Source organism: Paenibacillus albidus, assembly GCF_014644435.1.
GTDB lineage: Bacteria > Bacillota > Bacilli > Paenibacillales > Paenibacillaceae > Paenibacillus_AQ > Paenibacillus_AQ albidus.
The window spans coordinates 113,817-229,159 of the sequence record NZ_BMKR01000011.1 but is presented as its reverse complement, the minus strand read 5'-3'; the positions used below and the strand labels follow the sequence as shown (position 1 = coordinate 229,159).

Sequence of the window (115,343 nt, the reverse complement as noted above, 5' to 3'; positions counted from 1 at the left end):
GCTGACATCACGGAAGCCGACAAGCTGCGAAATGGCTTTTACCGTCAGGTTCGGCTTGCTGACAAGCAGTTCCTTGCTCTTGCGGATGCGAAGCCGTACGAAATAGGCGTAAGGCGAGAGCACGAAGGTCTGGAGGAACAGGCTGTTCAGGTAACGCCCCGACACGCCGAGCTGTGCGGACAGATCATGCAGGCCGATATCGGGATCGCCATAATGGCTGTCCATCCATTTAAGCAGCGGCTGGAGCTTGTCCACATTACGGGAAATGGCTGTATTGTTATGCAGCTGCCCGTATTTGCTAAGCGTCAGCAAAAAGCGGTAAGCGTCCGTCGAGGCGCCGAGGCTGAACATATCCTCCGCCGCATCATGGCGGTCGAGCATTTCACCGAGCATCAGCGAGAGCGGAGCTTCGCTCTCCCAGTGGTACAAGGCATTCGGCTGCATGCCCAGTGTCTCCAGAATAGGGCGGCTGGATTCGCCGCCGAAGGTCAAATAATAGGTGCGCCATGGCGGAGACAGCGCTTCATAGCGATGAGGGGTGTGGGGGTGCAGCAGAACACCGCTGCCCTCGGCAAGAGTCAGGGTTTTGTCTTCAAAATAAAGCAATCCCTCTCCTGAGGTGGTTTGAATCCAGTGATAGGTGTGGTAGCCATCCGGGCGGGAGACTTTTTCCTGATCGGGATTGTAGCCCATGCTGTCGAGGGTAATCGGCAGCTGCTGTCCGCCTTCCTGGGCAAAGACGATTCTGCGCGGAGCGATTGCGGTCAATAGTCGTCATCTCCTGTGTAGTTCCATATTATTATATGCCTTTGGTTTAATATTATATTTAAAGCGCTTGGTTAACCGTTTAAAATGAAAATATACTTATACTATAAAGGATGTGCGAAGTGTGATCAACGATAAATTGCCGAAGATTTGGTACGGAGGAGATTACAATCCCGAACAGTGGGAGGCTCCAGATTGGGCAGAGGATGAGCGGATGTTCAAGCTGGCGGGGATTGATGTCGCCACGATCAATGTATTCTCCTGGGCGCTGATTCAGCCTTCGGAAGACACCTATGATTTCTCCACATTGGATGCATTAATAGATCGGCTCTACCAGAATGGCACCTACGTCTGCCTGGCTACTGCGACAGGCGCGCATCCGGCCTGGATGGCCCACCGCTATCCGGAAGTGACCCGTGTCGATGTCCAGGGAAGAAAACGCAAGTTCGGCGGCCGCCACAACTCCAATCCGAACAGTGCGGTATACCGCAAGTTCGCGGCCAGACTGGCCGGGAAGCTGGCGGAACGTTATAAGGATCATCCGGGCCTGGTGGCTTGGCATATCTCCAATGAATATGGCGGTTATGATTATTCCGAACAGTCCGAAGCTGCCTTCCGTGTCTGGCTGAAGGAGCGTTACGGTTCGCTTGATGCCCTGAACAAAGCCTGGAATACACGCTTCTGGGGCCATACGTTCTATGACTGGGAAGAAATTGTCGTACCGAATGAGCTCAGTGAAGAATGGAACGGCAACCGTACCAACTTCCAGGGGATCTCGCTGGATTACCGCAGATTTATGTCTTACTCCCTGCTGGAATGCTACAAGATTGAATATGAAGCCATCAAGGAGCACAGCAAGAACATACCGGTGACGACCAATCTGATGGGCTTCTATCCGGAGCTGGATTATTTTGAGTGGGCCAAGCATATGGATGTTATCTCATGGGACAACTACCCATCACTGGATACACCCGTAAGCTTCACGGCGATGACGCATGATCTGATGCGCGGCCTGAAGAGCGGCCAGCCGTTTATGCTGATGGAACAAACACCAAGCCAGCAGAACTGGCAGCCTTATAATTCCCTGAAGCGTCCGGGCGTAATGCGTCTGTGGAGCTACCAGGCTGTGGCACGCGGCGCGGATACCGTGCTGTTCTTCCAGCTGCGCCGTTCCATTGGAGCCTGCGAGAAGTACCATGGCGCTGTAATTGAGCATGTGGGCCACGAGCATACCCGTGTCTTCCGTGAATGTGCGGAGCTAGGCAAAGAGCTGGAGCAGCTTGGTGACCAGCTGCTGGATGCCCGCGGTGCGGCCAAAATCGGAATTATTTACGACTGGGAGAACCGCTGGGCGCTTGATCTGTCCAGCGGACCTTCCGTCGCGCTGGATTATGTGAATGAGGTCCACAAGTATTATGATGCTTTGTATCAGCAGAATATCGAAGCCGACATGATCGGAGTCGAAGAGAATCTGTCCAAATACGAGATTGTTATCGCACCGGTGCTGTACATGATCAAACCGGGTTTTGCGGAGAAGGTGGAGGCTTTTGTCAAAGCGGGCGGAACCTTCATCACGACCTATTTCAGCGGGATTGTCAACGAGAACGATCTCGTCACCGTAGGCGGGTATCCCGGGGAGCTGCGCAAGGTGCTGGGCATCTGGGCAGAGGAAATTGATGCCCTGCTGCCGGGCATGAGCAACGAAATTGTAATGAACCGGGAATGGGGCGGTTTAAGCGGCTCTTATCCATGTGATACGCTTTGCGACTTGATTCACTCTGAAGGTGCGGAAGTGCTTGCGCAGTATGGTTCGGATTTCTACCAGGGTATGCCGGCACTTACAGTCAACACGTTCGGCGAAGGCAAAGCCTATTACGTAGCGACCAGTCCGCAAGCTGGTTTCCTGAGAGAATTCCTCGCGAATCTGTGTGCCGAAAAGAACATCCAGCCGCTCGTAAGGGCACCGGAAGGCATCGAGTCTGTGCAACGCGTAAAGGATGGCGTGTCCTATCTGTTCCTGCTGAATCATACACCGGGCGAACTCAGCGCCGAGATCGGTTCCGCAGAACGTACCGATCTGCTCACCGGCAAGACCTTCAGCGGTTCGGCTGCAGTCCCGGGCCGGGGCGTACTGATCCTGTCGGACAAAAACTAACCGCAGCTTAAAGTTGCACCAGGATGGCCAATAGAAAAGACGATTCCAAGCAGGGTTAGCCTTGCTTGGAATCGTCTTTTTTGCTGTTCCGACAGAAGCGTAAGCTTCCTTGCTGAATCAGACTCCGCAAAAAGTTTGTGGATTTCCACCTCCGGTATGCGGTGAAGGCTGGACAAGCCTATGGTATGGTGGATAAGTACGGCTTACCGGCAAAGCTAAGGATCGCCAAAAAGCCGCGTGAACGGAACGATAATAGTGGAGGTGACAGGTGCCATGCGACTGCGGACGATCAGTTGTTATTTATACGATAGTGAGGCCACCGCTTTTTTGCTGCAAGGGGTGATCCGGTATGTGCATGCGAGAAGATTAATGAATGTCATCCTGCAAAAGAGCTGGACCTTCGGGTTCCATGTGAAGATTTCTTTCCCCGCGGCCGAGGCGGACAACGGGCTTGAACCGGTCATCCGGCGGTTGGCCGAGCGGTACGGCAAACCCCGGGAGCGAAGGGAATACGCCGCATACGAAGAAATTCTGCACAAGCTGGCTGTGCTTGAGAATTATACAGAGGCCTATCTCCCGCTGTTCAAGGATGGAACAGTAACGGCTGAAGAAACGGAAGGCCTGCTGCATGGCAATACGCTGGGCAGTTCCCGTGTAAATTATGAGATTGAACTGCTGAAAAGCCAGCTTCTGGTTGATCTTTATGATACCTGGGGGGAATTGCCGGAGGACCGGCAAAACATTGAATGCGCCAAAATGTTCATGATTACCGTAAACCGCAGTCCGGGCGGAATCAAGTTCGGGTACCTGTCCCTCCGCTCCAACTTTGAATATTTTATTAGCCGGATGGAAGTTACCGGTAAAAAGGAGGAGAACAAGCGCCGGATCTGGGAGGCCTTGTTCAGCCGGACCGAGGAAGAGCAGCAATTTATCCTGCAGGGGGTGAAACGGTTTGCCGAGGGCAGGTATGACCGGGAGTTTATTTTTGGACGGCTGCAAATATTTGTGGATTGCCTCCTCTCTGTGCTCTCCCAAGGCTATGACGAAGGAGAGATCAAGGCCGAGAGACTGCGGACGGGCGGGGATTTCCTGCAGCGCTATGATGCGCTGAATGATTTTCACTGGACCTTTCATTCGCCTTCGGAGCTTCAGAAGCATCAGGAGAAAAACTTCATCCTCTACCGGATAATAGATTCGGTACTGTATGCTTTAATGTCGCTGCTGCAAGTGACGTCAGTGCGCAAGCAGCATATCTCCGGACTGGTAGCGGAGTGTGTAGAGCAAGGGTTCTCCATGAATTGGCGGGATTCTTATCTGGAGATGAATCTGGCGCAGCACCATGGCGAAGCGAGCGAGAAAATGATCCATTAAGCTAAACTCAAAATTCTATTTACCTATTGAGGAAAACTATGGAATGTTATGGGAATATCAGCTAAAATAGTAGAGTGTGAGGATGTGGGGGGGATGCTGTGAAGGGAACGGAGAAGCTGTTGGCCGAGGAGATGCAGGCTCAGGTAAAGCGGTGTTTTGCTGTCGATTATCTGCGCGAGGCAGCTGTGGCTTCTGTCGAGGTGAAGGTGTGTGAATCGCTGAAGTGCGGGACCCTGACCCTGCTTCACTTCCGTATGTTTGGAGGCAGCGGGCAAGAGATCTACCGTGCGGCGGCGGCTGTTGAGCTAATGATCCTGGCCCTGGATATAATGGATGATCTGCAGGACGAGGATCATATGGACATGCCGTGGCATGCGCTGCCGAAGAGCATAGCGCTTAATCTTGCGTTGGCGCTGTTGACCTTGTCCCAGGAGACGCTGCTTGGATGCGATTTTCCCACAGCCTATATACATAAAGCAGCCGCATTTCTGAGTCGGCAGGTCCTTATCGCCACCAATGGGCAGACGTTGGATTTATTGAACGAAATCGGCAATGAGGAAGAATATCTTAATATGGTCAAGCAGAAATCGGCTGCCCTGCTGGTATGCGCCTGTATGACCGGTGTAATCCTGGCTACAGGAGAAGAGTCTGCATTAGTGCAGGAATACGGACAGGAGATGGGGATTTCGGCTCAAATCCGCAATGATTCCCGTGATTTGCTGAACTGGGAGCGTAAGAATGATTTTCTGCACCGCAAAAAAACACTGCCGCTGCTATACTTGCTGTCCACCATCAGCGAAGAGCAGGACCGCTGGGTGATTGATTATTTTGAAGGCCGCCTCGCGCTTGAGGAGATTCAGCACCGGGGCGGGGAATTCGCCGCGCTTGTGGAACGCACAGGCACTTCCCTGTATGCCGCTTTCCGTGCACGTTCGGCCTACTATCATTTTCTTGAGTTATTGGAAGAGCTCGAGCTGGATTCCTCATGGAAGCTGCAGCTTATCGCTGCAGCTGAGTGATTTCCGTTATTACAGGAAGGACCGCAATCGGATTTGCGGTAAATACGGGACAGGTTGGCGTTGGAGGACAGGCATAAAGCTGATATATTGGGTTTTAGCAAGTGCTTTTAACTAATTTCTACTGGGAGGAATGAATGATGTTGAAAGAGATGTTCGAGAAGCTTGTGAAGAATCCCGAAGCAAGACTGCAATTTCAGAACGGCCAGCTGCAAATGGCGGGAATGACAACCTGGGAACGTAAGGCACTTATGGATGTTATGCGGAATGAGACACCGGATCGTGAAGTGAATGAAAAGGAATACCACTACTGGATGTAACGACTAAAGGTTCTGATGGAGGCTTAGACCATTGTCCAGATTGTCCCGAAACGTAAGGTTAGTATTCTTCTTGTTTGTTTTACTGCTGCTGGTTCTCTATTTAAGCAATGTGGTATTGAATCATCCAAAAATGGGGATCAGTGTGGAGACGGACAATCTTGGACAGGTTCGGGTATCGGGTATTGATAAGGAGAGCTGGGCCGGATACGATCTGAAGCCAGGCGATATTATTACTGCTATCAACGGTGCGGCTGATTTTGAGCTCGTTCAGAAGTATAAGATGATCGAACAGGCAGAGACACTTGATGTGCTGCGCAAGGGGGAAGATGGTAGATACACCACGCTTCATTTGACTGTGAGGGGCGGAATCTCCAACTGGAATCTTATTCTCCATCTTGTGTTTCCGGGTGTCTCTTTGCTGTTGTTTCTTGTTTTTTGCGGTTATGTGTATTTGAGACAACGGGAGGACCGTGCGGCGGGCATGCTGATCCTGTTCTTTATGAGCATAGGCCTGAGTTATTTCAGCTCTGCGGCTTCGGCAGTGGCAGATCCTGTTGGAAGAATCACACTGGGCTGGAGCTTTGCCTTGCTGCCGGTCTTTTTTATTCATTTCATGATCAACTATCTTCACCGCTATAAGGAACGTTTCCTCTCCGTGGTCTGGCTGCGGGTGTTATATGGCTTGGCAGGGAGTGTGGCTGTTCTGGTCTCGCTTAGCGCCTTCACCGAATTACCTGTCCGCCGTCTGGAGACCAAAGTACTGCTGGCCTTTTTCGCCTTTACTTATCTGCTGATTGTCGCCAAGCTGATTGCTAAATACTACCAACATCGCCACGGGGAGCTGCAGGTACTGTTCAAGTTTACGCTGACTGCACATATCCTTGCGTTTTTGCCGTTTTTGCTGTTTAATGGTCTGCCGGAGCTGTTAGGCCTGCCTTTTATTCCGGGGGAGCTGACGGCTATTTTCCTGTTTGCTGTCCCTGTAGTTTATTTCTACCTGTTCATGACCAACCGTCTGTTCGATATTGATTTCGTATTGAACCGCTTTTTATATTATACGGCTATTTCGTTCCTCCCCACGGCTCTGATCCTCGGCTTAATGGCCCTTATACTGTACCAGTCTGAATATACCTGGATCAAATGGCTGCAAATTTTCATCGTAGTTTATCTAATTATGACTGTGTTTTTATTCACCAAGGAATTCATTGATTTTCGCCTGCGTCCCAACTTTCTGAAGGAGACCTATAACTTTCAGGGCAGTATTGAGCGCTTCTCCAAAGAGATTCCCCGGGTGATGAACCGGGCGGATATGGAGATGGTGCTGGAGCGGGAGATCCGGGCCATTCTTCCTGTGCGGAAGCTTGTCTTTTTTGAGCTTACTGCAGAGCAGGATTCCGGCAAAAGAACAGTGACTTCGGCAGCAGAGCTGGGACCGGAGATGGATAACATCATGCAGGCGATCCCTTTGCATCCGGCGGTTGGCGAGCTGATTGCTTTGCCGCGCGGGGCTTGCCTGGCCATCGGCCAGTACCGGATGACCAGCCATCTGCTGTGGATTGATGACAAGAACAATCATACCAGCCTTAACCTGGATGAGCGCACCTGGCTCAAGACCATTGCCAATTACAGCGGCATCGTCTATGAGAATCTGCATCTGATTGAAGTGTTGATTGAAGATTTGGAACTGCAGATGAAGACGCAGCAGGATGTACCTTCATGGGTGCTCCGCCTTATCTTCACGCTCTCCGAGAATGAACGCCGCCGGCTTGCCGCCGACCTGCACGATGCGGCCTTGCAGGATCAGCTGATCTGGTATCGGAAGCTGGAATCCATCATGCTGGATCACCCTGTTACGGATCAGTTGCGCGAACAGCTGGAGCAGATCAAGGAAGGGCTCCTGGATGTCATTCATCAGATCCGTCAGACCTGCAATGAGCTTCGGCCCCCGCTGCTCAAAGAAATGGGATTGATCGAAGCATTGGAACAGCTTTTTGCAGAGGAACGCATTCGTTCCAACTACTCGATAACCCTGCAGACCAATATAACCGTGCTCGACCTGAATGACTCACAAATATTGGCTGTCTATCGTATTGTGCAGGAGCTTCTTCGCAATGCGGGCAAGCATGCCTGTGCTTCCAACATTCAGATTGAGCTGGAGCAGAAGGACGAGGAGATTGATTTCTATTATAAAGATGATGGCCGGGGCCTGGAATTGTCTCAGCTGCAGGATTCCTTCAGGCATATGGGGATTTCGGGAATCAAGGAACGGGTGCGCAGTCTGGACGGGGAGATCCGCTTTGATTCCGAGCCGGGCCGGGGGTTTGAGGTGCGGCTGAGATTCCCGCTGCAGCCCGCATCCAAGCAGGAGGAAGGAGGAGAAGCCATTGATCACCATCTTGCTGGTTGACGATCATCCTTCAGTCTGTGAAGGGACCAAAAATATGCTTGAACAAGATCCGGACATGAAGGTGACTGTTACCTATACCTCGATGGAAGCGCTGGAGCTGATCCAAACCCAAACGTTTGATGTGATGCTGTTCGACCTTAATATTCCTGTGATCAGCGGGTTGGAGTTGACCAAAAGAATGATCCAGATTAATCCGGATTATTGCATTCTTATCTATACGGGTTATGAGCTCAGTCCGCATTTCAATCTGCTGGTGGAAGCGGGGGTATCGGGGATGGTCAGCAAGACGGCCACACGGGAGCAGCTCCTTACTGCTATCCGTTGTTCCTTGAGGGGAGAGGCGGTTATCCCGGTGCCTCTGCTGCGCCAGCTGCGCCGCAATGAGGTCCGCTTGGCAGCCTCACGTGAGGAACGGCGTCTCGAAGAGGTCTCCATTAATGAACGGGAGCAGGAAATTCTGCAGGAAGTAGCCAGGGGCAGCAGCAATAAGGAGATTGCGGGGAAGCTGCTGATGAGCCAGCGGACCGTAGAATACAATCTGACACGAATATTTGAGAAGCTGGCAGTCCGCTCACGGTCGGAAGCGATTATGGAAGCCAAGCGGCTGGGTCTTATCCATACGGGAGATTTTTTGTGAAAGTAAACTTGAAGAAAAATATATTATCAATATTCCTTCAAAGAATATATACTTATCGTACATACGCATTGAACGTCATCCGAGTCACTCCATACATAGAGTTTCTTCCGTAAGTTAGCAAGGAGAGAATAGGATGGGTGTTTTGAGTAGCATTATTGAAGCTTTTAATGACATTGAAGTACGGCTCAAATTTGTTATGTTCAATAATGATATTATTGTTGCTGCAGAGGTTCCCGGGATGAACACAGACAGAAGAAACCTGGTCCCGGAAAAGCTGCATCCTAACATAGTTCATATGCAAGCACGTCTCCTGTCCGATTACCTGGAATTAATAACCTATTGTCAACGGATTCTGGAGAACGTAGGCAGTCCTGACACCGTCCGCTTTGAAGAGAGTTGTAAAATGGTCTTGTCGTACATCTGGCACGAAACGCCGGCTTTGATTCCTGTACCCGAGGATATCTTTATAGACATTCACAGGGAACTCAGCCTTCAGCGGTATATGATCTCACAGCCCTATCGATAGATTAAGGGGAGAACCTGCCAGGCATTTTGCGGCGGGTTCTTTCTGTCCGGCAGCAATTTGTATCTATACAAGGGAAAGGGGCAAGGAATGAAGACTTTATTGGTTACCGGTTACCGCGCACATGAGCTTGGCATTTTTGACGCTAAACATCCCGGTATTCCTTATATCAAAAAAGCATTGTACGCCCGTCTGCGCCCACTTGTGGAAGAGGGAGTGGAGTGGATGATTACACCCGGTCAATATGGTGTGGATCTCTGGGCGTGCGAAGTGATTATTCAGCTGAAACAGGAATATCCCGGACTGAAGCTGGGGATTATCACCGCGCATGCGCACCCTGAAGAGAAGTGGAAGGAAGAGAAGCAGAACGAATACCGGCAGATTATTGCCGGGGCCGATTATTATGGGGCAGTCAGCAATATGCCGTATGACGGAAGCTGGCAGTTTCGGGCCAGAGATGATCTGCTGTTCCGCAAAAGTGACGGGATTCTGTTGTTTTATGATGAGGATGCTGCTGAGGGAAGTCCGAAGTTTTTTAAAGAACGCGCTTCGAAGCTGCATGCTGAAGGTGACTACGGACTGTATCTGATGCATGCGGAAGAGGTTCAGAATATTGCCGATGAAGAGAATCAACGGGATTATGAATAGAGGAGCCGATGGATATGATGCATATTGAGGAAGATATCTGTTATGTTATTTTATTAAGCCCAACGGAGCAGGACCGCAGGGATATGGAGATTATTCGTGCGCATGTCAGACATCTGCAGGAGCTGGATCGTCAGGGGCGGCTGATCCTTTGCGGTCCTTTTGACGATGCTCCGGGAGGAATGGTCATTATACGTGCGGCTTCTCTGGAAGAGGCAGTCTCCATTGCTGAAAGCGATCCTTACGTAAGTACAGGCATCCGCAGCTATGTGCTGCGGACCTGGTGTTTATCTCATGAGGGCAACGGGCATTTGGGCATCGTCGGATAACCTTTATTGCTAAATTATTGTCCATATACAGGAGTTGCTGCGGTGTTGTAGGATGTCTAATTTTGAATCAGGTGTTACGATGGGTCCGATTTTGGTTAATAGCATATTATGTACTTTGGCAGATGCTTCCATAGCATGTGCTATACAACAATTCTAGGAGGACAATGAACTTGAAGAAATGGACAGCAGGAATTTTAGGGGCGATCTTAACCATCGGCATTACAGCTTGCGGAAACAATGAGACTACAGAGAATACCGCAACTGGGAACACACCGGCAGCTACAACGGAAGCCAGTGCACCGGCAGCTTCCGCTGAAGCCAGCGCACCAGCGGCTACGGAAGAGGCAGCAACAGGCGTACCTACCGTTGATGAGCTGATTAAGAAATCAACAGAAGCCGGCCAGTCGCTCAAGAGCTTCGCGATGGATGCCCAGATTATACAAAAAATAAGCATAACTCAAGGTGAAACTACACAAGATCAGAATTCCGATATGAAGATGAAATCGGAATTCATCAAAAACCCGCTCCAAATGCATCAAGTGGTCCAAATGGTGGTGCCGGGTCAAGAAGGTGAACAAACGGTAGAGCAATATATTACTGCCGATGGCAGCTACTCCCATGCCGCAGGACAATGGATGAAGCTGCCTGCGGAAATGACAGCTCCACTGAAAGCATCGATGGAACAATCGGCGAGTCCGGAGAAGCAGCTGGAACAGTTCAAGACCCTCAGCAAAGAAACCAAGATTACTGAGGAAGGGGATAACTATCTGCTGACTGCCGATGTATCCGGGGAAAATGTGAAGGAACTGGCCAAGAGCTTTATGAGCCAGTCCGGCGGTGCCGATGCACAAATGACTGCTTTGCTGGATCAGATGAATATCAAGAGTATGAAGATTATATACGCTGTGAACAAGGAAACTTATCTGCCTGCCAAAACCAATGTGGATATGGTGATGGACATGGCAGCAGAAGGCCAAAACATAAGCCTGGACATGAAAATGAGCAGCGACATCTCGAAGCATAATGAAATCGCCGATTTCAAAATTCCGGATGAGGCGCTGAAGGCGCAAGAAGCGCAAATGCCGACTACACCACAACAATAAGATTGACCGATCAACGAAGGGGTATCCCACAGCCAGTACCTGGCTGTGGGATACCCCTATTCTTGTGCATATAACATCATATCATTACATTCCGAAAGGTGAACCCCCGAAAAAGTTGCCGATCGCTCCAACAATCACGGAGCTAATCAGCTTGTAGAAGATATATCCGGTGACAGCATTGGCAATCACAATCAGGTAAGTCGTATCGACCCGGCCGCCCGAAGGGCTAAGCTGGTACTGGAACAACACCGTATTGAGTGCCACGAAGATGAACAGGAAGGAAATGACCAATAAAGAGATGGACAGCGAGAACAGGCCAACGACGAGAAAAAGAATGGCCAGGACAAGCAGGGCAACTGCCGGAATCAGCAGAGTGCCAAACCGGGCAATCATCAGCTTGGGATCAAAGGTGACTCTCTCGATCTTGAGCACGGCATAGGCCAGACCTACCGCTGCGGCAATCCCCAGCGCACTCAGGAGCAGCGGCTGCAGGAAGCCCGAAGCGAAGACGGGGGAAATGTCCCATTTGATAAACCAGGCCAGGAAATAAAAGGCCGATAGCAGAGCTGTCAAAGCCATTGTAATCACAGCATGCAGAGCCTGTTCAGCACCTACGGCCTTCATCGTGCGGTAAGGACTGGCCAGTGTGCCGAGGAAAAAACCGAAATATTGTTTGCTGACCTGTCTGGCCTGCTGCACACGTTCATCTTTCAACAATGTGTTCCATTGATCCGATACACTGTTTTGGCGCGGGGCTGCGCCCGGATCAGGCTTTTGGTCCCCGGGATCTGTAAAGGGGGCCCTGCCTTCCGGATTAGTCATGAGTATTCCTCCTTAGCTATATAAGATGAACTTAAAAGGCTAACGTAAGCTTCGCTCGTCACTACGGTGAATGTTGGGACTTCCGGCCGCTGTTGTCTGCCGGATAAGGTTATTCCGTTGCCGGAACAAAACCTTCTTCTGCGAGATACTCCCGGGCTTCTTCTACCGTCTCAAAGGCCATTTCCAGGTTGAGATCGGCGTAGACATACCACAGGTCATCTTCCAGTCTCAACGTCAAGTTCTGCCCCTCGTGGTTAGTCCATAGGGAGTCGGCTGTTTCCGCCGCTTGTTTTTTCTTTCTTTTGCCGGCAGGAGGGGCTTCAGGAATATACATGGATAGGGAGGCCATGGAAGCTTCCACCACGCTCCGCAGTTCACTCTCCGAGAAATCGCGAATGTTCACGAACCCCTTGCTATCCGTTTCATATCCCCGCAGCAGGCCGGCATAAACAAATCCATTGCCGCCCGGGTGCAGATGAAAAGCCACCGTCTTTTTCTCGTGCCGGCTGCCCTCATAATGATAATTGATACGGCCAAGGGAGACAGGTTTGCGTTCAAGCTCAGGATAAGAATCCAGTACCGCCAGTTTTTGTTCAAAAGTAAGCATTAGATAAACCTCCGGTTTCACGGTTTGATTGTGTAAGTGATTATACCATGGCAGCGCCACGAAAACCCTCTAACGCGCAAGGGGCAATGTCAATACAAAGGTGCAGCCTTGGCCCGAGCCGTCCGCCAGCTCCAGGCTTCCGCTCATGGCTTCGGCCAGCAGGCGGCTGAAGGTGAGGCCCAGTCCCAGACCCCGCAAGGCGCTTTGCTTATCGCTGCTGCGGAAAAAAGCCTCAAAGACCCGTTCGCTTATCTCGGGGCGGATGCCAATTCCGTTATCCTTCACTTTGATTTCGGCCTCGCCCCTCCGGTTCCGGGTCAGCTCAAGCGTGAGCTGGACAGTTGATCCGGGGGCTTTGGCCTGCACACTGTTGTTCAGCAGATTCACGATAATCTGCTGTATGCGCAGCGGATCTCCCTGTATCTCCAGAGGGTCATCCGGCAGGAGCAGAACGGGCTCGCAGACGTCCTCCTCCTGGGTCAGCTTCCATTGATAGACAATCTCGGAGAGCAGGGGAACTGCGGCGAGCTTGTCATGGCGAATGGAGACGATACCGGCTGTAAGTGCGTTATAGTCCAGCAGATCCGCTACCATGCGCTGCAGCCTGCCCGCCTCCAGCAGGGCAATGTCGAGAAATTCCTCTGCTTCTTCGCCCTCGACAACCCCTTCACGGACGGCATGTACCAGGCCTTTGATGGACGTGACCGGAGTTTTCAGCTCATGGGAAACACCGGCCAGCATGACGGCCCGGGACTGTTCGAATTGCTGCAGCTTGCCGGCCATATTCTGGAAGGATACCAGCAGCTCATGAATTTCCCGTTCCTTGGCGCCCTTGTCGAGAATAATATTATAGTTCCCGCCGCTGATCTGCACGGCAGCAGCAGCAACCTTCTGAATAGGTTTGGCAAGCTTCCGGGACAAGAGGTAGATGGTCAGCCAACTTAGAATAATCAGGAACAGCAGCGTAAGGATGAAAAAGAGGATCTCATCCTGCGGAATATGCCGCAGGGAACGTTTGGATTGCAGCACGAAAACTTTGCCCAGCTTGCCTCCTTCTCCCTGGATGGGGGCTACGGCTGCTTTAAATTCCGGGCTGCGGGAATCATTAAGACTGTCATTGAGCTTGTACTCCATCTCCTTTTGAGTCAGGTAAGGCAAGGAGTACAGCAGCTGCCCCCTCTGATCGGTAATAATGACACACATTTCAACGGTTAGCTTAAAAAACCGCTTACGGTCTTCGATCAGCTTCTCAAGACCCGGCGAAATGGCAATGGAGTTATCCACGCCGACGCTCCGGTCAGCAATCTCCTGAGCGAGCAGGCCCGTGGTCTGCATCCGGTTATCCATCGCTTCCTGCCGAATCCAGAAAAATGTGGCAGCAGAGGTGAGCAGCAGCCCGATACTGATAATAAGCAGATACCGCAGGGTCCAGTAGAAGAGGAAAGAGGTACGTTTCTTCGGTGGCTTCAAGTGGTCCATAGCTGGTATCCCGTCCCTCTCAGGGTACGGATCTCCCCTTCCGTTGCCGGCCAGTGCGACAGCGCTTGGCGGATTCTTTTGATGGATAGATCCACGGCCCGGTCACTGCCCTCGTAATCCATCTCCCAGACCTGTTCAATCAGCTGCTCCCGGGTACAGATCTGGTTGGGACGTTCGGCCAGAAACAGCAGTACCGACATATCGCGTGGGCTTAGCGTGACCTCGGCTCCATTCAGAAAGATGCAACGGGCCGTGTAATCGATAAAAAGACTGCCAAAATGCCGCTTGCGGCTGCCATCGGACCACTGCGAAGGCCGGCGCAGCACCGCATTTACACGGGCGACCACTTCTTCGGGAATAAAAGGCTTCGACATATAGTCATCGGCCCCGCCATCCAGTCCGGCCAGACGGTCAGTAATACCGTCACGGGCAGTCAGCATGATGACGGGACAGCTGCTTTTCCCACGGATGCGGCCCAGCAATTCAAAGCCGTCCATATTCGGCATCATAATATCCAGCAGGATCAGCGCCGGCGGTGAACTCTCGAAGGCTTCAAGCGCAGCCTGCCCGTCGGGAACACGGGTCACCTGGTAGCCCGCTTTTTTCAAATATGCACTAAGGACACGGGAGATCGCTTCCTCATCTTCAACAATTAGAATAGATTTCATTCTGTCCCTCCTTACACTTCTGCTCAGACATGAAAGTAAGACAATCTTATCACAGCCAGGGTCTGTTTTGCTTTGACTTATTCCCGACATATTCATTTGCTAGAATGGGGTACAAGCCTGAATCAAATCAAAGAGAATGGATGGAGGAAACAGGATGAAGAGAAAAACAATAGCCTTGATAGCAGCCGCAGTAATTATTGTAGGAGGCGTCATCGCGTATACTGTAATGAACAAAACGCTTGGCAATAATATTGAGATTGAATCCGTTATCCCATCGCAGGAGCCGGGGAATGCCGCGAACAATTCGGCGGCGGCGGCCGATGCAAGTACAAGCGGAGAAGCGGCAGGGGCGGCGGTTACCGCCGAGCAGCTAAACGGGGACTGGACCATTGCCGATACGTCGAAGGTATACTGGTCCGTAACAACCTCCAAAGAAACTGTCAACTTCGTGGATAATTTGGTCCAGGGCAGCTGGAAGGTGAATCTGGATGATCCGGCTGCCATGACAGGTGAAGGGATTGTGGAATTAAGCGGTCTGGATTCCGGCAACGCCAAACGGGACGAGCATGTAAAAGGCGCTGACTTCCTGGATGTAACGGCAAATCCGCAAGCTGCTTTTACCGCCAAGTCATTCTCGGAGCTGCCTAAGGAGTGGACAGAAGGGACGGCTGTGCCGGTTCAGATGGATGGCACGCTGACTGTGAAGGGAACTGCCAAGGATGTGACCTTTGATGCGCAAGCGGTGTACAGCGGGGGGCAACTGATGTTGTCGGGAACTACGAAGGTAACTTTCGCCGATTTCGGACTAACCAACCCGCACTCGGTTGTCCTGGATACAGAGAATGAATTTGAAGTGCGTCTGGAGCTTGTGCTGAGCAAATAATTAGTTAAGGTCAATGATGAATGGCCCACTCATAGAAAGAAAGAATCAGAGGACGTCTTCTAAGCCATTTCGGCTTGGAGGGCGTCTTTTTTGGACCCGCATTTCAGACCTTACCGCCACTTTGGCTTGTTTTTATCAGATTGTGCAGGATGGCGCTGCTGGCTTTTCTTAGTTATACTATACTCTGAAATCAAGTATGGGCCGGTTGTGAAAGAAGCGGACGGCCTTCCGGGGAGAAATTCTCAAATCCCGGGTGTCCTGTGCCGAATAAAAGAGTAGGGCCTGCACATGTCAGCGGGAAAACGAGCGCCGCGCATAAAGATGTGCCGGAATAAGAGTTGTGAACAGCAGGGAGGTACCGCGTATGTTTAAAAGCAAGCCGACAATGCTCATCAGCTGCATTGCCGCTCTTGTCCCTTTGGGTTTGTATCTGTATCTGTATCCGCAAATGCCCGTGTTTGTGCCGATTCATTACAATGGCGAAACCCCGGACCGTTTCGTGGACAAAGCGAGTATGGAAGTGATTCTGCTCAGCGTCCTCGGATGGCTCGGATTTATCCTGATGAAGCTGCTTCGTGTATTGCTGCAAAAGATGCTGCTGAGCAGCTATATGGAGAACATTGCCGCTGTACACCGGATCTGGAATGCGGCTACTTTGCTTGTTACTATAGGCCTGGCGGCTACCAGTACCTTTGCTTTGACAGAGATGGTTTGGTAGAATTTAAGCGTTAGGCGAGAGGAGGAGGAGGAACTACAATGTCATATAACAACGCTTACAAGGTGAGATGGGGAATTCTCAGCACCGGCTGGATTGCCAGCCAGTTTGTGAGGGATCTGGCCCATGCCAGCAATGGAATAGCGGTCGCAGTGGGATCGCGCAGCCAGGAAAGTGCGGATGAATTTGCTGCAAAGTATGGGATTGCCCGTGCTCATGCCACTTATGAGGACCTGGTCAATGATCCTGAAGTGGATGCTGTATACATAGGGACACCCCATCCCTTTCATAAAGAAAATGCGCTGCTGGCACTGCGGGCAGGCAAAGCTGTTCTTTGCGAGAAGCCATTTACGGTGAATAGCGGAGAACTGGAAGAAGTAGTGAGTTATGCCCGTGAACACAAGCTGTTCCTGATGGAAGCGATGTGGAGCCGTTATATCCCGGCGATTGCCAAAGTCAGACAGTGGATTGCCGAAGGGCGAATCGGGGATGTGCGCCTGGTGAAGTCGGATCTGGGCTTCCGCTCAGAATGGAACCCGGAAGGCCGGCTGCTGAATCCGAAGCTTGGGGGCGGTGCCCTGCTTGACGTAGGCATTTATCCGGTGTCCTTCGCCTCGATGGTGCTTGGACCTCACCCGGTGAGCGTGTCCAGCACTGCCCATATCGGTGAGACCGGCGTGGATGAGCAGTTCTCGCTGCTGCTGTCCTACGCTGACGGCCGCGCCGCTTCCATCAACGGCGGGGTCCGCCTGAATCTGCTGGATGAAGCCCATGTATATGGAACCGAAGGTTATATCGTTGTTCCTGGGACACTGGTGAATCCCAAATCCGCTGAATTGTACGTCGGGGATGAGAAGGTGGAGACCTTTGAGGATGACCGGGCCTCTATCGGTTATGCTTTTGAAGCGGAGGAAGTAGGCCGCTGCCTTCAGGCGGGCCTGACAGAAAGTCCGGACATGAATCTGGACGAGTCCTTGGCCATCATGAAGCTGCTGGATCAGATCCGTGCCCAGTGGGGACTGCGTTACCCCGGGGAATAAATCATGATCCAGGCTACAGGAACCACCATCAGCAACCCCCGGGATCTGCACTGTGCTCCCGGGGGTTGCTGCGTATACCGATTGCAGCATTAGCAACCCTGATCCATTCAAAAATGCAAGTTTGATAGAACCGGGAGGGGAATGAATATGACACTTCGAATCGAGCGATATCATGGCTGCCTGGCCGGGCTTGCCGCCGGGGATGCACTGGGCACGACAGTCGAGTTCAGTGCTCCAGGCACATTTGAGCCGGTTCACGATATAGTTGGCGGCGGTGTCTTTGGGCTGGAGCCGGGACAATGGACTGACGATACATCGATGGCCCTGTGCCTGGCGGAGAGCCTGCTCGCGAAGTTGGGGTTTGATCCGGCCGATCAGATGGCCCGATATCAACGTTGGTTCCGTGCCGGACATTTAAGCAGCACAGGGAAATGTTTCGATATCGGCAATGCTACACGGGCAGCTCTGGAACGTTATGAGGCGACAGGTGAGGGCTTCAGCGGTTCGGAGGACCCGGGTGCTGCCGGGAACGGCCCGATTATGCGGCTGGCGCCTGCAGTCATGTATTATGCAGAGAATCCTCTGCAGGCTATAGCGTATGCAGAGAGCAGCTCCAGAACAACGCACGGGTCGCGGGAGTGTCTGTCTGCCTGCCGTTTAATGGCAGCTTATCTGCTCGCCGGATTGCACGGCTGGAGTAAGGCCGAGATGCTCGGGCCTGGCGCTTTCAGCGGCTGGCTGGCGGAGGAGTCACTGGAGGACAGCTTGCTGGATATCCTGAAAGGCTCTTACCGGAGGAAAGAGCCGCCGTTAATCCAGGGCTCCGGATATGTGGTGAAATCACTGGAGGCCGCGCTCTGGGCTTTTTATAAATCCGAGAGCTTTGAGGAAGGGGCCTTGCTTGCTGTTAATCTGGGGGATGACGCGGACACTACCGGTGCCGTATACGGCCAGATTGCCGGAGCCTATTATGGCTTCAGCGGGATTCCGGAACGCTGGCGGGAGAAGCTGGCGATGAAGGAGCTGATTAAGGAATTTGCCGGGAGATTGTATGAGGAACGGGAAAGGCGCTGAAGGAGCGTACACTCCTGTTTCGAACCTGACAGACAGTTGTCCAGTTACCTTCCGTATACTGATAACAGACAGCAGGAGGAGGAGATTGAGAATATGAATACGGAGATTGTCCATAAAGGGGAATTTACACTGTGCGGAATCAGCACCAGGACCACCAATGCTGAGGAGATGAGCGGAAAGGGGCGCTTGTCTCAGTTATGGCAAGATTATTTCAGCAGCTCCTTGGCTTCAAGGGTGGCAGACCCCAGCTCCCAGCTCATTTACGCTCTATATACGGATTATGAGAGTGATGCCAGCGGTGCCTATACGGTTATAGTAGGACAGGATGTTGCTGCTGAAGAAGTGAATCCTGCCGATGGTTATCAGTATGCGAAAGTTCCGGAAGGCAAATATATGGTGTTTACGGTCCCGGCAGGGCCTGTATATGAGAAGGTGGCCCAAACCTGGGGAGAGATCTGGGCGTATTTCCAGAACGCCGCTGAGGTCAGAACCTATATTGGCGATTACGAATGTTATGATTCCCGTAACGCTGATCCTGCCGAGATCAAGATCTATATCGGAATTCAGTAAGTTCAGGACAAATTTTAGAAGCAATAACACAGAGGGGTGTCCCAAAAGCCATGGAAAGGCTGCCGGGGCAGCCCTTTTGTGGATGCAGGGTTCTTGCTGTAAACTTCGTCTAACAAGACAACTATAGATTAAGGGAAAGAAGGTTGCTTGTTATGTCGATCATCAAGACGATATTTAAGAACAGGGCAGGTCAGCTGCGGGCAGGCTGGGATATACTGCTGCTGTTGGCCGCCGTAATAGGTTTGGCTCGGGTTTGCTCATATGTCCTGTCGCTGCGCACGGGTTCCGGGTATCTGTTCGACCCCCATGGCTGGGTACAAATATTCAAAGAGATAGGACCTTATATCGTGATCACCGTGTGCTTTGCAGTGAGGGTGGTTCAAAAAAAGCCGCTTTCCTCCATAGGTCTTACGGTTCCAGATGGCAAACGGTTGTTTACAGGATTTCTGGCCGGAGCTTTTTTGCTGACCGCAGTGATTGTCATTCTGCTGGGCGTAGGCGCGGCGGAATTTCAGGGAGTCTGGTCCGATCCGCAATGGGGGCGGATTAATCTGATCGGCCTTGTTACCGTGGGAGCTGTAGCAGGGATCTCCGAAGAAGTTCTCTTTAGAGGATACATACAGCATTTATTGTCCAGCCGCTTGTCGCCCCTCTGGGGGATGAGCATTATTGCCGGCACGTTTGCGCTCGCCCATATGGCCAACGACAATTTTACCTGGCTGAGTGCGCTGAATATTGCCCTGGTTTCTTTCATTTTTTCTCTGGCTACCCTACGGACGGGGAATCTTTATTTTGCCATCGCGCTTCATGCGGCCTGGAACATGTTTCAGGGGTATGTATTTGGGGTTGCGGTCAGCGGAAATCCGGCAGAGGGCCTGTATACGGTGCATTTGCATGGTGCCGACTGGTTGAGCGGAGGCGCCTTTGGAGTAGAGGGGAGTGTTATAACCACGCTAGTACTGGGGCTGGCTTGTATGCTTATGTGGATTGTACCTGTTCACGGGCAGAAGCTCCGCTTGGACCGATCCGGCATCGCCTAGAGCTTCACCCATGAATCATGATTCAGGAGAATACAACAAAAAAACGCCGGTGCAGAGCGGAAGCTCTCAACCAGCGTTTTTTGCTGTCTGGAATGCGGTAATATCATGCCATTAGAATTGGAAATCCTCGTCCTTCAAAGGTTCAACGTTCATCGCCCGGACGTAGCCATTGCCTTTTTTGGAGAAAAAGTCATGCTGTTTGGTATGGGTGCTGATCCCGTTCTGGACGATCGGATTGATCTCTTCCTCTTCGAACAGCGGGTCGAGTCCCAGGTTCATCATCGCCTTGTTAGCGTTGTACCGCAGGAAGGTCTTAACTTCGTCCACGAGGCCAATCGGCGCATAGATTTGTTCCGTGTATTGTTCTTCGTTGGCATGCAGCAGGCGCAGCAGCCCCACCAGCGTCTGGTACAGATCGCGCTGCTCATCTTCCTCGAGCTCGGCATAGATCTCCTGGGCCAGTACACCGACGTATACCCCGTGAATGCTCTCATCCCGCAAAATAAGGTCGATAATCTCGCCGCTGCAGGTCATTTTGCCTTGGCCGGCCAGATAAAGCGGGTAGAAAAAGCCGCTGTAGAACAGGTAACTTTCCAGAAGCACGGAAGCTGCCATCGCCAGGTACAGGTCTTTAGGAGTCTTTATATTTTTGTAGTATTCGGAGATAGTCTCCGCTTTGAATTGCAGAAAAGTGTTGTCTTCCACCCAGCGGAATACATTGTCAATCTCTTCGGTGGAAGCCAGGGTTGTGAAGATGCTGCTGTATGATTTGGCATGGATCTGCTCCATCATGCCCATGAAGCCCAGCACGGCTTTGCGCTGCAAACCTTCCACATGCTCCATAATCTGCGGCATGCCTACCCCGCCTTGAATCGTATCGAGCAGCGTCAGGCCGCCGAGCACCTTCATATAGGAATCCTTTTCCTGCTCATTCAGAGTCAGCCAGGACATTTTGTCATCGGATAATGGAATCTCGTCGTCCGTCCAGAACTGCATAATATTCTGGTTCCAGAACATCAGCGAGAAATCGTCGTCGGGGCGGTTCCAGTTAACGGCTTGGATAGCGCTCATAATCGTATAATCTTCCTTTCTGTACCTAGATCGAGCAGGTCAGGCATTCCTCAACGGACAGCTTTTTGGTCCGGGTGTAATACAGGGACTTCAATCCTTTGTGTGCCGCATACAGGTAGCAGCGGGCCAGCTCACGGGTCGTTACATCACTGTTCACATGCAGAACGGTCGAGATGCCTTGGTCAATGTGGGGCTGAATTTCCGCAATCAGGTCAATAACCTTGAACTGGTCCATCTGGTACGCGGATTTATAGAAGAACACATTATCAGGCTGCAAATACGGCATCGGATAGTAGGTGGTCGAATTGGCATAAGTCCGTGTCTCGATCTGCTCCACAATCGGCATGACACTGGAGGTCGCATTCTGGATATAGGAAATGCTCGCGGTTGGCGCAATGGCCAGCCGGTACGCATGATACAGGCCGTTCTTCATTACAGCGTCACGCAGCTGCTTCCAGTCTTCAGGAGTTGGAATGTAGATTCCTTGGAACAACTCTTGTGCTTTCGCAGTGACCGGGCGGTAATCCGTAGACAAGTAGCGTTCAAAATAAACGCCGGTCGCATAATCGGATTCCGCGAAGCCGTGGAATGTCTCGCCGGTTTCGGCGGCGATCTCCATACTCTTTTCAATAGAGTGGTAATTCATCGTCATGAAGAAGGTGCGGGCGAAATCGCGGGCCTGCTCACTCTCATAAGCGATCTTGTTCTTGGCGAAGTAACCGTGCAGGTTCATCACGCCCAGGCCTACGGAGTGCATCTCCTTATTCGCTTTGGCGACACCCGGCGCGTTGGAGACAGTAGTCATATCGCTGACTGCAGTCAACGCGAGCATGCCTTCATGGACGGATTCACGGATCTTGCCGTGCTGCATTACATTGACGATGTTCAGGGAAGCGAGGTTGCAGCTGATATCGCGGCGGATCGCATCCTGCTGTCCGTAATCGTTAATCTCCGAAGTTTCCTGCAATTGAAAAATCTCGGTGCACAGGTTCGACATTTTGACCTGACCGACATTTTTCAGGGCGTGGGCGGCATTGGCGTTACTCTTGTTCATCATATATGGATAGCCCGATTCGAGCTGGATCATGGCAATTTTGGTCAGCATGTCGCGTGCGCTCATGGCAACTCTTTTCTTCACACGCGGGTCAGCGAGCAGGGTATCGTACATTTCGTCCAGATCCATGTCATCCAGGTGTGTACCATAGGCTTGGTAGACAGTGTAAGGAGCGAACACATACAGCGGCTGATTGTCCTGCGCCAGCTTGTAGAAGCGGTTCGGCACGATCAATCCGATGGACAACGTCTTCAGGCGTGATCTCTCGTCGGCGTTGATCTTCTTGCTGTCCAGGAACTCCAGTACATCCCAGCCAAAAATATTATAATAAGCCGCCCCCGAACCTTTGCGCTGGCCCATCTGATCGGCATAGGAGAATCCATCCTCCATCAGCTTCAGCACCGGCATGATGCCTTTGGCAGCATCCTCAACACCCTTGATCGTTTCACCGCGCGAGCGCAGCTTCGAGAGGTTGACGGCTACACCGCCGCCGATCTTGGAGAGCTGCATGCAGGTATTCAGCACGTAGTTGATCGAATTCAGCGAGTCATCCATTTCCAGGAGGAAACAGGAGACCATCTCGCCACGGCGGCTTTTGCCGGCATTGAGGAAGGTCGGTGTTGCCGGCTGAAGCCGCTGCTCCATCATCGAGCGGGCCAGGGTCCGGGCGGTATCGGCATTGCCGCGCCCGAGATGCAGCGCTACAACGGCTACGCGGTCGGGGTAATGCTCCAGGTATTGCTTGCGGTCATTGCTTTTGACGGCGTAGTCGGTGTAGAACTTGGAAGCCGCCATGTAAGAAGGAAAACGGAAATTATAATCATGGGCAATCCGGTAGACATCCTCCATCTCGGCAGCGGTATAACGGTCATACAAGTCCTCGTAGTAATCATTGGCGATCATATAATCCACTTTGGCTTTCGTATTCGGGAAAGTCAGACAACGCCGCTCCACCTCCCGCATAAATTCGGCCACAGCCTCCTGGTCCTTGTCCAGCTGGAAAAAGCCGCTTTCGTCTCTCTTCATCAACATGTTGTTCAGTTCAATATGCCGCAACCCGGCTCACCTCCTGTTTAATGCGCTCTACGTCGCCAAATGTTCCCGACAGTTCAAACTTCCCCACGACCGGCACATTATACTGCTGTGCAATCAGGTCCGCACTGTGCGCGAACAGCTCGCCCCAGTTCTTGTTGCCGCTGGCGGCGATGCCTTTCAGCCTGGAATGGTTCTTTTCCAAAAAAGAAGACACCTTCTCTGGGATTTGCCCAAATCCGGTGGTGTATGTAACAAGCACGTAAGGCTCGTCTATCGTCATATGCTCTTCAATTTGTACGGCCGGCAGCTTCAGCTTGCTGATGAACCGTTTTACGTTGCCGGTTTTGGAATCATAAGCAATCAGCATGGTCTCTAACCTCCTGTAACAACCTTCTCTTTGTACTTGACAAATCTATAAATGGCATTCCCGCTAGATTCACGGGTTTATCTATATATACACTACATTTAGTTGCGCTTAATCATTTTATGTACTATATCTTGAAAAGTCAATAGACGAAGACACCCCCGGGCGTCTGCAATCAGCTAGTTTTTGAGGGCAATCCCACGCCCCGTATGCGTTAAAAAATTTGTAGGGAAATTAATATTTTTTTGATGACTTTTTGGGTTCGGAGAGGAGGCGCCCTGGTGGCTGGAGTCGATGAAACGAGAGGCAAAAATGCCTTAGATTGTGGCGGAATGGGCCAAAGTGTGCGAATGAGAGGCAAAAATGCCTTAGAATCCGCCACAGCGACCGGAATCGCCACAATGAAAGGCAAAAATGCTCTTGATTGTGGACGGAGGGACCAAAGTGTACGAACGAGAGGCAAAAATGCCTTTCGGCGACCGCACTACTTCGGCTTGAGTGGTTGCCTCAATCAAAAAGGAGCCCCGCGGGGCTCCTCTTCGTCGCTCAGAACAGTGGGGATGTGTCCAGGTGTGTGTCAAACGGTGGCTGAATCATTAGTAGATAAGGCTCAGGCTGCCAACGCTCTCTACAACAAACTCAGGCACCAATTGTTCGCCGATATCGGTTCCTACGGTTTTATAGTTATGTTGGAACTGGCCGGACACCACTGAATTGCCGGTAACGCCGATCTCACCCTGCAAGGCGATGTATCGCCCGTCCGAGGAAAGAACGGTTGTACCGTTATTGTCCACGTAGAGTTCGCCTTGTAACGATACCTTCTCGTCGGGGCGTTGTTCAAGCTCTGAGGCCGTAATAAGCGGATACTCCTGCTCTTCCTGTACCTCCTGTACCAACTCGCTGAACTCGTACATGCTGACTGTGTGGCGGTAGATGGCTTCAGGGGCAAAAGTGCCGTCTGCAAGCTGCGCGCCTTGCACGAGCAGCGAACCATCCGCCTGAAGCTCGTAGCTGTCAGCTGTAAAGGAGAGCAGCAGTGTCATGCCTTCGGGTTTCATCTCATAAGCGGTATATAGGGTCTGCTCGTCTTCACTGTCGGCTTCGGCCATGACCACCGGTACGCCGGTGTTGTTGCCAAGCGCAAGCGAATCGTCGAACACAAGGCGGCGCAGGCGCGCGTATCCGGGAAGGACATCGCCGTTCAGGGTGACGACACTGCCGTCGTCCTTTAACGCCGCATAATACAAGCGGCCGCTGCTGTCTGTTCCCGCTACGTACACCTGTGCTCCATACCGCCCTGTGCCTGCGGTTATGTGGGTGTATTTCCCTGGCAACTCGCCGCCGGGCAGCAGCCGGACTGGCTCGGCTATATTCCAGGCGAGACGCGTAGCGGCCAGTTCAGCCGAAGTATCCTGCAGCGGAGCGAGTGCCTCATACAAGGCTATTGCTTCCGCATGCTGCCCGGCCCGGGACTTTCGTCCGGCAGTCTTGAGCAGCTGTGCCAGACTTTTGTCAATCTGGGTCAGCACCCTGGATGAAGAAAGACCTGCAGAGCGGGCAAAAGCGCGGTAAGATATCCCGTGCTGTACAAAGGCGGAGAGGTTATCGGCATCCAGATCCTTGTTCAGTATGGACTTTGTACTAGCCTCTGTCTGTTTCAGTATCCAAGGCGCCTCGTAGTCATGACTGCGGTAGGCATTCATCATGGACAAGGCGTTGTCCAGCAAGGGGCTGAAGCTCCCCGAAGCGGCCACAGCCTTAAGCCTTACTGTGTCATGCCCCTGAAAGCTTGCAGCGAGCAACTCCTGCTTCAGCTCCGTTTCCCCATAAAAAGCGTCCGGGATCAACAGCAAATTCCATTTGAAGCTGTCCTCGCCGCTTCCGCCTCCCGCCTTGCTCTCTGCAAGCTCGGCAAGAAATTGCTTCTTGAACTTCTGGAAATATACGGTCAGGTCATCCGAGAGGCCAGAATCTGCAGACAATTGGCGGAAATGGGCTTCATAGGAGCCCCCGGTCTTCATATATACAGCCTTCAGGCTGATTAGTGATTCATAGGTCTGCAGCAGTCCGGTAAAATCCTTCGTTGCCGACTGGGCACGTGCAGTTAAGACCAGGGTATTCAGGGCGTTGCGGATTTTGGTAATCGGCCCCAGCTCGTCAAGCCTCTGCGCAAGCCTGTCTTCCATATAAAGAAGCGAAGAGTTCCCGGCAGCCTGCCGGTACTGCTCCTCGGCGGCAATCAGGTCGCCTGCGGCATATAAGCGGTCACCTTCCTGTACCGCCTGAATCTTGTCCGCGATGCGGACGGCTTTTTGCCCAAGCAGGCCAATCATAGTTATACACAAAATGATCATAAAATTACGCAGGGTTATCACTTGTCTGATCGTCATATAGAGTAGCCTCTTTTTTTGGTATCTAAGCATCAACCTGAAAATCGGGGTCCCAGCGGTATTTGGTGCTGACAATTTCCGCAACGGTCTGATCAAGGCCGTTCCATGGCTCATGCGGGTTGGCAGCGATCATCCTGGACAACCGCAGCACGCGGTCTTTGGGCAGATCCTGCACATATCTTCCTATAAAGCCGGAATAGAGCAGGGCATAACGCTTCATGCGCACCGCTGCCCCGGCAACGCCCGCAAGGATAGCGGAGCCTTTATCCATTTGCAGAATCTGGACTTCGTACGTCTTTACATACCGCAGCGTCCGGTCCTTGATCAAATCCCGGCGTACCTTGGCAACTTCGCCGATATATTCTGCCAGCAGCGGCTCGAAGTCCTTGAGCAGGAGCTGTTCCAGCTCCAGCTCCATATCCTTCCGCAGCAGAAATCCGTGCAGCAGGGCGACCCGCTGCCGGGCAATGCGGTCACCGCGGAGCAGAACAGAGAGCTCGCGCAGCTTCTCATAGGCTAGTACATCATTCTCGCGGAGTACGGAGACGGCTTCCTGACGGTTGAACTCCAGTCCTTGCTTAAGGATACCGATATTATGTCCCAGCAGCTGATCAAGTGAGCGCAAATTTTCATTCTTCCTTGTTTTTCGCTGCGTATAGTAAAGTAAGCCCATCAATACAAGACCGCCGGCTCCGCATAGGACCATCTGCTGCAGGCTGGTGCCAAAATAGACGGAGGCCAGGGTGAGGAACAAGGTGAGCAGCAGACGGGTATGTATCTTGCGTCCGGCGATGGATACAGCGTGTTGTTCAACCGGCACCAAGGAGGACTTGCCGCATCCGGTGCAATGTTCTTCGCGGAGTGCAGTGTAACGTCCGCAGCGGCGGCAGATGCGCAGGTTGTCGAAGGCATAACGCGGAGCCTTGAACGGACGAAAGGTGACGGGTTTTTTCTTATGGACGGCCATGGTCGCCTCCGTTCAGCGTTGCCAGCAGTCTCTCTTCGATGTCATCGCGGGTAAGCGGTTTGCGCTGGCGGGCGGCATACAGGGAAATTTGAATGACGACATATAGGAACGTAATGGCCAGAATGACGTATGAAATCATGGAACGATCCTTTCTGCTTGGACACACGGATGCGTACGGTGATCAGAAATGGCGTTTCTTATCCTTCTCCCCGTCCCGGACCGTCGGTCCTAAAGTTGAAGTTTACAAGGTTTAATTATATCATAATGGCATGTTATTTACAGAATTTAGCTTTCGCACAGGCTAGCTATATGTGCCCACTATAACACAAGAGGAGCCATCTTTATGCTTCGTAAACATCCAGCTTCAAGAACAGCCAAGACTATTATGCAACGTATCTTTCCGGCACTGCTGCTGGTTTTGCTTATCGCTACAGCTCCCTTAATGGCTGTACGGGCCTATGCAGCGGCGCCAACCGGTTCACACATTGATGCCGTGCTTCTTATTGATGTCAGCAATTCCATGAAGACGAGTGACAAGAACAACATCGCAGGTGAAGCGATGAAAATGTTCATAGATATGCTCTCCGCCCAAGGGGATAAGGTCGGCATTGTAGCCTACACCGATGAGGTACAGCGCGAGAAGGCGCTGCTGCAGATTAACTCGGCTGCCGACAAGCAGGATCTGAAGGACTTTATTGACGGGCTGGACCGCGGACCTTATACGGATATCGCGGTGGGGATGGAAGAAGCGGTAAAGGTGCTTCAGAACGGAAGTGATCCCGCACATGAGCCGATGATTGTCATGCTGGCAGACGGCAATAATGATTTCAACCAAGCTACGGGCCGGACACAGAGCCAGTCCGATACAGAGCTAGCGGCGGCGGTGGAGACCGCCAAGAAGAACGGATATCCTATTTATACCATTGGCCTTAATGCCGACGGCAAGCTGAACAAGCAGAGCCTGGCCGATCTGTCGGGCAAGACCGGAGGCAAGGCGTTCTCAACGGATACGGCGGATGATCTGCCGGAAATCCTCAGTGAGATTTTTGCCAGCCATCTGAAGCTGAAGATTGTTCCGGTTCAATCCATAACGGCTAACGGAAACTACCAGGATGTTACAGTCAATGTGCCGAACGCAAGCGTGCTGGAAGCGAATATCTCGATAATGTCTTCCCAGCCGGTAGAAGCGAAGTTGACTGATCCGTCGGGCAAAAGCGTTGCGATTCCATCGAATGATATCCTGTTGTCGCAGTCCAAGACTTACAGTCTGATTAAGCTGCTGTCGCCACAGCAGGGAGACTGGAAGCTGCAGATCAAGGGTGTCCCCAAGGACAAGATTGATATCAATCTCGTTTTTAACTATGATCTGGAGCTCAAAATGGATGCATTGCCGTCAAAGACCTATAAAAAGGGGGATACCATCGACATTGCTTCCCGCCTTTACAGCAACGGCACTCAGGTAACGCTCAGCAATTTGTATCAGAATATGAAGGCGGTTCTGCTCGCCACGGATACCGATACCGGGAAGACCGAAGAGATCCCGCTCGATAATACAGGCGATGTATTCAAGGGTACTTTTGAGGTGAAAGACAGCCATAACTATGAATTGAAGGTCCGGGCGGAGGAGAGCAGCTTCTATCGTGAGAGTGATACACTTACGGTCAATGCCAAGACAGGAGCGGCTGGAGCGGGAGCCACCCAGGCCCCGGCTGGAACCGGAACTGACCCTGCCGAAGAGAAGCCGGCATCGAAGAGCCTGTATTACATCATCGGAGCCGTTCTGCTGCTGCTAGCAGCCGGCGTTGCCTTCTGGCTGCTCCGCCAAAAAGCGACCCGTGGTTTTGTTGGACAGCTGGTTATTGAAGTGCAGGACGGCAACACCGGAGAGAAGACGTATCCGCAGTACAAGAAGCTGTCCGCCTTCCGGGGCAAATTCAATCTGCATCAGCTGCTCCAGCTTGCGCCGGAATTGAAAGAAAGCGAGAATCTGGTCTTCACGCCGGTCAAGAATGACCGCATTCTGCTGCGCAGCAGCGCTGAGGGAATTGCCGTGGAGAGATCCGGGCGTGCGGCCGATGCCTCGAGCGGCCTTGAACTGAAGAGCGGCGACCGGATTTCTGTAACCTTGCAGACCGTAGACAAGACGATTTTAATGGAGTATTTAGTATAGGAAGCCTAAGTTAGTTTGGGGAGGAATCAGAATGAAACCGATAGTAAGAGAACATATTCAGCAATTAGACGTATCCCTTGGGGGAGGTATTGTCAGCGACAAAATCAGGGTGGATACCATTGATAATCCTATCCTGATTATCGGACTTGGCGGCACAGGCATCGATGCCCTGCTCCGTCTGAAATACCAGATCAACCGCCGCTTCAAACTGCCCGAAGATCCGATCTCCAAGAAGAAACGGGATAAGCCCGACAACGTGGAATTCCTGGCTTTTGAGACCAATGAACAGGACCGCGGGAAGAAATACAAAGGCATCGGCCTTGACCCGCAGAATGAATTCGTGCTGCTGGCCAACGCCGAAATCGGCGGGCTGCTGCAGAACCGCAGCATCCTTGAGCCTTACATTACAGAATGGCTGTCGCCGGAGCTGAGCATCACGGACGGCATGAACGGCGCCGCGGGTGTGCGGCAGGCCGGACGGCTGCTGCTGTTCACCAAGATTAATCAGGTTGTAGGCGCCATCGACAAGAAGATCAAGACCCTGTCCGTCGGCACCAGCAAGAAGCTGATGGTGTTCTTGCTGACAGGTCTGTCCGGCGGGACGGGCAGCGGCGCATTTCTGGATATCTCCTATATCGTGCGCGGCATTATCGAACGCGATTACGGCTCAGCCGGGATTGACCGCGTGAACACGCTCGGATACCTGTTCACCCCGGATGTAAATCTGGCCAACAAAAGCCTCAGCGAGCACACGCGCGAATATATCCGCAAGAACGGATACGCGGCGCTCAAAGAGCTGGACTACTGGATGAATGTGGACAGCCGCGGCGAGCGGTTCCGCCAGCAGTACGGCAATATTTTGACCGTCAATTCTCCGCTGCCGCCGTTCAACCTGTGCCATCTGATTTCTGCGACCAATACCGAAGGCAAGCTGCTGGAGAATGCCTATGATTACTGCATGAATGTGACGGCGGAGAATATCACGAACTTTATGGCCAGCGAAGAGAAACAGTCAGGCGAAGAATTCGCCATTCACGACTATATCAGCAATATCCGCACGAACATTGCGCAGATGAACAAGGTATATCCGGCCAATTATGAATACAACATTATCGGAGCTTCATCTGCAGTATTGCCGATTGAGGAAATGACTACCTATCTGGCTTACCGTCTTTTTGACAAGATGGAAAAAATGTTCCGGCAGGCCCCGGGCCAGGAGGATGTTGAGAAATTTGCCCGCAAGCTGGGTATCGACCTCGACAGCATGATTAAGACGTTCGAATCGCGTGTGCCGGAGCCGCTGCCGGGTTATGAGAACAGCGAGCGCCTGAGCCATGCGAACGTAATCAAGAATCAGGTCGTCAGCATGGATACGGAGCTGGAACAGAACTTCCTGTCCCGGGCCCGGGAGGAATACATCAAGTCCAAGAAACAGCTGCCAGGCGAGATTGTCGGACGGTTCGGCGAGGAGCTGGAGCGGATCTTCCTGCATCCGGAACAGGGGCCCTTTTATGTCTCCCGGCTGCTGTACACAGAAAAAGGCTTCTGTATTCTGAAGCTGATCCAGTCCTATGTGGAAGCTTTGCGAGAGAGCCTTTTGCGTCTGCCGCGTGATATTGAGACGGCACGTGAGAGTGCGGAGGAGAAGCTGGGCGACGCACGCAGCGCTTTTGTCTCCAAAGAGAAAAAGAAGAATGCTTATATCGAGGCCAAAATCAATGAATATTGGCTGCATGCCGATGTGGAGCGCACCGAACGCATGATCGAATTCTATGAAGACCTGTATGAGCTGCTTAACGAAGAGAACAGCCGGATTTATGGCGTGTTTACGGAGATTCTGAGTGCGCTCAGCTCGATTTTTGCCAAAAATGGGGACATCCTGATCAATGGCGAGGAGCAGGCCGATTATAAAGGCAACAAAACCTACTACTGGAACATTGTAAATGTGCCGGACATCTCGGCCACTATCTCGAAACTCATGGAGCAGAAGGACGGCGACGATCTGATCCGTGACTTCACCCGTGAGATGCTGAATCACTCCGGCCGCTGGGTCAAAGAGCAGGAGATTGATATTGTCCGCTCCATTTCGGAGTTCCTGAGCGACAAATTCGGCGATTTGATTACCCGTTCCATGGAGGATTTCCTGGTGATGAAATACGGCCATGATGAGCCGCTGGATAAATTCGTGGAGCGGATTATAGCCGGCAAGCTGGATGAGCAGGCGGTTCCTACCTTCCACCTCAGCAACAGCTCAGGCAGTCTGCACTTCCCGTCCTGGGGGTTCGTATCCGTGCCGGTCAAAGCGCCGGGCATCCTGAAGGGGATCCGCAATTATCAGAATAATGCCCTGGGCAAATCGCAGTTCACGATCAAGGAGAGCCAGGTCAAGAACCGGATTTTCTGGCTGAATACGCGCAACGGGGTGCCGCTGTTTGTGTACACGCCGCTGCGGGTGTTCGAGGAGAATTACGAACGGACCATTCTGGACAAGGAAGGGATTGGCCGCCATCTGGTGATGACGGACAAGAACAACTGGACGTACCTGCCGTCCCCGATTCCGGAAAAATCATGGGGCGACACTTATGTCAATCCGCGCGTGCGTGATTATAATGCCAGAGTGCGGGCCGACTTTACCCAGGCGCTGGCTGCCGGAGTTATTATAGAGAAAGGCCTCGACGAGAATACCAGCAGCCGTTATTCGGTGGTGTTCACGAAGCCGTTTGATCTGGAAGCTTTCCTGAAAGGCTTTGATCTGCAGCTGAGTGCGCCGCGCCCGAATCTTGGAGAGGTGAAGAAAGCAGCCGATGAGCTGAAGGCGCTGCTGGAGAAGGGGCTGGAGCGCGAGAGCGTCAAGGATATTTTTGGCAGCATCAACCATGAGCTGGCCCAGGAGAACCTGATCCGTTCTCCGCAGCTGATTACCCGTGTCCGTGAGGAATTGGCCCAATATGCGGCGCTTGCTGCCAAATCGGCTGAGCTTAATGCGCTGCTTCACCAATATCTGGATGAGGACAAATGGATGGACCAGTTCATTGAAGCCTTGTACACCGAAAGTATTATCAAAAAAGGTGCGCTCTACGTCTATGACCGCGATGAAGAGGAAGACGCTTGGGAGCCGTTCGCCAACCTGATGAAAGAACGCAGCTATGTGGAATATGCCGTGTACCGCCATTTCCGCGGGCTGGATGAGAAGAGCCGCAGTGTGCTGCTGCGCAAGGCGGCCCGGCGTGCCGGGGAAATGACGGCTGCGGAAGATGTCACTCCGCTGCTGTATAAGCTGGAAGGGCTGTACGTCTCCTTCCTGGAGGCGCGTGACAGCCTTGAATATGAGCGGGTAGAACATGCCAACGGTGATGAGATGTACAGCTTTTACAAGAGCATGACCGGCAAGCTGGGCAGCATCCGCAGAAAGCTGAAATAACCTATGATCACATCTCAGGTTCTATCGTATGGTGAACAATACGCGGCAGAGGAAGAAGCAGCGCGCAGCCGGGGGGATGGACGCAGCAGCATCCATTACCCGGCGCTGTTCCTGTTCGTTGGAGACAAGGTGGCTCCGGCCATCGCCCCGGTGCTGGACAGCTGCGAGCGCAAATGGGACAACGCGGGCGGTGTGATGGCCATCCATGCGCTCACGGAAGGTGCGAGCCGCTCTGCGGCTTCGCCGGAGAATGGCGGTACGATGCGAAGAGAACGGGTGATGGTTATGGCTCTGCCGGACACGGCAGGGCATGATCCCCGTACGGTACGCCAGGAGGTGTACCGTGAATTTCACCAGGACAGCCGTTATCTGGCCGAGATGAACCGTACCTTGCGGCGGCTCAGCAACAGCATCGCGGATTACGGGCGGCTCTATTCATCCTTTGATGTCATTCATCTCTCTATCATTACGCGGGTCGATGACCCGCTTAATGTATTCTTGCCGGAAATTACACTGCTGGCCCGTGCTGTGCTCGGGCAATCGTTCAAGTCGGTCCAGATGGATCTGTATGCGCTGATCAATGAACGGGAGCAGGGAGAGAATTACGGATATTCCAGCTCGGTCGGGCTGGCTTTTCTGCGCGAGCTTGATGGGCTGCAGGCGGGAGACTATACTTTCCAGGCTCCGCTGCTCGTGACCGAAGAGGAATTGTCCATTCCGGTAGCGCACGGGCCGGCTCCGTTGTTTGATCTCGTGTACCTGCTCTCCGACAAGAACGAACGTGGTATGCTGTCGGCCCATGGCATGAGTGACAATTATGAGATTATCTCCCATGTCAGCCTGCTCAAGAACCGGGTGCGGCCCACAGCCGATCAGGCCACCGGGCAAGGCGGCTATAACAATATGACCTTCAAGAGCGGGATCAGAGGCAACACGGGCCGCCAAGGGTATGCTTCGGCAGGTTTCTCAGGCGTACGAAGGCCGAACAGGCAGATTGCGCTGGCGGTGCTTTATCATGCGTTCCGGCGTCTGGCCGAAGCGCTGCGTGAAGCCAGCCCGTGGCCTGTACGGGACCGTCAAGCCCTGCTGGGGCTAGGCACCGACAGTCTGCGGGAACAGGCGGCACAGCTGCTGCCGGAGAGAGAAGGGCTGGCCGAGATGACCGGGCTGATGAGCCATGGCCGACCGTCATACCATGAGCTGAGGCAACTGTCGCTGCGCGAGGCGGAGCAGCTGCTGTTCGGCGATGGGGGCGAAGCCTATTTCCGCAGCAATTTCGTGGCCGAGACGGCCCGCCGGACGGAAGCTTTTGACCCGCTCCGCACGTGGCGGGGAATATTTGCGGCACAGGAAACGGCGGTCCCTCCGGTGACCTTCTATCAGCTGGCCGAATGGACAGCCGACAGGGAAGACAGCGGGGGCGGAAGTGTGCTGTACGGGCTGCGTCAGCATATGGCGGGTCTGCGGGCAGTCATTGCCTCGGCTCAGGCCGAGCTTGATCTGCTCTATGCAGAGAGTGTGGAACGCCAGCCGTTCCAGCGGGTGCCGCTGTTTGACAAGCGGACGGTGCGCAACTTCATCCATTATCTGTTCACGACGGTGTATGGCCAGAAATATGAGCTGCTGCGCCTGGAGAGCGAGCTGGCCTTCTGTCTGCGGCTGGAAGCCGCGCTGGAGCAGCTGCATGCAGAGAGCATCAGCCGGGTCAAGGCCATGGAGTCGCTGGAGGAAGAGCTGCGCGGCATAGCGCTGGACAGCATCGGCCGGACGAACGACGAGCTTGGGCAGAATATCATGGAATATTACCGGACCGTGACGGAAGAGGTTATGAAGGAGATCGAAACGCGCCGCGGGCCTGGCATATTCTTCAGCGAGCGGTACATGGGCAGCATGACAGCGCTGCTTGCAGAGGGCAAGGAAGCGGTCATCAGCCGCCTCATTGAGCTGTGCCGGAAGGAGCTGCTGGCGGCAGAACCGTTCGCGTTGTCCTTCGAGGAGGAGCTGCTGCGCCGGGCAAATGTGGCGGCGGCTTATGAGAACCGCGAAGTCCTGTCCCGGGAAGAGCTGTTCAAGCGGCTCTACCGCAACCTGGAGGAGGGGGCGGTGGTCAATGTGAGGCTGTTTGAATATACGCAGGAGCACCGCCATGAGGAGAAATATTTCTTCGGTGACAGCAGCTCCGAGTTCCTGCGTTACGCCTTCGGTGTGGATGAGACGACCCGTATTTACCGGCTCGGCTTCGTCCATGAGCAGCGCAGAAGCGGAATCGAGAAGCTGAATCTGATGGGTGGCTTCCATTTGGAGGATCTGCTGTATTACCGCAATGCCAAGGTCTACTACGAAACCTATGTTCAGAATGGCTACCATCTGCATGGAGTGGATGAAGCTCAGCTGCCTGAGCTGCGTTAGCACCTGTCTACGGACCCTGGATTTAGTGGACGGTGAATGAAAGATGTATTCAAGGCTTTTACTTAGGTTCCATCCGGAAAGGATGAATAATGATGCAGCGAAAAATCAATCTGCTCCTGCTCTTCTTTAGTCTGATCGGCGGCGCTTTTGCCTTTTTGATCGGCGAGTGGCTGCTGGGCCGCTGGCTGGAAGAGCTGCCGTCCATTGTGCTTGTCGGCATTTATTTTGCCATCGTTGCCCTTGGTGTCGGCCTTGGGGCACTGATCGCGGAAATGGTCTCGCCGAGACTGAACGGAGCTTCCTGGAAGCAGCGTTATCTGGGTCTGTCCTGGAAACTGCTGCCGCTTACGCTTGTGCTCGCCTTCGGGGTGGGGGCATTCACAGAGTTCATCTATGAGCTGAATTTTGGCGGCGTGAAGCCGGTAAAAGATGTGGTGATGATCATTGACGACTCCGGCAGTATGATGGAGAATGATCCGGACAACAGACGTTATTCCGCCGCACAGTCCCTGGTGATGCAGATGGACGAGGACAATCAGGTGGCCGTGTTGACCTTTAGCGACAGTGCGAGCATTGTGCAGCCGCTGACGCCACTTGCGGATGAGCAGAACCGGGAGAAGGTCTCTGCGGCCATTCTCAATCTGAAGACAACCGAAGGCGGGACGAATATCAAGGGGGCCCTCGAGGAGTCGCTGAATGTCATTAACGGTGACAGCAGCTCCAGCCGGGGGTCCATGGTGATTCTGCTGTCCGACGGGGCCAGCGAGCTGGACACAGCGTCGGATCTCCGGACGTTTACAGAGCGCGGTATTGCCGTCAATACGATTGGCCTCGGCATGGATAACCCTTCGGATGCCACCTTGCTCCGGGAAATTGCCGGTGTCACCGGCGGACAATATTACGATGTCTCCGATGCAGGGCGGCTTGGCGACGTGTTCCAGCAGATTTATGACCGTCTTGGTGACCGGACGCTGCTGACGGAGCGTACCGATGCTACCCAGGACAGCCCGTATTATGCTGCAGTGCGCATACTTTCGCTGCTGCTGGTGGGTGCGGCGCTGGGAGTCGGGCTTGGCGTGGTCTTCGATAACCGCCATCTGGCCCGAAGCTTCGGGCTCGGCGGGACCGTCTCCGGCTTGCTAGCGGGTCTGGTCCTGGAATACGGCCTCACCGGCTTTTCGGTTCCAGACGGAATCATCCGTCTGTTGGCCGTGCTTGTGCTGGCCGCGATTATTGCCTTGTTCACCGGTGTGGTGCCGGTTGGGGAAGGCCGTCTCACCCGCAGGGGCAACCGGAACACAGGAGCGCCTGCGAATGCCTCGGACAACTTCCCGGCTCCGCGCCGGAACCGGGGCAGCAAAGGATTCTAGAGCAGCGGAAAGGAGCAAGCAGTCATGAAGTACGCCGAGGTTGATTCTTCCACACCTGTTATAACCGAATTGAGTTCCCGGGTGGAGGACCGGTTCTGTACGCTGAGATGGCGCTGGCCGGATGGCGTGCAGGCGGTCTGCATTCATAAAGCTTCTGCAGAAGCGCCGGTGGACGGGGACAGCCCGCCCGCCGGCATGAAGCTCTATACGCGTGAGGAATATAAAGCGAACAACGGCTACCGCGACCGGCTGGACGATATTGGACTGGTCGCGTATACCATATTCGCCCGCCTCGCGGAACATGGAGACACAATGCTTGTCAGACAGAAGGACGGGGACAACCGGATCGTTGTCAGTGCAGGCAAGGCCCGGATTTATTATTCGATTCTTCAGAAAAAAGGCTTGTTCTCCAAACAGAAAACGGTACATATGACCATTACCGCCGAAGTGCCGGTGGGCAGGGATGTATTGTGTTATGTCAAGAAAAAGGGCGGGTACCCGTCCGGTAAAGAGGACGGCGTGCTGTTCCCTTTTGTGCAGGACTTTGCCGCCGGCAAGAGTAGCCTTCCGCCGATCGAAATCGGCAAGGAGGATTTCGTGCGCATCTTTTTCACGGATGGCCGCAAGTACGGGCTTTATTATGAGCTGGTACCGGAGTGAGCCTGTAAGGATGGCCAGTCCGGCGCTCAGCCACATGCGGGCCTGCATAATGCTTTGCTACTCGCGGGCCATAATGAAAGACGCTGAATGAACTTTGGGGAGGGATGAAGAGATGTCTTTTTTTAACCGGTTCAAGAAAAAAAACCAGCCTCAGGCGAGGCCGCTTTTTTATGATATTGTGTGTCCTTTCTGCTTCAACAAATTCGCACCGGAGGAGGTCGTTTTCCGGGCGATGCACAGCCGGGAGGATGACGAGAACTACGCGCTCGGCGAAGATGACGCGCTGAATAAATACCGTGAGCGTTTTGGACTGGATACGGTGGACGATGTGGAAGCGGTCATTCGCCCGGCGGATATTCCGGAGGAATATCACCACTATACCGATCATGTGCTGACCGGACTGACTGACCGCTATGGCGTGTTGACCCGCAGACGGCTGTGTCCGGCATGCCACAATGAGCTTCCGGTAACAGCCGGCAAAGTGCCGAGCAACATTATCTCGATCATCGGTGCTTCGCAGGTCGGCAAATCGGTGTATATGACGGCGCTGATCCATACGCTTCAGCACACGACGGCGGGACATTTTGACGCGGCCTGCATGCCGCTGAACGCCGAGATCAGCCGCAAGTTCCGCACGCTCTACGAAGAGCCGTTATTTGAACGCGGAGATCTGCTGGCTTCGACGCAGAAGGAGAAGATGCAGGAGCCGTTTATTTTTCAATTTGTGTTCAAGGATGAAGAGAAGCCCCCGCTGACGCTTGTCTTCTTCGATGTTGCCGGCGAGGGGATGGTCGATCAGGATTATCTCGGGTTGCACGGCCAGCATATCAAGAACTCTGCGGGCATCCTGTTCATGGTCGATCCGCTGCAGATCCGCTCCATCCGGGAGAAGATTCGGATTAACATCGGCGACCGTCCGGGCGAATGGGTCTCGCAGTACGATGAGCCGCGTGATGTGGTGCTGACGATGTTCGGCGATTTCATTGCCTACCAGGAGAAGAGCAAAACCGACATTCCGACCGCAATCGTACTCGCCAAAAGCGACATGCTTCATTCCCTCAAGGATGAAGACGGCGATTACATCAAGTCCAACAGCAATGTGTTCAACAACTATGTGCACCGCAAAACGCTCAACCTTAACGAGTTCCACAACATCGACGGGGAGATCCGCCGCTTTATCGGCAAAGTAGACCGCCCGTTCAAGGATACGATGGATGTGTATTTTGCCAATACCGGTTATTTTGCCGTGTCGGCCCTGGGCAGCAATCCGGTGAATCAGAAGATTGAAGGCGTGGTTAGCCCGATCCGGGTGGACGAGCCGTTTATCTGGCTGCTGCACAAGCTGAATTACATTGAGGGGAGCGACGGCCCGTGAGTACCCATTCAGGGGCGAAGATTGCACAGCAGATGTATACCCGCGAGCGGCGCGGCGTTTACCGGTCTACAGAAGGTTTTGATACGGTATCGAAATCCGGGAGTCTCGACAACAATTTTGTCAAAAAAATACTGCATCCCTTCTGCCTCTACGATGCTCCGGCTGAACTGGCAATGCGCGGGGAGAAGAGCGAAGCGGCCTACCCGGCTGCGCTGCATCTGTTCCACACCGAAACGAATGAGACCGTCATCGGGCAGAGCCGCTATCTGGCGGCGGATTTCACCGGCCAGCGGAGCGCTTTTTTTGCCCATAACTTTGTGGTGCCGGCTTCCCGCGCGGACGATATTGTGCAGCGTTATGGTGACTATCTTCATGCTGACTTTGCCGGGAGCTACACCGGAGAGCTTGGAGGGACGCTGCCGGAGCTGGAGGCCATCCCTGCTTCGCGGAGGACAAGCCGCCTTGATTCTATGGCGGTCCTGCGTTCGCTGGGGATCGGCGAAGAGCTGTTCAAGGCCCTGCTTCAGGCGGTTATGATGTCGGTAAGCAGCAAAAAGAAAATTTATGTCGCCCTTGATGTGCCGGTGGAGGAGCTTTCGATCCGGGCAGCCGAGCTGACTGAGGTCCTCCTGGGTGTATTGCCGTTCGAGTTCCGCCGCAGATTGGGCGTGATTACGTATGCGAACGAGCCAAAAAGCCGTAAATACATTCATTTGACTTTTGTGGAAAAAGGGGCCCTCCGTCCCGGCGACCGCAGCATAGAGAAGGATTTCACCTTCGATCTGGCGTCCGGGCGGACCGGCAATGCCGATCTTGGCGACGGCCGGCAGCCGTATGCCGAGCTGGCCTGGAAGTTGCTGGCCCGCGGCGCGGGCGGATTAGACGACTTTGGCCGTTTTGCCGACAGCATCCTGTCGGTAGAGCAAGGGGAGCGTATCTTGTCACTGGCTGCCTATAATGAGCTGGCGGTCTTTTATGAGATTGGGCAGGGCAACGAAACCTTGTATGCCGACAACAAAACCGCAGTCCTCGGCGGATTGTTGTCCTATCTTCAAGCAGAGGGTGCGCTGGCCTCGCGGGTGCGGCTGAATGACTTGTTCCTGGAGCGCTTCGACCGTGAATATGATCTTATCCGGCAAAAAGGTCTGCTTGTACCCGCAGTGATGGAGAGCTTTAAGGAATATTTCATTCTGCCGGGCCACCATTACAAGGTCAAGATCGTTGATTATTTCATCAACGGCATGCTGAACAGCAGAGCGGCAGGACGCGAGGATATTCTGAATACCGCTTTCGGCATCATTGAGAGCAACGATGAACTGAGTGCCGCTTTTTTCAAAAGAGTATTGGCCCAGCCGGTATTCCGCAAGCAGCTGTTTGAGCCTTATATGGAAATACGTCTGGCTGCAGCGGCGAAGGCTGCGGACATTATGGGGTTCGTGCTGCATTGGGGCCGGTTTCTGCCGGAGGCTCTGCAGCAGTCGTTCATTCAGGAAAATACAAAAGAGTATTTGCTGGAGAAGCTCCAGAAGGAACCCAATCCGGTCGCTGCGGTATCGGCCATGCATGAGATGGTGGACAAGGCGGAAAAAGGCCTGCGCAAAGGAGCACTTCTGCATCCATCCGCGTTATCCTTATTGCAGGAGCTGGCAGACGCGGCGGATCGGTTCCTGCTGAACCGGCTTTCGCTCCAGGAAATGACGCAGGAGCAGCTGCTGGAGATTTCCTTCCTGCGTTATCCGAAGCGGGCCGGGGATTGGCAGCCGCCGCTGGATCTGATCACGAAGCAGAAAGCGAATGCGCTGCGTGCCGCTTACCGCTGGTTCGGGGAAGAGAGTCCGGAGGTCGGGATTTTTGCGGAGCTGACACCGCAGGAGCTGGATGATGTGCAGCTTCTGGGACGCCGCTGGCTGAAGGAAGCGGGCTCACCGGAGCCATTCGAACGCCTGCCGTTAGCCTTCTACTACAGCAGCCGCCGCGAAGGTGGTCCGCTGGATTATGATGCCCTGCTGGAGCTGGTGAAGCGCAAGGCCGGGACGGATAAAGAGACGGTCTACCGCTTTTTGGCCTGGTCGCAGAGCAGTCCGCTTTTTAAAGCCTCGGGCAAGAAGCTGTGGCCGGGTTATCGCCGGGCGATCCTGAAATATTTCACGAACAGCGACCGCGAGGCGTTCAAAAGCCGTGATTTCCGCAAAAGTTATGTTGAAGCCGCAGGGCCCGCTCTGCAGACTGTCTACAATGAAGCCCGCTCCCAGCTGGCTTCACCGCTGGCGCGGTGGTTCAGCCGCAGCCGATTTCGACTCCTGATGTCCGGCTCTATTGTCGGCGTAGTGTTGATTGCCGCCATTATTATATTCAGTATGCTGCGGCCGGACGATAAAGACGCCGCGCTGGCTCCGCAGCCGTCTCCGGTTCCGAGCGGACAGGCGCCTGTCCGGGCCAGTCTGCTCAGTGAAGGAGGCGCTGCAGCAGGCAGCCGCCTGTTGTTCGTCTTCTCCAGCGCCGAGGAATGCGCCAGCTTCAAGCCGGCGGAAATTAGCGTCACGACGGGCGACAAGGCCGCCGTGATGTATCAAGTGGCCTCGACTACGGGCAGCTGTCAAGTCCCGTCGCCGGGAGCGGCGGGGGCTGGTGGTACCGGTGTGTCCGGTACGGGAGAGCCAGGGGAGGCTAGCGGTTCAGAGGCGGTGACCGAAGATTCCGCCGGCGGTGCAGGGACGGATCAGGAGACCGACGCGGGAACGGCGGGTGTGAATGGCGGTGCAGATGAAACTGCGGCTGCCGGTGGCGATGGCGGTGGCGGTGAAACTGCCGGAGCTGGTAATAACGCCGGTGGCACCGGAGATGTGGACGGTCCTGCTGCAACGGACGGCAGCTCCGGCGACCCTGCCAATGCTGACACCAATGCAGAAGGTGCAGCCGGTGACGCAGGCAGCACCAACGCGGCAGCGACTGATGCGCCAGGTGCCACACCCGGACCGACCCCAGCGGCAGGCGGTACGGCACCGGCAACGGCTAAGCTTGCTAAGCCTGCTCATGAAGTGATTGTGGTTCTCGAGCCGAAGGCCGTCTTGGCCCCGGGCAGTATGATTACAGCCGGGAAATACACACTGATGGTAGAGCCCGGGCCAAGCGCTGCACCAACTGCAGAGCCTGGCACTGAATCGGGCGCCGACCCATCCGCTGCAGCCAGCCCGGAGGCAACGCCGAAATAAGCGGCGGCGCGGAACATACAATGGAACAGCTCCTGAATTGCCGGACAAACCCCTTAAGGGGACGGTCCGGGCGGTTCGGGAGTTTTTTATGGAAGAACCTCCACCGATACAGAGTCAGCAAAAGGTTCGCCGCTGTATTTTGTGCATCGCAAACATCGTAAGCATAGAAATCCAGGCACGTTCCGCCTTTCCTGATGCACAAAATGCAGCTAAACCGAAAAAAGCCCGGTTTATCCAAGTTCTGATGCACAAAATACAGCCAAACCGAAAACTTAGCTCACTACTAGCCCACTACCAGCTCACTACAAGGCACTCAGCCGGCACTGCCTCTGATGGAGCGCACAGCCAGTAGTATGGCTGGCTACCGCTCCAGTGTATTTAGTACAGTCAAATCGCTCTGGGAGTAACCTGAAAGGTTATTCTGATGTATTTTGTACATCGCAAACTTCGCAAACATCGAAATCCAGGCACGTTCCGCCTTTCCTGATGTACAAAATGCAGCTAAACCGAAAAAAAGCCCGGTTTATCCAAGTTCTGATGCACAAAATACAGCCAAACCGAAAACTTAGCTCACTACCAGCTCACAGCTCACTACCAGCTCACAGCTCACTACTAGCGCACTACCGGCTCACTAACCGGCTCACTACCAGGCACTCAACCAGCACTAATCCGGCACTCCCACTGCTGGAGCGCGCGGCCAGTATGGCCAGTTGCTGCTCCAGTGTATTTAGTACAGTCAAATCGCTCCGGGAGTAGCTGAAAGGTTATTCTGATGTATTTTGTACATCAAAATGGGCAGGAAATGACGCGATTTTAGGTTTGCCTGCATTTAGTGCAGTTGAAGATGGAATAAACCCGAGCATGGGCAATACTGTCGGAATTCTGATGCACCATATGCAGCAGTGTTACGTTTCAGGTCTGGATTTAATAGATTTGGATGTACTTTTTACAGCAGAAAAGCATTCGGCACAGCGGGAAAAGGGACAACTTATAAGAATGGACCTGGGCCAGGAGAGCAAGGCACTGTTGATAGAGTTGGAGGGGAGTTGGAAGAGAATTGGAACAGCTTTTCTATAGACATACAGGGGAATTATAGATATGATTGTGAATATTGAATTTAATACACTAATGAAACAAGGTGCGGGCCCGCTGACGGGACCTGCTTAAAAGGGAAGCCCGGTGCAAGTCCGGCGCGGTCCCGCCACTGTAAATGCGGAGCGGCTTTCGGGTAGGCCACTGTCCTGTGAACGGACGGGAAGGCGGAAAGCCGCAGTGAGGCATGAGCCAGGAGACCTGCCTTGTTGCTGACGTTTCTATTCTTCGGGGGGTAAGAATAGGGAACCTGTACAGATGGATGTGCGACACCGTTTCTTTGGTCACACAGCCTTGGTTTGTATTCTTCCCGGCCGCCCCTATCAGGGCGGTCTTTATTATGTTCACTGCAAGACCCAATTCATTTCAGGAAAGAGGGATAAGATTTGAAGAAGCTACTCACCTCCAAGGCTTGTGCGCTTGGACTGGCCTTATTGCTGGTTATTTCCGTTCTCGGAACCGCGCTGGTTCCGGCAGGACAAGTTAGGGCACAGGCACAGAATTCTGCTGTGCAGGAAGAGACGAGTGTTACTGAAGCTACATATGATGCCGGGGCTGCTCCGGTGGATGCAAAAGTGGCAACGCAAGCGGCCAGTGTCACAGATGCCATTTACAAGGCAAAACAGTATGTACTGGCTAATGGGAGCTTGTCCGAATGGAATGCGATGAGCATTGCCCGCAGCGGCACAGCGGTCCCGGACAGCTACCGTACCGGGCTTGAGAGTACGCTTAAAGCAGCAAACGGAACCTTTACCAAGGTTACGGACTATGCGCGTATTTCGCTGGCCGTGACGGCGATTGGCCGTGACGCTACTAACTTCGGCGGATACAATCTGATTGAGAAAATATACAACTTTGGACAAATGACGAAACAAGGGGTTAATGGGCCGATATACAGCCTGCTGGCCCTTGATTCCGGGCAATATAAAGTGCCGGATGATGCACTGTGGACACAAGCCAAGCTGCTGAAGGAAATTCTCTCCAAGCAGAATGCGGATGGCGGCTTCATCTTCTTCGGTACGCAGAGTGATCCGGATATCACGGCAATGACTTTAAATGCCCTTTCTCTGCACAAAGATGACCCGGACGTACAAGCGGCTGGAACCCGTGCGGTGAATTGGTTATCCCAGGCACAAAAAGCAGACGGCGGATATAATCATTCCAGTGAGTCGACTTCCCAGGCGATCATCGGCCTGACCTCGATGGGGATTGACCCGGCCGGGCCAGAATTCACCAAAGCTGGCGGCAATCTGGTGGATCATCTTTTGAGTTTTGCACTACCCGATGGAAGTTTCCGCCATTTGGTAGGCTCTGGTGCAAACGGAATGGCTACAGAGCAGGCGCTTCAGGCACTTGTTGCTTATGATTTATATTTGAAAGGTGAAACGTTCTATCATTTCACCCAGCCTGGTTCACAGAAGCCGGGGGTGCAGGCTGTTGTAAGTATTGAAGGACCACAAGCACCGATTGCTGCAGGAACCATTCATGCCGCTACTGCGGTGCAGGGTCTGGAGAAGCTGGCTCAGGCCAAAAATATTAGTCTGGAAATTAAAGACAGCTCCATGGGCAAGTATGTAAAGATGATTGACGGGGTATCGGAGGCTCTATACGGAGGCTACGATGGCTGGATGTTTGCAGTCTCTAAAGACGGACACTGGAAACAGCCGGATGTCGGTGCGGGCGATTATCTGCTCCAACCGTCTGAAAAAGTACTCTTTTATTATGGGGAGTATGGGGTCACGAACTTTATACAGTCTGTCTCGGTTACACCGGAACACCCTGAAGCCGGTAAGAAGTTCTTCGTCACAGTCCTAAAGGAAGTCTCCGATTGGGACGGATCAAAGGTGGTGACCCACACTGTACCGGCTGCGGATGTTCAAGTCTCGGTTGCCGGACAGACCGTAACTGCCGATGCAGAGGGTGTAGCTACCTTCCCGGCAGGTGTGGCAGGTGGAACGCATACGCTGGAGATTACAGGCTATCAGAAAGATGCGGTACCAAGCGTTGTAAGACATACAAGCAAGCTTGCAGTATCGCCTAAGCAGGCTTCTATATCCATCGAAGGTCCACAAGGGCTTATAGGACAAGGTGTAGGCCTCGGGTATACCGCGCTTGATGCACTGGAGCAGCTGGCGGACTCCCAAGGCATTCCGCTGGAGATCACAAACAGCTCCGGCATGGGCAAGTACGTAACCTCAATAGGAGAAGTTAAGGAAAAACTGTACGGGCCTTACGATGGCTGGATGTTTGCGGTCTATAAAGACGGGCGCTGGACACAGCCGGATGTAGGGGCGGCTGATTATAAGCTTGCAGAGGCCGACCAGCTCCTGTTCTATTATGGAGACTTCTCGGAAACCCAGCTTGTGAACTCAGTAATAGTCACACCGGCTGTTCCTGAATCCGGACAAGCATTTTCGGTAAAGGTCACCAAAGATGTCACACAGTGGACTGATGCAACAGGAACCACGGTAAGCACTGTTCCCGCTGCCGAAGTGCAAGTAAGCATCGGCGACGATAGAGTTACGACCAATGCTGAAGGGATCGCGTCGTTTACCTCCGGCAAGGCGGCAGGTACACATACGCTTCTTGTGACAGGATACCGTGAAGGCGCTGTGCCGACCCTTGTACGGACTGCCACGCCGCTTATCATCAAGGCCGCGAGTACAACGGCGCCTGTCGCCTCCACAGCTACTATTTCGGTGGTCGGAGACAGCTCGCGCGGAACGATTCTTTCGAGCCGTACAATGACCCTGAATGGAGGGGATACACCTTACAGTCTGCTGGTACGTCAGCTGGGTGGACAGGTTATCGCTGAGGGCAGCGGCAGCAATCTGTATGTCTCTTCCATAGCAGGTCTTTCTGAATTCGATCTGGGCCCGCTGAGCGGCTGGATGTATTCCGTCAACGGCATTTTTCCAAAAGTAAGTGCAGGGGCGTATACTTTGTCCAGCGGTGATGTAGTCGCCTGGAGATACACAACGAACGGTGGAGTGGATCTGAATCAGCCTACGGATGGTTCCGGCACTACAGGCGGAGCGGGAGGAGCAGGAGGCGGTACGGCTGGAGCGATTACCAGCGACAACACCCTCTCTGTGAATCAAGTGGGACAGACCACTACGGTGACAAACGAAGCTAACAAAATGACTGCGGCAGAGGCGGCAGCAATCAGCAAGACCCTGGCAGCGAATAAGGTATCCATTACGCAGGAGGTTACTCCGGGTGCGGCAGCTGCGCTGAAAGACAATGCAAATGAGGTTCAGCTGCAAGTTCCGGCTGGAGCTGTGGGCGGTAATGTGAAGATTAGCATACAGGAGCAGAACGCCAGCCGTCCCGAGCTGGTCTCCGGACTGTATGAGTTCACACCGGACGGCACGAAGTTTGCCAAACCGGTTGATCTGTCCTTTGTCATTCCTGTGACTACGGATTATCCGGGCAATCTGACCGTAGCGTGGCTGGATAAGACCACGAACCGCTGGATTCCGGTTCCGTCTACCTTGGATGCCAAGACCGGAATCATGACCGGCAAAATCACCCACTTCACGGCTTATGCGGTTATCGACCGCAGCAAAGCAGAGCCTGAAGCGGAGAAGCTGAAGAAGGATATCGCCGCCACGGCCAAAGCAATTACGGCAGCAGGCGAGATCAGCGACTGGCAGGCGATTGGCCTGGTGCGATCCGGCAATTCTCTTCCGGCAAGCTACTTAAGCGGGGTGAAGGCCCAGCTTGCTGAGAACCAAGGAGAGTTCCGCAAAGTTACCGATTATGAGCGCTTGGCCATGGCCATTTCAGCAGCGGGCGGCAATCCGCTGAATATTGACGGCTACAATCTGATTGAGAAAATCTACAACAACGAGAACATGATCAAACAAGGCACCAACGGACCGATTTTTGCCCTGATCGCCCTGGATAGCGGAAATTACAGCATCCCTGCCAATGCACAGTGGACGAAGGAACGTCTGGTCCAGTGGATTCTGGAGCAGCAAAGCAAAGACGGCGGCTTCCCGCTGACCAGCGGCGAGGCGGATAATGTGGACATTACGGCGATGGCTGTAACGGCACTGTCCGTCCATGCAGAGCAGGCGGCTGTGAAGAATGCTATCGATAAAGCCATCAACTGGCTATCCAAGCAGCAATTGGAGAACGGGGGCTTCAAGCTTTCCGGTGAAGAGAACAGTGAAAGTGTAGCGCAGGTTATCATTGCTCTGTCTGCGGCTGGAGCGGGTCCGGGAGATGCGCGGTTTGTCAAAGCCAAAGGCGGACTGCTCAGCAATCTGGCAACCTACCGCCAGACTGATGGGGGATACGCCCATGCGGCTGCGGACAAGGCCAGCAACGGCTTGGCCACAGAGCAGGCTCTGCTGGCGCTGACTGCCTATGACCGCTTCCTGAACGGACAGACGAAGCTGTACAGCTTCACTGAGATTCCGGCAGCTTCCGGCTCCACTGCGGTGGTTTTTGCCGATGAGAAACAGATCTCGGCCTGGGCCCTGCAGTCGGTGCAGAAGGCTTTTGACCAGAAGCTGATGCAGGGTGTAAGCAGCGACAGTCTCGTATTCGCACCGAAGCAGCACATTACACGGGCGCAATTCGCAGCCCTGTTGCTGAGATTGACGAACAACACACCTGCCCCGGCTTCCTCCGCGCCGGTATTCAGCGACGTGAAGGCCGGTGCATGGTATTATGGAGATGTGCTCAAAGCGAAAGAACTGGGCATTATTGATGGTGTCAGCAAAACAGCCTTTCATCCGAACGGAACGATCAGCCGCCAGGATATGGCTGTAATGATCTACCGGGCCTTTAAACTGGAAGCTCCTGTAGACGCGCAGAGCTTCAAGGATGAGAGCAAGATCAGCAGTTATGCTTCGGCAGCGGTTCACGCTGTGTCGGATCTCGGATATATGACCGGCTTTGACGGAGCGTTCGATCCGTCTGCACCGGTAACCCGCGAGATGGCAGCGGTGGTTGCAGTAAGACTACCCTAAGCTTGCCTAAGTCTTGATAGAGAACTATGCTGAAGGAATCCCAATCATATAATCAAAAGGATGGAACGGGGGAGAATTGACGGCCCTCGTTCTTTTCCCTTTTTACGGAGGTGTTCTGATTGATGACCAAATCTGCTGCACGCTGGCTTTCCGTTCTGGCTGGCTTGCTGCTTGTCGTCCTACTGACCGCCGGATGTTCTTCCGGGCAGAATAAAGCTTTGAACGCTGCAGACCCAGAGGCGTTGCCTGCGGCGGAAACCGCTGCCCCGGCGGCGTCTGCTTCGCCTGCCGCCTCGGCAACCCCGCAGCCGTCCAGCCCGGCTGCGGCCGCAACCGACGCCCCGGCAGCGCAAGGGACGTCCGCCCCGCTTACCAGCGCTGCCCCCGCCAGCGCTGTCACACCGGGTGCAGCGCCTGGCGCGGCGCCAGGCACCGCACTCCCGGGCAGCGCCGCACCATCGCCGAAGGCGCCTGCCAGCGCTGCCCGGCCCTCTGCCGGCTCCGCCCCGGCAGAGGGCAAGACCAGGCCCGCAGCCAGCGTCAAGCCGGCTGCTTCGGCCCCTGCTGCCACGGCGAAGCCAGCAGCGACCGCCAAAGCCGGGGCGGCCAGCACCCCGGCGGCCAAGCCAGCGGCTACGGCCACGGCGAAGCCGGCCGAGACGCCCGGCCCTGCGGCGCCTGCGGATAGCGCCGCGACTTCGGCAACCTTGTCCATTGTAGGGGACGAGGAGCATGGCACGATCCTCGCCGCAACCGAAGTCGAGGTCGAGAAGGGCGACAGCGTGCTGGATCTGCTGAAGCGTATCACCCGCGGGAACAAAGTACAGATGGAGTTCAGCGGTGCCAAAGGGTTCGCCTATGTTGAAGGTATCGATAACCTGTATGAATTCGACCGCGGCGCGGAAAGTGGCTGGATGTACCGGGTGAACGGGGAATTTCCGAGCAAAAGCGCCGGAGCCTATACGGTAACCCCAGGTGATACCATCGAGTGGCTTTACACGCTTGATCTTGGCAAGGACCTGGGAGCCAAGGCGCCGTGAACGGGGGATTCCGGTCCGTACATCCTTCCGTAGCTTTGTTGTACTATGCCGGGCTGCTGCTGTTTGCGATGCTGCTTTTTCATCCGCTGTATCTGCTGACGGAGCTGACCGCAGTGGCGATTCTGCTGCTGCTTCAAGGCCAGGGGCGCCCTTTGCTGCGCGGCCTGCCGTTTTATCTGCTGATGGCGGGCTCCGTGGCGGTGCTGAACCCTTTATTCTCTCACAGGGGCTCACATATCCTGTTTTACTTTCTGGATCAGCCGATTACACTGGAAGCGATCCTGTACGGCTTGATGATGATGGTGGTCCTCCTGACGCTGTTCATCGTATTTATTTCATACAACTATACGGTAACAACCGATAAATTTATGTATTTATTCGCTGCTGCCGCTCCCAAAAGCGCCCTGCTGACCCTGATGGCGATTCGCTTTGTCCCTTTGTTCCAGCGGCGTTTGCACCAGATCACGCTGATCCAGCGGATCCGGGGAATCGATGTGGGAACGGGCAATTTGCGCAAAAGAATGCGGGACGGCATGACCCTGCTGAAGGTACTGCTGACCTGGTCGCTGGAAGAGGCGCTGCAAACCGCCGACTCCATGAAGGCCCGCGGCTTCGGCCTCCGCAAACGCAGCGCCTATGCCATTTATAAGCTGGACCGGCGCGATGTCGCTTTGCTTGCGATATTGGCGGTTTGTGGACTGATTGTGCTTGGGGGCTGGCTGCAGGGGTATGGAAAAATTGAGATTTATCCGCGCATGAAGCCCGTGCAATTCGGCGGGGGAGAGGCAACGTGTTTTATCGGCTTTTGCTTGTTTGCATTGACACCGCTATGGCTTGAAGGAAGGGAGAAATGGTTATGGAGATCCTCGCAACGGAATGTTTATCTTTCCGCTACCCCGATCAAGACAGGGCCGCACTTGATGAGCTCTCGTTCTCGGTGAACGAAGGTGAATTTGTGGTGCTTCTTGGCCCTTCCGGCTGTGGCAAAACTACGCTGCTGCGCCATCTGAAGCGGGAGCTGACACCTGTTGGTACAACTGCCGGTGTCATCCGGTATAAAGGCCAGCTTCTCAGCGAACTGCCGGCAGAAAGCGCCGCCGGCGAGATCGGCATGGTCTTTCAGAACCCGGACGCTCAGATTGTTATGGACACAGTCTGGCATGAGCTCGCTTTTGCCATGGAGAATATGGGGCTGGAACCGGCTGTAATGCGCAGCAGACTGGCGGAAATCTCCGGTCTGTTCGGGCTGGAGCCGCTGCTCTACCGTTCGGTGCATGAGCTGTCCGGGGGGCAGAAGCAACTGCTTAATCTGGCTTCCGTTCTGCTGCTTCAGCCCAAGCTGCTGCTGCTGGATGAACCGACATCCCAGCTTGATCCGGTGGCCGCAAGGGAATTTATCCAGATTCTACACCGTTTGAACCAGGAGATGTCGATGACCATCATCATCAGCGAGCATCGGCTGGAGGAAGTGCTTCCGCTGGCGGATCGGGTGCTGCTGCTTACCGGAGGCCAACTTAGGGCTGAGGGCACACCACGGGACATGGTACGCAGAGTGGGTGAAGAGCAGCTATGGCCGCATCTGGCCTATTTGCCTGCGGCGGCGCGTTTGTTTCTGGCGCTTTCGCCTGATATAGACAGGGCGGCAGAAGCCCCGGTTCCCTTGACGGTGCGTGATGGCAAACGGTGGCTGCAGGAGACTTTGCCCCATCTGGCAGCCTTGGAGCGGAACAACGGCAAGGCGGCGACCGGTGCTCAGGAGGCAGGGCCGCACACCCAGCCGGAAGCAGCGGTAATGAGCTGCCGGGAAGTTACGTTCCGTTATCGGAAGGACGGGCCGGAAGTACTGAAGAAGCTGTCCCTGTCGCTTTATCCCGGGGAGCTTCTGATGCTGATGGGCGGGAACGGTGCAGGCAAGTCCACACTGCTCCAACTGCTGGCTGGACTGGCTAAGCCGCAGCGGGGCAAGGTCGAAATGAATAAAGGGCTGACGGCCGGATATCTGGCCCAGAATCCACTGCTCTATTTCAGCCAGGATACCGTGCAGGAGGAGCTTGAGCATATGGCGCATTATGCCGGAATGACTGAGCAGACCGCAAGGGAGGAAATCGCTGCGCTATTGGGCGTTTTCCAGCTTCGTGAAGTGCTGCAGAGCCATCCGCAGGATATCAGCGGCGGCCAGCAGCAGCAGACCGCGCTGGCGATGGTACTGCTGCTGAAGCCGGACATTCTGCTGCTGGATGAGCCGACCAAAGGGCTTGATCCCGGAGCAAAAGAGAAGCTGGCTGCCCTGCTGCAGCTGTTGCGGGATCGGGGAATGAGTATTCTGATCGTCACACATGATGTGGAATTCGCAGCCAGTTATGCTACCCGTTGTGCCATGCTGTTTGACGGAGGCATTACGGCAGAAAGTCCGCCGGAGCGTTTTTTCGGTGCTAATTTTTTCTATACGACCGCAGTGAACCGCATGGTACGGGATTGGCTGCCGGAAGCGCTGACAGTGGAGGAGGTAGCCCGGACATGGTCAAATTCCGTTTCCCGCTCCTGATTGCGCTTGCTGTATTTGTCGCCGGACTGGCGCTTACCGCTGCCTTCAAGGATCGCCACTATATGCTCCTCAGCCTGGTATTGCTTGCTGCTGCCCTGGTTCCGCTATTTGTGCGTCTGGAACGCCGACCGCTGGAATCGAGGGAACTGGTCCTGCTTGCTGTGCTGTCTGCTGTGGCTGCTGTAAGCCGGGTTCCTTTTGCCGCCTTGCCCAGTGTGAAACCGGTATCTGCCATTGTTATTCTGTCTGCCTATGTATTTGGAGCAGAGGCGGGGTTCATCATTGGTGCCGTAGCGGCGCTGGTCTCCAACATTTATTTTGGGCAAGGGCCATGGACGCCGTGGCAGATGTTCTCCTGGGGGATGATCGGATTGACGGCAGGCTGGCTGCGCCATACCCGGTGGATGAGAAGCAGAGCCGGTATGCTGATCTTCGGCTTTGTCTGGGGATTTTTGTTCGGCTGGATTATGAATGTCTGGTACATTATCAGTCTTCCTGAAGCTTTCAGCTGGCAGCTGGCAGCTGCGGCCTATGTCTCCAGTTTCTATTTCGATCTGGCCCATGCGTTGTCCAACGTCTTTTTCCTGGCGATATTGGCGGGAGGCTGGACGAAGGTTCTGGAGCGGTTCCGCAAGAAATATGGTTTGCTGCAACAAGAGTGAAAATAGGGTATTATGGATAGGGCTGGATTATATGCGACAAAAAAATTAATGATTCGACATCACATTCGACATTTACGTCAATTATTCGAGCTTTTTCGCCGATAAAATAAGGAGATAGACATCGAGAAGGCGGGAATATCAAATGAAGAATCTGAAAGTCAAACAAAAAATGGCAGTGTTTATGATTGTGGTCATGGTAATGCTGACTGTGACTGGAGTAATCGGCATTCTGACTACTGATAATATGTCCAACCGCTCCAAAGAAATGTATAATCAGAACCTGCTGCCGATCGCCTTGATGACACAAATACGCGCCAATAACCAGGAGATAGAGTCTTTTCTTCTGGAGACCCTGCTTGCCCCGGACCCTGCTCACATTACTGAACTGGGCCTTAATATACAACTGGCCATTGCAGAGAATGACAATCTGCTGTTCAAGCTGAAAGAGAATTCATTCTCGAATACCAAAGTAGCCGCCAATATTAATGAGTACCTTTCCCTGCTCTCGGATTACCGGATTCAACGTGAAAGTATCCTGCATCTTGAGGATAAGAACCTCAATACGGAAGCTTTCGAGATGTACTCCGGGGAGATGTATACGGAAGCGCGGAAGAAGATGGGGAACCTTCTGGACAGTTCTATAAATCTGGCGCTCACAGATGCCGGCGTTCATAATAACGCCGCTGTGGCCGAAGGCAAACGCTTCAAACTGATAAGCAGTCTGCTGATTCTCGGTGCAGGGATGCTCTGCATGGCCATCAGCGTATGGATTACACGGCTGATTACCGGACCGCTTCAAGCGCTGCAAGGTTTAATGAAACATGCTGAAGAAGGTGACCTGACCGCCACCGCCGCTGTATATATAGCCAAAGATGAGGCTGGTTATATAAAAATTTCCTATAACAACATGTTGCAGAGCCTGCGGGTTATGCTAAGGAGGGTCTTGGAGATCGCCGGGATGTTGTCGGCCTCTTCCCTGGAGCTGAGCGCCAGCGCAGAGCAGACAACACGCGTTTCAGAGAGGATTGCCAAGACCTCCAGCAAGATTGCCGCAGGGTTTCAGGAGCAGGCGGCAGTCATTGATCGTACCTCGCAGTCGGTTCAGGTTATGTCAGAAGAGATAACGGCGGCTCAGAACAGCAGCCAAGAGATGTCCCGGCTGATGGGTGTGGCCGGCTCCGCTACCAGCCATGGTGCCGCTGCGGCAGAGCTGATTATTGCCCGGATGAAGGAAATAGACTCCAGTGTCTCGGAGAGCCGCCAGATTGTCAGCGGGCTTGGCCTATTATCAGGTGAGATTGGTAAGCTGGCTGAGGCAACCGGGCGAAGCTCGCTGCAAATCACGGATATGATTACATCTATTCAGGAGCAAACGGCATATGCGGTAAGATCAATGGCGGCCGGCTCCGGGCTGGTCTTGCAAGGTGTGGAGCAAAGCGAACAGGTATCACGGGCTTTTGCCGAAATAGAAAGCTCCATTCAAGATGCAACCCGGCAGACGGAAGAGATCCGGGGGGCGATACAACAAGTCTCACGGGAAGCTGCGGCTGTAAGCGGAGCGATAGAGGAGATGCAGGCAATCTCGCATAAAGGTACGGCAGGCATTCAGAATATCCAAACAGCCAGCCAGGAGCAGTTGTCGGCTATGGGCGAAATGTCGGCTTCGGCGCAGTATTTGGCAGTTTTGGCGGAGGACTTGCAGAAGAGCTTGGCCAGCTTCCGTTTATAAGCAGGGGTGAAGTCCTCTTTACTGCACTTTATACATCAGGATGCTGGTAAAACTGGCCCATATTCGATTTGACTGCATTTGCTGCATTAGAAAGTGTAGAAAAGGCTGAGTAACGGTTCTTTTCTTAAATTCCACTGTACGAAATACATCAGAATGGACTTGTAAGTCCTGCCAGGGGGATTTCACTGCACTAAATACATTCAAACTGCCTTCAGCGCAGATAAAAATACAAAAATACAGCGGGGACTCCAGTAGCTGTCCCTATCCCTTGTGCTGTATTGCAGGAGTCCCCCCCCCAACTCAAAAAGTCCGGCCTGCCAGCAATGGCGGACCTGGCTTTTTGAGTTGGGGTATGTCCTTACAACAAAACGTCCTGTCTCCGAAGTTGCCGGAAACAGGACGTTTTGTTGTTGTGTTAGCTTACGCGTACCAGCCCCAAAGAAAGATGAAGAGGGTACCGAATATGGTGACCAAGCCGACGAACAAAGCGTAAGCAATGTTGATGTACAGCTCTTTTTTTGTATCTGCCGACTCGCCGATATGCATGAACACGAACAACTGCAGTGAAGCCTGAATGATGGCTGTGACGGTCAGGATGATGATGTCCACAGTTTTGGACAGATCCAGATAGATTACAGCCAACGCTGCGGCAGAAAGGACCAGAGAGGCGATATAACCCATCACATGGCGAATAGGAAACAATTGCTTCATCATATCACATCAGTCCTTTCAGGTAGACGAAGCTGAAGATAAAGATCCAGACAACGTCCAGGAAATGCCAGAACAGCGAGAAGATAAAGGCTTTATTGGCCGTTGCCGGATTAATGCCTTGACGCCAGATCTGGTACATGATGACCGATCCCCACAGGAAGCCGAAGCTGACGTGGGCACCGTGTGTTCCCAGGAGTACAAACAGACTGGACAGGAAGCCGCTGGTCTGGAGTGTTGCTCCTTCATGAACATAGGTGAAGAATTCGGTAATTTCGATCCCGATAAAGGCAAGACCCATCAGGAGGGTAATTCCCATAAAGACCATCATAGCCTTTTTGTAGCCGTGCCGCATTGCATGGATCGCAAGACCGATGGTGAATGAGCTTGAAAGCAGCAGGAAGGTCTCAATCAGCACAGGGCCAATTTCAAAGATTTCTTTGCCGCTGGGACCGCTGGCAAAGCGGTCCACCATAACAAGATAAACTGTGAACAGGGTAGCGAACAAAGGAATTTCGGCTCCAAGAAAAACCCAAAAACCGAAAATTTTGTTACTGTTCTCTTCTGTAGCGTATTCTAGCGGCTTGGACGCATCTATTTTCATACAGTCTCACCCCGCAATTTCTTTTCTGTAGCGATAACTTCCTTCGCCGGAATATAGAACCCGTGATCCCGGTCAAAGGACATGGCGGCCATCACCAGGATGATGCCGACACCGGCCACAATGGCAGGAATCCACATGCTGAAGACGAGGAAGAAGCCAAAGAAGAAGAAGACAACGCCCAGGATAAACGGTTTCCCGGTATTGCTAGGCATATGAATCTTGGTGATTTCTTCCGTGAACAGCGGGATGTTGTCCTGCTTGGCAGACCATAAAGCATCACGTGTTTGTACTTTAGGCACAACTGCAAAATTGTAAGCCGGAATCGGGCTGTTCGTAGCCCACTCCAGGGTACGTGCATCCCATGGATCGCCGGTCGTATCTCTTGGCTCGTAACGTGTACTCCAGTAAATGTTGTACACCAGAATAACAAATCCTATCGCCAGTCCGAGTGCACCGGCAAAGGAGAGCATATTGAGCGGACCAAAGCCCGTCTCCTCGGAATAGGTATACATCCGCCGCGTCATCCCCATCAGCCCCAGCAGGAACAGCGGGAAGAAGGTGACGTTGAAGGAAATAATAATCCACCAGAAAGCATGTTTGCCCAGTCGTTCGTTCAGGCGGAAGCCGAATACTTTCGGGAACCAGTAATGGAAGCCCGCAATAACCGCGAACACGGCACCCGGAATTAGAACGTAGTGGAAATGCGCTACCAGGAACATGGTGTTGTGGTACTGGTAGTCGGCACTGGCCATCGCCAGCATGACACCGGTAACGCCGCCAATCGTAAAGATTGGAATAAAGGCTAGCGTGTACAGCATCGGTGTGGTGAAGGTGATTCGCCCTTTTCGGAGGGTGAACAGCCAGTTAAATATCTTGACGCCTGTCGGTACGGCAATAGCCATCGTCGTAATCGAGAAGAAGCTGTTGACCATAACCCCTTGACCCATCGTGTAGAAATGGTGGGCCCAGACCAGGAAGGACAGGAGTGAAATAATCAGCATACTGAATACCATGGAGGTATATCCGTACAGGTTCTTTTTCGAGAAGGTTGCAATAATTTCACTGTATATACCAAATGCAGGAAGCACGACGATATATACCTCCGGATGCCCCCAGACCCAGAACAGGTTGGCCCAGAGCATATCCATACCGCCGTTGGCCATGGTGAAGAACTGCGAGCCGAACAGACGGTCGAACATCATCAGTGCAAGGGCTACAGTCAGTACCGGGAAGGCGAATACGATAATAATATTCGTAATCAGGACGGACCAGGTAAACATGGGCATCTTCATCAGCTTCATGCCCGGAGCGCGCATCTTCAGAATGGTCACGATAAAGTTAATCCCTGTAATCAGGGTACCGATACCGGAAATCTGCAGTGCCAGAGAGTAGTAGTTGTTACCTACGGTCGGGCTGAATTCAATACTCGCCAGCGGGAAATATGCGGACCATCCGGCATCCGGTGATCCACCGATGACGAAGGAGATATTCAGCAGCATCGCTCCGAAGAAGAAGAGCCAGAAGCTGACGGCGTTCAGACGCGGAAAAGCAACGTCGCGTGCGCCGATCTGCAGCGGAATAATTACATTCATCAGACCGATGATAAACGGCATGGCCATAAAAAGGATCATGATCAAGCCGTGGGTGGTAAAGACTTCATTATAATGCTGAGCATCAAGGAACTTCATATCGGGCGCAGCAGTTTGCAGACGCATCATGATCGCGTCGATTCCGCCGCGGAACAACATAAGCAGTGCAGCAAGAATATACATGACGCCTATGCGTTTATGATCGACAGTCGTCAACCATTCGCGCCACAGGTAGCCCCATTTCTTAAAAACGGTCAGTCCAACAATAATCCCGATGGTAGCAAGTGCAATACTGATCATTGCCCCGTATATCAAGGGTTCACCGTGAACCTTAAATTTCTCCAAATCCATTAGGGTGGCTCCTTTCAGGTTGTTCAAGCAAACATGACGGCAATCGGTTAATCGCTGTGATGTGTGTGTTCTTCGACAGGAGAGCTTGGCAGCGGCTGATCCACTTCAGGATGCGGCTCACCGTCAAATTCCGTCTCACTGGATGGTTCAGGGGAAGGATGGATGTCCTTGTGTTCCTGATGATCCGTGTTTCCGTTATCTATATCCGTGTCCTTGCCATCATTACTCATATGGTCTCCGTGATCTCCCGGAGGCGGACTAAAGGACAAGTGGGTTGAGGTATAGGTTTTGCGTCCGACATGTTCCATCGCAAGCAATCCTTTGAATTCGTCTTCAGTAAGCGGCGATGCCGTTTCTTTGACTTCCTTGATCCAATCCTGGTAATCCTTATCGGTCATCGACAGCGCTTCAAATTCCATATGGGCAAAGCCCTTACCACTGAAGTTGGCGTTCTTTCCGATAAAAGAGCCCACCGTATCGGCAGACAGATGCAGGGTAGTGATCATGTCGCTCATGGCATACTTTTGTCCGCCCAGCTGTGGAACCCAGAAGCTGGTGATTGTACCGAAGGAGTACAAGCGGAACTCAACTGCACGATGGACGGGAATATTCACATAGTTCACCGTTTCAATGCCTTCCTCGGGATAACTAAAATGCCATTTCCAGTTAGAAGAAGAAGCATAGATGACCAGCGGCTTCTGGTCTTTGTAATCTGCAGCCACATTTTCCACAGCGCTGGTGGTTTTAACGGTTACGACAGACAGGAAAGCTACGATCAGAATCGGAATTGCGATCCAAGTCGCTTCCAGCCAGACATTGCCCTCCTCGTGGGGCGGAACGTAACCCTCATTGCTTTTTTTGGCGCGGTACTTCACGAGCACCCAAATGTATAAGATGTAGACAACAGCCAGAACACCGAGCATCACAAGTATGGAGAGGATGATCGTGTCAGATAACGTTCGCGCAGCCGGACCTTTAGGGTTCAGAACAGTGAGTGAACTGCAACCTGGCAAAAGTAGGACTAGGCTGAGGAATAAAGCGTATAACGGCCCCTTTTTGTTCATGTTGAACTCCTTTCTTCAATACTACTTTTCATAACCGATTATGATTAACCTCTATATATAGTAAGAATTTCGCGGGGAGAATGCAAAAGACATATTTTATCATTTTTCCTATTTCGGACCTTAAAAATGGCGATTCAGTTAAATATTTGTGTTCAATTTGTTACAAGTGTCTAATGATATGATTTAAATCACTGTAACGGCGCTGTTTTGTGGATGTTTTTAATTGTTCAAACTTTGTTCAACAATTCACTTTTGTTACTAAATTCGTCACAAATATTATGCCTCCAAAAGCCGGGATTTATGCTTTTTTCGTTGATATGACAGGATTCGCGGGGAAAACGGTACAGCTGCAAAAAATGACGAATGTACAAAAGGGGGGCGGAGAAGGTAACAAGATTTCTTATTTTTAGTTACAATCTCTCAAATATCATTGCATTCATCTGTGATAGAGTAATAGACAAATATACACAGATGGGAGATAACAGCAAGTGTCGATGAAGAAAGTATCGCTATTATTGATTGTTTTATTTGTAAGTCTTGGTTTGGTGGGGGAGGCCGGAGCGGCCGGGTCAGCCAAACTGAAATTGGGAGTGAATGATACCTTAACCGAAATTTATGCAGTTGCCGACAATAACACCTACTATGTTCCGGTCCGTGACCTGGCGAAGGCGCTGGACCTGACACTTACCGGACTTGCGGACGGTATTCAGGTTGCAGGACATAAGCATAAAGTGAAGCTGTTGAATGGCAATGCAGGTGCCTTGCTGCAGGATGGGACAACAGTCCAGCTCAAGACCTTTCAGCAAAACGGGAAGCTGATGGTGCCCCTGAAGGTGACGGCTTATCTTGGTTACACTATCTCCTTCAAAGCGGACCAATATCTCCTTCGGGTGAAAGATGCAAATGCGGCTTTGGATGACTCGGCATTTGTGGCCAAATATAAAGAAGAATTGAAGCCGAAGCCAGTGGTTGTACCGACTGCACCAACTGCTCCGGGCGGAACTGAAGGCAAAAAGGGTGCAACCGTGTATCTGACTTTTGATGACGGCCCGACAGCCGCGACTTCACAGCTGCTGGATATTCTGGCGAAATATGATGTGAAGGCAACCTTTTTCATGATTGGCCCGAATATGAATACATATAAGAGCCAAGTTAAGCGAATCGCCAAGGAAGAGCATGGGCTTGCCCTGCACGGAATGACTCACCGCAAAGAGAAATTCTATGCTTCTCCAGCGGCCGCTCTGGCCGAAATGAACGGTGACAACGCGATTCTGAAGAAGATTACCGGAACCAGCACCAGCATCATCCGCACTCCTTATGGAAGCAAGCCTTATTTCACGAAGACTTTCCGGGATAAGGTGCTTGGCCAAGGTTATCATCTGTGGGATTGGAATGTGGATTCGGAAGACTGGAGGTACAAGGAGAACAGCACAAAAATCTACAATTCGGTGATGAGCCAGGTTCATAAGCTTGGAAAAAATACGGACCCGGTCATTCTGATGCATGATCAGAAGGCCACTCTCAAGGTGCTTCCGCGTATTCTGGAAGCCTTGAAGAAAGAAGGCTATCAATTCGCCGTTATTACCAAAGATCAGAAGCCGCTCAATTTTTGGCATGATGCACGGTAATCATCCTTCCTTTTTATTGAAGCAGCTCGAAGGTATTAATGAAGAGGTTGTCAGAACAGCATTGCGCTGTCCTGGCAGCCTCTTTGGTTATGGACACAGAACCGTCCCTCTTTCTATATCGACTTCCCTTCCTATGCTATGTTATTATGATACTCTGATAACGTGTTAGCGAACTAAAGTGACGCTACAAGGTTAATTATAGGGGGAACAGAGAGATGAAGAGTAGAACACAATGGGTCTTATTCCTGGTTGTTATGATGGTTGTATTGGCGGGTTGTTCCAGTTCGGGAAGCAAGGACGGGAAACTTGTAATTGGTATAGACGACAAATTCGCGCCAATGGGTTTTCGAGATGATAAGAATGAAATTGTCGGCTTCGATATTGATTATGCCAGAGCGGCAGCCGAGAAAATGGGCAAAGAGGTCACCTTCCAGCCTATTGACTGGTCAGCCAAGGAGTCAGAGCTGAACAGCGGACGGATTGATATGATCTGGAACGGCTATACCATCACGGATGAGCGGAAGGAGAAGGTGCTCTTCACCAAACCTTATCTGGAGAACAGTCAGGTAGTTGTGGTGCCGGCAAATTCAGATTTATCCAAGCTTGCGGATCTGGCGGGCAAGGAAGTGGGGCTGCAAAGCCTTTCCTCGGCAGCCGATGCCCTTGAGGCAAGTCCGATTAAGTCTGCTGTTGCCAAAGTCTCAGAATTCCCGGACAACGTGCTGGCGCTGACGGATCTGAAGACCGGCCGTCTAGCCGGCGTGGTTATTGATGAGGTTGTAGCCAAATACTATATGTCCATCGAGCCGGATACGTATAAGCTGCTGGATGAATCACTGGCGCCTGAACAATATGGAATCGGGATCAAAAAAGGCAATGAAGCCTTGCTCGATGAGCTGCAAAAAGCGCTGGATGAGCTGAACAGCGACGGAACGGCAGCCGAGATTTCGACCAAATGGTTCGGAGAAAACAAGGTGCTGAACTAGGCGGGGGCGGATAGAAATGAATTTCGATTATATCATTCAAATTTCCGGCCCGATGCTGGAAGGAGCACGGACCACGGTCCTGTTGTTTCTGATCGTGATCGCTTTGTCGATTCCGCTCGGATTTGTGGTTACCCTGATGGCCAAAAGCGCGCTGAAGCCGCTGGCCTGGATGGCCCACAGCTATATTTATGTGATGCGCGGGACGCCGCTCCTGCTGCAGCTGTTGTTCTTCTGCTTCGGATTGCCGCAGATTCCGGTGATCGGAGAATATCTCGTGTTGGACCGCTTTGTCGCGGCCAGTCTTGGATTTATCCTGAACTATGGCGCTTATTTTGCGGAGATCTTCCGCGGCGGTCTGCTCTCCATCGACAAGGGGCAGCATGAGGCCGCCAAGGTGCTGGGCCTTAGCAAATGGCAGACCCTGCGCAAGGTTATTCTGGCCCAGATGTTCCGGGTAGCCCTGCCTGCAGTGGCGAATGAGTCTATATCCCTTGTAAAAGATACGGCGCTGCTCTACGCGGTAGCTGTACCCGAGCTGCTCAATTATGCCAAGACAGCGGTCAACCGCGACTTTACAGTAACACCGTTTGTAGTGGCCGGCGTGATATATCTGCTGATGACGCTTGTTCTGACGTTATTCTTCAAGGCACTGGAGCGGCGTTTCAAATTCGAATAGAAGGACTGTCCTGATATGAACACCATGATTGAAGTTAAAGAACTGCAGAAATCCTTCGGCAGCCTGGAGGTGCTGAAGAAGGTCAGCTTCTCCGTAAGCCCGGGGGAAGCCGTAGCCGTTATCGGACCGTCCGGCTCCGGTAAAAGCACGATGCTCCGCAGTCTTGTGCATCTGGAGGAGATCACAGGCGGCAGTATTGTCATCCAGGGCAAGCCGCTCGTAGAGAATGGCAAATACGCCGGAGCCAGCGATATCCGCACCATTACAGCAAGCATGGGGATGGTGTTCCAGCATTTTAATCTGTTCCCCCATTTGACGGTAAGGGGGAACCTTGAGCTGGCTCCCCGTACCTTGAAGCGGGAGAAGGTCGCTGCGATTGAAGCAAAGTCCCGCGATTTGCTCGCCAAAGTGGGGCTAGCCGATAAAGCGGATGTTTATCCCTCGATGCTTTCGGGCGGACAAAAGCAGCGTGTGGCCATTGCCCGGGCGCTGATGCTGAATCCGGACATCCTGCTGTTTGATGAGCCGACTTCGGCGCTGGATCCGGAGCTGACCGGTGAGGTGCTGCGCGTCATCCGCCAGCTGGCGGATGAGCAGATGACGATGATCATCGTCACGCATGAGATGAACTTTGCCCGCGACGTGGCAGACCGTATCATCTTTATGGACAAGGGGGAGATTGCCGAATCCGGAACACCGGAACAGATCTTCGGCAGTCCAAGGCTCGAACGGACCCGGTTGTTTTTGAACCAGGGCTGAACAATAAACGTTTATATTCACGGATGTGTTCCCAAGTGTGGTTTGGGAGCACATTTTTTTATTGACTTTATTTTCCGACTGTATTAAAAATAGTAGTACAGTTAATACACTGTATGGTCAGGCAGCACAGATCATAGAGAGGAGGAGGGTTATGTTTGAACTGGACGTCCGCAGCCGCAAACCGATTTATGAGCAGCTGATGGGGAAGGTTAAGGAATTGATCCTGCACGGAATCCTGCAGGCAGATGAACAGCTGCCTTCCGTAAGGTCGTTATCCTCACAGCTGACCGTGAATCCCAATACAATTCAGAAGGCCTACCGGGAGCTGGAGCGCGATGGATACATCTACTCTTTGCAAGGCAAAGGGAGTTTTGTAGCACCGGTGCGGCAGGAACAGAATGAGAATCAAAAAGCACAACTGCGGGGGGAATTGCTGCGGCTGATGGCTGAAGCTGTGTATCTCGGATTTACGGTAGCGGAAGTTAGTGCACTGTACCATGAGGCGGAGGAACAAAGAGAGAAGGGGATGGGCAATGATTGAGCTGCGGAAAGTCACTAAATTTTTTCAGGAAGAAAAAGCTGTCGACGATATTTCGCTGACCGTACATAAAGGAACTATTTATGGGCTGCTCGGTTCGAATGGAGCCGGAAAAACAACCCTGCTAAAGACGCTCGCCGGCATCTATAGACCCGAATCAGGGACCGTAAAGGTAGCTGGCCAGGCAGTTTTTGAACACCCGGAGACGAAGCGCAAAATTGTGTTTATGCCCGATACGCCTTACTTCTTTCCACAGTCGTCGATCCGCCATATGGCTGACTTTTATCGTTCGATATATCCCGGCTGGAGTGAGAAGCGTTTTGAGGAATTGAGTATAGTATTTAAGCTGGATCAGGGGCGGAAGCTCAGCCGCTTCTCCAAAGGGATGCAGCGTCAGGCTGCAATCTTGCTTGGTCTAAGCTGTATGCCCGATGTGCTGATCATGGATGAACCGATTGACGGACTGGACCCGGTAATGCGGCGCCAGATTAAGAATCTGCTGTTCCAGGAGGTTGCCGGACGCGAACTGACGGTTATTATTTCTTCGCATAATCTGCGGGAGATTGAAGACCTCTGCGACCATGTGGGCATTATGCACGGCGGGAAGATGCTGATAGAAAAGGATCTGGACGATCTGAAGGCGGATACGCACAAGGTTCAGGTGGCCTTCCGCAAGGAGAGCCATGAGATTCCGCTGGCGGCCAAGCTGCAGGTTCTGCACCGGGAGCAGAGAGGCAGTGTCCATTTGTTTATTGTCAAAGGGGACCGGGAGCGCATTGCTGCCGCCTTCCAGGTCTATGAGCCCTATGTGTTCGATCTGCTTCCGTTAACTCTGGAAGAGATATTTATCTACGAAATGGGGGATGCCGGATATGATGCGCAGCCGATACTTCTTTAATTCCAGCATTATCCGTCAGAACCTGCGCCAGCATGGATGGATCGGCATTCTGTATGCACTTGGACTGCTCTTGGTACTGCCGCTGCAAATGTTTATGGGCAATAACACGGAAATGGACCGGATTGAGCTGGACAGTCTGTTCAAGGTTGGGTTTGCCGGACAAGCGCTGCTGCTGATCACTTGCCCGATTGTGGCAGGACTGTTCCTGACGCGTTATTTGCAGGCCAAATCGCCTTCCGATTTGTGGCACAGTCTTCCGCTGCGCCGGGAACATCTGCTGACCGCCAATTTGGCCAGCGGACTGCTTCTGCTGCTGTTGCCTGTCTGGCTGACGGCTGGAGTAAGTGCCGCCCTGGGGTCGTGGAGCGGCAACAGGTACCTTTTTGAAGGGGCCGATATTTGGAACTGGGCTCTGGTAGCAAGCATTCTTACACTATTCCTATTCTGTTTCACCCAATTTGTCGGCATATTTATAGGCCAGACCATTCTACAGGGTGTGGTAACCTGCATTTTACTGGTGCTGCCTGTAGTCATCAGTCAGTTGATAAGTTTGCATTTGTCGATTTTTTTGTACGGCTACCCCAATCAATCCAGTGTTGAGAACTTCGTCAGCAATCTGTCTCCGTTTATGAACCTGATTGATCTGGAGGCCGCTTCGTTTAGCAGGCTGGAGTTGGGAACTTATTTGGGATTAAGTTTCCTGTTCATCGGATTGTCATATCTGCTCTATCGCGTACGCGACTCGGAGCAAGCAGGTCAGGCGGTGGCCTTCAGGTACATGAATCCGTTCTTCAAAGCCGGTGTGATGCTCTGCGCGGGTCTGCTCTGCGGCGCCTACTTCAGCATGGAAATGAACCGTCAGCCCGGCTGGGTCGTCGGCGGATACGTGGTCGGAGCGCTCTTCGGTTACGCCGCTGCACAGATGGTTATCCGTAAAAGCTGGAACATTTTGTCCCGCAAATCCTCTTTGGAGTGGCTGCTCTACACAGCTCTGCTGGGACTGCTGCTGTATATTCCGGCTTCAGGATTAACAGGTTATGAGAAAAGGGTTCCGTCTGCAGAGGAAATCAGCGGTGTATACGCGGGAAGTAATTATCAGCTGTATACCCCGGAAGATTCCCCTGAAAAAGGGATGGGAAGAACACCGTATACCGGCGAGCAGCCCTATTCCGCGGACCCTGATTATATCGAGGCGGTACGCAAGCTTCACTTGATTGTGGCCGCCGTACAACCGGAAAATTCATTGAAGTCGGCTTACAATTATACCCAGAGCACACGCCTGACGCTGGCTTACAAGCTGGATAATGGCCGGGAGATGATAAGGGAGTACCTTGTCCCTTTGACCGGATTTGAACCGGAGCTTAAGGCGGTCATGGAGACCGAGAGCTATAAGCGGGAGGAGTACGCTCTGGACTGGCTGGATAAAGACATAGAAAAAATACGGCTGAGCACCAACGAAAAGGCAGTTGTTCTCTCGAGTTCTGCAGAAATTGCAGAGTTTAAAGAGATTCTGACCCAAGAAATTCTGAGTATGTCTTATGAAGATCAGATCAGTAACCGGGTAAACGAAGGCGGCATCGAAGTAACCCTGGCTTCTGAGGAGGCTACTACTTCTTCGCATGTTAGAGTATCTTATTCCTCCAGTCATTATTACAGCTGGAAGACTTCCTATCAAGAGTTGGCGCGTTGGCTGGAACAGAAAGGCTACGCCGCCAAGGTCCGTGTGTCCCCGGAGGATATTTTATCGGCGGAGCTCATGAAGGATGATTACAGCGCCCAGCTTTCGGACGGTAATCAGAATAATGTCGACAAGCATATGGAGCTTGCCCGCAGCCAGAAGCGCGCAGTGGTAACAGAAGACAAGGGGATGATCGCTGACATTCTGGCACGTCAAAGGTATTATGATTATAATCGCAGTGATTATTTGGTTCTATTGAAGTATAAAGCAGGCTATGAGAATTACGTGACGCTGGCAGAAGAAGACTTGACGCCTGGACTGCGGGCGCTGATTCCGCAGTAGGCACAGAACCCGGCAGAGGTTGACAATAACTGGATAGGTGCTTTATGCTTTTGAGACTATAGAGACGGGCAGAGGAGGTCAGGCTAATGAATGAGTATAGATATTCTAAACCAAGCAATATGCTATATTTCCGGAACTTAGCTGCCGTCCAGTCCTCTGCTGCCCTGACAAGAGCCTTGTCTTTTGAACAGGTGTACTTATTTTCGGTAAAATAACTTAAGTTATTTTTATCTAAATAGGTGTGCTATAACACTCAGCAGCCCGGTCATGGACGATAAGCGTCCATGGCCTTTTTTGTTTATGGGGTGAATGAAGAGAAGATCTGAAGGGAGAAATACATATGTCCACGATTCATGAATCGATAATGTATCAGCTCCGGACCATCGAGTCGGAGGAGCAGGTCCGTATTCTGTATTCTTGCGAGTCAGGCAGCCGCGCCTGGGGGTTTCCGTCGAAGGACAGCGATTACGATGTCCGGTTCCTGTATGTCCGGCGGCCGGAAGCGTATTTGTCAATCTTCGAGCAGCGGGATGTCATTGAGCGTCCCATCAGCGACCTGCTGGATATCAACGGCTGGGATCTGCGCAAAGGGCTGCAATTGTTCCTTAAATCCAATCCGCCGCTGCTGGAATGGCTGCAATCGCCGATCCGCTACGAGGAATCTTATACGGTGGCGGAGCGTATTCGTGCCCTCTCGCCGCAGAGTTTTTCCCCCAGGTCCTGCATTTATCACTATTTACACATGGCCCGGGGCAATAATCGGCAATATTTACAGGGCGCCGAGGTCAAGAGTAAGAAATATTTTTACGTCCTGAGACCGATCCTGGCCTGTGCCTGGATTGAAAGATACCATGAAGCGCCGCCGCTTGCCTTCAGCGCGTTGGTAGATGAGCTGATTCCGCAGGGAACGGAGCTGTATGGTACCATTCAGCAGCTGCTGGCACGTAAAATGTCCGGGGACGAGCTGGACTTGGAGCCGCGTCTTGGTGTAATCAATGAGTATCTGGAACAGCAAATAGCCCATTTTGAAGAAGAGGCCTCCGGGTTTGGACAGAGTGAGGGCGTTCCCAGGGATGTGTTGGATGAGCTGTTCCGTTCCGCACTTCTGGAAGTGTGGGGAGCGGACAGCCGCTGGACGCGTTAGCTCATTATGGCTATACATGATATTCAGAAGGAGTGAAGAAGAACATGCATCTAATCATCAAGGCGCAAGGTGAAGGAGCGGGAATGCTCTCCCGCCTGCTGGCCAAGAATCCCTATAATCTGTATGACCGTACGGACAAAGAAGCCAGAGTGCGCATTGTGTTCACCTCTGCTTCGGAAGTGGAGACCGAGGCGGTGATTTATGCCACCCCTGATCCGATTGATTTCGTAAGGGGGCCCTCCGCCCCGGAGGATATTACACAGTATATCAACGACAGGGAGTTCGTCACGAGCAGCCTGTTCTGTTCCTATATCCGCGCTGCGCTGGGAACGGCACTGAACGGCAGGCCAAAGGAGGAATATTTGCCATGGGTAGATCACCGCTTCGGGTTGGAGCTGACCTTTGGACCTGTAGCCTCCAATCTGCCTGACCGTATAGTAGAAGAGTTGTTCACCGCCCTTGGCTATGACATAGAGATTACGCGGGGCGACGGCGTCTATTCCTTTGACTTGAAAAGCCGCAGCACAGTCCGCCGAATCCGGCTGCGCGGCGAGCAGACGCTTCAGACTGCACTCCGGCAGCTGTTCGTCCTGATTCCGGCCCTGGACGATTATAAGCATTATTTCATCAGCGGGGATGAAATCGACAAGATCCGGCGTTATGGTGAAGGCTGGCTGGACAGCCACCCGCAGCGGGGCCTGATTCTCAAACGTTCGCTGCGGTTCGCGAACCTGATTAAGCAGTATGAAGAGTTCGGCAGGGGCTTGCCGGGTTCATCCCCGGAATCGGATGCATCAGATGCACAAAAGCCGCAGGAAACACAGGAAACGCAGGCATCATCCGATGGGGAAGAGACCAAAGAGCCTAAAGTAAGACTGAACGACCTGCGGTATGCAGCAATTGCTGATGCTGTGGAGGCCCTGCCCTCCAAAGCTGCTGTTGTAGACTTCGGCTCGGGTGAAGGCAAACTGTCAGCCAGACTCGTCAGTGTTCCGGGTGTCAAACGGATCTATGCGGTAGAGCCTTCGGCGGTTTCCCAGCTGCGGGCCATGGAGCGGTTCGCGAAGCTTGAGGGCAAGCCGGGAGTCACCGTGCCGACTCCGGTAACCGGTTCGCTTTTTTATTATGACGAATCGCTGCGGAATCAGGATGTGATGATTCTGTGCGAGGTTATTGAGCATATTGATGAACACCGGTTGGCCCGGGTGATGGAGACCATCCTGGCCGAATATGCTCCGAAGGTGCTGATCCTTACCACGCCGAACAAGGAGTATAACGAGTTCTACGAGATGGAGGCCGGGACTATGCGGCATAATGACCACCGCTTTGAGTGGAGCCGCAAACAATTCTCGGGCTGGTGCGGCTCATGGTGTGAGCGATACAGTTACTCGGTGGAAGGCAAGGGGATTGGCGAACCTTCGGAAGCGTTCGGGTACCCCACACAGATGGCCGTATTCACCAGAAAGGAGAGCGAAGTATGAGAGAACAAGAGCAGGAACGGCAAGAAGGACAGCGGGTGATTTCCCTCCCGCATGCGGGGATCGTGGTGCTGATCGGCGCTTCGAACAGCGGGAAGACCAGCCTGATTCAGCGGCTGACGGAAGAAGGTACGCTTCGGCCCTCCGAAGCGGTGTCCTCGGACGCGTACCGCATATTGGTAGGAGATGAGGAATATATCGACTGGAAGCACCGTCCGCGCGAAGAAGCGGATATAGTGTATAACGATTATCAGCGGCTTTCAGAATTGGCCTTTGAAGCGATGAATACCATCGTCGCCATGCGCTGCCGTCTGGGGAAGCTTACGGTAGTGGACGCTACGCATCTGCAGGCCGAACACCGCAAGAAATATATTGATCTGGCCCAGCAATATGATGTGCCCTGTACCGCTTGGGTGCTGGACCTTCCGGAAGCCACGCTGCTTGAACGGGATGCCGGACGTGATCATCCGCGCGGACGCCAGCGGGTGAAGCAGCAATTCGGACAATTGAAGCGTTCTTTGCGGGGAATCCGCGATGAAGGCTTCGACCGCACATATTTCATCAAAACCACGGACGGGCTACAGTTCAAGCGCCGTGAGAACCAGCTCCTGGTCGAAATAGGCGAAGGGATGGACATCATAGGAGACATTCATGGCTGTTATGACGAGATGATCGAGCTGCTGGACCAGCTTGGATATGTGCCGGATAGGGAGGGGCTCTACCGGCACCCCGAAGGACGCCAACTGGTATCCGTGGGCGATATCATGAGCCGCGGGCCGCAGTCGCTGCGTACCATGAGCTTCTGGATGCGGCATGTCGATGCCGGGATCGCCCGGATGATCGACAGCAACCACGGCTGGAAGATTGCCCGGTACCTGGACGGCCGCAAGGTGGAGCTCAGCCATGGCGACGAGAATGTTGCAGCTGAACTCGAAGCGTACGCGAAAGAAGCGGGACAGGAAGCAGCGAACGGGCTGCGGGAGAAGCTGAAGCGGTTCCTGCTGTCCGCACCCGGCCATTTGCTGTTCTGCCGGGACGGTGTGCGGCGGCTGGTGGTGACTCATGCGGGCATCCGTGATGAGTATATCGGCAAGCAGTCGAAGCGGATACAGGATTTCTGCCGGTACGGCGATACGGAATTCACAGCAGGACAATCGGCACCGGTACGCAAAGAATGGTATGTCCACCATAATTCCGGTGAAATTATTGTCTGGGGTCATGACCCCCGGCCGTATCCGGCGGTCGTTAAGAATACAGTGAATATCGACCAAGGGGTGGTCTTTGGCGGAGCACTTACGGCCTACCGCTATCCCGAACAGCAGTTCATCAGCGTCAAGGCGCACCGCGACTATGCTGCCGACCCGGACAGCCCGTTGATCCGCTGGGAGCGGGGGCGTTTTTCGCCGCCGAATCTGCGCAAGTTCGTGGATGGCTACGCTGTACAGACCGATCTTTACGGCGAGGTTAAGGTGCGCGGGGAGCTCGTGAAGGCTGCGCTGGATACCGTCTCGCACTATACCATTCCCCTGGAGGAGCTGGTGTATCTGCCGCCGACCATGAGCCCGCCCCCGGACGTTGCCGCCGATGAGGCTTACTTAGAGCATCCCCGTGAAGCGATTGCCTATTTCCGTGCCCAGGGCGTTCAAACGATGGTCGCCGAGAAAAAGCACATGGGCAGCCGGGCTATTCTGCTGTTATTCCGTGATGAGCAGGCAGGCCAGGCTTATGTCGGACGGCCTACGCTGGGAACTATATATACACGGACAGGCCGGGCTTTTTTTGACGCCAAGACTGAAGCCGAGGTGCTCGGCAAGCTGAATGCCGACCTGCGGGCAGCTGCCTATTTCGATCATAACGATACGGATCTGGTGCTGCTTGATGCGGAGATTGTACCCTGGAATCTGAAAGCGCGTGAGCTGATCTCCGCTCAATACGCCCATGTAGCCGAGGCGGCAGTGATGGACCGTGAGCAGCTGCTAGGGAAACTGCGTGAAGCCGAACAAGACGGACGTGAGGTGACGGAGTGGATTGCCGAGATGGAGGAGAAGCTGCAGAGTGCCCAGACGTTTCGCGAGGCCTTCCAGAAATATTGCTGGGATGTGGACGGGCTGGAGGGAATCCGGATTGCTCCGTTTCATACGCTGGCGCACAGCAATCGGACCTTTTTCGGGGAAACACATGTCTGGCACATGGAACACAGCCGTGAGCTCACCCGGGCGTCTTCGTTGTTCCTGGAGACCGAATACCGGACCATCGCCAGCGAGGCGGATGAAGCTGAGGTGATCCGCTGGTGGCAGGACATGACAGAAGAAGGGCATGAGGGCATCGTCATTAAGCCCGGGACCTTTATATTCAGAAATGGAGGCAGCCGCATGATCCAGCCTGCCCTCAAGGTAAGAGGGCGAAAGTATCTGCATATTATCTATGGAATTGATTATCTCCAGCCCGAGAATCTGAGACGCCTCAAACAGCGCAAGACAGGCAAAAAAGAGCGCCATGCCCTCATGGAAAGCGCCCTGGGCGTAGAATCGGTGGAACGTTTCATCCGCAAGGAGCCGCTGGAGCGTGTGCATGAATGCGTGCTGGCCGCATTGGCCCTGGAGTCCGATCCGGTCGATCCGCGCTTGTAGGGGATTCCGGCGCAGACGCCAGCATGAGAGGCAATAATGCCTCAGGATGAGTCAATTCCGGCGCAGATGCCAGATTAGGAGGCAATAATGCCTCAGAATGAGCCGATTTGGGCGCAGACGCCAAAAGGAGAGGCAAAAATGCCTCTCCTAGTCAGCATCAGCAGTTAAAAGGCGGGAATAGATAGCGCATTGGAGAAAGCCACCTTCCGGGAGGTACGCTGTAAGCCTAGGGCGGAGATCGCTAGAGAGCACTTTATACATCAGGATGGGAAAAAGTAGGCTCGTTTTAGGGTTTCAGTGTATTTGGTGCAGCAGGAACCGCAGCATTCGCCGAAAAATGCCTTATGGCTATCCTTTGAATGTACAAAATACATCATTACGGATGTTTGAGCCTCGTTTAAACCATTCTGAGGTACGATATACATTAGAACAGCTCGAAGTCTGGTGACGAACGCTAATCCATATCAACAGCCTTCAGGAATCCCTTATTTTTAATCTGATGCTCTCCTTGTTATTTGCTGCCGGCTTCCCATTTCAGGTTCCAATGATAACGTTGATCCAGCTCTCTGTGCCCGGCAAAATATTCGACCAGCCGCTCCACGCTGAACGTCTGGTCATTGACATTGCGGATCATGGCGATGGCGCACATGCCCTTGCTGTTGTTATGCTCGTCCAGGCGAACCTCGATCTCCGGGCCGCCCTGCTGCTTGATGGAGACGATGCCGTCCGCTTCAGACCAGTTGGTGATGCCTTCGTAAATAAAGGCAAAAATGACGATCCGCTCGATTTCATGGAGATAGTGCCCATTGATCCGCAGGTTCTCTCCGGTGCTCACAGCGCCGGTGCGGTCGTCTCCATCGAGGGAAATAAACGGAGAGCGGTTCAGAGAACCAAAAGACTCGCCAAGGGCCTGAATGGCGCCCTTCATGCCATTTTTCAGCTCAAACAGGCAGCCGAGGTCCAAATCTACCCCCTTGCTGCCGAACCAGCCGGAGGATTTGCGCTGATTCCAATTTAAGTTGACCAGGATCTCGCCCATCGGGCCGGTACCTTTTTGCAGGTTAATCGCATCTCCGCGTTTCTTTAGGACGATTTTGCTGAAATCAAAGGGAATGCTGTTTGGCTGCGGGGGAGTGGAGGTTTCCTGCCTGGGCTCCGGGGAGGGAGTTGCCGGGGGGCTGCTGCCCTCATTGTTCTGAACCTCTATACCGTAGCTTGCACACAAGGCTGCCAGACCGCCGGCATAACCCGAACCAATGGCGCTGAACTTCCACTCGCCTTTGTATTTATATAATTCACCTGCAACAATCGCGGTTTCTACAGAGAAATCTTGATTGATCGGATAGCGGATCAGCTCGCTGCCGGTGGCGGAATCGATAATCCGGATATACACGTTCTCCAGAAGCGAAAAATTCTGCCGTCTGCGCTCCCCTTCATAGATGGTCAGCGCAAAGGCAGCCCGCTCATATTGCGGAGGGATGCTGTTGAGGACGACGGAAAGCCGGGTCAAATCGCTTGCACCCGCAAAGGTATCCGAGGCATTATCCATTACAGAGATGGACCCATTGGGGCCGGACGGGTTGCCGTAGAAGATCAAGTCCTCATCTCTGGTAACCTTCTGCTCTGCAGTCAGTAGAAACACTGAGAAATCAACCTCCACGGCAGCGTGGTTATTCTGCCAGCCCATGCCGACAATGAGGGTGGACAGCAGAGGATTAGCTTTGGTCAAGTCTGCTTTTTGTCCTTTGATTAACGAGATAGTCATTGAAATCAGCCTTTCGGAAGAGAAATGAAGAAGGAAGATAGTGCGGCTACCATCTGCGGCGGTCTCCCAGATTCAGATCTGTGCCGTTCAGTCTGGAGAGCCTGTCAGCCGCATCCTCGTAGATGCGGACAATTTCCTGTACTTTTTGAAATTCCCGGTCGGAAGGGCCGAGATCATCCATGAACATGCGCTGCAAAATATCCTTATAAAAAGCAACCCGCTGCTTCACAAGATCATGCTCGTAGGCGATCACTTCTTCAATCGTATGCTGCTGAACAAAGGCCATTAGATCGTCGTCCGGATCTTCGTAGGATTCGCGGTCGTTGCTCGCAGCAATCGGAATGTTGGGATGATCCAAATCCACCGATGAGCGTAAATTTGAAAAAAGAATATTCTCCTTCGCAAGCATGACCTGGAAGGCTTTATTGGTGAAAAGATCCTGTACAACCAGCACGCACATGGCCTGGTTGCCCAAAAGGATTCCATCAAACGGATGAAGAATCCATACCTCATCTTTGCGGAAGAGATTGAAGGTGAAATATTCGCCTCCATATTCATATTTTAAATTGATGGCGGTCGGAGAAATAATCTGATATTGAAACATGAATAGAACCTCCTGCTATGAAAGTAATGAAATAATTACCTGTTTATCATAGCAGAATCAGGAAGGTCTGGGCACTATATAAACTGAACTTGGAACTTTTCTATATAGGAGTGGATCGTGACTATGGTGAATGTTTGGACTTCCGGCCGCTGCCCATCTGCAGATTTCTTTATTTATAACGTGGTTCGCAGTTGAAATCTGCAGACAAAGGCGGACACTACCGCTCCTCCAGTTCCAAAATCCCCCTTCGTCACTATTCCTATATTTTTAATTTTTTAGGTTCAATCTATATTTCCACTCTTAAAATAATACAAATCAAACATCCGATAGAGGTGAAAGATAAATGTTAAGCCACGCCGCTGAGGTTTCCCTCAGCAAATACATGACGCTGCTCCTGCGGCACCAGCCGGAGCGGCAGGGTCTGGTGCTGGATCCTGAAGACGGGTCCTGTACGCTGGAGGAGCTGCTCAATGTTATCACTGCTGCGTCCAAATGGTCCAAGGTAACCGAGGCGGACCTCCGCCAGGTTACAGCGAACAGCGATAAGCAGCGTTTTGAGATTGAAGGCGGCCGGATTAAAGCACGCTACGGGCACAGCCACACGAAGGTGGCTTATACCCCGGGCACACCGCCGCCTGTTCTGATGCACGGCACGCATCAAGGCGTGCTGCCAGTCATTATGGATGAAGGGCTGCGGCCGATGGGGAGACGGTATGTCCATCTGTCGGAGGGGGTCCATTTTGCCGGGTTGGCCGGAAGCCGCAGAGGTAAGCTGGTCTTGTTGTCCGTGGATACGGTTGAAGCTGCCCGGCTCGGTGTAAGCTTCTATTATGCAGGGAATGAAGTATGGCTGGCGGACACGGTTCCGCCCGGTTGCCTCGCCGTATACGAGCCACAGGCACGGGAACATATCAAATGATAACCGCCAAGGAGGGGAAGCCCGATGGAAGAGGTGCCGGATCATCTGGACTACGGCTTGCAGATTGTGTTTATCGGCTTTAACCCGAGCCTGCGCTCGGGGGAGGTGGGGCATCATTATGCCAATCCGCGCAATAACTTCTGGCGGATTCTGCATAAGGCAGGTCTGACGCCGCGTCTGTATGAGGCGGCAGAGGATGGAGAACTGCTGAAGCTCGGTTACGGCTTCACGAACATCGTGGCCCGTCCGACGCGTGGAATCGACGATATTACCCGGGAAGAATACAATACGGGCCGGGAGTTGCTGCGGGCGAAGCTGGAACAGTACCGGCCGAAGGTCGCCTGCTTTGTGGGCAAGGGCGTGTATACGGAGCTTGCCCGCCGAAGCAAAGCGGAGTGGGGGTTTCAGGAGGACACCGAGCCCGTAGTGGATGGGGTGCGTGAATTTGTGGCGCCTTCCTCCAGCGGCCTGGTGCGGATGCCGATGGAAGAGATTATCGGCATCTACCGGAGGCTATCTGATTATACGGCGGAGCAGGGGGCCTAGGGGCTCTCCCCTTTTTCATACTATGTCGGGTGCCCTCCGCTAATAGTTGCAGGATTCCGAAATATGAAGAGACGACAAAAAGGAGTGCAAACCGTATCTGGTTCGCACTCCTTTGGCACGTGAGCTGCTAGGCCTGGATTAGCAGGAGGATAATCGAGGACAAGGACAGGCATACACTCACAAGACACAACACGGCAACGACCTGCTTCTGGTTTAGTCCGGCCCGCAGCAGGCGGTAGTGAACCTGGGTGGCATCAGCCTGTACGATGGACTTGCCTTGAATGGCACGTTTGATGACTACGAAGATATTGTCAAAGATCGGCACGCCCAGTGCCAGAATCGGAATGAAAATCGACAGGACCGTAGCCTGCTTAAAAGCGCCGTCAAGCGCAATGACTGCCAGAATAAAGCCGAGGAAGGTGGCTCCGGCGTCGCCCATAAAGATTTTGGCAGGAGGTTTGTTGTAACGCAGATAAGCAATGGTAACCCCTACCAGAGATATGGCCATAATGGCGGAAGCCGTTTGACCTTTGGATAGCGCTACGATGAACAGAGTAACAGCCGATATTGCGCTGAGAGCGCCGGCTAAGCCATCCATGCCATCCGAGAAGTTAATAACGGTAGTTACACCAAAGATCCAGAGAATAGTCAGCAGGAATTGCAATACCACCGGCAGGACGATGTAATCGCCCGAGAATGGATTGAAGAATCCCGTAAACGCATTTCCGGAGAGATACACCAGCACCGCAGCGGAGATCTGCACAATGAACTTCGGGAGTGCCGGGAAATCCTTGCCTTTCGTCTTGTACCAGTCATCAATGGTGCCGATGGTCAACAGCAGTACACCGCCTGCGAACAAGGCGACGGTCTCGATACTGAAATCACGTGCAAAAGTGAGATATGTAAGAAAAAATCCGATGAATATGGCATAGCTGGCTGTGAGGGGGATGGGCTCTCTATGTATTTTGCGTTCAACGTCCTGGCGGGGTTTGTCCACAAAATCAAGCCGGAATGCCAATCTTCCGAGCGGAGGAATCAGCAGGTAGACAATCAGAAACGACATCAGAAACGAAAAAACGTATAAAATGATGCTCACCTTCCATTTGTTCGAATTGTAAAAAGGCTTACTTCCCGAAGTATACCGCAAAAAGGCGGGACTTGTCGATGATGTGTCCTTTTTCGCCGCACGTCAGCGGCCCTGACTTGTAACCCTGCAAGTTTGACTTCCCCTGCAAAGGTATAGTACTTTTGGAAAAAGACAATATGGGGGTAGAGATGAAATACGACGTCATTTTATTTGATGCGGATGATACCTTGTTTGATTACGGAATGGCGGAGAGTCAGGCGCTGCTGAATGCTTTTGTCCACTTTGGACTGCCTACGGGAGCGGAGGATTACGCAGCCAGCTACAAGGAGATTAACAGCGCTTTATGGAAGGACCTGGAGCAGGGGCGGATGACTTCCGCGGTACTGCGGGTCGAGCGGTTCAACCGCTTGTTTGCCGCGCACCGTCTGGAGCTTGATCCGGAAGCTTTTAGTACCGCGTATTTGAAGTTTCTGGGGGAGGGGACCTACCTGATCCAGGGAGCTGTTGAACTGTGCGGGGCACTTGCGGAATGCCGGCTTGCAGTGATCACGAACGGAATCAAAGATGTGCAGACAGCCCGAATTGCCGGCTCGCCGCTGTCGGATACCTTTGAGCAGATTATTATCTCCGAGGAAACGGGCTTTCAAAAGCCGGAGACGGGTATTTTTGATTATGCTTTTGACAAGCTGAGCCTTACAGACAAGACAAAAGTGCTGATGGTCGGCGACTCCCTGACTTCGGATATTCAAGGCGGAATCAACTACGGGATCGACACCTGCTGGTTTAATCCGCTGGCCAAGGCCGGTATACCTGGGATTCAGCCTACCTATGAAATCCGTGATTTAGCGGAGCTTGTGGAGATTGCGGGAATCGGTAAATCCGGATGAACCAGAAGCAGCAGCCTTAAAAGCGATTAAAAATTTGTACCCGTGTTTAATAGATTAGGACCCAAATTTTATACCCTGGAGGGGATCACTACGAAGAAGAAATGGATGATTGCAGCTTTTGTCGCCACCGTGACCGTAACCGGATCAGCCGGGGTCTATGCAGGCGCCAAATTGGAACAAATCAAGGCTTACCTGAATCACAGCATCGGAGTTGTTGTCGACGGCACGCCTTATTGGCTAAAGGACGGCAATGGCAAAACCCTTGCACCTATCACCTACAATGGGTTGACCTATCTGCCGGTCCGTTCGATCTCGGACGCTCTGAAGGTGCCGATTACGTACGATGCCGCCAACTATAAGGTGAGAATCGGCAGAGACAGTTCGTCCGCTACTCCATCGGCCGGCACCGGCGGAAGCGAAACGCCTGCGCCGACGCCTGCGCCAACGCCGGTGACCAGCAAGACACGGCCGGTCAATCTGCCGAAGGACTTTCCGATTCCGCAGGATGCTTTGATCTCAACCACCGTGGATACCAACTCGGGAGGCGTACAAAAAGTAGCTTTTACCTATTCGTCCCAGGAAACGCTCGAAACTATGGGATTCGTCTACAGTGAGTATGTACGGATTAAAGGGCTGGATAATGAATCACAGTCCATCACAGCGAGTTCCATCAAGATTAGCGGCAAATTGGGCGGGATGAGCCCGTTGTCCATCACAGCTTCACCTTCGGCGACCCGTCCCGGCTTTAACAACTTCACCATTACCTGGTCGGAGATTTAAGGTCAGCTGCCGTACAGCAGGCAACAAAAGGCCTTCATCATTTTTAGAATACCCGAACAAAGTCAGCAAAACAGCGATTCTCCCGTTACCAAGAGAATCGCTGTTTTACGTTGTGGGAACTGTGTGGCTGGGATATTATTACAACTTGACCGTCACCTTCACACTACGATCAGCGCACTGTCCCAAGCAGCTATTTTCATGGCTTATGGGACAGCCCTATAGTCATCTTGTACGCTTATTGCCGCGTATCCAGAGGTTTCAGATGCGCCTCAATCTGGGCGCGTTTGGACTCCAGGAATGGCGGCAGGGCCAGCGATTCGCCCAAATGCTCGATGGGCTCATCGGTAGCAAAACCCGGCCCGTCGGTCGCCAGCTCGAACAGGATGCCGTTCGGCTCGCGGAAGTACAGGGAACGGAAGTAGAAACGGTCTACGAAGCCGGAATTGGGCAGCTTGAATGTACTTATACGTTCGACCCACTGTTTCAATTCTTCCTCGTTGTCTACACGGAATGCCACATGGTGCACCCCTCCCCGGCCAAGACGCTCTTGCGGAAGATCATTGCGCTCTTCCAAGTGTACCTCTGAGCCTGAGCCGCCTTCTCCGGTCTCGAACACAATCACATCGGGCTGTCCGGGCGTTGTGGACGGGTACGTGCTTTTGCGGCGGAATCCCAGCAGCTCTTCAAGAACCACCGCTGACGTTTCGGCAGATTCCACGGTCAGATGCGCAGGGCCAAGGCCGATAATGCCATATTCGGCGGGAACAGGGCTTTTCGCCCAAGGCTTGCCGCCTGCAACACCGGCGTTGTTCTCGTCCGACACCAGCAGGAAACGCTGGCCTTCATGATCGCGGAACGATAACGTCAATCGTCCCCCGAGTTCGGCAACGGCCCCATGCTCAATGCCCAGCTCCGTGAACCGCTGTGCCCAATAGGCAAGTGCGGCATCGCTTGGCACACGCAGGGAGAGTGCAGAAATGCTGTTGTTTCCGTCCCGGTTGCGTCCGGCCATTGGCAGCTCGAAGAAGGTCAGCTCCGTACCGGGATTGCCTTGCTCGTCCCCGTAGAATAGATGATAAACGGAGATGTCGTCCTGGTTTACGGTTTTTTTGATCAGGCGCAGGCCCAGCACTTCGGTGTAGAATTTGAAATTTTCCGGGGCTTTGGCAGTAATGGCGGATACGTGGTGCAAGCCTTTTAGTGTTAAGCTCATGGGTAGGACCTCCAGGTTAGTTGTTTGGTTACGTAAGGATTTAAATCGAAATTCCAATGGAAAGTACATGATTAATTTTAAGTTACTTTCATTTTAATAGTAAAATGGAAAAAATGCAAGTGCAGGATCAGCCCTTGCCCCCAGGCATGCCGCCCTGCATTCCGTTATAATTGGGTATACGCTTTGAACAGGGGAGAGAAGGAGCATGCATAACCAAATAAGCTTAATGAAACAAATGGAAGCTATGGGGCTTAACCCGGCAGGTACCCTCCTTGTCCATTCTTCGCTGAAAAGCGTGGGCGAGGTGCAGGGAGGTGCAGATACCGTACTCGATGCGCTCTCAGCTTATATGAAGGGCGGGCTGCTGGTGCTGCCCACGCATACCTGGTCTTATATAGATGCGGAGAATCCGCGTTTTTCAGTGCTGGATTCCCCGTCTTGTGTGGGGATTCTGCCGGAATTATTCCGGAAGCGGCCGGGTGTCATCCGTTCCTGGCACCCGACCCATTCGGTAGCTGCGCTGGGTGCGGATGCTGCCTCATTCACCTTAGGCGATGAACGCTGGGATACCCCGTGTGCCCGGGGTTCGGTCTGGGGCAAGCTGCTGGACCGGCAAGCGGACATTATGCTGCTGGGTGTGGACCTGCGGCGGAATACATTTATTCACGGAATTGAGGAATGGCTGGACATTCCCGGACGCATGACGGACGAACCGGAACCGCTCTACACGTTGACGCCGGATGGCAGGGAAATCCCTGTTCCTTCACGGCGGCACTGCGGCCTCTCCTGGTCGCAGCACTTCTGGAAAGTGGAGCCCATGCTTAAGGCGGGCGGTGCGCTGCGGATGGGAACCTTCGGTGATGCGGAAGTGAGGATATGCGGAACGGTGCAAACAACGGCCATCCTCAGCCGGATGCTTGCCGACAATCCCGATTTGTTCTCGGACAACGAACCCCTTCAGGGAGAAGTTCAGCCGGAACCGCTGTCCCGGACCAAGCGGGGGCTGCCGCGAGGTGTGCAGTAAGCCATTCTCTTCCGGAAATTAGCAACTTTTAGGATATTGGGGGCGTCTAATCTTGTAGGCTTTTGTACAAGGAGGACACTTCTGATGAACAAAATATATCGTTATACAGCGGTTATTGCCTCGTCGATCTTAGCCTGGGGGACGCTGAGCGGCTGCAGCGGCACGGCCGGGAACGGAGCTGCGGCTAAGCCGGACTCCACATTTGCTGCACCCGTGGAGACAGCAGGTTCCACTGCGGGAACAGGCGTGTCCGCTGAGGCCTTGACCGCTGAGGGGAAACAGACTGTGCCGAAGACCATGGAGCTTCAGCGGTATGCCCCGTTTTTTGTCCAGCCTTATCCGGCTGAAGCTAAGGAGAAGCTGGATGTTTTTTTCTATGCGGAACCCGGGACAAAATACGACTGGATTGAAAAGTCAGGGGATTGGCTTGCTTTTAACACGGAATACGGGCAGGCCTGGGTACCGGAATGGTACGCGGAGGAAGCTGCGGCAGACATTACACTGCAGGAGCCAGAAAGGCTGACCCCTGTTGCAGGAGCGAAATTGTCGCTGCGTCCGGGAAGTGGAACGACCTGGACGGCAGACCAGTGGAGGGACAGTTCGTCCGGCGGCCAGTGGATTTCTTTGCTGCGTTGGGAGGATTGGTACGGCATTGTGCTCGTCCCCAAGCAGCTCAATAACCAGTCTCGTGCGATTCGCCCTGCTTTGCTGTGGATTCGGGATAGCGATATCGCCTCCAGGAAGCAGGTTGGCTCCAACCTGGGGCAGTCCGGCCTCGCTCTGGATACGATCCGGGCCATTGTAGACATTGCGCTTCCAGCCGGGTCCGAGCCGTCCGCGGTGGCTAAGCTGCTGGGCGAACCCGACTTCAAGGAAGATTCGTTCGCTCTCAATTATACAGGTGAGCCGCTGCGGGTTGGTAAGGATTGGCGTTATGAGACGATGGACCCGCAGCTGACTGCAACCTTTTCGGAGCTTGGCAAGCTGGAACATCTGACCTGGGATATACAGCCCAAAAGCCGGCAAGAAATGCAAGTGTCTTCGTATCAAGGCTTATTCAGCAGTTATCACTTGCGGACCATCGAAACTGTGTCTTCAAAAGCTCTGAACTGGACGTGGAGACACCAAGGGGATTTGGCCTTTACGTATCTACGGTATGGAACACCTGAGCACCTGTTGATTGCCGGGGATGACGGGGGCTTAAGCGGCATGCATGATGACAGCAGTCTATATGCGCTTGACCGCGCCAGCGGCAGGAAGCTGTGGCAGATTAATGCCGGATATGGCGGAAGTTTTACAGCGTTGGATGAGAGTGGTCAATATTTAACAGTGCTGACCCCGCTGTCCCCCGATAAAAAGGAATATAACTATCATCTGCGCCGCCTGCGTATGGCGGACGGTAGTATCGTGTGGGAGAAATATTTGCCGCAGGAGAAAAATAAGGTCAATTTCAGCGCAATGGCCGGGGTCGGAGAAGGCATTGTTGTATATGGCGATTCTGGTGATAACAGCGACTCTATGGTTGTTTCCGGCCTAAATGCAGTGAATGGCAAACCCTTATGGACCAAACAGCTGAAAAGCGGCTCAAGAATTATGAACAGCGGCAATGAGCCCTATGTGCTTATTCGCAACATGGAGAAGCTGACGGCGCTGGACCCAGGTACCGGGGCTGCTGTCTGGACGGTTCAGGGCAAACGTGCAGCTTCGGGTGAGGAGCCTTATGAAGAGGCGGCTATGGATTATCTTCCGCAGCGGTCAGATCCGTTCAACAGTCGGGGCAAGGAACGCTGGTTCCTGCTGGGCAAGGAGCGGCTGCGGGTGGATTTGCAGACCGGCAAAGTGATCGGCCGATTCGCACCACAACCGGCAGCTGCAGATTCCATCGTCGGCTGGAACGGCAGTCTGCTGCTGGTTCAGGAGGACACTGACAAGCTCGACACGGGGACAAGCTACGATGTAACCTACCTGCTGGATACGGCAACCGGCAAAGAGCTGTGGCGGAAGGAAGGCGGCGCGGCCGGAGCCTATTTTGCAGGAGAGAAGCTATATCTGTTCCTGAACGGAGCTGCCACAGCCTTGGATGTGCAGACAGGCAAGGAGCTGTGGAAACAGCAGGTATCGGAACTTGCGTATACACGCGATGATGTCAAACCGTTCGGGATGCTGCTGCGTCTGCTTGGGAACGGACAACTGCTGATGGCGAGCGGCCAGGATCTTATCCTGCTGCGTGAATCGGACGGGAGCATGCTCTACCGTGTCGGCGATGCAGTCATAGAATACCCCGAGGCCAGGGATAATGATATCCGCAGCGGGGTTATCGTGAGCGATGGGCAGGATGTGTATCTGGGATCGGCGAACGGGAAATTTTCCAGGCTGAGACTTCCTTTGCCTTAGATCTTGACATGATTTGGAATAACATGGTAAGCTGTCAACAAATTTACGGGCCTGCAGAGGGCAAGGGAGGTACAGGATTATGCTAACAGTAAGACACAACGATCAGCGCCGCAACTCAGATACGCGTTATTTCAGTGAACAGATTTCCAATCCCTATATCAGCGATACCCCTGTATTGCGCAGGTCCCTTGTGCCCATGCGGGTTGCGGCTGCAAGCCGGCATCCGTAGAAGTGGTGAACGGGAATCTGGGCTGCGCACACGTTTCCTTTTCTTTGGTCCTTTTGGACGGAGAGAGAAGGGGCGGGTCCGCAGCCTTTTTTGTTGTTCAAGAGTCAAGAACAATGTTCAGGAGGGTGGAGAAGAAGAGATGAATTGGAACAGTAAGGCGCACGGGCGTAATCATCATGAGGTTGAGCTCCCGCACGGGAAGCTGCATGTGTTCGCCAATCCGGAAATCTTCGGGTCTTTTGAAGCCAAAGTGTACGAAATGGCAGACAACAATCTGCGGATTCCCCGCAATAAGTACATGGGATATACACCGGACGCCCATGTCGGTGTTGGAACCTGTATCGGGACGACAGCGGTGTGGAATATGAGAGACGGCATGGTGTCACCTTCGATTGTAGGTGTGGACATCGGCTGTGGGATGCGGGTGCATACGACCCCTTTGCATAAAAGTGATCTGCAGGACAAAGCGGTCCGCCGCAAATTAATAGAAACGATCGAAAAATATGTGCCCACGAATGAACGCGTTAACAGCAACTATGCCGACATTGACATTATGGAAGTGGTCCGCGGCGGTCTGGAAGGATTGCCGGATAAGTATATCCCTTCCAAGCAATGGATCACCCATGTGGAGCAAAGCAATTTCCGCTATGACCATGCCGCACTGGAACAGCTCCCGCCCAAAATCCGCAAAAATGCACATGGGCAATTAGGAACGCTTGGCAGCGGCAACCACTTCTGTGAGCTGCAATATCTGGAGATTGCCGAGGAGCAGAAGGAGCTGGCTGCCCGGTGGGGCCTTGTGGACGGCGGAGTTGTCGTGATGATCCACTCCGGCTCCCGGGCCTGGGGGGCTATGGTGGGGCGGGAGCACACCAAAGTGATCAAAGAAGCCATGCATCAATGGGGAGTAAGCAATCCTGATCCCAACCTGAATTATGCACCGATCCACAGCCGCGAGGGCGAAACTTATTTGAACCTGATGTACTCGGCGTTAAACTTCGCGGTGAGCAACCGGCATATGATTGCGTTCGGCGTTCAGGAAGCATTCCGCGAGCTGTACGGCCCGGAATTTGAAATGCCGGTGTTGTACGACCTGATGCACAATTATGCTCTGAAGGAATTCCACCGGAATGAGCCTATGCTGGTACACCGCAAAGGAGCTACGCGGGCGCTGCCGCCGGGACATTTTCTCAATACGGCAGTCTATAAAGAAACCGGACATCCGGCGCTGATCCCCGGTTCCATGGGAACGGCTTCCTATATTATGGTGGGGCGGGACGAGGGGCTGAAAAACTTCTATTCCATCTGCCACGGGGCCGGAAGACTTCGCTCCAGAAGAGCCACGCGGCTGGCGGTAACGGTGGATGAATTCAGCCAATCGCTCAAAGTAGGAACCGAGGAGGAGATTGTCGTCAATCACCGCTCCCTGGAGACGATTCTGGATGAATGTCCGCAAGCATACAAAGATGTGGACCAAATTATCGACAGTATCACCGGTGCCAAGCTGGCTGATGTTGTAGCGAAGTGCAAGCCTATGGCCGTAATCAAAGGAATCTAGTGCAGCCAGAGATCGCTAGCTAGAGTGCACTTTATACATCAGGATGGGAAAAAGTAGGCTTGTTTTAGGAATTCAGTGTATTTGGTGCAGCAGGAACCGCAGCATTCGCCGAAAAGTGCCTTATAGCTATCACTTGAATGTACAAAATACATCATTATGGATGTTTGAGCCTCGTTTAAACCATTCTGAGGTACGATATACATTAGAACAGATCGAAGGCTGGTGACGAACGCTAATCCATATCAAACAGCCTTTAGGAATCCCTTGTTTTTAATCTGATGCTGTACTAGTACCCCTGCTGCGAGTGTTAAAGGCTCATCTGGAAGCCATTCCAGAATTGCGCTCGTATTTGCGCCAACTCAAGCTGCTGCTGACTTAGAGGCGGTATATCAAATTCATTTTTTACTATTTAATCGATACTATAATCCTACTGTTTAAGTCAGTATTTCTTTATGATATTTAATATAGATTGAATTCATTAGGAGGAATAAACAATGAGTCAAGCAAACTTCAAAAATTATAAGTGGTTGAATGAGGAAAGCATCAAGTTTAAAGAAGATACCATTATAATGAATGCATCCGCACAAAGTGATTTTTTCTGCAACAATGGTTCAATTGCCGAAGAAGGTATTACACCTGCAAGTCTAAGCAATGCGCCCTTCTTCTATACAGAGGTTTCCGGAGATTTTGTGATGAGGGTAAAGACGAGCCACGCTTTCAAGGATACTTACGATTCGGCTTCCATTATGGTGTTTAAAGATTTAACGGTTTGGGCAAAAGCCTGTTTTGAGCTTACGGATTTTAATACCCATGCTGTTGTCAGTGTGGTGACGAACCAGACGTCGGATGATGCAAACGGATGTAATATTGAGGGCAATGAAGTATGGTTACAGGTCGCAAGATCCGGGAACTCCTTTGCCTTTCATTATTCCACAGATGGCAAAAAATTTGATATGATGCGCTTCTTCAACCTCCCGGTAGAAGATACAATAAAAGTAGGTTTGCTGGCACAAGCCCCTACAGGACAAGGTGGAGAAAGAATTTATCAGAACTATACACTGGAATATAGAACCGTTAAAAATATAAGAATGGGTGAATAAAGTCATCAAATGATTGCCGTAAGTGTTCATAGTGAACAAGTCAGTTAAAGCCGTGCGGATTCCCGCACGGCTCTTATTGTTTCAGGACGGAGTCTAGTACCTTGACCGCGAATAATTTTACCTTTTTTCTGTGTCTGAGAGATCCTCCACGCTGGCATTTAGTGTATTTACGATGTAGCTTGAGACTATGACTCCTTCCGGATCCACTCCATCCACGATCTCAACCTCTTCACCACCCAGCATCTCCTCGTTCCACTCTGCGCCTGTATCGAGCTGATAGGTTAATTGCTGCGGGTCTTCTCCCTGTTCCTGTACATAACGGACAACAAGTTCTATCGGGTCCTCGCGTACCAGCCCCTGATAAGGGTCCCTGACGAGGGTTCTTTCTTTGCTGAACAATTCAGCAAGCGTTTCATCACCGGAGGCCAATTCCACCTGCAGAGTCACTGTCTCTGCCCCCAAATGAAAGGTTCCCGTGCCTTTGATTTCACCATCTTCAAGGAGAAAGGTGCCAGTATCACCCGCAAGCTCATATTCTCCAAGGAAATCTATCAATCGATCTCCGTCATATACAATCAAGGACAACATGGGGACAGGCTCTGAATCCAAGTTGTAGTTAAGAAATAAACCGCACGTATTGCATCCGCTATTCTGGTTGAACTCTGTGTCGCTCCAATCCCCTTCGTAATCCGCCAAATCCGGTGCAGGTGTTGGAGTTGCTGCCAGTGCTTCAGGGACCTCTGCTATTTCTTGGGCTTCCGGTTCTTCCGGTGCAGGTGCAGCAATCTCTGTGTGCACAGCTGCAACAGCAGCTTCGTTTTGCGCTTTTGGAGTTTTTTCAGTATCTTGTCCGCTGCAGGCACTCAGGGCCAATACCCCTGCAAACAGGACTGCTGTAATAATAAATAATCTGACTGCCGGAACTCTCATTAATTCATGACCACCTTTTTTAATGTGTATAAATTGAACTAAAGACTCTCCAAAAAAGCAGGAGGAACGTAGGGGAAGTTTGGAACTGTAGGAGCGGTAGCGTCCGCCTTTGTCTGCGGATTTCAACTGCTATAAGCAGTTAATCATAGAAATGTGTAGACAATAGCGGCCGGAAGTCCAAACATTCACCGTAGTTACGCTTGTGCTGATTGTGTAATTCTTTTGTTCAACTTATGTAGTTAAATCTTTCAATTCTCCGAATCTGGATTGCGGCTATCAATGTATGGTATATTTAATTCACAAAAAACATAGTAAGGAGATTGGAAATGAAAAAAACACTGATCTTTGGACACAAAAATCCGGATACGGATACTATTTGTTCAGCAATTGCCTATGCTTCCCTCAAAAAAGAACTGGGCTGGGATGCCGAGCCGGTCCGCCTTGGAGAAATTAACGGCGAAACGCAATATGCGCTGGACCATTTCGGCGTACAGGCTCCGCGCCACGTTGAGAATGTAGCCGGTGAAGCCGAACAGGTCATTCTGGTCGACCACAATGAGCGCCAGCAAAGTGCGAATGATATTGATCAAGTGCGTGTGGTTGAAGTTATTGACCATCACCGGATCGCCAATTTTGAGACAGCTCACCCGCTGTATTACCGTGCTGAGCCTGTAGGCTGCACAGCTACCATCCTCAATAAGCTGTACAAAGAGAACGGAGTGGCGATTCCTAAGGCTATTGCCGGTCTGATGTTGTCCGCGATCATTTCCGACTCCCTGCTCTTCAAATCGCCAACCTGCACAGCGGAAGATGTGGCGGCAGCGCGTGAGCTGGCTGAAATCGCCGGTGTGGATGCGGAAAGCTATGGCCTGGATATGCTCAAAGCCGGTGCCGATCTCAGCGACAAGAGTATTGCACAGCTGGTCTCCCTGGATGCCAAAGAATTCTCGATGGGTGCGTACAAGGTTGAAATCGCGCAGGTAAATGCTGTCGATGTGAACGATGTGCTTTCCCGGCAAGTCGAGCTGGAAGCTGCGCTTACGGCTATTATCGATGAAAAAGGACTGGATCTGTTCCTGTTCGTAGTTACAGATATTCTTAACAACGATTCCGTCGGACTGGCCCTGGGCCGTGTGGCAGGTGCGGTAGAACAAGCATATAACGTGAAGCTGGACGACAACAAGGCCATTCTCAAGGGTGTCGTTTCCCGTAAATCACAAATCGTGCCGGTACTGACCGAGACGATCGCCAAGCTGTAAGCGAACCGGAATCATTTTTCATAAGCTCCGCCCAAGCCATCCTTAACCGATGGCGGGCGGGGCTTTTTGGTGTGCTTTTTCAGTCTTCTAATTTCCCGCTTCAGACGCCCGGCCTTAATCCCGCAATCCGTGCAGCCGCATAAATTGCTCGGGTGTAATGCCTTCCTGGCGCTTAAAGTGGGCAATAAAGTAGCTGGAGCTGCTGAAGCCTACGTCTCCGGCGATATCGCTGACTCTGCGCTTTGGGGAATGAAACATCAGCTCCTTGCTGCGGTTGATCCGCTCCCGGTTGACATACGCCATCGGGCGCATGTTCATGGTCTTGCGAAACAAAGTGCACAGCTGCTGCTCGCTAAGGCTGATGCAGGCGGCCAGCTCCTGCAGGGGCAGCGGGCGGTGAATATGCTCGCGGATGTGGCGGATCACCGGCTGAATCCTGCGGTGCAGGGGTTCTGTCGCCGCCGATGAAGCCGATACCGCAACCCCGATATCCAGTAAAAAGCTGTAAGCCAGCTTAGAGCATTCCGTGCCGGACCGGGTATCGCTGCTCTGGGCGGCGGCAATAATCTCCTCAAGCATCTGCTGCATCTTGAGGGGATCGGAGACTGAATGAACGCCGGAGCTGAACACTCCCGACCATTGCAGCAGAGCCATAGTTTGCTCTCCGCCAATGGATAGCCAGTACAGCTCCCAGGGTTCGCTTGTGGCGCGGTAGGCATGGGAGACGCCCGGATACAGGCAAAAGCTTTGCCCCGCCTTGACCGTGAACTCGCGGTCTCCCGCCGTCAGGATGCCTTCACCTCCAGCCACGTAAAACCACTGGAAGTCGGGGAACCCTTCAGGACGGCGCATCGGCTCCTGATGTTCCCAATGGCCGACGGTTGTTACATAAACGGGCAGCCGGGTTTCATTCTCGGTAACCATTGGAAATAAAGAAATATCCATAGTTCATCCTCTACTTTCAAATATTGATACTTATGTATAAAAAGCTTGCATTTAAAATGGAATTATCTCAGCCTATACTAATAATATAATCGTATCAAAACAAAAGTGGGCCTGGCAATCCGAAAAAGCCTCTGAATGCTTGCCCTGACCTTAGGAGGAATCAACTTTGAAACGAACCAAGCTTCATTATACACCGCCGGGCAATGGTTATCCCGAGTGGAACAACAATCCCGAGATTTTTCAGATCAACCGGCTGGATGCCCATGCATTCACCCTTTCGTATGATTCGCTGGAACAGGTGCTGGACGGTGATCTAACAGCCTCATCCTCTTATCTGTCCCTGAACGGCACCTGGAAATTTGCCTGGGCCAAGAATCCCGAGCAGCGTATCAAGGAGTTCTATCAGGATGATTATGCGGCTCTGGGCTGGGCTGATATGCCGGTTCCTTCACACTGGCAGCTGCAGGGCTATGATTACCCGCAATATACAAACGTCAATTATCCCTGGAAAAAAGATGAACCCGATCTGAAGCCGCCGTTTGCTCCGACAGGCTACAATCCGGTAGGTTCTTATGTTCGGAATTTTACGGTTCCCGAGAATTGGAACGGCCAGCCGGTATTCCTCAGCTTTCAAGGCGTTGAATCCGCCTTTTATGTGTGGATCAACGGTGAACTTGTCGGATACAGTGAAGATACGTATACGCCGGCCGATTTTGATATCACCCCCTATTTGCGGGAGGGAGAGAACCGGCTGGCTGTCGAGGTATACCGCTGGTGTGATGCAAGCTGGCTGGAGGATCAGGATTTCATCTGTATACCGCGCCGGAAGCACGTTTGAGTGATTATTTTGTCAATACCGATCTGGATGACGAATACCGTCACGCGCAGCTTCGAATCCGTGCCAAGCTGGTTAATGAAAGCGCTGGACAGGATGCTGGAACGATGACGGTAGCTGCGCAGCTGTATGACGGGGAGCGCCAGCCTGTACTGGCTGAACCGTTGAAGCTGACGGCAGCCATCGGAACAGGCGCAGGGGCTGAGACAGAGGCGCAGGTCTTTGTGGAGAACCCGCTGAAATGGAGTGCGGAACAGCCCCACTTGTATACTCTTGTACTTACAGTCCTTGATGCCGCCGGTGCCGTTGTGCAGCGGACCGGCTGCCGGATCGGATTCCGGAGATTTGAGCTGAAGGACGGACTGATGCTGATTAACGGGCAGCGCATTGTATTCAAGGGCGTGAACCGTCATGAATTCTCCTGTGATTCCGGGCGGGCCTTGTCCTATGACCATCCGGAGGATATGCTGCGTGATGTTCAGCTGATGAAGACCCACAATATCAATGCCGTACGCACCTCTCACTACCCGAATCATCCAAAATGGTATGAGCTGTGTAATGAATACGGATTATATGTGATTGATGAGACCAATCTTGAAACGCATGGCAGCTGGGAATACGGCCAGCAGGAGCTGGGAGATACGGTTCCCGGCAGCAGGCCGGAATGGACCGCGAATGTGCTTGACCGGGCCAACTCCATGTTCCAGCGCGACAAAAACCATCCCTCCATTGTGATTTGGTCGCTGGGTAACGAATCATTCGGCGGGGATAATTTCCTGAAGATGTATGATTTTTTCAAAGAGCAGGACCCGTCCAGACTGGTTCATTACGAAGGCGTATTTCACTATCGCCCTTCGGATGCGGCCTCCGATATCGAGAGCCATATGTACACCTCGCCACAGAAGGTGGAGGAATACGCCAAGAACTCGCCGAAAAAGCCGTTCATTCTGTGCGAATACAGCCATGCCATGGGCAACTCCTGCGGCGGCCTGAAGGAATACTGGGACCTTTTTGCTAAATACCCTGTGCTGCAAGGAGGTTTTATCTGGGACTGGGTCGATCAGGCGATTCGTGTGCAGGATGAAGATGGACAGTCGCATATGGCTTATGGCGGCGACTTCGGGGAGCCGATTCATGACGGGAATTTCTGCGGCAACGGCCTGATTTTTGCCGACCGTACCGTATCTCCGAAGCTGTATGAAGTCAAAAAATGCTATGAAAGTGTACAGATTTCCGCAGAGGATCTGGCAGCAGGCAAGTTCGCTATTCGCAATAACTATCTCTTTACGGATCTGAACGCCTATGAACTCATCTGGGAGCTGCTCCGCAACGGGGAATGTGTGCGTGAAGGAAGAATGGAACTTTCTGCCGCGCCTGGAGAGCAAGCCATGGTGGATCTCGCTGCCGCCTATCCGGAAACCCGGGAACGGGAGGAGGAGTGGATTCTGACGTTGCGCCTGGCTGTTGCGAATCCTCCCGTCTGGGTGAAGGAGCTGGGAAGCGATGTTGCCTTTGAGCAATTTATCCTTCCACTGCACGCGGTTCCTGCGAAGGTGCTGGAGGAAGCGGATTCTTCCTTGCCTCCGACCCTGCTGGAGATGAAGGAAGAGCATTTTGTGGTCAGTGGCCAAGGATTTACCCTGGCTTTTGACCGGAGTACAGGACTTTTGACATCTTACCAACGGGATGGCAAAGAACTGCTGCTGTGGCCAATGGCACCCGGATTCTGGCGGGCCGCTACGGATAATGACCGCGGGAATCATCTGCCCGAACGTTCCGCTGTGTGGCGGCAAGCAAGCCAGGCTAGGGAACTGCTGGCTTGCGAGGCTGAGCGGGAAGCGGGAGGCGCGGTGCGGGTGGTTTCGCAGTTGGCTTTTCCTGCTGCAGCAGGTTCCCAGGGGACCCTGGACTGCCGGATCTCGCCGGATGGAGAAATCGATGTCCGGTTCACACTGGTACCGGGAGCGGGATTGCCCGAATTGCCCGAGGTGGGAGTCAGCTTCGGAATGGCCCCTGAATTCAGTGAGCTGAACTGGTACGGCAAGGGACCTTTCGAGAACTACTGGGACCGTAACGGCGGTGCGGCCATCGGGGCGTACAAGGGATCGGTAGCCGAGCAGATGGTGCCTTACCTGCGTCCGCAGGAATGCGGCAATAAGACCGGTGTACGTACAGCCGAGGTCAAGAACAAGGAAGGTTCCGGGCTGCAAATCGCCGGGCTGCCGCAGGTTGAGCTCAGTGTCTTGCCTTACACACCTTATGAGCTGGAGGAATGTACACATCCGCACCTGCTGCCGGTATCCCAACATACCGTCGTAAGGGTGAATGCACAGCAGATGGGTGTCGGAGGCAATGACAGCTGGGGAGCTTATACGCTCCCGGAATATACACTGTATGCCAACCAGGCCTACAGTCTGGCCTTCAAGCTGAGCGGTATATAATACAGTTTCAACTTGTCTTTTTTGCCAACAGTGCTGCGCTCTTCTGAAGAGCCGGCACTGCTTGGTTTTTTTGAGATGATGCCGTGTTTTCTGCTACAATATTCTAAAGCAACGCTTTATTCAAATTCATAATCCACCACCAGGAGGGATGTCAATGATTCAAGTATATCCGGCGGCTGCAGCACATCGCTTTGATCACGGCTGGCTGCAGGGCAGCCATGTCTTCTCGTTCGGGGATTACTATGACCCTGACAATACGGCATTTGGACCGATGCGGGTCTGCAATGACGACATCATTTCACCTGGAAAAGGGTTTGGGGCTCATCCGCACAGTGACATGGAGATTCTCTCCATTGTGCTGACGGGACGTCTGCGGCATGAGGATAACCTCGGCAATGTGGTGGAGACTTCCTTCGGAGGCATCCAGCGCATGTCAGCGGGCACCGGGGTCATTCATACGGAGCATAACCCGTCTGAAGACGAGCCGGTGCGGATTCTTCAGCTGTGGTTCATGCCGCGCACGCGGGGGACGCAGCCGTCTTATGCAACGGGACGTTTTGATCCTGCGAAGCTGGCAGGCAGACTGTTGCCGGTCGTGGCTCCTGAAGCTTCCGCAGAGATCGTGGATATTGCCCAGGACATGACCATTTATCTCGGCCGGCTGAACGCAGGCCAGGAGCTGGTCTTTCAGCAGGAGGCAGGAAGACGGATCTTTATCTATCTCATTGAGGGGCAGCTTGAGGCAGGCGGCGAAGCTGTGCTGAGTCCGGGAGACTCTGCGCGGATTGAAGAGATCCATGAGCTTCATCTGGCTGCATCCGAAGAAACACTGGTGATGCTGGTGGATTTACCATAAGCAAATGTTTATGAAGTCAGCTATGTTAGGCATAGCTTGAGGAGGGACAAATCATGGCGCAGCAGCAGGAAAGGGTATTGGTTAAGCACTCGGTAACAGGCCGTATTCTCGTTAGCAGCACAGAAGGAGTCAGCTACACCTTTAACCCGCAAGGCGAACTTACGCTCATTACCCTTTGCGGTGTAACCGTTGATAAAGGTGCGGCGGTGGTTGAGCTGAAGTCGGAGCTGAACGTCTTTCGCTTCGAGGAGCCTCAGGATGGGCCCATCATCAAACATTGGTATTATGTTGGCGACAATCCGGTTGAATATGAGGAAGCCGGCCAATGTCTAAAGCTGTGGGTGCAGTCAGAGATTGAATACCGGCCCGATCAATATTGGGAATAAAGACAAAAACTCGGCAGGCTCCCTTTAGAGGTGAGTGTGCCGAGTTTTTTGTATACAGGAATAATTTACTGAACCTTTTGCGGTTCAGGGTAGGTCACACCAAGGGTATCAACAGTTACCTTTTTCATGACAGGCGGCTGTTCAGGCCGGTCCGAGGCATCACGCGGCAGGCTGACGATGGCTTGTACAACCTCCAGGCCTTCCGTAACCTTGCCGAACGCAGCATATTGTCCATCGAGGCTCGGGTAAGCTGCATCCATAATGAAGAATTGGGAACCTGCAGAGTCAGGCGCTTGGGATCTCGCCATAGAAAGAACACCTTCGGTATGCAGCAGATTGTTCACGAATCCGTTGCCGGAGAACTCTCCGGCGATGCTGTAACCCGGACCGCCAGTACCGGTGCCTTCGGGATCACCGCCTTGAATCATGAAGTCGGGAATCACTCTATGAAATATAGTGCCGTCATAGAAGCCCTTGTTAATTAAGGAAATGAAATTATTAACGGTGTTCGGTGCAACCTCGGGATACAGCTCGGCTTTTATCACTGTGCCGTTGTCCATCTCGATAGTTACGACAGGGTGGCTGGCCGTATCGGACGGAACTCCTTCGGAAGGAGCAGCCGGTGTCTCCTGGGGAGCCGGAGTTGCCTCAGTATTCGCAGTATTGCCTGCTCCGCTGCTGGTGTTGCCCGTGTTGCCGTTTGCTGCCGGTTTATTGCCGCAGCCTGCCAAGAGGACGAGCAGCAAGCACAGCATCGCCATCAGAATGACGGGTTGTTTTCTGGTACGTTTCACGTTTTTAGTCTCTCCTTTTCATGTGGATGGAATATACACATCCCTAATCATAACCTCTTTGTCCTGCCTGATGCAAAGGGAAGAAGTGCTTTTGGGATTGGCACATACTCCAAAGAGGTTTACAATAATAGGATGCTTCCAAGAACCAGCTGAAAGGGTGTGTGCTTATGTACTTTTCCTGGAAGCGGAACTTGATCGTGCTTTGGGTAGGTGTTTTCTTTTGCAGTACAGCGTATTCGATCTCGATTCCGTTCCTCTCTATCTTTTTATCCGACGAACTGGGTGTAACGAATCATTTGGAAATCTGGTCCGGTATCAGCTTTGGGATCACTTTTCTGGCCAGCGCTCTTATTTCTCCATTCTGGGGTTCGCTCGCCGACAAGTACGGGCGCAAGCCGATGCTGATCCGTTCGGGCTTCAGCCTGGCCGCCTTATACCTAATTAATTATTTTGTCCATGATCCCTATGTTTTTCTGCTGGTCCGTGTGCTGCAGGGCCTGCTGGCCGGATTTGTCCCGGCTGCCATCGCCATGGTGGCGACGAATACACCCGAGGACAAGACGGGGTATGCGCTTAGCATCATGTCTACAGCGGGAGCGACCGGCAGTATCATTGGCCCGCTGATCGGTGGCGTGGTGAGCTATTATACCAGCAATCGTGCCGCTTTTCTGTTCTCGTCTGTCATCGTGCTGGTATCGGCGCTGATTGCCACCTTTTTTGCTAAAGAGCATAACTTCAACCGCTCTGCCCCCAGGTCCCATGTGGCGGATGATATCCGGGAAGCGAGAAGCAACCGCGCTTTTATTACATTGCTTACACTAGCCGGTATCAGTACCTTTTCGGTCATGATCCTGGAGCCGCTGATTCCGATTTATTTGCTGGACATGGGGATATCCAAGACCAGCGCTTCACTCAGCTCAGGAATTGTATTCTCGGCCGTAGGGATTGCCACTGTAATCATGGCCCCGCAATGGGGGAGGATAGGCACGCGCAAAGGTTTTGGAACCATCCTGTTCATCGGTTTGATCGGTGGGGGGATCGGCAACATTCTGCAGTTTTTTGTGACGGGATATGTAGAATTTGCGCTATTGCGATTTGCTTACGGCTTGTTCTATGCCGGGGTGCTTCCCTCAGTCAATGCCATGATTGTGCAGGTGATCGAACCGGGCTTCCGCGGCCGGGCTTTTGGCCTGAACCAGGCGGCCTCCCAGCTGGCGACCATGGCCGGTCCCATTGTTGGCGGATTGCTGGGCGCCTTCCTGCCGATCCGCTGGGTATTTGTCGTCAATGGATTGCTCCTGCTGGGCGCGGCCCTGCTGGTGAAGACCCGGAAGCTGGATAAGCAGATCACAGCGACACATGAGGCCATGCTCAAGGAACGGGCCGCGTTGCCGGAATAGAGCGTTATGCCAGAACACAAAGGAACACAGCCCGGGGCAAACCCCTGCGGCTGTGTTCCTTTGACGTGCCTGTCAGCGTTATTCTTCGCCGTGTGAACCGTTCAGAATATCCGTGCCCGGCATGACATCAATGGGCGGAGAGACCGGATCGACGGCTGTATTCATTTCGATCTCGTCCGCATCGGGGACATCCTCCAGCGCAGTCTCCTCCACCCTTTCGATGTCCTCTTCATCATCGGCATAATCGATCACGCCTCCGGTCAGACCGGAAGCTCCGGCGGCAAACATGGCATCGGATTCGAGCAGTTCATCCCGCTTCGGCGCTGGAGAGGCCAAAACTCCACCGGCACGGTCCGCCCTGCGGCCCAAGGACGGCTCCGGGGTATCCAGCCCGATGTCGGCGGCCAAATATTCATCGCCGGTCAATACGGGATCGGAGCCATTATCGACTATCTCATTCGGAATATCCCGCTCAGGCGCGGTATCGCCCATTTTGGAATAACGTTCATATACAAAATCGGCCTCTGTTTTGTTGAATTCATTAGCCATGATGCTTCAGCTCCCTCTACTTGGATTGATTGGCTCTAAGATGGGTACGGACCGCTTCATTCACGGCTTGTTCCTGATCGTTGTCCGGCAGAGCTCCCGGGTAAGTTCCCTCTTGGAACAGACCGAACTTTTCATCTATATCCCGCTCTGTCACCAGGTCCTCGGCAGGTTCAGCTTTGGGAGTCTCTGAATTCTTGCTGCTGCTCATCGTAAACCTCCTTTTTTGCCAAGCAGTGTTGTATAATACTTCTTTACCCGCTTGGGCAGGAGCGAATCTTCGGGGGGGAAGACAGGTTTGCCTGTCTTTAATATATTCCTTGCGCGCCTTCTTTAACCATCTGTTCTTAACCATCGCTTATTTCCTGAGTTTATGCAAAAATAGGAGGTATAGATCGAACGTTGTCGAAAAGAATCATACGAAGCCATAAAATACACAAAAGACTCACTGAGGTGTCAAGATGAAGTTGCCATTCCACAAGACAGCATCCGCTATTCTGGTTCTGCTCATGCTGGCTGTAATCATACCGATCGGGTTTGCCATGGAGCAAACCGGACATCCCGGAACCGACGTGCCAGTCTGGGAGCTGAAATGGGAACAGGCAGAGGTGCCTGATGCTATCACAGCCGCTGCCGTTACGGAGTGGGTCAAGGTCAAGGCGCACGGCGATATTCCACAGGCTGCCGAAGGTGACAGTGCGGTTTGGATCCGATTCCCCCTGCCTGAGCTTCCGGAGCAGTCAGCTGTGCTGATTGACAAAATTTCCGGAAACCACATTAAGGCATACATACACAATGATCTGATTTATGATTCACAAGGAGAGGGCAATGCTGCCGGTACCCGGGTGCTGATCCCCTTGCCCGCAAGCCCGGCTGGAGCGAAGCTGTATCTATGGAGCAGCGGAGGCGGAAACGGGCCGGGTATAGAGGGGGGGATTCACTTGGGCAGCTATGACAAGCTGCTGGCTTCTTATGTGAAACAGGATTTGATGGACCTTATCCTTGGGGCAGCGCTGATTTTTATGGCAACCGTGCTGCTGGTCTGTTCTCTTTTTCTCAAAAGAGAGCTGTTTACCGGCGGGTTTCTGCTGGTGCTTGTGATTCTGTCGTTTGGGGTGCTGGTAGTTGCGTATTCACCCTTTCTGCCGCTGATTACAAGCGGTGCCGGCAAGGAGGCCGAGCTGTTTTTCGACCTGGCTTTATTCACGCTGCTACCGGTGTTTACATTTTATTTTGAGAAGGTTTTTGGCCCCGGATTCAAGAACAGCATCAGCTGGTTCCGCAGATTCCAAGTCGGTTATTCGCTGCTTTGTCTGGGTCTTTTCGGCCTGAACCGGATGTTGTCCTACAGTATTGAGGATGTCTACAGGTTCATAACGACCGATATGCTGGGGATTCTGATGATTCTGCAATTTATTTTTTTACTCTGCATGAGCTTGGTTTATGCCTATCGCGGCAATACAGATGCCGTTATTTTCTTTACCGGGTTCTCCGTGTTTGCGGTTCTTGGGACTGTAGAACTGGTTCTGTATTATACGTCGGACCATTCCTATCATCTGTATTGGTGGAAATGGGGGATCGTTGTGTTTGTGATCTCGCTGATCGTCATATTGGGCAGAAGGTTCTCGGAGAGCCATGAACAGGTTGTGGAATATTCCAGGGAGCTGGAGAAGTTCAATATCGATTTGCAGCATTCGGAGAAAATGGAGATCATCAGCGAACTCGCCGCTTCCGTAGCCCATGAGGTGCGCAATCCGCTTCAGGTTACGCGTGGCTTCCTGCAGATTCTCGGGGAAAGATCCGGTGACAAGGAAAAGGAATATCTGAAGATGGCCGTCATGGAGCTGGACCGGGCGTCGCATATCATTACGGACTTCCTGACCTTTGCCAAGCCGGGTGTGGAGAATGTGGATGTGCTGAGCGTATCCGAGGAGCTGAAGCATGTAGCCGGCATTCTTGTTCCGCTGGCGAATCTGCAGGGAGGAGCCATAGAACTGAAGATTCAGACAGACCTTGAGGTGCTGGGCAGCTCCTCCAAGTTCAAGCAGGCTTTTATCAATATCATTAAGAACAGCATCGAAGCTTTGGGTGAGAAGGGCATGATTACGATAACGGCCTGGAAGTCAGGCAATCAGATTATCATTAACATCAAGGACAACGGCGAGGGGATGAAGGTCAGTGAGCTGGCCCGGCTGGGTGAACCTTATTACTCCAATAAGACCAAAGGCACGGGGCTGGGGCTGATGGTTACCTTCCGTATTATTGAGGCCATGAAGGGCAGCATCGAATTTGAGAGTCAGGCCGGGGAAGGAACCGAGGTGGTAGTGAAACTGCCATCCGCAGGAATTAAATAGAAATTTTGGGGGAATTCCGTTTCTTTGAAGGGTTGTACAGAAGGCTGGGCGAAATAGTAACTATAACAGAGTTTGCTTCTGAAAAATTGTACTGGGGTGCTTGCATGCGTTTGAATGCGAAAATTCTTCATGTAACAGTGGTGCTATTTCTGCTCTTTCTGGTGGCAGGCTCTATCCAATCAGCGGCAGCTGGCCCTTATACGCCCCGGGAAATTACGGAGTGGCAAATGAAATTTGGAGCGGCTAATGACCCTCAGCAGGGCTGGCTGGATGTTGATGCAAGGAAGGGCATACCGGAACTGCCGCCCGGATTATCCGCTGCCTGGACTCGTATAGCCTTGCCCCCTCTGGATTATAGCTCTCCCGCTCTTTATGTGGATACACTCTATGCGCTGCATGTGAAGGTGTATCTGGAGGAACGGCTTGTTTTTGAAGGAGACCGCTCGTATATCAAAGATAATTATTCTCTACTGATACCTTTGAGTACCAAAGATCAGGGCAAAACATTATACATATGGACGGAAACACTTCAGGACCGGATTGGAATCAAGGATAAAGTGCTGATCGGTGAGCATCGTGTGCTGATGAAGGAATTTATGAAACACGGCCTGATTGATATTGTTCTCGGCAGTGCTTTTATTTTTGTGGCCATTGTTTTGTTTGTGTGCGCGTTTTATTTGAACAGGGAATATTTCTCCATTGCCGTCAGTCTGGCTATCGTCATTGCTTCTACCGGAATTCTCTCCATCACTTACTCTCCTTTTATTTATACTTTTTACAGCGGTCTGGGCCCGGTCAGCATCATCCTTCTGGATTTGGCGCTTCTCTCGCTTCTGCCTTCCTTAACCTTTTTGTTTGAGAAAATATTCGGCAGCGGCAAATTTGCGGTGATCCGCCGGTTCCGTAAATTTCAGGTCGTCTACTCCGCCTTCTGTCTGAGCTGGCTTGTGATTAACAGTCTTTCGGGCAACACTTTTGTTGAGTTTTATTATTTCATCTCCACCACCATTGTGGGGTATATTCTGATTGCCCAGTTTATTCTGCTGATTGCCTGCGTGATCATCTATGCCGCACGGAGGAACAAAGATGCCATTATATTTGCTGTCGGTTTTGGGGCGGCGGCCCTGACGGGAGTGAGTGAGCTGCTCTGGTATTATGCCCGTAACGGCAATTACGATTTGTACCTTTGGAAGTGGGGACTTGTGGTGTTCATAATGTCACTGATCGTTATTGTTGGCCGGCGGCTGGCGCTGAGCCATCAGCAGGTCGTTAAATACTCCAGGGAGCTGGAGTTGTTCAACAATGAATTGCAGCGTTCCGAAAAAATGGAGATTATCAGCGAGCTCGCCGCATCTGTAGCCCATGAGGTGCGCAATCCGCTTCAGGTTACGCGGGGTTTCCTGCAGCTGCTGAGCGGGAAAACAAACGGCGGCGACAAAAAATATATGCTGATGGCTCTTAGTGAGCTGGATCGCGCCTCCAATATCATTACTGACTTTTTAACCTTTGCCAAACCGGAATTTGAGCAGACTTCCATTCTTAACCTTCAAGAGGAGTTTAATCATATTAGGAGTATTCTGCTGCCGCTCTGTCATTTAAATGGGGGGAATATGGAGCTGACCGTAGCGGATAATCTATGGGTGAAAGGAAGCTCGTCCAAATTCAAGCAGGCATTTATTAATATGATCAAGAACAGTATCGAAGCTTTTGGGGAGGAAGGGAATATAGATCTGACCGCGTATCGCAAGGGGGATCATGTATTTATTCATATCCGCGACAATGGGGAAGGCATGGACCCGCAGGTGCTCAGCCGGCTGGGCGAACCCTATTTCTCCAATAAAACCAAAGGAACGGGATTGGGGCTGATGGTCACCTTCCGGATCATTGAGGCAATGCAGGGTGAAGTGCGTTTCTTAAGCACAAAAGGAGCAGGAACCGAGTCCATAACCATTCTGCCCTTGGCAGATGCTCCGGAAGCAGATTCCCGCTCCTTATGAAGTTAGAGTCTATGATGGATTACCAGGAACCGAGTGTGGTTACATCAGATTTCATCACACCGGAAGCCGGGCTGGGAGGGATAACGAGGTAGAACTCATTGGAGCCTTCTTCAACGGCTTTGAGGGTTACATTGTCAGGAATGCTGATGCCTAGAGCTTCTTTGAGGGCTGATTTGGGATCTGAGAGCAAACGTTGTTTGAAACTTGGATCTTCCCATGCCTTCTGAATCACTTGATTTCTAAGAATTGCTTCGGACAAATGAATCACCCTTTCCTTAAATGTTTATATTTTCCTCACCAGTATAGCACAGGACTTTTGGTAATTCTATTATTGTTTTGGGTCCTGAGTCATATTTTTGGAGAGCCAGTAATAGAGTCCCCCATGCTGCAAAAGCAACTTCTCTCGCGTGATTTCAGCTGCAATCTGCTGGAGATTCCGGATCATTCCCGAGTGAAAGGCGGTCAGGCGTGGAGCCATCAATCGGCAGTCCGGAAGCCTGTTGTGATTGTCTTGGGCCCGGGCGGCATACTCCGCAAGTCCATCGGCGGTATAAATGAAATCTTTAACCTTCTCTGCAGTAAGCTCTTCATGGGTAATCGCTAGCCTGGAGCGGACAAGGGACAATAGACAATTGTTAGCGTTGCCAATGCTTAAATCTTCTTCCCAATCCTCGTAATCATCCAGCATCTGCAGTGTCAGCAGGACATGATCGAGCATGGTTTCTGCGGGTGTAACCAGAGAGGACTGACCTGAGAGCAGAAGTGCAGCGGTACTTGAGAGCTTGAGGGGGCTGGCTTTGCGGGCGATCTTCATGGGGTCGTTCAGGAAGTAGTCGGACGTCCGTTCGTTAGTGACACTGTCAGCCCATTCTGCTATATACCGGTTGAAATAAGTCCAGAAGGTTGAAGGATACGGAAAAAGAGCCCTGTAAATATTCAAAAACTCAATGTAGAGCAGATTGGCCAGCGGAAGCTTGTCAGAGGAGTTGGGACCCAGGCTGTCCATCAAATCATCCTGAATGAAGAAATATAACATGAGGAAGACGTTGCCCACCGACATTTGGCGGGTATTCTCTATGGTGAGGCTACATCCCTCCTGCATCCAGAAGGGCAGCAGATAGCAGATGTAATTGTTGCGGCTTCCTGTACAAAATACGTTAAAATGATCAAGATAGGAGTGACCGGCCATATCCAGTGGTTCAGGAAATCCGGAAATGATCCGGGAGCAGTCCTGAAACACAAGCCGCAGGTCTTTCTCGTAGGTATGAAGCCAATAATCCATAGGTATATCCCCTGTCATATAGTTTGAGGTAGGTGGGATAAAGTGGGTCCTTTGTCCTGATTATAACGTGCTGTATTTTTGAATTCAACGGGAATTTTACAGAAAGGATGAATTCACACATGGATAAGATTACTTTTGGACTGGTAGGCGGAGGCTGGAGGGCTGAGTTTTATTTGCGGATCGCCAGGGCGCTGCCGGAGCAATTTGCCGTGGGCGCTATGTATGTACGCGATGAAGGCAAAGCTGAAGTGCTTGCCAAAACCTGGGGGGTGAGGGTGTATACGGCTATCGAGGAATTTATCGCAGCAGGCGGATATTCGTTTGCAGTTGTCAGCCTGAAACGGGAGGTAAGCAGGGAGTATATTATCCGGCTTGCCCACGCGGGCATTCCTGTTCTGGCGGAGACTCCGCCTGCACCGGATTTGGAGCAGTTAGTCGGCCTGTGGAATGAGGTCGGGGACGCTGCCGTCATCCAGATTGCCGAGCAGTACCTGTTCCAGCCGATGCATGCGGCAAAAATCCGTTTGGCCCGTTCGGGCCGTCTCGGTGCGATCAGCCAGGCGCAGGTATCTGCAGCTCATGGATATCATGGCATCAGCCTGATTCGGCAGCTGCTGGGCGGCCAATTTGAGAACGTTACTATCCGCGGGCAAAGATTCGTTTCTCCGCTTGTCAAAGGTCCGCAGCGTTACGGCCCTCCGCTTGCCGAGGAGTTGATCCGGTCGGAGCAGCTGATCGCTTCCCTGGATTTTGGAGACAAGCTTGGGGTGTTTGATTTCACGGGTGACCAGTATTTCTCCTGGATCCGGGGCAACCGGCTGTTGGTGCGCGGAGAGCGTGGGGAGATTACAGGCGATGAGGTCGCCTGGCTCGAGTCGTTTGATACGCCACTCTACAGCAGACTGCGGCGGATAGAGGCCGGGCATGGCGGCAACCTGGAAGGCTTCTATCTCAAGGGGATTATGGGTGACGGGGAGTGGCTCTACCGCAACCGCTTTGCGCCGGCCCGGTTAGCCGAGGATGAGATTGCGATCGCCGAGAGCCTTGTCCGCATGGGGTTGCATGTTGCGGGTGGGCCGTCCTTCTACAGCTTGGCCGAAGGCAGCCAAGACCAGTATCTGGCTTTGCTGCTGGAGCAGGCGGTGAACAGCGGCGAGCCGGTGACTTCGGTAAGCCAGCCATGGGCACTGCGGTAAATGGGCTTAAAGCCTCTTTCGTCTAAAGTTCCTGGACAGGGGGAAGGCGGGACGGCCACTGATATGGACCAGGCAGCGCTGCTGCTGGAGTGCACACTTATAATAGAAGAGAACCAACTTCCCGTTCCTCGAATTGAGGGTACATATCCGGGAAGAGCTGGATGTTTCTATTTATGGCGGGTACACTGTAACGCAAACCGCCCCCAATAAAATTTCGGCTTTGTTGCATTATAAGCATCTATTTTTCTTTTCGAGGATATTTATCGAAGTTATGGTAATTGATACCTGTAATTTTCGTGATTAAATCTTCTCTTTTGACACTATTCTACTAGCGGGGGAGTAGATGCTGTCGTAAAATGTATGATATTGTTGACAGTTCTCCTTCATCTGTGATATTGTCTAGATAATATTAACAGAACCTAAATAGGAACCTGTATAGTTCCTATGGACTATATCAGAAATGCGAACCCTATGAAATGACAGTTTTACAACTGGATATTTCGAGAAAAATTAACATAATTTATGTGATCAAAGCCTGGCCACAATGTGGACAGGCTTTTTCTGTTCAAGTGGTTACACTAATGTAACATTGAATACGCATTCTTTTGAATATATGGATATGAAATGTCAATTTTATGAAAAAAGTACAGGAAAAAGTGTGATTTATTTGTAATGTAAACGCTCACAGTCAGGAAGGTAACTTGTTATTGTGATTCTTCTCATGTATGATGCTTTTAACGCAGCACAAAAGAAGCTCGCATTTTCCACAAAACTGGAGAATAGGGTGGTGGGATGAAAATAAAAGCCACAATGGAAGATAAGATGATTACTTTTTACAGATATTTTTCTTTGTCCCTTACATCACTTATGTATCTTCTGAATTCAATGGGACCATCCGATATATATAAATTCCTCATAATCATTCTGTTATGTATGTTTGCTCCAGTATTTACGTTTGGTTATCGCAGATTCAGGAACAGACCGCAGCTTCTTATGCTGGTTGTAGGCATGGAGATGGCGGGGATTATACTGCTTACGTTATTTACAGGCGGATATGACAGTTCTTTTAAGCTTTATGTACTTAATCCCGTACTTATTGCCGCAGGATCTTTATCCTATTATTTTGGCTGGAGCCTGCTCCTAAGTTATATCGGCATAATGGTAGCTTTTTGTTACCTTTTTCTCAATTTTTCGGACCAATCGTTTGCAGCGGCTGCACTGGAGAACGGGAACCTGTTTCTAGCACTGGTACTTACGGTTATAGTAATGCAGATGGTTAATCGGATGAAACGCCAGCGGGAGGAAGCCAATGCGCGGACGAATGAAACGATGGAGCATATCAAATCTTTGTACCATATCGTGGAGACCTCAAGCCAGCACGACTTCATGAATATCGGCCAAGTCATTACGGATTATGTGGTGAAGCTCACCAAGCTGGACAAAGCGCTCTTCTGGTTCGCGAAGAAAAGCGGGGAGCCTGCTCCACAAAGCCGTCAGACCGGCTGGCAGCAGGAAGAAGAACGATTCCTGTTCTCGGAGCTTGAGAAGCATGAGCATGAATGGAGAATTCAGCGGGAGCCTGTATTTAAGAGCTTGCCGGGACTCGGTGACTTCCTGCTGATGCCTGTTCGGATGAGCACCCGCTTTGTGGGGATGATCGGTGTGAAGCTGGAGTCGGCCGAAGGCCTGGAAGGGCGCAGATGGTACATTCAACAACTGATGTTCCTGTCGGAGCTGAGTGCCATTATTCTTGAGCGCCATGAGCTGGGCGTTATTGAGAACAGGCTGATTATCACGAACGAGCAGAACCGGATTGCGGATGAGATGCACGACAGTGTGTCACAGAGTCTGTTCGGCATTGTGTACGCCACACATTCGCTGAAGCAGACATGGAGAAAGATGTCCGACACCCAGCTTGAAGAGCAGATTGAGCTTATTCATGATTCCGCGACGAAGGTTGCCAAAGAGCTGCGGATCACGATTTACAGTCTTAGCTCCAAGAAAAGCGGCGGGTCCACTTGGCTGGGGATGGTAAGGTCGCACTTGAAAAGTCTCTCCCGTCTAAATGACGTGGAGATTGAACTTAAAATTACGGGCGATGATTTCAGTCTCCCTTATCCCTATCATAAGGCACTTTTCCGGATTATATCCGAGGCCACAGGCAATGCGATCCGTCATGGGGCGGCCCGCCGGGTGGTTGTTGAACTGTCGCTTAAGCCAACCTGGATCCGGTTATCCATCTCTGATGATGGGGTCGGGTTCGATACCGATTTGCTTTGGACGGAGTCCGAGGATAATACCGGCGGGCTCGGTATGAAGAATATGCAATACTTAACCCAATCGCTTGGCGGCGAGTTCCAGCTGTCGAGCAGCGAAAATGCAGGCACAAGAATTTTAATCTCGATACCCGTTGGCGTGGCTGAATTAAAGAATGCATAAACTACAGGTAGGAGGTCGTTCAATGAAAATCGTCATTGTAGATGATCACCCTTTGGTGAGAAGAGGACTGGCAGCAGTCATTTCGATGCAACCTAATGTACAGTTTGCTGGCGAGGCAACGAATGGCCAAGAGGCGCTCCTGGTCATTGAGGAGACGCAGCCTGACCTTGTGCTGATTGATCTTAAGCTTGCCGATGAGTCTGGGCTGGATGTAATCAAAGCGGCGCGTACACGCGGAATTGCCAGCAAGTTTATTCTGCTGACCTCATCCGCAAGCCGGGAGGATTTCCTGAAGGCGGAGGAAGTGCTCGTTGACGGATATGTGCTCAAGGAGGCTTTGCCCGAGGAGTTGCTGTTTGCGATTCAATTGGTCCATAAGGGCAGAAAGTATTATGATCCCGGATTAATGGAAGATAAAATGCGTATGAGTGGAAGCAGTCCTACCGATGAGCTGACACCAAAAGAAAAAGAAGTTTTGATTGAACTGGGGCAAGGAGCTTGCAACCGGGAAATTGCTGCGCGTCTTTTTATCAGCGAATTTACGGTGAAGAAGCATGTCAGCCAGATTCTGGCCAAACTGCAGGTAGCCGACCGCACACAGGCGGCGTTGTACGCAAATGCTGTAGGATTGACCAAATACGAAATGTCATACGATTAAGCCAAAACCCGCTGAAATGGAGCGGAGTTTCCAAGAAACACGGACACCAGGTCCGTGTTTTTTTTGTGTCTTTTTAAGAGAAAAGTTCACAATTTGGTGAAACGGAGTCGTCTATATGGTACAAAAGTATACCATCCCCCCCCTCTTAGGCGGTAAAACCACTCACACCAAAGTGAAGAGGAAAGTGATGGTATGACCCATGTGGCAATTGAAACGGATTGATAGAATAAAAGCAAGATAACTGAAATTTTCATGATTGCTTTCAGAATGAATTTTATACGGAAGGAGGGTTACTGTGGAAAAAACGATTTTGGATTACATTAACCTTATAAAGAAAAGGTTATGGCTAATCACGCTGTTTGTATTGATCTCCTGTGCTACCACCTTCTACGTCAGCAAAAACTTCGTAGTACCGGTCTACTCCGCTTCTGGGCAACTGCTTGTGAACAACATTGCAAATGTTCCCGCGAGCAACAACCTTAATGATCTCAACTTCAGCCTTAACCTCATCGAGAGCTACAAGGAAATTATTAAGTCGCCTACTATTATGAAGAGTGTAGTGGATGCCCACCCCGAGTTCAATCTGACGCAAGAAGAGCTGGCCCCGAAAGTCGGCATCAAGTCATCCGAGAAAAGCCAGGTAATCAACCTTACAGTACAGGATGAGAGCTACACCAAGGCAGCCGGGATCGTAAATGCGGTTTCGCAGGAATTTATCCGCAGTCTGCCGTCGCTGATGAAACTGAACAATGTCACGTTTCTGACTCCGGCCGATCCTTCCAAACAGCCGCCGCCGGTGAACAGCGGTTTTATGATGAACATCATTATTAGCTTTGTAGTTTCACTTATGGCTGCGCTTGGTATTATTCTGCTGATGGAAACCCTGAACGGTACACTCCGTTCCGAGAGGGAAGCAGAGTTCGACCTGGGTCTTCCGGTGATTGCTTCAATCCCAGCCATACGTAAACGCGATATGGGCAAAGCGGATGCCAAAGCCAGAGTAGGGGAGGGTGCTTATGTTACGGCTGAATAACAGTCTGATTGCTGATGTCAATCCGGCTTCCCATGTGTCCGAATCCTTCCGCTCACTGCGTACTTATATCCGCCAGCTAGGCCTGCTGCAAGGAAGCGGCGGCCGGGTGCTGCTCTTCACCTCCGCTGAAGGCGGGGAGGGCAAGACCACCATTTTGTCCAATCTGGCCGTTTCTTTTGTGCAGGATGGCAAGAAGGTAGCCGTCGTTGACTGCAACCTGAGAAACCCAGGACTCGACACTGTATTCGGCGTAGACGGCAGCAATGGACTTGCTGCTTATCTGGGCGGCCAGAAGGAAGCGGATGAGATTTCGTTGCTCGGCAATCTGGCCAATCTGTCCATTATCCCGGCCGGACAGACCTCCGTCAGTCCACCCGATCTGCTGGGTAGTGACAAAATGACAGCTCTTCTGGAAGAGCTTCGCGGAAGCCATGATTTGATCCTGCTGGATTCTCCTCCGGCAGTGGAGTACAGTGATGCCCGCATTTTGGCTTCCCAGGTGGATGGTGTGATTCTGGTTGCCAGACACGGCAAGTCGAAACGGGATGCGCTGCGTAAGGTGAAGGTACTGCTCGAACAAGCCGGTTCCAAGATTCTCGGCATTGCCATGAATCAGGCCAAATAACTGTGTATGAAGTGAAACAAGCCGATGCTTTTAAAAACTTTTAGGAGGTAAGTGCGATGAAAAAGGTTAAAAAGGTGATTATCCCTGCAGCAGGACTCGGGACGCGCTTTCTTCCTGCAACGAAAGCAATGCCTAAGGAAATGCTTCCCATCATCAACAAACCAACCATTCAATACATTGTGGAGGAGGCAATTGCCTCTGGTATTGAGGACATCATCATTGTTACCGGTAAAGGAAAAAGAGCAATCGAGGATCATTTCGACAATGCGTTTGAACTGGAATCCCGCCTGCTGGAAGACGGCAAGCTGGAATTGTTGAAAGAGGTTCAGCGTTCTGCCAAGGTAGAAATCCACTATATCCGCCAGAAAGAACCGAAAGGTCTGGGCCATGCGGTATGGTGCGCCAGACGTTTTATCGGGGATGAGCCCTTCGGCGTCATGCTTGGCGATGATATCGTAACCGGACAAACCCCTTGCCTGAAGCAGCTGATCGACCAATATGAAGAAACGCAAAATTCGGTCATCGGGGTTCAGGAGATCGCGGATGAGTTCACGAACCGTTACGGAATTATTGAGCCGGATCTGCAGGATGGACGTCTGTACCGGGTAAACAATTTCGTTGAGAAACCGCCGCTGGGGACAGCACCTTCCAATCTGGCCATCATGGGCCGTTACGTCTTTACACCGAAAATTTTCAAATACCTCGACCTGCAGGAAAAAGGTGCAGGCGGCGAGATTCAGCTGACCGATGCCATCCAGAAGCTGAACCAAAGCGAACGGGTATATGCTTATAACTTTGATGGTACCAGATACGATGTCGGGGAGCGCCTGGGTTATATTTTGACCACACTGGAATTTGCCCTGCAAAGTGAAGATCTGCGTTACCCTGTAATGGATGCAATGGCTGAATGGCTGAGCAAAGCGGGACAAACCACCTGACCGGAAAGCTTATTACGTAGTACTCGACGCTGTGATAGCGATCAAACTTTATAAGGAGAGATGAGCATGCAAAAACTGCCGGAAGACTACGAGGCCGTCCTGCCGAAACTTTACATGCTGCATGCCAAGGAAGGGACGAAAGAGTCGGGGTCCTACCTGGTCATGAAACGGATCATCGATATCTTTTTCTCCGCTCTTGGTCTTCTTGTGCTGCTGCCTCTGTTCGTAGTGGTGGCTGTCCTGATCAAGCTGGAGGACCCGAAAGGTAAAGTATTCTTCCGGCAAAACCGTGTAGGCAAGGACGAAAAAGAGTTTCCAATGTATAAATTCAGATCCATGGTCTCCAATGCCGAGGAGCTGAAGGCGAACCTCATGGCCTACAACGAGGTAAGCGGTGCAATGTTCAAGATCAAAAATGATCCCCGCATTACACGGACGGGAAGGTTTTTGCGCAAGACAAGTATCGATGAGCTGCCACAGCTGTGGAATGTGCTCCTCGGTCATATGAGTCTGGTCGGTCCGCGGCCGCCGTTGCCTGATGAGGTGGCACAGTATACAGATTATGACAAGCAGCGTCTTACGGTTACCCCGGGCTGCACAGGCTACTGGCAGGTTAATGCCCGTAACAGTGTAGGGTTTGAGGAAATGGTACAGCTGGACTTGACTTATATTCACATGCGCAGCATCAAGCTGGATATGAAGATTATTTTCAAGACGGCCCTGATGCTGCTGGGTTCCAAAGATGCCTATTAATATTATGGAAATTAGGTGAGTGCCGATGCGTCAACACGGAGTCGTTCCTAAGATTTCCATTATCGTTTGTACCTATAACCGCTCACAGCTGCTGGTCAAGACCCTGCAGTCGCTATTGCCGCTGGAGAATCTGGAGCTGGCCGAGGTTATCGTTGTTGATAACCGTTCTAAGGACGATACGGCTGCCAGGGTCAAGGAGTTCATAGCTGCCTATGGAAACGAGATGGATATCCGTTATCTTCTGGAGCCGGTACAAGGATTGTCAGCGGCCCGCAATACGGGCATTCTGGCCTCCAAAGCGGGACTTATCGCATTTCTTGATGATGATGCGATCCCTTGCCGGAACTGGATAACCACAATAGTCTCCACATTTGAAGAAAAGCCGGAGGTCATGGCGATGGGCGGTAAAATTGCCCCGATCTTCGAAAGCAAACGCCCGGATTGGCTCATCAAGCCGTTCGAGCTTCCCTACACCATTGTAGATTTGGGGGACAGAATCAAGGAGTATCCCAGCAAGCTTCATCCCTGCGGAGCCAATATGGCGATGCGCAAGGCAGTCTTTGACATCAGCCTGTTCCCGCTGGAGCTTGGCAGAAAAGGAGATTCGCTGTTGTCGGGAGAAGAGACCTGGCTGTTCGGACAGATTCAGAGGCAGGGACATTCGATCTTGTACCATCCCCAAATGGCAGTGGATCATTTCGTGCCGGCCAACCGCTTGACGGAAGACTGGATTATGAAACGGTATTACAGCCAGGGTATCTCCAACGCCATGAAAAGTGAAGGCTTCAAAGGCCGGCTGATCTTGATTGGAACGACAGGAGCCAAAATTTTGTATATCATGGCCGACTCGGTGCTTTCCAGAAGCCAGGGCAGAAAGCTGCTGAATAAATGCAGGTTGGAGAGTATCCGCGGAACTCTTCACATGATCTGGAACCGGAAGAGAGAGTCTGCAGCGGGGTGAGGGAGTAAGATGACTAATTTTGAGTGGGGCTCCAAATTTCATGTTGTGCCATACGGGATGCTCTATCTCATGTCCGCCCTGTTCCTGGGAACAGCGGTGATCTACCAGCCGGAAATTGCGATAGCTGCCGTAGTGCTGATCATTCTGCTGGGGGTCTCCATCTCGAAGCCGGAGCTGATCAGTTACTTCGTTCTATTGACGACAGCCATCTCCATCAATTTCCTGTACGGGGGCAGCCTGTTCGGAATGGAGATCCTGTCGCTGTACAAACTGGCTATCCTGATGCTTCTGGTACCCTGCATTCTGGTGAACGGACTGCGGTTCAAGCTAAGCCATCCCTTATGGGCCATGGCGGTGCTGCTCTTCATCACCTTCGCTTTCTCCATCTGGATGCCGCAGATGACCGCATCCATTGCGGTCAAAGCGTTTATTGGATTGTCGCTTCCGTTCGTGTTCCTGTTAATTAACTGGAAAAAGGAAGTGGCGGAACGGCAGATTCGGATCATCTGCCTGCTGCCTATCGTCAGTGTACTTGCAGGCGTGCTGCTCCAGGCCGCACACCTTCATTCCTTGCTGGATGTTGAATTTACCGGCGCTATACGGATTCAGGGAGCAAACATTCCGGCCCATCTGGCCATGCTGGCCTTTATGGGTGTGGCCATCCCGTTCATTGAGATCAAACGGAGTCCGCAGCATATCCGGTACTTTTACACCGTGCTTGGCCTGAATTTTTTTATCCTGATCGGAACTGGAACACGGGGACCGATACTGGCCTTGGCACTAATGCTCCTGTATTACTTCTATGATATTCTCCGGCAATATCTGAAGGGCAAAACCTACTACATGGTTCCGCTGATGGGCTCATTCCTTCTGGTCATCGTTGCCGTGTATATGCAGCTCGACAACATCAAGAAACGCTCCTTTGAACGGTCAACGGAGACGGGCGTCGATTTGTCGGGCCGCGCCGAAGCCTGGGAGTATTTCCTGAACAAGGCATCCGACTCCCCCTGGACGGGGAAAGGGCTTGGAGCGGTGACAGTAGCGAACGACGGAACGTTGTACAAAGGTTTTGTGGTTCCGCACAACGAGTATATCCGGTTTTATTTTGATGGGGGATTATTCGGCTCTATTCTGTTGATGCTCTCCTTATTGGCTGTGTTTCTTCTGGTTTACAGAGCTTTGGCACCGCCGGTCAAAGCCTATTATCTGTTATTTATTGCAGCGTTTCTAATCTATTCCTTTTCCGACAACACGCTGTCGACGGTCCAATTTATTATCCCGTTCTGTTGGTACCTAAACTGCCTGTATCGATCTTCACAGTCCACCGATTCCCCACAAAAAGAAGTGATACGATGAACCAAGTAAAGATGTTCGATGTCAATTTCGATAACTATGATTTCATGGACCTGCTTGATTACATTGACAAGACGATCCAGGAGAGGAATCAATCCTACATTCTCACCTGCAACGTGGACCATGTCATCAAGCTGCGCAAAGACAAGGAGTTTCAAACCGTCTATTCCGAGGCGGGAGCGGTTGTCGCAGATGGAATGCCGCTGATCTGGGCCTCCAAAATGCTCGGCAAGCCGCTGAAGCAGAAGGTATCCGGAGCGGATCTTTTCACCAGACTGGGCAAAGCCTTTGAACAAAGAAAGTACCGGCTATTCTTCCTGGGTTCAGCCGAAGGTGTACCGGAACGGGCCATCAAGAATCTCAAAGCTGCACATCCCGGCATGAATATCGTAGGCAGCTATTCTCCATCCTACGGCTTCGAGAACAACGAGGAGGAGAACGAGCGCATTATCCGGATGTTGACCGAAAGCCGGCCGGATATTGTATTTGTCGGGGTAGGAGCACCCAAGCAGGAGAAATGGATCTACCGTCATTACACCTCTTACCAGGCTCCGATATCGATTGGCGTAGGCGCGACCTTCGACTTTCTGTCGGGAACGGTGAAACGGGCCCCGGACTTTATGCAAAGAACCGGACTGGAGTGGTTTTGGCGGCTGAGCCAGGAGCCGGGACGGCTGTGGAAAAGATATCTGGTCGACGACACTCAATTCCTGCTCCTGCTGCTCAAGGAGTTTCGTAAGCGGGACAAAGTAAAGGGAGGAAAGCTGGAATGAAGGTATGGACGGGAAATGCGGGCACCACAAGTGAATATGCGCTGCCTGCTTTGACCGTCCTGCGGACTGCCGGTGATCCGAAAAGCGGAGGGGGTATGAATGATGAGCCGGAATGAAGGCAGTCTTGTGCAGCCATCCATGGCGTCCCTCAAAACAGCCGGGACTATGGTTCTGGTTGCCGCCATCAGTCTGTTGCTTCCGCTGGTGATCGGTTTTGCCAGCGCCAAGCTTAGTCCTACAACCAGCTTGCAGGGAGCCGTTCTTGCCGCCATTTTGTTTCCGGCATTTCTCCTGGCTCTGCTCAGGCCAAAGCTGCTGATCGCATACACCCTGCTCATCTGGGCGGTGGCCCCGGAGCTGCGGCGGATCGCTGACTGGATGGAAGGGGTATACCACCCGGTCTCCCTGCTCAGTCTGGCACCTTTACTGACAGGAGCAACCCTGGCTATTCCGGTGCTCAGGGAGATTCACCAAACCCAGAAATCCTCCAACCGGATTATTCTGTTGTTCGCAGTAGCTCTGGGTTATGGCGCCCTGATCGGGCTGGCCAAAAACGGTATGGGTTCGGTCTATGATCTGGCCAACTATATTGTTCCGCTGCTGTTGATTCCATTCTTCGCGGTTACCCGGTTTGGTCCCAAAGATATTGACCGGCTGCTGTATGCTTTCGCCAATATTGCAGTATTGGTGGCTGTGTACGGAATTGTGCAATATCTGACGGTTCCGCCCTGGGACGCTTTCTGGATGAATCATGCGGATATGATCTCCATCGGCACGCCTTATCCTCTGGAAATCCGGGTCTTCTCGACCCTGAATTCACCCGGTCCGGCGGCAACCTTCCTGGTGTTTGCCCTGGTTCCGATGATTCTGGAGAAGAAATGGCAGGGGGCGCTGCGCTGGGTTGGCGTTCTGCTCGTAGTCATCTGCCTGCTGACGACATTGGTCCGGGCTGCATGGCTGGTTCTGCTGGTGATGCTGCTCGTCTACATTGCCTCTTCTCCCGGAAAAGGCAAATGGAAAACACTGCTGCAATTAAGTTTTGTTGCCGCCGCTTTGTTCTTCATTGTTCCCAAGCTTCCCGGAGCGGAAGGATTGGTAGCACGCATGGAGACTTTGACCTCTGTACAGGAGGATCATTCTTACAATGAACGGCTCAGCTTATGGCAGAACATGCTGCCGATGGTAGCGGCAAATCCTGTAGGCCAGGGAATCGGCAGTGTAGGACAGGGAACCAAAATTGGCAACGGCGGTGAACTGGGCGAGTACGGCAATATGGATAACGGCTTTATTGCTTTGCTGCTCACCTTCGGAGCCCTGGGCGCGTTGTTCTTCTTCACTGCCCTCGGCGCCGTTGCCAAACAGATCATGGTCAGAGTTACGAATAAGGACCACCTGCAGCCGTATGCCCGCCTTTCACTCGCGGCATGGACCGGGGCTGTAGTGAGCCTGATCTCGGACAATGGGTTCCCCGGAATGAAAGGTTACTTAATCTGGATGCTGATCGGCCTCGGCCTCAGCGCCAGAGAGATTACACAGAGCAGAAAGAAGGGAACACCACATGCAGCCATCGAACGCAAAATCACTTCCCACTAGCACGGTCTGGTCCTCATTCCGGCGCTTTACCAAGAGTAAGGACAACAGCTCGGCTGCTGTAAAGACCATGTTCGTCAGCGTCCTGATCCTGCTGCTGAACATGCTGACCGGTGTGCTGACGGCCCGGTATTTGGGGCCTACAGGGCGCGGGGAACAGACAGCTATGGTGAATTGGTCACAGTTTCTGGCGTTCAGCATGAGCTTCGGCATTCCATCGGCGTTGATATACAATGCTAAAAAAAATCCGGATGAGGCCGGGGTGCTGTATCGGATGGCCTTAATGATTGGCCTGGTCTTTGGTACCGCCGCGATGATACTTGGCATTGTGGTCCTGCCCTATTGGCTGAAATCGTACAGCGCCGATGTGGTGGCTTTTGCCCAATGGTCCATGATCCTGTGCCCGCTGATTGTGGTGTCCCAGATCAACAATGCGGCGTTTCAGTTCAGAGGGGATTACAAGAAGTTCAACTGGCTTCGTTATCTGATTCCTCTGCTTACGCTGATTATGATCGGTGTCTTGATCTGGACGGATTCGATGAATCCTTTTACCACAGCACTGGCCTATCTGGTTCCATCCGTACCGTTGTTTATCGGGATGACCCTCTCTCTGCTCCGGACCTACAAAGTGAAGATGAAGGATGCTTACCTGAACTTCAAACGATTGTTCACTTACGGGCTGGGCTCTTACGGCAACGATTTGCTTGGACAGTTCTCCTACTATATCGACCAGATTATTATCGCCGGCCTCTTGAGACCTGCGGATCTGGGACTGTATGCCGTAGCGGTGAGCTTGTCGCGGATGGTCAACTTCTTCTCCAACTCGATCACCGTTGTGCTGTTCCCCAAGGCGTCCGAATTGTCTAAGGAAGAAGCGATCAGCCTGACCTTCAAGGCCTTCCGAATCAGCACAACGTTCACCCTGCTCGGAGCGCTGATCCTGATGCTTGTCGCACCGTTCGTGATTCCGCTGCTGTACGGCAAGGACTTCAATACGGCGCTGACCGTATTCCGCCTGCTGCTGCTGGAAGTAACCATCAGCGGAGGAACGCTTATCCTGGCCCAAGCCTTCATGGCCCTGGGCAAGCCGAAATTTGTCTCCATCCTGCAAGGGGTGGGCCTGATCCTGGTCATCCCGCTGCTGTTCGTCTTCGTACCGAAGTTCGGATTGTTCGGCGCAGGTGTAGCGATGCTCTCTTCGGCAGTACTACGGTTCCTGTTCATTGTTCTAAATATCAGATACAACCTGAAAGTGAAACTTCCGCGGCTGATCATCAACGGTCAGGACATTCAGTGGATGAAGACGACGATGAATTCTTATATACGTAAAAAGCCTGTAGACACCCAAGGATCATAAAAAAAAGGAGGAGACCTTCATGGATTCAGTAAGAAGCGTGCTTGGCGGCCCGGGAAGCTACCCGATTTCGGCAGTCATCATTGCTCAGGATGACGAAATTCGAATATCCAAAGCAATTCAGTCCTGCAGACTTTTTGCCGACGAGGTTGTAGTGATCGACGGAGGGAGCAAGGACGGAACGGTGCAGCTCTCCGAGAGCTTGGACTGCCGGGTGTATGTCAACCCATGGCCGGGATATGCGAAGCAAAGAGAATTCGGAGTGGAACGCGCCGTCCATGATTGGGTCTTCCTTATTGATACTGATGAAGTGGTCAGCGACGAACTGGCCGCAGATATTCTGCAGCGTAAGCGCAGCCTCACGGATCCTGCGGTGGCTTACTCCCTGTATCGGATTGGAGACTTTCTGGGCAAATGGCTGGATCGCGGAGAATACCTGGTCCGCTTGTATAACCGCAAGCAGTATGGTATCCGCAACAGTCTGGTGCATGAAATGCCCGAGGTTTCAGAGGAACACACGGTCCGCCTGACCGGAACGCTCTGGCATCAGGGCTTCCGCAGCATCAACGACCATGTGGCCCGCTTCAACAAGTATACCGATCTGGAGGCGCAAAGCGCCTTTGCCAGCGGCAAACCTTTCCGGATCAGCCATCTGCTGCTCAGACCTCCGGCCCGTTTCCTGCAGAAGTATTTCCTGCACGGGTTGTTTAAGAAAGGGCTGGCCGGCTTCGCAGTGTCTGTGTTTTGGG

Annotated in this window: 97 protein-coding genes and 1 riboswitch (2 of these 98 cut by a window edge); of the genes, 70 read left to right on the top strand and 27 right to left on the bottom strand. The window is 52.4% G+C overall.

Translation table 11 applies throughout. From position 1 onward, the window contains the following. On the bottom strand, positions 1–768 hold the 5' portion of the coding sequence (locus tag IEY53_RS15570) for a helix-turn-helix transcriptional regulator (protein ID WP_189026418.1). Its footprint begins 66 nt before the window's first position; only the first 768 of its 834 coding nucleotides appear in the window; it begins with the start codon at positions 766–768; its stop codon lies beyond the left edge, outside the window. A 121-nt stretch (positions 769–889) separates the two neighbouring features. Between IEY53_RS15570 and IEY53_RS15565 the strand changes: the two genes are divergently transcribed. The 10 genes from IEY53_RS15565 (at position 890) to IEY53_RS15520 (ending at position 11,271) form a co-directional block, all read left to right on the top strand. Then, on the top strand, positions 890–2,920 hold the full coding sequence (locus IEY53_RS15565) for a beta-galactosidase (protein ID WP_189026416.1): 2,031 nt from the start codon (positions 890–892) through the stop codon (positions 2,918–2,920). Between the two features lie 237 nt (positions 2,921–3,157). Further along, positions 3,158–4,291, top strand: a complete 1,134-nt coding sequence (locus IEY53_RS15560) for a hypothetical protein (RefSeq protein WP_189026414.1) — start codon at positions 3,158–3,160, stop codon at positions 4,289–4,291. 98 nt (positions 4,292–4,389) lie between these two features. Then, a complete protein-coding gene (locus tag IEY53_RS15555) occupies positions 4,390–5,310 on the top strand; it encodes a polyprenyl synthetase family protein (protein ID WP_189026412.1) in 921 nt (306 codons plus the stop codon). A gap of 137 nt (positions 5,311–5,447) precedes the next feature. After that, positions 5,448–5,627, top strand: coding sequence for a competence pheromone ComX (gene comX, locus IEY53_RS15550; protein ID WP_189026410.1), 180 nt, complete (start codon positions 5,448–5,450; stop codon positions 5,625–5,627). A gap of 31 nt (positions 5,628–5,658) precedes the next feature. Continuing rightward, positions 5,659–8,034 (top strand): ATP-binding protein, encoded by a 2,376-nt coding sequence (locus tag IEY53_RS15545; RefSeq protein WP_189026408.1) that lies wholly within the window; start codon positions 5,659–5,661, stop codon positions 8,032–8,034. Then, complete coding sequence (locus IEY53_RS15540; RefSeq protein ID WP_189026406.1) at positions 8,012–8,671, top strand: response regulator transcription factor; 660 nt, start codon at positions 8,012–8,014, stop codon at positions 8,669–8,671. Before IEY53_RS15545 ends, IEY53_RS15540 begins: the two co-directional genes overlap by 23 nt. A gap of 133 nt (positions 8,672–8,804) precedes the next feature. Then, the gene (locus IEY53_RS15535; RefSeq protein ID WP_189026404.1) at positions 8,805–9,197 is read left to right on the top strand and encodes a hypothetical protein; all 393 of its coding nucleotides are present in this window, start codon (positions 8,805–8,807) and stop codon (positions 9,195–9,197) included. Positions 9,198–9,284: 87 nt separating this feature from the next. Further along, on the top strand, positions 9,285–9,842 hold the full coding sequence (locus IEY53_RS15530) for an SLOG family protein (protein WP_189026402.1): 558 nt from the start codon (positions 9,285–9,287) through the stop codon (positions 9,840–9,842). 14 nt (positions 9,843–9,856) lie between these two features. Further along, the gene (locus IEY53_RS15525; protein WP_229696175.1) at positions 9,857–10,168 is read left to right on the top strand and encodes a YciI family protein; all 312 of its coding nucleotides are present in this window, start codon (positions 9,857–9,859) and stop codon (positions 10,166–10,168) included. Positions 10,169–10,338: 170 nt separating this feature from the next. Then, on the top strand, positions 10,339–11,271 hold the full coding sequence (locus IEY53_RS15520) for a DUF6612 family protein (protein ID WP_189026400.1): 933 nt from the start codon (positions 10,339–10,341) through the stop codon (positions 11,269–11,271). 84 nt (positions 11,272–11,355) lie between these two features. Here IEY53_RS15520 and IEY53_RS15515 read toward each other — a convergent pair whose 3' ends face one another. From IEY53_RS15515 to IEY53_RS15500, 4 genes are all read right to left on the bottom strand, one after another. Further along, a complete protein-coding gene (locus IEY53_RS15515; protein WP_189026399.1) occupies positions 11,356–12,093 on the bottom strand; it encodes a hypothetical protein in 738 nt (245 codons plus the stop codon). Positions 12,094–12,202: 109 nt separating this feature from the next. Continuing rightward, entirely contained in the window at positions 12,203–12,700 is a 498-nt protein-coding gene (locus IEY53_RS15510; RefSeq protein ID WP_189026397.1) for a hypothetical protein, read from the bottom strand. Between the two features lie 69 nt (positions 12,701–12,769). Then, the gene (locus IEY53_RS15505; RefSeq protein ID WP_189026395.1) at positions 12,770–14,170 is read right to left on the bottom strand and encodes a HAMP domain-containing sensor histidine kinase; all 1,401 of its coding nucleotides are present in this window, start codon (positions 14,168–14,170) and stop codon (positions 12,770–12,772) included. Continuing rightward, positions 14,167–14,847: a response regulator transcription factor gene (locus tag IEY53_RS15500; RefSeq protein ID WP_189026393.1), complete on the bottom strand. Its 681-nt coding sequence runs from the start codon at positions 14,845–14,847 to the stop codon at positions 14,167–14,169. The genes IEY53_RS15505 and IEY53_RS15500 overlap by 4 nt, the downstream gene beginning before the upstream one ends. A 154-nt stretch (positions 14,848–15,001) precedes the next feature. Between IEY53_RS15500 and IEY53_RS15495 the strand changes: the two genes are divergently transcribed. The 6 genes from IEY53_RS15495 (at position 15,002) to IEY53_RS15470 (ending at position 20,169) form a co-directional block, all read left to right on the top strand. After that, a complete protein-coding gene (locus IEY53_RS15495) occupies positions 15,002–15,730 on the top strand; it encodes a YceI family protein (protein ID WP_189026391.1) in 729 nt (242 codons plus the stop codon). Between the two features lie 364 nt (positions 15,731–16,094). After that, the gene (locus IEY53_RS15490; RefSeq protein WP_189026389.1) at positions 16,095–16,448 is read left to right on the top strand and encodes a DUF1648 domain-containing protein; all 354 of its coding nucleotides are present in this window, start codon (positions 16,095–16,097) and stop codon (positions 16,446–16,448) included. A gap of 38 nt (positions 16,449–16,486) precedes the next feature. Next, the gene (locus tag IEY53_RS15485; protein WP_189026387.1) at positions 16,487–17,485 is read left to right on the top strand and encodes a Gfo/Idh/MocA family protein; all 999 of its coding nucleotides are present in this window, start codon (positions 16,487–16,489) and stop codon (positions 17,483–17,485) included. Positions 17,486–17,632: 147 nt separating this feature from the next. After that, positions 17,633–18,559 (top strand): ADP-ribosylglycohydrolase family protein, encoded by a 927-nt coding sequence (locus IEY53_RS15480; RefSeq protein WP_189026385.1) that lies wholly within the window; start codon positions 17,633–17,635, stop codon positions 18,557–18,559. 93 nt (positions 18,560–18,652) lie between these two features. Then, positions 18,653–19,129: a GyrI-like domain-containing protein gene (locus IEY53_RS15475; RefSeq protein ID WP_189026383.1), complete on the top strand. Its 477-nt coding sequence runs from the start codon at positions 18,653–18,655 to the stop codon at positions 19,127–19,129. 152 nt (positions 19,130–19,281) lie between these two features. Continuing rightward, on the top strand, positions 19,282–20,169 hold the full coding sequence (locus IEY53_RS15470) for a CPBP family intramembrane glutamic endopeptidase (RefSeq protein ID WP_189026381.1): 888 nt from the start codon (positions 19,282–19,284) through the stop codon (positions 20,167–20,169). Between the two features lie 111 nt (positions 20,170–20,280). On the opposite strand, the gene nrdF is transcribed toward IEY53_RS15470, so the two are convergent. The 6 genes from nrdF to IEY53_RS15440 form a co-directional block, all read right to left on the bottom strand. Beyond that, the gene (nrdF, locus tag IEY53_RS15465; RefSeq protein ID WP_189026379.1) at positions 20,281–21,240 is read right to left on the bottom strand and encodes a class 1b ribonucleoside-diphosphate reductase subunit beta; all 960 of its coding nucleotides are present in this window, start codon (positions 21,238–21,240) and stop codon (positions 20,281–20,283) included. Between the two features lie 25 nt (positions 21,241–21,265). After that, the gene (gene nrdE / locus IEY53_RS15460) at positions 21,266–23,350 is read right to left on the bottom strand and encodes a class 1b ribonucleoside-diphosphate reductase subunit alpha (RefSeq protein ID WP_189026377.1); all 2,085 of its coding nucleotides are present in this window, start codon (positions 23,348–23,350) and stop codon (positions 21,266–21,268) included. Next, complete coding sequence (gene nrdI, locus IEY53_RS15455) at positions 23,337–23,696, bottom strand: class Ib ribonucleoside-diphosphate reductase assembly flavoprotein NrdI (protein ID WP_189026375.1); 360 nt, start codon at positions 23,694–23,696, stop codon at positions 23,337–23,339. The genes nrdE and nrdI overlap by 14 nt, the downstream gene beginning before the upstream one ends. Before the next feature lie 593 nt (positions 23,697–24,289). Further along, on the bottom strand, positions 24,290–26,083 hold the full coding sequence (locus tag IEY53_RS15450; protein WP_189026373.1) for a hypothetical protein: 1,794 nt from the start codon (positions 26,081–26,083) through the stop codon (positions 24,290–24,292). 25 nt (positions 26,084–26,108) lie between these two features. Next, the gene (locus IEY53_RS15445) at positions 26,109–27,050 is read right to left on the bottom strand and encodes a hypothetical protein (RefSeq protein WP_229696174.1); all 942 of its coding nucleotides are present in this window, start codon (positions 27,048–27,050) and stop codon (positions 26,109–26,111) included. Then, entirely contained in the window at positions 27,037–27,189 is a 153-nt protein-coding gene (locus IEY53_RS15440) for a hypothetical protein (RefSeq protein ID WP_189026371.1), read from the bottom strand. Before IEY53_RS15440 ends, IEY53_RS15445 begins: the two co-directional genes overlap by 14 nt. Before the next feature lie 303 nt (positions 27,190–27,492). Here IEY53_RS15440 and IEY53_RS15435 point away from each other — a divergent pair, with 303 nt between their 5' ends. The 9 genes from IEY53_RS15435 to IEY53_RS15395 all read left to right on the top strand — a co-directional run bounded on the left by IEY53_RS15435 (position 27,493) and on the right by IEY53_RS15395 (position 47,741). Beyond that, positions 27,493–29,220 carry a VWA domain-containing protein gene (locus tag IEY53_RS15435; RefSeq protein WP_229696179.1) on the top strand — a complete coding sequence of 576 codons (1,728 nt, stop codon included), beginning with the start codon at positions 27,493–27,495 and terminating at the stop codon, positions 29,218–29,220. A gap of 31 nt (positions 29,221–29,251) precedes the next feature. Beyond that, positions 29,252–32,641, top strand: a complete 3,390-nt coding sequence (locus tag IEY53_RS15430; protein ID WP_189026367.1) for a tubulin-like doman-containing protein — start codon at positions 29,252–29,254, stop codon at positions 32,639–32,641. 3 nt (positions 32,642–32,644) lie between these two features. Further along, positions 32,645–35,050 carry a transcription initiation factor TFIID gene (locus tag IEY53_RS15425; RefSeq protein WP_189026365.1) on the top strand — a complete coding sequence of 802 codons (2,406 nt, stop codon included), beginning with the start codon at positions 32,645–32,647 and terminating at the stop codon, positions 35,048–35,050. Positions 35,051–35,142: 92 nt separating this feature from the next. Further along, positions 35,143–36,420, top strand: coding sequence for a vWA domain-containing protein (locus tag IEY53_RS15420; protein WP_189026364.1), 1,278 nt, complete (start codon positions 35,143–35,145; stop codon positions 36,418–36,420). A gap of 24 nt (positions 36,421–36,444) precedes the next feature. Beyond that, a complete protein-coding gene (locus IEY53_RS15415) occupies positions 36,445–37,080 on the top strand; it encodes a beta-mannanase (protein WP_189026362.1) in 636 nt (211 codons plus the stop codon). Positions 37,081–37,192: 112 nt separating this feature from the next. Continuing rightward, positions 37,193–38,455 carry a hypothetical protein gene (locus tag IEY53_RS15410; protein ID WP_189026360.1) on the top strand — a complete coding sequence of 421 codons (1,263 nt, stop codon included), beginning with the start codon at positions 37,193–37,195 and terminating at the stop codon, positions 38,453–38,455. Continuing rightward, on the top strand, positions 38,452–41,667 hold the full coding sequence (locus IEY53_RS15405) for a GAP1-N2 domain-containing protein (protein ID WP_189026358.1): 3,216 nt from the start codon (positions 38,452–38,454) through the stop codon (positions 41,665–41,667). The genes IEY53_RS15410 and IEY53_RS15405 overlap by 4 nt, the downstream gene beginning before the upstream one ends. Before the next feature lie 819 nt (positions 41,668–42,486). After that, positions 42,487–42,744: a hypothetical protein gene (locus IEY53_RS15400; protein WP_189026356.1), complete on the top strand. Its 258-nt coding sequence runs from the start codon at positions 42,487–42,489 to the stop codon at positions 42,742–42,744. Between the two features lie 42 nt (positions 42,745–42,786). Beyond that, positions 42,787–42,982: riboswitch (cobalamin riboswitch) on the top strand. A gap of 163 nt (positions 42,983–43,145) precedes the next feature. Further along, complete coding sequence (locus tag IEY53_RS15395) at positions 43,146–47,741, top strand: DUF4430 domain-containing protein (protein WP_189026354.1); 4,596 nt, start codon at positions 43,146–43,148, stop codon at positions 47,739–47,741. 52 nt (positions 47,742–47,793) lie between these two features. On the opposite strand, the gene IEY53_RS15390 is transcribed toward IEY53_RS15395, so the two are convergent. Continuing rightward, entirely contained in the window at positions 47,794–48,480 is a 687-nt protein-coding gene (locus tag IEY53_RS15390) for a hypothetical protein (RefSeq protein WP_189026352.1), read from the bottom strand. Here IEY53_RS15390 and IEY53_RS15385 point away from each other — a divergent pair. The 5 genes from IEY53_RS15385 (at position 48,449) to IEY53_RS15365 (ending at position 53,717) form a co-directional block, all read left to right on the top strand. Further along, the gene (locus IEY53_RS15385) at positions 48,449–48,781 is read left to right on the top strand and encodes a DUF4430 domain-containing protein (protein ID WP_189026350.1); all 333 of its coding nucleotides are present in this window, start codon (positions 48,449–48,451) and stop codon (positions 48,779–48,781) included. The genes IEY53_RS15390 and IEY53_RS15385 overlap by 32 nt on opposite strands. After that, on the top strand, positions 48,778–49,722 hold the full coding sequence (locus tag IEY53_RS15380) for an energy-coupling factor transporter transmembrane component T (protein WP_189026348.1): 945 nt from the start codon (positions 48,778–48,780) through the stop codon (positions 49,720–49,722). The genes IEY53_RS15385 and IEY53_RS15380 overlap by 4 nt, the downstream gene beginning before the upstream one ends. Continuing rightward, entirely contained in the window at positions 49,638–51,326 is a 1,689-nt protein-coding gene (locus IEY53_RS15375) for an ABC transporter ATP-binding protein (RefSeq protein ID WP_189026346.1), read from the top strand. The genes IEY53_RS15380 and IEY53_RS15375 overlap by 85 nt, the downstream gene beginning before the upstream one ends. After that, positions 51,299–51,988, top strand: a complete 690-nt coding sequence (locus IEY53_RS15370; protein ID WP_189026344.1) for an ECF transporter S component — start codon at positions 51,299–51,301, stop codon at positions 51,986–51,988. Before IEY53_RS15375 ends, IEY53_RS15370 begins: the two co-directional genes overlap by 28 nt. Positions 51,989–52,130: 142 nt before the next feature. Beyond that, on the top strand, positions 52,131–53,717 hold the full coding sequence (locus IEY53_RS15365; protein ID WP_189026342.1) for a methyl-accepting chemotaxis protein: 1,587 nt from the start codon (positions 52,131–52,133) through the stop codon (positions 53,715–53,717). A gap of 420 nt (positions 53,718–54,137) precedes the next feature. On the opposite strand, the gene qoxD is transcribed toward IEY53_RS15365, so the two are convergent. The 4 genes from qoxD to qoxA are packed head-to-tail and all read right to left on the bottom strand — an operon-like array spanning position 54,138 to position 58,033. Next, complete coding sequence (gene qoxD, locus IEY53_RS15360) at positions 54,138–54,431, bottom strand: cytochrome aa3 quinol oxidase subunit IV (RefSeq protein ID WP_189026340.1); 294 nt, start codon at positions 54,429–54,431, stop codon at positions 54,138–54,140. Position 54,432: 1 nt separating this feature from the next. Then, entirely contained in the window at positions 54,433–55,029 is a 597-nt protein-coding gene (locus IEY53_RS15355; RefSeq protein ID WP_189026338.1) for a cytochrome (ubi)quinol oxidase subunit III, read from the bottom strand. After that, positions 55,026–56,969 (bottom strand): cytochrome aa3 quinol oxidase subunit I, encoded by a 1,944-nt coding sequence (gene qoxB / locus IEY53_RS15350; protein ID WP_189026336.1) that lies wholly within the window; start codon positions 56,967–56,969, stop codon positions 55,026–55,028. The genes IEY53_RS15355 and qoxB overlap by 4 nt, the downstream gene beginning before the upstream one ends. A gap of 47 nt (positions 56,970–57,016) precedes the next feature. Then, positions 57,017–58,033, bottom strand: coding sequence for a cytochrome aa3 quinol oxidase subunit II (qoxA, locus tag IEY53_RS15345; protein ID WP_189026334.1), 1,017 nt, complete (start codon positions 58,031–58,033; stop codon positions 57,017–57,019). Positions 58,034–58,527: 494 nt separating this feature from the next. On the opposite strand from qoxA, the gene IEY53_RS15340 reads away from it, so the two are divergent. The 10 genes from IEY53_RS15340 (at position 58,528) to IEY53_RS15295 (ending at position 70,790) form a co-directional block, all read left to right on the top strand. Further along, entirely contained in the window at positions 58,528–59,661 is a 1,134-nt protein-coding gene (locus tag IEY53_RS15340) for a polysaccharide deacetylase family protein (protein ID WP_229696178.1), read from the top strand. Positions 59,662–59,876: 215 nt separating this feature from the next. Next, positions 59,877–60,647 (top strand): amino acid ABC transporter substrate-binding protein, encoded by a 771-nt coding sequence (locus tag IEY53_RS15335; protein WP_189026329.1) that lies wholly within the window; start codon positions 59,877–59,879, stop codon positions 60,645–60,647. A gap of 16 nt (positions 60,648–60,663) precedes the next feature. Then, positions 60,664–61,323, top strand: coding sequence for an amino acid ABC transporter permease (locus IEY53_RS15330; protein WP_189026327.1), 660 nt, complete (start codon positions 60,664–60,666; stop codon positions 61,321–61,323). A gap of 15 nt (positions 61,324–61,338) precedes the next feature. Beyond that, positions 61,339–62,082 (top strand): amino acid ABC transporter ATP-binding protein, encoded by a 744-nt coding sequence (locus tag IEY53_RS15325; protein ID WP_308424224.1) that lies wholly within the window; start codon positions 61,339–61,341, stop codon positions 62,080–62,082. Positions 62,083–62,233: 151 nt separating this feature from the next. Then, positions 62,234–62,623 (top strand): GntR family transcriptional regulator, encoded by a 390-nt coding sequence (locus IEY53_RS15320; protein ID WP_189026325.1) that lies wholly within the window; start codon positions 62,234–62,236, stop codon positions 62,621–62,623. Then, positions 62,616–63,518 (top strand): ABC transporter ATP-binding protein, encoded by a 903-nt coding sequence (locus IEY53_RS15315; protein WP_189026323.1) that lies wholly within the window; start codon positions 62,616–62,618, stop codon positions 63,516–63,518. The genes IEY53_RS15320 and IEY53_RS15315 overlap by 8 nt, the downstream gene beginning before the upstream one ends. Then, entirely contained in the window at positions 63,493–65,538 is a 2,046-nt protein-coding gene (locus tag IEY53_RS15310; RefSeq protein ID WP_189026322.1) for a DUF6449 domain-containing protein, read from the top strand. The genes IEY53_RS15315 and IEY53_RS15310 overlap by 26 nt, the downstream gene beginning before the upstream one ends. A gap of 340 nt (positions 65,539–65,878) precedes the next feature. Next, the gene (locus tag IEY53_RS15305) at positions 65,879–66,682 is read left to right on the top strand and encodes a nucleotidyltransferase domain-containing protein (protein WP_189026320.1); all 804 of its coding nucleotides are present in this window, start codon (positions 65,879–65,881) and stop codon (positions 66,680–66,682) included. Between the two features lie 44 nt (positions 66,683–66,726). Continuing rightward, entirely contained in the window at positions 66,727–68,163 is a 1,437-nt protein-coding gene (locus IEY53_RS15300; RefSeq protein WP_189026318.1) for a 3' terminal RNA ribose 2'-O-methyltransferase Hen1, read from the top strand. Then, positions 68,160–70,790: a polynucleotide kinase-phosphatase gene (locus IEY53_RS15295; RefSeq protein ID WP_189026316.1), complete on the top strand. Its 2,631-nt coding sequence runs from the start codon at positions 68,160–68,162 to the stop codon at positions 70,788–70,790. The genes IEY53_RS15300 and IEY53_RS15295 overlap by 4 nt, the downstream gene beginning before the upstream one ends. Before the next feature lie 511 nt (positions 70,791–71,301). On the opposite strand, the gene IEY53_RS15290 is transcribed toward IEY53_RS15295, so the two are convergent. Then, complete coding sequence (locus IEY53_RS15290) at positions 71,302–72,555, bottom strand: TerD family protein (RefSeq protein WP_189026314.1); 1,254 nt, start codon at positions 72,553–72,555, stop codon at positions 71,302–71,304. Positions 72,556–72,601: 46 nt separating this feature from the next. Beyond that, complete coding sequence (locus IEY53_RS15285) at positions 72,602–73,159, bottom strand: hypothetical protein (protein WP_189026312.1); 558 nt, start codon at positions 73,157–73,159, stop codon at positions 72,602–72,604. Between the two features lie 343 nt (positions 73,160–73,502). Between IEY53_RS15285 and IEY53_RS15280 the strand changes: the two genes are divergently transcribed. Then, positions 73,503–74,078, top strand: a complete 576-nt coding sequence (locus IEY53_RS15280; RefSeq protein WP_189026311.1) for an RNA 2'-phosphotransferase — start codon at positions 73,503–73,505, stop codon at positions 74,076–74,078. 24 nt (positions 74,079–74,102) lie between these two features. Further along, positions 74,103–74,624 carry a mismatch-specific DNA-glycosylase gene (locus IEY53_RS15275; RefSeq protein ID WP_189026309.1) on the top strand — a complete coding sequence of 174 codons (522 nt, stop codon included), beginning with the start codon at positions 74,103–74,105 and terminating at the stop codon, positions 74,622–74,624. 127 nt (positions 74,625–74,751) lie between these two features. Here the strand turns inward: IEY53_RS15275 and IEY53_RS15270 are convergent, their stop codons facing one another. Then, complete coding sequence (locus tag IEY53_RS15270) at positions 74,752–75,687, bottom strand: MraY family glycosyltransferase (RefSeq protein ID WP_189026450.1); 936 nt, start codon at positions 75,685–75,687, stop codon at positions 74,752–74,754. 212 nt (positions 75,688–75,899) lie between these two features. Between IEY53_RS15270 and IEY53_RS15265 the strand changes: the two genes are divergently transcribed. Further along, positions 75,900–76,598 (top strand): YjjG family noncanonical pyrimidine nucleotidase, encoded by a 699-nt coding sequence (locus IEY53_RS15265; RefSeq protein ID WP_189026307.1) that lies wholly within the window; start codon positions 75,900–75,902, stop codon positions 76,596–76,598. Positions 76,599–76,640: 42 nt separating this feature from the next. Beyond that, positions 76,641–77,378: a stalk domain-containing protein gene (locus tag IEY53_RS15260; protein ID WP_189026305.1), complete on the top strand. Its 738-nt coding sequence runs from the start codon at positions 76,641–76,643 to the stop codon at positions 77,376–77,378. Positions 77,379–77,613: 235 nt separating this feature from the next. Here IEY53_RS15260 and IEY53_RS15255 read toward each other — a convergent pair whose 3' ends face one another. Further along, positions 77,614–78,591 (bottom strand): ring-cleaving dioxygenase, encoded by a 978-nt coding sequence (locus IEY53_RS15255; RefSeq protein WP_189026303.1) that lies wholly within the window; start codon positions 78,589–78,591, stop codon positions 77,614–77,616. A gap of 205 nt (positions 78,592–78,796) precedes the next feature. On the opposite strand from IEY53_RS15255, the gene IEY53_RS15250 reads away from it, so the two are divergent. The 5 genes from IEY53_RS15250 (at position 78,797) to IEY53_RS15230 (ending at position 84,896) form a co-directional block, all read left to right on the top strand. Further along, on the top strand, positions 78,797–79,615 hold the full coding sequence (locus tag IEY53_RS15250) for an AAC(3) family N-acetyltransferase (protein WP_189026301.1): 819 nt from the start codon (positions 78,797–78,799) through the stop codon (positions 79,613–79,615). Positions 79,616–79,699: 84 nt separating this feature from the next. After that, positions 79,700–82,009 carry an outer membrane protein assembly factor BamB family protein gene (locus IEY53_RS15245; protein ID WP_189026299.1) on the top strand — a complete coding sequence of 770 codons (2,310 nt, stop codon included), beginning with the start codon at positions 79,700–79,702 and terminating at the stop codon, positions 82,007–82,009. A gap of 79 nt (positions 82,010–82,088) precedes the next feature. Beyond that, on the top strand, positions 82,089–82,238 hold the full coding sequence (locus IEY53_RS15240; RefSeq protein WP_189026297.1) for a hypothetical protein: 150 nt from the start codon (positions 82,089–82,091) through the stop codon (positions 82,236–82,238). A 139-nt stretch (positions 82,239–82,377) separates the two neighbouring features. Continuing rightward, a complete protein-coding gene (locus IEY53_RS15235; RefSeq protein ID WP_189026295.1) occupies positions 82,378–83,796 on the top strand; it encodes an RtcB family protein in 1,419 nt (472 codons plus the stop codon). A 494-nt stretch (positions 83,797–84,290) separates the two neighbouring features. Beyond that, positions 84,291–84,896, top strand: coding sequence for a DUF1349 domain-containing protein (locus tag IEY53_RS15230; protein ID WP_189026293.1), 606 nt, complete (start codon positions 84,291–84,293; stop codon positions 84,894–84,896). A gap of 117 nt (positions 84,897–85,013) precedes the next feature. Here IEY53_RS15230 and IEY53_RS15225 read toward each other — a convergent pair whose 3' ends face one another. Next, positions 85,014–85,826 (bottom strand): hypothetical protein, encoded by an 813-nt coding sequence (locus tag IEY53_RS15225; RefSeq protein WP_189026291.1) that lies wholly within the window; start codon positions 85,824–85,826, stop codon positions 85,014–85,016. A gap of 326 nt (positions 85,827–86,152) precedes the next feature. Between IEY53_RS15225 and IEY53_RS15220 the strand changes: the two genes are divergently transcribed. Then, positions 86,153–87,085: a manganese-dependent inorganic pyrophosphatase gene (locus tag IEY53_RS15220; protein WP_189026289.1), complete on the top strand. Its 933-nt coding sequence runs from the start codon at positions 86,153–86,155 to the stop codon at positions 87,083–87,085. A gap of 114 nt (positions 87,086–87,199) precedes the next feature. Here the strand turns inward: IEY53_RS15220 and IEY53_RS15215 are convergent, their stop codons facing one another. Further along, positions 87,200–88,030, bottom strand: a complete 831-nt coding sequence (locus IEY53_RS15215) for an AraC family transcriptional regulator (RefSeq protein ID WP_189026287.1) — start codon at positions 88,028–88,030, stop codon at positions 87,200–87,202. A 166-nt stretch (positions 88,031–88,196) separates the two neighbouring features. Here IEY53_RS15215 and IEY53_RS35895 point away from each other — a divergent pair, with 166 nt between their 5' ends. From IEY53_RS35895 to IEY53_RS15200, 4 genes are all read left to right on the top strand, one after another. Beyond that, positions 88,197–88,868, top strand: coding sequence for a sugar-binding domain-containing protein (locus tag IEY53_RS35895; RefSeq protein ID WP_308424223.1), 672 nt, complete (start codon positions 88,197–88,199; stop codon positions 88,866–88,868). Beyond that, positions 88,865–91,306, top strand: a complete 2,442-nt coding sequence (gene lacZ, locus IEY53_RS15210; RefSeq protein ID WP_308424222.1) for a beta-galactosidase, LacZ type — start codon at positions 88,865–88,867, stop codon at positions 91,304–91,306. Before IEY53_RS35895 ends, lacZ begins: the two co-directional genes overlap by 4 nt. Positions 91,307–91,460: 154 nt before the next feature. Next, positions 91,461–92,162, top strand: a complete 702-nt coding sequence (locus IEY53_RS15205) for a pirin family protein (protein ID WP_189026285.1) — start codon at positions 91,461–91,463, stop codon at positions 92,160–92,162. A 53-nt stretch (positions 92,163–92,215) separates the two neighbouring features. Beyond that, the gene (locus IEY53_RS15200) at positions 92,216–92,548 is read left to right on the top strand and encodes a hypothetical protein (protein ID WP_189026283.1); all 333 of its coding nucleotides are present in this window, start codon (positions 92,216–92,218) and stop codon (positions 92,546–92,548) included. A 65-nt stretch (positions 92,549–92,613) separates the two neighbouring features. On the opposite strand, the gene IEY53_RS15195 is transcribed toward IEY53_RS15200, so the two are convergent. After that, positions 92,614–93,342, bottom strand: a complete 729-nt coding sequence (locus tag IEY53_RS15195; protein WP_373293862.1) for a peptidylprolyl isomerase — start codon at positions 93,340–93,342, stop codon at positions 92,614–92,616. A gap of 167 nt (positions 93,343–93,509) precedes the next feature. On the opposite strand from IEY53_RS15195, the gene IEY53_RS15190 reads away from it, so the two are divergent. Continuing rightward, a complete protein-coding gene (locus IEY53_RS15190) occupies positions 93,510–94,742 on the top strand; it encodes an MFS transporter (protein ID WP_189026281.1) in 1,233 nt (410 codons plus the stop codon). Positions 94,743–94,820: 78 nt separating this feature from the next. On the opposite strand, the gene IEY53_RS15185 is transcribed toward IEY53_RS15190, so the two are convergent. Next, on the bottom strand, positions 94,821–95,291 hold the full coding sequence (locus tag IEY53_RS15185) for a hypothetical protein (protein WP_189026279.1): 471 nt from the start codon (positions 95,289–95,291) through the stop codon (positions 94,821–94,823). A 16-nt stretch (positions 95,292–95,307) separates the two neighbouring features. Beyond that, positions 95,308–95,499 (bottom strand): hypothetical protein, encoded by a 192-nt coding sequence (locus tag IEY53_RS15180; protein WP_189026277.1) that lies wholly within the window; start codon positions 95,497–95,499, stop codon positions 95,308–95,310. A 250-nt stretch (positions 95,500–95,749) separates the two neighbouring features. Between IEY53_RS15180 and IEY53_RS15175 the strand changes: the two genes are divergently transcribed. Beyond that, positions 95,750–97,642, top strand: a complete 1,893-nt coding sequence (locus IEY53_RS15175; RefSeq protein ID WP_189026275.1) for an ATP-binding protein — start codon at positions 95,750–95,752, stop codon at positions 97,640–97,642. Between the two features lie 104 nt (positions 97,643–97,746). Beyond that, a complete protein-coding gene (locus IEY53_RS15170) occupies positions 97,747–99,639 on the top strand; it encodes an ATP-binding protein (protein ID WP_189026273.1) in 1,893 nt (630 codons plus the stop codon). Positions 99,640–99,658: 19 nt separating this feature from the next. Here the strand turns inward: IEY53_RS15170 and IEY53_RS15165 are convergent, their stop codons facing one another. Together IEY53_RS15165 and IEY53_RS15160 are read right to left on the bottom strand one after the other, a co-directional pair. After that, positions 99,659–99,898: an NHLP leader peptide family RiPP precursor gene (locus tag IEY53_RS15165; RefSeq protein WP_251037411.1), complete on the bottom strand. Its 240-nt coding sequence runs from the start codon at positions 99,896–99,898 to the stop codon at positions 99,659–99,661. A gap of 69 nt (positions 99,899–99,967) precedes the next feature. Next, positions 99,968–100,921, bottom strand: coding sequence for a class 1 isoprenoid biosynthesis enzyme (locus IEY53_RS15160; protein ID WP_189026271.1), 954 nt, complete (start codon positions 100,919–100,921; stop codon positions 99,968–99,970). Between the two features lie 119 nt (positions 100,922–101,040). On the opposite strand from IEY53_RS15160, the gene IEY53_RS15155 reads away from it, so the two are divergent. The 13 genes from IEY53_RS15155 to IEY53_RS15095 form a co-directional block, all read left to right on the top strand. After that, on the top strand, positions 101,041–102,117 hold the full coding sequence (locus IEY53_RS15155) for a Gfo/Idh/MocA family protein (RefSeq protein ID WP_189026269.1): 1,077 nt from the start codon (positions 101,041–101,043) through the stop codon (positions 102,115–102,117). A gap of 993 nt (positions 102,118–103,110) precedes the next feature. Next, entirely contained in the window at positions 103,111–104,556 is a 1,446-nt protein-coding gene (locus tag IEY53_RS15150; RefSeq protein WP_229696173.1) for a sensor histidine kinase, read from the top strand. Positions 104,557–104,578: 22 nt separating this feature from the next. Then, entirely contained in the window at positions 104,579–105,214 is a 636-nt protein-coding gene (locus IEY53_RS15145) for a response regulator (RefSeq protein ID WP_189026265.1), read from the top strand. Between the two features lie 295 nt (positions 105,215–105,509). Beyond that, on the top strand, positions 105,510–106,247 hold the full coding sequence (locus IEY53_RS15140) for a YveK family protein (protein ID WP_189026263.1): 738 nt from the start codon (positions 105,510–105,512) through the stop codon (positions 106,245–106,247). Beyond that, positions 106,231–106,872, top strand: a complete 642-nt coding sequence (locus tag IEY53_RS15135; protein ID WP_189026261.1) for a CpsD/CapB family tyrosine-protein kinase — start codon at positions 106,231–106,233, stop codon at positions 106,870–106,872. The genes IEY53_RS15140 and IEY53_RS15135 overlap by 17 nt, the downstream gene beginning before the upstream one ends. 56 nt (positions 106,873–106,928) lie before the next feature. Beyond that, positions 106,929–107,810 (top strand): UTP--glucose-1-phosphate uridylyltransferase GalU, encoded by an 882-nt coding sequence (gene galU, locus IEY53_RS15130; RefSeq protein WP_189026259.1) that lies wholly within the window; start codon positions 106,929–106,931, stop codon positions 107,808–107,810. Positions 107,811–107,870: 60 nt separating this feature from the next. After that, a complete protein-coding gene (locus IEY53_RS15125; protein WP_189026257.1) occupies positions 107,871–108,563 on the top strand; it encodes a sugar transferase in 693 nt (230 codons plus the stop codon). A gap of 25 nt (positions 108,564–108,588) precedes the next feature. Continuing rightward, positions 108,589–109,524 carry a glycosyltransferase gene (locus IEY53_RS15120; protein WP_189026255.1) on the top strand — a complete coding sequence of 312 codons (936 nt, stop codon included), beginning with the start codon at positions 108,589–108,591 and terminating at the stop codon, positions 109,522–109,524. 9 nt (positions 109,525–109,533) lie between these two features. Then, complete coding sequence (locus tag IEY53_RS15115; protein WP_189026253.1) at positions 109,534–110,880, top strand: O-antigen ligase family protein; 1,347 nt, start codon at positions 109,534–109,536, stop codon at positions 110,878–110,880. Continuing rightward, a complete protein-coding gene (locus IEY53_RS15110; protein WP_189026252.1) occupies positions 110,877–111,650 on the top strand; it encodes a WecB/TagA/CpsF family glycosyltransferase in 774 nt (257 codons plus the stop codon). The genes IEY53_RS15115 and IEY53_RS15110 overlap by 4 nt, the downstream gene beginning before the upstream one ends. A gap of 138 nt (positions 111,651–111,788) precedes the next feature. Continuing rightward, entirely contained in the window at positions 111,789–113,243 is a 1,455-nt protein-coding gene (locus tag IEY53_RS15105) for an O-antigen ligase family protein (RefSeq protein WP_373293868.1), read from the top strand. Next, a complete protein-coding gene (locus IEY53_RS15100; RefSeq protein WP_189026248.1) occupies positions 113,209–114,597 on the top strand; it encodes a lipopolysaccharide biosynthesis protein in 1,389 nt (462 codons plus the stop codon). The genes IEY53_RS15105 and IEY53_RS15100 overlap by 35 nt, the downstream gene beginning before the upstream one ends. A 19-nt stretch (positions 114,598–114,616) precedes the next feature. After that, positions 114,617–115,343, top strand: partial view of a glycosyltransferase family 2 protein gene (locus IEY53_RS15095; protein ID WP_189026246.1) — the 5' portion only. It continues 128 nt past the right edge of the window; the window shows 727 of its 855 coding nt (coding positions 1–727); it begins with the start codon at positions 114,617–114,619; the stop codon falls past the right edge of the window.

Bases quoted from the DNA above. Each gene is read 5' to 3' on its own strand.
- comX (WP_189026410.1), top strand. From the start codon at position 5,448: ATGTTGAAAGAGATGTTCGAGAAGCTTGTGAAGAATCCCGAAGCAAGA.
- IEY53_RS15535 (WP_189026404.1), top strand. From the start codon at position 8,805: ATGGGTGTTTTGAGTAGCATTATTGAAGCTTTTAATGACATTGAAGTA.
- IEY53_RS15530 (WP_189026402.1), top strand. From the start codon at position 9,285: ATGAAGACTTTATTGGTTACCGGTTACCGCGCACATGAGCTTGGCATT.
- IEY53_RS15525 (WP_229696175.1), top strand. From the start codon at position 9,857: ATGATGCATATTGAGGAAGATATCTGTTATGTTATTTTATTAAGCCCA.
- IEY53_RS15515 (WP_189026399.1), bottom strand. From the start codon at position 12,093: ATGACTAATCCGGAAGGCAGGGCCCCCTTTACAGATCCCGGGGACCAA.
- IEY53_RS15510 (WP_189026397.1), bottom strand. From the start codon at position 12,700: ATGCTTACTTTTGAACAAAAACTGGCGGTACTGGATTCTTATCCTGAG.
- IEY53_RS15500 (WP_189026393.1), bottom strand. From the start codon at position 14,847: ATGAAATCTATTCTAATTGTTGAAGATGAGGAAGCGATCTCCCGTGTC.
- IEY53_RS15495 (WP_189026391.1), top strand. From the start codon at position 15,002: ATGAAGAGAAAAACAATAGCCTTGATAGCAGCCGCAGTAATTATTGTA.
- IEY53_RS15490 (WP_189026389.1), top strand. From the start codon at position 16,095: ATGTTTAAAAGCAAGCCGACAATGCTCATCAGCTGCATTGCCGCTCTT.
- IEY53_RS15485 (WP_189026387.1), top strand. From the start codon at position 16,487: ATGTCATATAACAACGCTTACAAGGTGAGATGGGGAATTCTCAGCACC.
- IEY53_RS15480 (WP_189026385.1), top strand. From the start codon at position 17,633: ATGACACTTCGAATCGAGCGATATCATGGCTGCCTGGCCGGGCTTGCC.
- IEY53_RS15475 (WP_189026383.1), top strand. From the start codon at position 18,653: ATGAATACGGAGATTGTCCATAAAGGGGAATTTACACTGTGCGGAATC.
- IEY53_RS15470 (WP_189026381.1), top strand. From the start codon at position 19,282: ATGTCGATCATCAAGACGATATTTAAGAACAGGGCAGGTCAGCTGCGG.
- nrdF (WP_189026379.1), bottom strand. From the start codon at position 21,240: ATGAGCGCTATCCAAGCCGTTAACTGGAACCGCCCCGACGACGATTTC.
- nrdI (WP_189026375.1), bottom strand. From the start codon at position 23,696: ATGCTGATTGCTTATGATTCCAAAACCGGCAACGTAAAACGGTTCATC.
- IEY53_RS15450 (WP_189026373.1), bottom strand. From the start codon at position 26,083: ATGACGATCAGACAAGTGATAACCCTGCGTAATTTTATGATCATTTTG.
- IEY53_RS15445 (WP_229696174.1), bottom strand. From the start codon at position 27,050: ATGGCCGTCCATAAGAAAAAACCCGTCACCTTTCGTCCGTTCAAGGCT.
- IEY53_RS15440 (WP_189026371.1), bottom strand. From the start codon at position 27,189: ATGATTTCATACGTCATTCTGGCCATTACGTTCCTATATGTCGTCATT.
- IEY53_RS15435 (WP_229696179.1), top strand. From the start codon at position 27,493: ATGGCTGTACGGGCCTATGCAGCGGCGCCAACCGGTTCACACATTGAT.
- IEY53_RS15430 (WP_189026367.1), top strand. From the start codon at position 29,252: ATGAAACCGATAGTAAGAGAACATATTCAGCAATTAGACGTATCCCTT.
- IEY53_RS15425 (WP_189026365.1), top strand. From the start codon at position 32,645: ATGATCACATCTCAGGTTCTATCGTATGGTGAACAATACGCGGCAGAG.
- IEY53_RS15420 (WP_189026364.1), top strand. From the start codon at position 35,143: ATGCAGCGAAAAATCAATCTGCTCCTGCTCTTCTTTAGTCTGATCGGC.
- IEY53_RS15415 (WP_189026362.1), top strand. From the start codon at position 36,445: ATGAAGTACGCCGAGGTTGATTCTTCCACACCTGTTATAACCGAATTG.
- IEY53_RS15410 (WP_189026360.1), top strand. From the start codon at position 37,193: ATGTCTTTTTTTAACCGGTTCAAGAAAAAAAACCAGCCTCAGGCGAGG.
- IEY53_RS15375 (WP_189026346.1), top strand. From the start codon at position 49,638: ATGGAGATCCTCGCAACGGAATGTTTATCTTTCCGCTACCCCGATCAA.
- IEY53_RS15370 (WP_189026344.1), top strand. From the start codon at position 51,299: ATGGTCAAATTCCGTTTCCCGCTCCTGATTGCGCTTGCTGTATTTGTC.
- IEY53_RS15365 (WP_189026342.1), top strand. From the start codon at position 52,131: ATGAAGAATCTGAAAGTCAAACAAAAAATGGCAGTGTTTATGATTGTG.
- qoxD (WP_189026340.1), bottom strand. From the start codon at position 54,431: ATGATGAAGCAATTGTTTCCTATTCGCCATGTGATGGGTTATATCGCC.
- IEY53_RS15355 (WP_189026338.1), bottom strand. From the start codon at position 55,029: ATGAAAATAGATGCGTCCAAGCCGCTAGAATACGCTACAGAAGAGAAC.
- qoxB (WP_189026336.1), bottom strand. From the start codon at position 56,969: ATGGATTTGGAGAAATTTAAGGTTCACGGTGAACCCTTGATATACGGG.
- qoxA (WP_189026334.1), bottom strand. From the start codon at position 58,033: ATGAACAAAAAGGGGCCGTTATACGCTTTATTCCTCAGCCTAGTCCTA.
- IEY53_RS15340 (WP_229696178.1), top strand. From the start codon at position 58,528: ATGAAGAAAGTATCGCTATTATTGATTGTTTTATTTGTAAGTCTTGGT.
- IEY53_RS15335 (WP_189026329.1), top strand. From the start codon at position 59,877: ATGAAGAGTAGAACACAATGGGTCTTATTCCTGGTTGTTATGATGGTT.
- IEY53_RS15330 (WP_189026327.1), top strand. From the start codon at position 60,664: ATGAATTTCGATTATATCATTCAAATTTCCGGCCCGATGCTGGAAGGA.
- IEY53_RS15325 (WP_308424224.1), top strand. From the start codon at position 61,339: ATGAACACCATGATTGAAGTTAAAGAACTGCAGAAATCCTTCGGCAGC.
- IEY53_RS15320 (WP_189026325.1), top strand. From the start codon at position 62,234: ATGTTTGAACTGGACGTCCGCAGCCGCAAACCGATTTATGAGCAGCTG.
- IEY53_RS15315 (WP_189026323.1), top strand. From the start codon at position 62,616: ATGATTGAGCTGCGGAAAGTCACTAAATTTTTTCAGGAAGAAAAAGCT.
- IEY53_RS15310 (WP_189026322.1), top strand. From the start codon at position 63,493: ATGATGCGCAGCCGATACTTCTTTAATTCCAGCATTATCCGTCAGAAC.
- IEY53_RS15305 (WP_189026320.1), top strand. From the start codon at position 65,879: ATGTCCACGATTCATGAATCGATAATGTATCAGCTCCGGACCATCGAG.
- IEY53_RS15300 (WP_189026318.1), top strand. From the start codon at position 66,727: ATGCATCTAATCATCAAGGCGCAAGGTGAAGGAGCGGGAATGCTCTCC.
- IEY53_RS15295 (WP_189026316.1), top strand. From the start codon at position 68,160: ATGAGAGAACAAGAGCAGGAACGGCAAGAAGGACAGCGGGTGATTTCC.
- IEY53_RS15290 (WP_189026314.1), bottom strand. From the start codon at position 72,555: ATGACTATCTCGTTAATCAAAGGACAAAAAGCAGACTTGACCAAAGCT.
- IEY53_RS15285 (WP_189026312.1), bottom strand. From the start codon at position 73,159: ATGTTTCAATATCAGATTATTTCTCCGACCGCCATCAATTTAAAATAT.
- IEY53_RS15280 (WP_189026311.1), top strand. From the start codon at position 73,503: ATGTTAAGCCACGCCGCTGAGGTTTCCCTCAGCAAATACATGACGCTG.
- IEY53_RS15275 (WP_189026309.1), top strand. From the start codon at position 74,103: ATGGAAGAGGTGCCGGATCATCTGGACTACGGCTTGCAGATTGTGTTT.
- IEY53_RS15270 (WP_189026450.1), bottom strand. From the start codon at position 75,687: ATGTCGTTTCTGATTGTCTACCTGCTGATTCCTCCGCTCGGAAGATTG.
- IEY53_RS15265 (WP_189026307.1), top strand. From the start codon at position 75,900: ATGAAATACGACGTCATTTTATTTGATGCGGATGATACCTTGTTTGAT.
- IEY53_RS15255 (WP_189026303.1), bottom strand. From the start codon at position 78,591: ATGAGCTTAACACTAAAAGGCTTGCACCACGTATCCGCCATTACTGCC.
- IEY53_RS15250 (WP_189026301.1), top strand. From the start codon at position 78,797: ATGCATAACCAAATAAGCTTAATGAAACAAATGGAAGCTATGGGGCTT.
- IEY53_RS15245 (WP_189026299.1), top strand. From the start codon at position 79,700: ATGAACAAAATATATCGTTATACAGCGGTTATTGCCTCGTCGATCTTA.
- IEY53_RS15240 (WP_189026297.1), top strand. From the start codon at position 82,089: ATGCTAACAGTAAGACACAACGATCAGCGCCGCAACTCAGATACGCGT.
- IEY53_RS15235 (WP_189026295.1), top strand. From the start codon at position 82,378: ATGAATTGGAACAGTAAGGCGCACGGGCGTAATCATCATGAGGTTGAG.
- IEY53_RS15230 (WP_189026293.1), top strand. From the start codon at position 84,291: ATGAGTCAAGCAAACTTCAAAAATTATAAGTGGTTGAATGAGGAAAGC.
- IEY53_RS15225 (WP_189026291.1), bottom strand. From the start codon at position 85,826: ATGAGAGTTCCGGCAGTCAGATTATTTATTATTACAGCAGTCCTGTTT.
- IEY53_RS15220 (WP_189026289.1), top strand. From the start codon at position 86,153: ATGAAAAAAACACTGATCTTTGGACACAAAAATCCGGATACGGATACT.
- IEY53_RS15215 (WP_189026287.1), bottom strand. From the start codon at position 88,030: ATGGATATTTCTTTATTTCCAATGGTTACCGAGAATGAAACCCGGCTG.
- IEY53_RS15205 (WP_189026285.1), top strand. From the start codon at position 91,461: ATGATTCAAGTATATCCGGCGGCTGCAGCACATCGCTTTGATCACGGC.
- IEY53_RS15200 (WP_189026283.1), top strand. From the start codon at position 92,216: ATGGCGCAGCAGCAGGAAAGGGTATTGGTTAAGCACTCGGTAACAGGC.
- IEY53_RS15190 (WP_189026281.1), top strand. From the start codon at position 93,510: ATGTACTTTTCCTGGAAGCGGAACTTGATCGTGCTTTGGGTAGGTGTT.
- IEY53_RS15185 (WP_189026279.1), bottom strand. From the start codon at position 95,291: ATGGCTAATGAATTCAACAAAACAGAGGCCGATTTTGTATATGAACGT.
- IEY53_RS15180 (WP_189026277.1), bottom strand. From the start codon at position 95,499: ATGAGCAGCAGCAAGAATTCAGAGACTCCCAAAGCTGAACCTGCCGAG.
- IEY53_RS15175 (WP_189026275.1), top strand. From the start codon at position 95,750: ATGAAGTTGCCATTCCACAAGACAGCATCCGCTATTCTGGTTCTGCTC.
- IEY53_RS15170 (WP_189026273.1), top strand. From the start codon at position 97,747: ATGCGTTTGAATGCGAAAATTCTTCATGTAACAGTGGTGCTATTTCTG.
- IEY53_RS15160 (WP_189026271.1), bottom strand. From the start codon at position 100,921: ATGGATTATTGGCTTCATACCTACGAGAAAGACCTGCGGCTTGTGTTT.
- IEY53_RS15155 (WP_189026269.1), top strand. From the start codon at position 101,041: ATGGATAAGATTACTTTTGGACTGGTAGGCGGAGGCTGGAGGGCTGAG.
- IEY53_RS15150 (WP_229696173.1), top strand. From the start codon at position 103,111: ATGCTGGTTGTAGGCATGGAGATGGCGGGGATTATACTGCTTACGTTA.
- IEY53_RS15145 (WP_189026265.1), top strand. From the start codon at position 104,579: ATGAAAATCGTCATTGTAGATGATCACCCTTTGGTGAGAAGAGGACTG.
- IEY53_RS15135 (WP_189026261.1), top strand. From the start codon at position 106,231: ATGTTACGGCTGAATAACAGTCTGATTGCTGATGTCAATCCGGCTTCC.
- galU (WP_189026259.1), top strand. From the start codon at position 106,929: ATGAAAAAGGTTAAAAAGGTGATTATCCCTGCAGCAGGACTCGGGACG.
- IEY53_RS15125 (WP_189026257.1), top strand. From the start codon at position 107,871: ATGAGCATGCAAAAACTGCCGGAAGACTACGAGGCCGTCCTGCCGAAA.
- IEY53_RS15120 (WP_189026255.1), top strand. From the start codon at position 108,589: ATGCGTCAACACGGAGTCGTTCCTAAGATTTCCATTATCGTTTGTACC.
- IEY53_RS15115 (WP_189026253.1), top strand. From the start codon at position 109,534: ATGACTAATTTTGAGTGGGGCTCCAAATTTCATGTTGTGCCATACGGG.
- IEY53_RS15110 (WP_189026252.1), top strand. From the start codon at position 110,877: ATGAACCAAGTAAAGATGTTCGATGTCAATTTCGATAACTATGATTTC.
- IEY53_RS15105 (WP_373293868.1), top strand. From the start codon at position 111,789: ATGGCGTCCCTCAAAACAGCCGGGACTATGGTTCTGGTTGCCGCCATC.
- IEY53_RS15100 (WP_189026248.1), top strand. From the start codon at position 113,209: ATGCAGCCATCGAACGCAAAATCACTTCCCACTAGCACGGTCTGGTCC.